This is a genomic window from Ezakiella peruensis (genome assembly GCF_900215725.1).
GTDB classification, from domain to species: Bacteria; Bacillota; Clostridia; order Tissierellales; family Peptoniphilaceae; genus Ezakiella; species Ezakiella peruensis.
Genome location: NZ_LT962469.1, coordinates 1 through 115,343, shown reverse-complemented (window position 1 = coordinate 115,343; position 115,343 = coordinate 1). Strand labels below are relative to the sequence as shown.

Genomic DNA, 115,343 nt, shown 5'->3' with positions numbered 1-115,343 from the left:
GTCCATGTCTATGGCTAGGTGGCCGCCTTTGTTTACGGTTGCGATGTGGTGATCTGGATTCATGATTTCACAGTCGCTGCCTGTTACTATGTCGGCTCCTGTTACTACTTTTGGCCCTGTTACATCGATTGTTAGGAGTAGGTTATCCTTTGTGTAGCTTTTTATTGCTAGTCCTTTTATGTTTAGTATTATTTCGGGAACGTCTTCAAGTACTCCTTTTATTGTTGAGAATTCGTGAAGCACTCCTTGGATTCTTATATTAGAAATTGCGGATCCAGGCAATATTGACAGAAGTACTCTTCTCATTGAGTTGCCAAGCGTTGTACCGTATCCTCTTTCTAATGGTTCGATAGCTATTTTTGCATAGCTTTTATCTTCGCTTTGTTCCAGTATTTGTACTGAAGGTTTTTCAATTTCCATGAGTCATCCCCCTTTAAAAGTTTGTCACTAGACTCTTCTGCGCTTTGGTGGTCTGCATCCGTTGTGTGGAAGTGGAGTTTCATCTTTGATGAGTGTAACTTCAAGTCCTGCTGCTTGCAGAGCTCTGATTGCAGATTCTCTTCCACCGCCTGGTCCCTTTACGTATACTTCAACATATTTTAAGCCGTGTTCCATGGCTTTTTTTGCTGCTTCTTCAGCTGCTTCTTGGGCTGCAAATGGTGTGGATTTTCTGCTTCCTTTGAATCCTAGTCCGCCTGCTGATGCCCAGCTGATTACGTTGCCTTGCATGTCAGATAAGGTTACCATGGTGTTGTTGAAAGATGATGAAATGTGAGCTTGTCCTTTTTCAATATTTTTTCTGGCTCTTCTCTTAACTCTAGCTGTTTTTCCTTTAGCTTTTGCCATTTTTACCTCCTTATCTTACACCTTTTCTAGTTCTTGCGTTTGTCTTTGTTCTTTGTCCTCTTACTGGAAGGTTTCTTCTGTGACGGAGGCCTCTGTAGCATCCGATTTCACGTAGACGTTTGATGTTTAGTGATGTGTCACGTCTTAAGTCACCTTCTACTGTGATGTGTTCCATAGCGTTTCTGATTTGTGCTACGTCAGCTTCAGTAAGGTCTCTTACTCTAATATCTGGATTTACGCCTGCATCTTGAAGGATTTTTGTTGCTGTTGGGCGTCCAATTCCGTAGATGTAGGTTAATCCGATTTCTATTCTTTTATCTCTAGGTAGGTCAATACCTGCAATTCTTGCCATTATTTGTCCTCCTTAACCCTGTACTTGTTTATGTTTAGGGTTTTCACAGATTACCATCACTTTTCCTTTTCTTTTAATGATTTTGCATTTGCTGCAAATCTTTTTTACAGATGGTCTTACTTTCATGATAATTCATCCCCTTTATTATTTGTTTCTCCAGGTGATTCTACCCTTGGTTAGATCGTATGGTGATAATTCCATTGTGACCTTGTCTCCAGGTAAGACTCTGATGTTGTTCATTCTGAGTTTGCCTGAGAGGTGGCCGATGATTTCATAACCATTGTCCAGTTTCACCTTGAATATAGCATTTGGTAATGCGTCGACTACTACGCCTTCTACCTCTATAGTGTCTTTTTTTGACATAAATGTCCATTCCCCCTATTATTGTAACTTTTAGTTAGAGCTTTCAATGATTTGTTTGTGAATTCAAAATCTTCAATATTTGTGGCCTTGTCATTTGTAAAGGCTAGGTGAGATATTTTTTTCTTTTTTGGAGCTTCGATCTTTCTCAAATCTCCATCTGCTATTAGGCAGTAGCTTTCGTCGATGACTTCGATTACGACGAAGTATCTAAATTTATCTCTACCTGCTTTACTTCTGACTATGGCCCCTCTTTCGATTTTTTCTATCATTTAAGATTGTCTAATCCTCTAAAAATTTGGTCACGAACCTCTTCTAGAGGTTGGTTGCCATCAATGTTAAGCACAAGTCCAAATTGATTGTAGTAATCAATTAGGGGGGCAGTTTCGGCTTCGTACACACCAATACGCTTTAACACTGTTTCTTCTTTGTCGTCTTCACGTTGGTAGAGCTCGCCTCCGCAATGGTCACAGACGCCTTCTACCTTGGGTGGGTAGTTTTTGATGTGGAAGCTTGCTTTGCAGTCCTTGCACATTCTTCTGCCTGTGATTCTGTCTACTAGCGATGCCTTGTCAACGTTAAGATTTACAACTGCATCTAAGTCTTCGTTTCTGGATTTTAAGAAGTCTGTTAGAGCAGCTGCTTGATCTAGATTTCTAGGAAATCCGTCAAGCAAAAATCCGTCTTTGACGTCGTCTTGTGAGAGTCTGTCCTTTACAAGTTCTATAGTGAGTTCGTCAGGAACTAGTTGTCCCTTGTTCATATAGACTTGGGCTTGTTTGCCAAGCTCGGTTTCATTTCTCAAATGTTCTCTGAATATATCTCCTGTTGAGATATGCACTATATTATATTTTTCTTTTATAAAAGTTGCTTGTGAACCCTTACCCGCTCCTGGCGGTCCTAATATTATCAGTCTCATATTATCCTAAGAACCCCTTATAGTGACGCATTGTCATTTGTGCTTCTAGTTGTTTTACAGTTTCTAGGGCAACACCTACGACAATGATGATTCCTGTGCCGGTAAATCCGACTTCCAAATTGGAAAAGTGTGCTAATAATAATGGTAATGTTGATAGAATTGCAAGGGCAACACCACCAACAAAGGTAATTCTGTTGACTGTTCTTCCTAAATAGTCACTTGTTGGTTTACCAGGTCTGATACCTGGGATAAATCCACCTTGAGATTGTATATTTTTTGCATATTCAACTGTGTTGAATTGAATTGCGTTGTAGAAATAGGTGAAGAATATGATTAGGATAATGTTGATTACCAAATATATCCAAAAACCTACCTTGCCTTCTGTTGTAAGGAAGTTTCTCAAAAATCTGGAGAAACCGCTGTTTCCGCCTGTTAGTAATACTATGGTGCCTGGAATTTGCATAAAGGTTGATGCAAAGATAACTGGCATAACTGAAGCCATGTTTACCTTGATTGGAATGTGTGTGGCTTGTCCGCCGTAAACTCTTCTTCCTACAACTCTCTTTGCGTATTGAACAGGAACCCTTCTTTCACCTTCTTGAATTAGAACAACGAAAGCAAAGATTGCAACTAGGATTAAAATCCATAGAGCAAATGCGATCCATGAAATTTGTCCAATTTGTGCTAGTCTGATTTGCTTCATAAATGTTGCAGGCATCCTACTGATGATACCGATAAAGATGATAAGACTCATACCGTTACCAATACCTTTTTCAGTAATTTGATCTCCAAGCCATACTAGGAAGCTTGAACCTGCTACTAGTGTAATGATGATTAAAAGGTGTTCGATGAATCTGTTGGCTACAATAGCGCCAGAGTAGATTCCATAAACTGAACCTGCTGCTTGAATAAATGCAAGCACAACACCAACGATTCTTGTAATCTTTTGAATTTTCTTTCTGCCTTCTTCTCCTTCTTTTGAAAGTTGTTCCAAAGATGGAATAGCAACTGTCAATAGTTGGATGATAATGGAGGCTGTAATGTGTGGATAAACGCTGAGGGCGAATATCGACATATTTGAGAAGCCGCCACCGGCCATAAGGTCTAAAAATCCGAGTAAGCTGTCGCTTGCTGCACCAAAGATTTCTTTAATCCTGTTAATGTCCATAAATGGTGCTGGGATTTGGTTACCAAATCTAAAAACAAGAAGACATAAAAGAGTAAAGAGCATTCTGTCTCTTAATTCTTTTACTTTCCAGGCATCTCTCAAGGTCTTAATCATTATAGCACCTCTACTTTGCCGCCAGCTTTTTCGATTTTATTTTTTGCTTCTTGGCTGAATTTTGAAGCAGTAACTGTAAGCTTTTTGCTAATTTCACCGTTGCCTAGAACTTTGATGTTCTTGTCTGATCTGTGGATAAGTCCAACTGATACTAGAGCTTCACGATCAACTGTGTCGCCGTCGTTAAACATTTCTTCTAGGTCACGAACGTTAATAACCTTGTAGCTTACACCCCAAATATTTGTGAAGCCTCTTTTTGGGAGCCTTCTGAATAATGGCATTTGGCCACCTTCAAATCCTGGTCTAACGCCACCACCACTTCTGGAGTTTTGTCCTTTGTGACCACGAGTTGAAGTTTTACCCATGCCAGAACCGGTTCCTCTACCGACTCTTTTTTTGGAAGTTCTTTCCAAAGCTTGTAAATTTTCTAATTTCATTATAGAACCTCCTAGTCAATAACTTCTACAATGTGTGAAACTTTTTTGATCATACCACGAATTTGTGGTGTGTCTGTGGTTTCAACAACATGTCCAATTCTTCTAAGTCCAAGAGCCTTTACAATTTTTCTATGACTTTCAGGTTTGCCAATAAGACTTCTTGTTTGTTTGTATTTAATATTAGCCATGATAAGTCACCTATCCTAAAATTTCTTCAACACTCTTGCCTCTCATTCTGGCAACGTCTTCTGGACGTTTTAGACTGAGTAGACCTTGAATTGTCGCATCTACAACGTTTCTTGGATTGTTTGATCCAAGGCATTTTGTTCTTATATCTTGAATTCCTGCAAGTTCGCAAACAGCACGCACAGCAGAACCAGCGATAACACCAGTACCTTCTTTGGCAGGTTTTAGTAAAACTGTACCTGCACCCTTTACTCCAACGATTTCGTGTGGAATAGTTGTGCCTTGAATTGGAACTTGGATCATGTTTTTCTTAGCATCTGCAACAGCTTTTCTGATAGCATCTGGAACTTCAAGAGCCTTGCCCATGCCAACGCCAACACGTGAATTCTTATCTCCTACTACTACAAGAGCTGCAAAACGGAAGTTCTTACCACCTTTAACAGTCTTTGAGACTCTGTTTATAGCAACAACTCTTTCTTCTAGATCGAGCTCTTGTGGTTTAATATTATTGGTCATATTTCCCTCCTACTTTAGAAGTTTAGGCCAGCTTCTCTAGCGCCATCTGCAAGTTCTTTAACGCGTCCGTGATAGATGTAACCACCTCTATCAAAAACAACGTCTTTGATTCCCTTGTCAACAGCACGTTTACCGATTAGCTTACCAACTTCTCTTGCCGCTTCTTTATTTTCTGTTTTATCGAGGCTAAATTCTTTATCTAAGGTTGATGCACTTGCAAGTGTAACCATTTTTACGTCGTCAATAAGTTGTGCATAGATGTGTTTTGAAGATCTTCTAACACATAGTCTTGGACATTCAGCTGTACCGCTAATCTTATTGCGCACTCTTTGGTGTCTTTTTTGACGTAGTGCATTTTTATCAGCTTTATTAATCATTTATACCTCCTACTTACCGGTCTTACCAACTTTGCGACGAACGTATTCATCAGCATAGCGGATACCTTTTCCTAGATATGGTTCAGGTGGTCTGTATCCACGGATGTGGGCGGCAAATTGACCAACAGCTTGCTTGTCTGCACCTGATACAACGATTGTATCTTGAGCAGGAACTTCTACTGTAAGTCCTTCTGGAACATCGAGATCAAGTGGATGTGAAAAACCAAGTGTTAAACCAAGTTTTTTGCCATTCATTTGGGCCCTGTAACCAGTACCGATGATCTTTAATTCCTTCTTGTAGCCTTCGTGTACACCTACAACCATATTATTAATTAAACTTCTTGTTAAGCCGTGTAGACTTCTAACTCTTTTGGTATCATTCGAGCGGATAACTTCGTATCCTCCGTCTACTTTTTCTAGTTTCATCTCAGGAACCATTGTGAGACTTAACTCTCCCTTTGGCCCTTTGACGCTTACGTCTTGGCCATTTACGTTAAATGTAACGCCTTCTGGGATTTCAATTAGTTTTCTACCAATTCTACTCATCTTATCCTCCTTACCAGACGTAGCAAAGTACTTCGCCGCCGACTTTTTGTTTGCGGGCTTCTTTGTCAGTCATAATTCCAGCAGATGTGGAAATGATTGCAATGCCAAGTCCGCCAAGTACGGTTGGAAGTTCATTTGAATTTACATATATTCTTAAACCCGGTTTTGAAATTCTTCTAATACCGGTAATAACTCTTTCTTTTTCGTTGATATATTTTAGGCTAATGCGAATTGTGCCTTGCACATTTTCCTCAATAACTTCATAGTCAGCAATGTAGCCTTCTTCTTTGAGAATTTCCGCAATAGCAAGCTTGATTTTGCTAGCAGGAATGTCCACAGTAGCATGTCTTTGGTGGTTTGCATTCCTGATTCTAGTTAGCATATCTGCAATAGGATCTGTTAACATCTTTTTTCCTCCTTTACCAACTTGCTTTCTTTACTCCAGGAATTTCGCCCTTATAAGCGAGTTCTCTAAAGCAAATACGACAAATTCCGTACTTTCTCAAATAGCCGTGTGGTCTTCCGCAAATCTTGCAGCGATTATATGCTCTGGTTGAGAATTTTGGTTCTCTCTTTTGACTTGCAATTTTTGATTTCTTTGCCATTGTTCCTCCTTACTTTTTAAAAGGCATACCTAAGAGCTCTAAGAGTGAGTAAGCTTCTTCGTCGGTATTTGCAGTTGTGATAATTGCAATATCCATACCGTGAATATCGTTTACTTCATCATAAATGATTTCAGGGAAAATTAATTGTTCTCTAATACCGATAGCATAATTTCCTCTTCCATCAAAACTCTTTGAGCTAACGCCCTTAAAGTCTCTAACGCGTGGGAGTGAGATGTTCATAAACTTATCTAAGAAGTAGTACATCTTGTCGCCACGAAGAGTAACTTTAGCACCAATCTTCATGCCTTCACGTAACTTAAAGTTAGCGATTGATTTTCTAGCATGAGTTACAACCGGAGCTTGACCGGAAATAAGTGCAAGTTCTCTAACTACATCATCTAACATCTTTGGATTGTCCTTAGCCTTGCCAAGACCAACGTTTAAAACTACCTTTTCTAACTTTGGTACTTGATTTACGTTTTCATAGCCATGTTTCTTAACAAGTTCAGGCACAACCTCAGTTTTATATTTATCTAATAATCTTGGAGCCATATTGTTCCCCCTTAGTCAATAACTTCCCCATCGGACTTTCTAAATCTTACTTTAGTGCCGTCGTCTAGGAATTTGTACCCAAGTCTTGTACGTTTCTTGTTCACTTGATCATAGTACATAACATTACTTACATCAATCTTACCTTCTCTTTTAATTAATCCGCCTGGTTTTGTTGGTCCCATTGGCTTTTGGTGTTTAACTTGAATATTAACACCTTCAACAATTACCTTTTTTTCTCTAGGAAAAGTGCGTAATACCTTACCAGTCTTACCCTTGTCTTTTCCGGCAATTACTATAACTGTGTCTTCTTTTTTAATTCTCATAAAGCACTCCTTATAAAACCTCAGGAGCAAGACTTACGATCTTCATATAACCGCCAGCTCTTAACTCTCTGGTAACAGGTCCGAATATACGGGTTCCAACCGGATTCTTGTCATCTTTTATAATAACGCATGCATTGTCATCAAAGGAGATATATGAGCCATCAGGACGTGATAGTGGATAAGTTGTCCTAACTATAACAGCCTTTTGAACGTCTCCTTTTTTAACAACTCCGCCGGGTGTTGCACTTTTAACAGCAACAACTACTACGTCCCCAACCTTAGCGATTCTCTTCTTTGAACCACCTAGAACTTTGATAACGAGGACTTCTTTTGCCCCGGAGTTGTCAGCAACTCTCATGCGGCTTTCTTGTTGTATCATATAATCCTCCTTTTACTTAGCACGCTCGATAATTTCAACGAGTCTCCATCTTTTATCACGGCTTAGAGGTCTTGTTTCGGTAATCTTTACCTTATCTCCAATTTTAGCTTCGTTGTTTTCATCATGTGCCTTAAAAACTGTTGTACGATTAATTCTCTTCTTGTATACAGGGTGGGCTACCTTTGTTTCAATCTTAACGGAAATAGTCTTGTCCATTTTATCGCTTGTAACGATGCCAACTCTTGACTTTCTTAAATTTCTTTCCATCATTATGCCTCCTTCCTGATACCTAGAGCTCTTTCTTGCTCAATGGTTTTAACCTTTGCAATTTCTCTTCTAACTGTTCTTATTCTTAAAGGATTATCTAAACTACCAGTGGCTGCTTGGAAGCGAAGATTGAAAAGCTCTGCTTTAAGATCTTTTTGTCTTGCTACAAGTTCTGCATCTGATAGTTGGCGTATTTCTTTAATTTTCATTACCAACACCTGCCTTTGGTTCAAAATTATCTCTACTGATAAATCTTGTCTTAATTGGTAGCTTGTGAGCAGCAAGTCTCATAGCTTCTCTTGCGTCTTCTTCACTTACTCCACCCATTTCAAACATAACTCTACCTGGTTTAACTACAGCTACCCAGTACTCTGGAGCACCTTTACCTGAACCCATACGAGTTTCAGCAGGTTTTTGTGATACAGGTTTGTCTGGGAAAATCTTAATCCAGATACTACCGCCACGTTTAACTGATCTTGTCATAGCACGACGTGCGGCTTCTATTTGATTGGAGGTAATCCATGCTGGCTCTAATGCTTGGAGGGCATATTCACCATAAGTGATGGTGTTACCTCTTTGAGCACTACCTTTCATTCTGCCACGGTGGACTCTTCTTCTTTTTACTCTTTTAGGCATCAACATAATTATTTCCTCCTACTTACTTAGATTGTCCGGCTTGTCCCTTGACAAATCTTTTTCTTCTTCTTCTCTTTCTATCATCGCGTGGAGGTTCGATTTCTGGTAAAACACCGTTTAGAACTTCACCTTTGTAGATCCAAACCTTAACACCAATCTTACCATAAGTTGTGTTTGCTTCTGCAAAACCATAATCGATATCAGCTCTTAAAGTTTGTAGAGGAATTGTACCCTCACTATAACCTTCAGCTCTTGCGATATCTGCTCCTCCTAGACGACCTGAAACTTGGGTTTTAATACCAAGTGCACCCGCTCTCATTGATCTTTGAATTGCTGATTTCATAGCACGACGGAATGCGATACGTCTTTCTAGCGCACCTGCAATGTTTTCTGCAACAAGTTGTGCATCAACATCAGGATTTTTTATTTCTTCAACGTTTACTACAACGTCCTTACCTGTCATCTTGCTTAATTTAGCGCGTAGGGCTTCAACACCTTCGCCGCCTCTACCGATAACTACACCTGGCTTTTGTGTGTAGATTGAAACTTTAACCTTACCGGCTGCGCGTTCGATGTTAACCTTTGAAATTCCAGCTTGATATAGCTCTTTTTTAATGAAATTTCTGATATTGTAGTCTTCTACCAAAAGATCAGAAAAGTCTTTTTTATTCGCAAACCATGTGGAATCCCAGTCTTTAATAACGCCAACTCTTAAGCCATGTGGATTTACTTTTTGACCCATAACACTCTCCTTATCTTTCTTCGACTACTACGCCGATGTGACTAGTACGTTTTAAAATTGGATATGCCATACCCTTAGCCTTTGGACGATATCTCTTCATTCTTGGACCGTCGTTTGCATAAGCGTCTTTGACATATAATTTCGATCTATCAGCATTGTTGTTATGTTCAGCATTAGCCACTGCGGATTTTAAAACATCCGATAGAATGCGTGCACCCTTTTTAGGTGTAAACATTAGGAAAGCTAACGCGTCATCAACTTGCTTGCCTCTGATTTCGTCACAAATAAAGTGAACTTTTCTTGGGGCAATTCTAACATATTTTGCAATTGCTCTTGTTTCCATAACTTCCCCCTACCTACTTACTTACCGCTTTAGCGTCTTTTCCGCCATGACCCTTAAAGGTTCTTGTCAAAACAAATTCGCCAAGTTTGTGGCCAACCATATCTTCTGTAATATATACAGGAACGTGTTTTCTGCCATCATGAACAGCAATTGTGTGGCCTACAAATTCAGGGAATATAGTTGATCTTCTAGACCATGTTTTAATAACTTTTTTCTCATTAGCTTCGTTTAATGCTTCAATCTTTTTCATCAGATGATCATCTACGAAAGGCCCTTTTTTAATTGATCTACTCAAATTATTCCTCCTTACTTGGTTCTTCTTCTAATAATTAATTCATTAGACTTGTTATTCTTCTTACGTGTCTTAACTCCGCGGCTCTTCTTGCCCCATGGAGTCATTGGTGATGGACGACCAACTGGTGCTCTACCTTCACCACCACCGTGAGGGTGGTCAACAGGGTTCATAGCTGAACCTCTTACGTGTGGACGTCTACCCAAGTAACGGCTTCTACCAGCCTTACCAATAGTGATAAGTTCGTGAATTGAGTTGCCAACTTCACCAATTGTAGCCTTACATTCAAGTAAAACCATTCTCATTTCGCCTGAAGGTAATCTGAGGATAGCGTATTTGCCTTCCTTACCCATAAGCTGAGCTGAGATACCTGCTGAACGAGCAAGTTGTCCGCCCTTGCCAGGTTTTAACTCAACGTTGTGAACAACTGTACCAACTGGAATGTCCTTTAATTTAAGAGCATTACCAACCTTGATATCAGCACCTTCACCTGAAACGATAACATCGCCAACCTTTAATCCATCTGGATGAAGAATGTATCTCTTTTCACCATCACGATAGAAAATAAGAGCAATGTTTGCACTTCTATTTGGATCGTATTCGATAGCGTTTACTACGCCTTCGATACCGTCTTTATCTCTCTTGAAATCGATGATTCTATATTTCTTTTTAGCCCCGCCACCTCTGTGACGCATAGTAATCATACCTCTTGAGTTTCTTCCAGCATTTTTTGGAAGACTTACAAGCAAGCTCTTTTCAGGACTTGTCTTTGTAATTTCCTCAAAAGTTGAAACCGTCATGTGACGTCTACCAGGGGTTACTGGCTTAAATCCTTTAATCGCCATCTTTAGCCTCCTATTCTAGACCTTCGAAGAACTCAATTTGCTTTGAACCTTCTTTAAGCTTAACAATAGCTTTCTTCCAGTCAGATGTTCTACCTTCGATCATACCTTGACGTTTCTTTTTGCCAGGCATCTTAACAATGTTAACCTTTTCAACTTCAACGTCGAAAATTTCTTCAACAGCCTTTTTAACTTCGGTCTTGTTTGAATTTTTCTTAACCTTAAAAGTGTATTTTCTTTCATCCATATCATCCATAGATTTTTCTGTGACGATAGGACGGATAATTATATCGTAAGCATTCATTATATAAATACCTCCTCAATCCTTGCTAAAGCAGCTTCACTTACAACAAGTGTATCGTGCTTTAAGATGTCATATACATTGATAAGATCTGCGAAAGTTACTGCTGTCTTTTGTAAATTTCTAGCTGAAATGTAAACATTCTTGTCAACCTTTTCAGTTACAATAAGTGGCTTAACTGCACCAACATTTGAAATGAAGCTAACCATATCCTTGGTCTTTGGAGCGTCAAAAGTAATATTATCAACAACTACCAACTTGCCTTCTTCAAACTTGCTTGTCAAAACTGATCTTAAAGCAGCTTGTCTAGTTGATCTAGGAAGCTTGTAGGAGTAATCTCTTGGCTTTGGTGCAAATACAACACCGCCACCCTTCCATTGAGGTGATCTGATAGAACCTTGTCTAGCACGACCAGTACCCTTTTGTCTCCATGGCTTTCTTCCGCCGCCTCTAACCTCTGCACGAGTTTTTGCGCTTTGTGTACCTTGACGTTTATTTGCTAATTGATTAACAACAGCTTGGTGAACAGAGGCTTCGCTAATCGTTGCAGCAAAAAGTTCTTCCGGAAGATCGATTTCTTTAATTTCTTCACCCTTCATATTTAAAACTTTAATCTTAGGCATCTCGTCCTCCTTTATTTCTTATGTGCACTCTTTACAAGAACCATAGAGTTCTTTGGACCAGGAATAGCACCTTTAATTAAAAGTAAATTCTTGTCTGCATCCACTCTAATAAGTTCAAGATTTTGTACAGTTACTTGTTCGTGACCAGTCTTACCCATCATTCTGTGACCTTTAAAAACACGTCCTGGATAAGTAGCAGCTGATAGACCGCCTGGTCTTCTGTGGAATTTTGAACCGTGACTCATACGACCTCTTTGGAAACCGTGTCTTTGAACAACACCAAGAGTTCCCTTACCTTTAGAAGTACCAATAACGTCTACAAAATTACCTTCTTCAAAAATATCAACCTTTACTTCGCTTCCAAGTTCTAAATCTTGGAGAGAAGAATCTCTTAATTCTTTTAAATAACGCATTGGTTTAACGCCAGCCTTTTTAAAATGACCTTGAGCTGGTTTGTTAGCCAATTTTTCTCTAATAGGATCAAATCCAAGTTGAACTGAATTGTATCCTTCCTTTTCAACTGTCTTCTTTTGAACAACAACGTTTGGTGTTGCTTCAACAACAGTTACGGCCACAAGTTCGCCTGTTGGTCCGAATACTTGTGTCATGCCGAGTTTTTTACCCATAATGCCTTTCATTAAGCACCTCCATATTTTATAGCGGATTGACCTTCAATCATATAAATGTCTTATAGCTTGATTTCGATATCTACGCCTGCTGGTAGATTCATCTTCATAAGAGCGTCCACAGTAGCTTGTGTAGGATTGATAATATCAATCAACCTCTTATGAGTTCTTTGCTCAAATTGTTCTCTTGAATCCTTGTTAACGTGAACAGAACGTAGGATAGTAACAACTTCCTTGCGTGTTGGCAGTGGAACCGGTCCAGACACTTCAACGCCTGTTCTCTTAGCAGTTTCAACGATCTTCTTTGCTGAATTATCAAGAACCTCGTGATCATATGCTTTAAGACGGATTCTGATTTTGTTATTTGTGCTCATAATACCCTCCTTCGTATGATTTGCCCTACATACGACGTCACCTACAACGCAACCGTGTGTTTCTTATTCCGCTTCAAAAGAAAAACCGGTCAGACGCTGTTGGTTTCGTTGGAATCTAGTCCAACTTCTCCACGAAAATTACCTTGCATCCGCAAGCAACTTCTCGCTTCTACGCCTCGACTCCAGGCACTTAACTAGTATAACAAAAATGAATAAATCTATCAAGTATTTTTGTAAAAAAAATTTATAAAAGCCATCAAAGTTAAAAGGCGGGATAAAAATAATAAGTGTATGCAGTTAAATTTCGTTTGGATATGTGGGCGAGGGAAAATATTTTTCATGCCTATAGATATCATTGTAGCCATGTAGCGTCTGGTTTATTCCAGACATTCGTCGTAAAAACCATTTGCAAAATTGAAATGATTTTTAAAAAGAAATATATGCCCCTATATAATAGGAAGAGAAAAGAAATTTTCATGCGGATATTTTCATATCAAAAAAATTGCCCTAATAAAATTTAGCGTATATAATTCCACACCCCCCCTCACCCCACAAGGGGGATCGTGGTTGTGGCGGTCCACATAAAGTTGACCCTACAACGCAGAGCGAAATATAAACCGAATGCCATTTTTAAATCAAAACATCACGACCGAATATATCTTAAAAAAATATATTTTGCACATAGAAAATAAAAATTTTAAAATTCATAAGAACGTATGTAGGGTCCATCTTTATGTGGACCGAAAAATATCGATTACACCGAAGGTGTATGAGATATTTTTAATTATAAAACCGCAAAGCGATATTTGAATAAATGATTTTATCCTACGGACACGCATAAGAACGCTTGTAGGGGCTACTTTATGTAGCCCAAAAAATTGCCCGAATATATCCTACGAAAAATATGTATAATGCACATAAAAAATAAAAATATAAATGCTTATAAGCACGTAGGTAGCGTCCAATTGCAGCCACGCCCAAGAGGCGAGCCTCGAAATTTCCTGTAGAGGCGATCCTTTATGGTCGCCAAGAAATTGACCGATTGGTATGCAGCGACTCACGCAACTTGTTGCCCAAGAAAACGAGCCTAGGGCGACGTTTGATTGGTTGCAACAATCTGAGGAGAATTGTGGACATTAGGCGAATGCGATTGCCCCTTGTGGGCATGAAAATTCGTCGTAAAACCAAAAAAGCAGACGTATTCTTGAACGTCTGCTTCTCTATATTTCTATTTCTGTGCATTGTATAGACTATAAAACTCTCCTCTCCTGTTTAAGACCTCATCAAAAGTCCCCTCTTCAACCAAATCTCCATTTTTCAAAACCAAGAAATATCCTGCGTTTTTGATGCCTTGGAGTCTGTGGCTTGTAAAGATGGCCAAATCTTTTTCACTCCATGCCATTAACCTGTCCCAAAAATCGCGTTCGCTGATTGGGTCCAGGGCTGACGATGGTTCGTCAAAGATCTTGCACGAGGATTCCTTGTAAAAGGCACGGGCACAGGCAATCTTTTGCCATTGGCCGCCGGACAAATCTGTCCCGTCTTCGTAGAGCTTGCCCAAATTTGTATCCAGGCCATTTTTTAGGCTGTAGACCACATCATTAGCCCCGCTGTTTTTGAGGGCGTCTTGTAGTCGTCCATTCTTTAACTCTTCTTCCGTGTCGGAAATAATTATATTTTCCAAGGCGGAAATTTCAAATTTATTGAAGTCTTGGTAGAGGATGCCAAAGCATTTCCTGAGGGCCTTTAAATCATAGGCCTTTATATTTTCGCCGTTTATAAAAATTTCTCCCTCACTTGGATCATAGAGTCTCAAGATGAGCTTAATCAAAGTCGTCTTGCCAGACCCGTTTATGCCAACCAGAGCGATTTTATTGGGTGCTTGGACCTTGAAGCTGACATTTTTAAGTGCATAATCGTCCCTGCCTGCGTACTGGTAGGAAACATTTTTAAATTCAATGGAATTAATTTCTTGAATATCCTTGTCGCCAGATTCCATATTTACATCTGTGTCCAAAAATTCAAAATAATTTTCCATAAAGAGCTCAGTTTCAATCAAAAGAGCCCCCTCTTGGACCAGGGTAATAGACGAAGCGCCGGTGTAGACCGTATAGGAAATAAAAAGTGCCAGGCTGCCGAGGGTAAACTCGCCTGCAATAACTCGTGACACAAAAAATCCTATGGTAAAGGCAATAAGCCCCGTCCCAAGAATGGACATTATGACAGAGGCCAGACCTTTTTTCCGCCGATCCCTCTTGGTAATTTCATAGATGCTCTCAAAAGTCTTTTCATAATCATTTTGAATCTTCTTGCCAAAGGCAAAGGAAATCCTCTCCTTGGCGTAGTCCCTCTTTAAAAGCACATCCGAAAAATACCTAAGGACCTTTGCCAGTGGACTCCTAGTGACCGTGTTCTCGTAGGCCTCAACCTGCAATTTGTAAAGTAAAATGCTTTGAGGAATGAGTGATAAGAGCATGAGAATTGGAATCCACACCCTAAAAGTCGCCAGCTGGACCATCATAATAATAAGAGTCAAAGCCATCCTAAAAACTGAAAGGCTGTAGACCAAAAGATTTATCGGCCTCCAGGCAATTTCCCCCTCGATCAGTTCAATCTTGTCATAATAAGACGGATCTTCCAAAATCTCCAAGTGGTTGATCTTGTTAATCTTGTTTTGCAGGTCAGAGTTGACTTTCCTGATAAGTTGATCGGTCAAATCCCCCTGTAAAAACATAAGGATAGGACCGCTTACCAGGTCAATCAAAAGAGCTATAAAGAAGGGAGCCAAAATAATCAGCCCTTCCCTTACAGAGCCAATAGATCCTGCTTGGTCTATAAAAATTTGCAAGGCATTTTGCTGCAAAATTGGTACAAAACTCATGGCAAGCAAAAGAACCGTTAGCGGAATAAAAACCGACGGCTTGCTTTGGTAGATGAGTTTAATCGAACGAAAAAAATTTTTTATCGCTTTCATTTATAACACCTTCCTTTGTGATAATATTAAGTTTTAAATTATGGGAAGCCTAAGCCTCCTTAACCAATTATCATTACAGCCCTCCTAGTGTTATAAAAACCATTTCTTACAAGATTATTATACCCCATTAAAGTGTGCGAGTCAAGTTTATGGGTGCAATTTGCATAAATAAAAAATGCCTCACGCATACAAGATGCGATTGGCATTTTTCGGGCCACATTTTCCTCAGACTCTTGTACTCACTCAGAAAAAATTCGGTCCACATAAAGTGGACCCTACACGCTTCGCTAGATTTTTTCTTCGTGAACAAGAGGTTGCGTGAGTCACTACATACCAATCGAGCATCGTTATCACTCGCTCTCTTGGGCAGGGCTGCAAGTCGCCCCTACAACGCAGAGCGATGTAAAATATGAATGAATTTATCCAACGGATATTCATGTAGCCATGTAGCGTCTGGTTTATTCCAGACATCTCGCACACGCAGGCTCGATGCCGCGTGGGCGAGGATATTTTTTATCTTCTATTTATTTTTTATTTTATACGTTCATTATTCTCAAATACCACCGCTCCAGCGGTGTTTTCTCCCAGCGGAAAATCGTATTTTTTCAAAAGATGGTCGACCATTTGCTCTTTACTTTCAAAGGCCAAAACCTGGTAGGGTTCTTCAAAGGAGAGTTTTTCTATAAAATAAAACTTGCCGCCATCTTCGACCATGACGCCTGTGTGGCCGACAAATAAAATATTGCCGTCGATTTCATCCTTGGAATTTAAATAGACGCTAATCATCTTGGCCTTGTCATTTTTAAATTCGATCTTGCGGTCTGCCAGGGCTTTTTTGATGGCCTCGACTTGTTTGTCAGCATCAGTGGAGTCAGCTGCGGCAATTGGCGCATAAAAGGACTCGAACTTTTTCATATCTTCAGCAGAAAAGAGTTTTGATTCGGCGAGTGACGACTTGTCAAATGCCAGGACCGAAGTCTTATCCTCGACTTTTTCGCCGATATTTATAGAGTCACGGAGTAATCCAAAGGTCGTAATCCGGCAGTTGTTGCCAAGGCCGATTGGAGTCTTGGTTGAATCCGCCTGAGCCTTGCCAATCATATCCATATAATCGAGTTCCTTGTAGTCCACAAAGTCCCCTGACTTGTTGTCATAAAAGTCATTGTATTTTTTAACTTGGCCGAGAAATTCGTCAATTTTCTCCTGGCTAATGCCAGCTGCCTTTAAAAGTTCGCCTGTCTTCTCTTGAGAAACTTCGTTTCCCAGGGCAGAAAATTTAAATGTGTTCTCATTAGCATCTTTGCTTTCACTAGTGTCTGTGTTTTCACTAGTGTCTGTGCTTTCATTAGTATCCGTGCTTTCACTAGCGTCTGGGCTTTCACTAGTGTCCGTGCTTTCACTCTTGTCCGCCTGTTCACTCTTGTCCGTCTGTTCAACCTTGTCCGTCTCCTTGCTTTTGTCCACGCCTGACTTATTGCAGGCAGATAAGCCTAGAATAAAAAGCAAAGCAAGGATTAATATATATGATTTTTTCATTATCTTACCTCCAGGACCTATTATAAATTTTTTATGTATACTTTGTCAAACAATTTTGGTCACTAAAATACCCCCTTTGATTTAAGGGGGCAATCCAAACTTATCTAAACTCTAATTAATTCATTTTTATCCATAATATATTTATGTGTGTAATCAATTTTTAAATTATTTTCATGTGTTATTATTAAAATAATCTTATCTTTTTCTTTAGCAAGCTCATTTATAATCTCCGACAATTTATTTAAACATTTCTCATCTAAACCAGCCTCTATTTCATCGATTAAAATTAAATCTTTTCCCTTACTTGCAAAATATAATTTAGCCATCAATACTTTCTTGATTTCACCACCAGATAATTTTTTATAATCTATTATCTCATCGCTTATATAATCAAAATCTATTTCTTTTAAAAAGACTTCTAAATCTTCTTTATTAACAGGGAAATCAGAAATTTCATCAATATATTTATAAATGTTTTCGGGTAAAATTATCTCTTTTTGATTTATATATAAAGCTTTATTATACAAAGTTTCTTTAGTTATATTTTTTAATTCAGTATTATTAAACTTTATCGATCCATGGTAAGAATAATATTTTAACAGTATCTTAAAAAGAGTACTTTTCCCACTACCATTAGATCCTTGAATTAAAACGGTTTGCCCTTTTTTAAATTCTGCTTTAAGTCCATCTATTATTTTCTCATCTAAGTATGAAAATGATAGGTTCTCGATAGATATTGAGTCTATTTCATTTATATTAATCTTTTCAACTGGAGTTTCTAGGCTAAGTATATGATCTATATTTTTAAAACTAATAGCTGAGGAGATAATTTTCCCTACATATGCTTCGATACTAGCCCCCTGATTTATTAGCAAATTAAAAATAAGTATAAAAAACATAGCATTAGAGACAGAATTATTAATAAATGGCAAGGATAATAAAATGGAAATCACTACTTGTATTATAATATTATAATTGATAACAATTTCATTATAAAGCTGCCTTGTAATATCTTCATCTTTTGCAGTTTCAATAAAATCAGATATAATTATATCAGTTTTATCAAGATAATAATCCTCAGCTTTGTTATGCCTAGTATCCATCAACATTTCTATCATTTCTATTATATAATCATGAATTCTTTTTAGTTTGATATTTGTCTGTTTTGAGGTGCTGTACATTTTTTCCCTAGCAAAATAAGATATAAATACCCCTATAAGAATGGACACGGCACAAAATATGGCTAATACTTTATTAAAATAAAAAGCAAGTATCAGCAAAGATAGCGTAATAACTAGTGAGCTTATTATAGATGGAATCATAACACCTACAGTGCTCATAACATTCATAGCATCTGAATAAAGGGTATGACCCAATCCTTTTTTATTTAATCTGTCAATATTCTTAAAATCTGTATCATACAAGGTTAATTGGATTCTTTTAAGTATATATTTAAAATAATCTCCCCCGTAGTTATCCATAGTTTTTATCTTTATTATACTTACATAAATTGAAGCTATAATCAAGGCAAGAAAAATAAAAATATACAATATTATATCCTTAGTATTTAAATCTTTACTTAAAAAAAACTTTAACCCAATTGGTATTGAAATGGTCAAAATTGCAGATAAAAAAGATATTAAAAATGTAATTACAAAATGCTTTTTAAAATTTTTTATGGCATCCAAAAAATATTTATAGACTATTTTCATTGTTTCCTACCGCACCAATGTAAGTAATCGGAGAACACAAGTTCTCATTACCCGTATATAAAAAAGATGTTTTATTTACATATATTATATATGTATAATATTTATTTGTCAACAAGAAAAAACCAGGCTCAGCCTGGTTCTAATCTATATATCCATATTTTCCATTTCTTCTTCAACGCTCTTTGGTCTCATGTCTTGGACAATTTTTTGTGCTTCATTTGCTTTAACACCGCAATCGTGTTGAGATTTTTCGATGCAGGCTCTTTGCCTAATATATTTGATCAAGACAATAACGCCGATGACTAGGCAAATGTTCAGAGCTAATTTAACATAGCTATCGACAATTTGCGTATAGAGAAGAATCTTTTGGATGGTTTGCAAACCGCCCATTCCGTTCATACCCATGGTCAGTCCCCCTTTCATAGCCCTAATTATAGCACTTTGTTAATGGCTTTTCAATAAAGGCTCTTATCAGCCTATTCATTTTGCAAAATTTCAACTGGCGACAAGTCTTTTAGGGACCTCAAGCTCAAATAGGCGCTTACCAAAATTATTCCGATAGCGACCAAGACTGTAATTAAAAATGCTTGGGGTTCAAATTTAAATTCAATTTTCAAAATATCAGCCATCATTGACCCGCCGCTAATGCCAAGCAAGAGACCAAAGGCAACCACATAGGTAATTTCCAAAAGGAGCTCCATAGCTTGCCCCTTAAAGGTCGACCCCAGGGCAATGGAAACCGCAATGTCCCTCTTTCTCCTATAAAAAATTATATAAAATAATCCTGAGCTTGCAATCGATACAAGGGCGATTAAAAGCAGGGATAAAATCCTGTACTTGGATGCATTCCAAGTCATCTGGCCCAGCCTGTCCTTGGCCCTGGCCAGTTGGTCGTTTAGCCTATAAGAATACTCGGGATGGGCTCCCCCCAGATAATCCAAAATTTCCCAAAGCTTATTTGAATCTGGATTTTCCTCTTTAATTGCAATCCGCGTCATAAATTGTTCCCAATTAAATTCATTTTTAAAAGCCTGGAGTTTTTCTATGGGCAAAAATATGGTGTAGCCCAGCCTGACTCCGCTACTGGTCCCGTCCCAGAGCGTGTCGGTGTTGTAAACCATAACACGAGTTTCATACTTGCTTTCGATAACCTTGAAAGAAAAATCCTCTCCCCCTATTTTTAATTTATCCCCATCAAAGCTTGCCTTATTATCAAAGGGAATGTACTCTCCATTTTTTGGAGTCTGGCCAGCTTCAATAGGCTTTTTATTTTTAATTTTATTTAAAGACTCCAAGGCCGACCTGCCTATAATTGCCCCGCCGTCAAAGGACAAATCGCAGAGCTCCTTAATCTCATCATCGGTAATAAAAATTAAATCTATGCTTACAAAATCTTGGTTTAACATAAAACTTAATTTCGTGTTCCCACTATAAAAAATATCTATCTGGTCTTTGTACTTTTCATTTAAGTAAAGATAATCATCATAAGTAATGGCAGAGAGTCCCATTGCTTGCGGCTCAATTACAGTCGTTGTCGCCTGAAGTTCCTTATAAGTCTTATTGTAAAGTCTATTCTCACTGGTCAAATTTGATAGGGAAATAAATAAAATCCCCGTCCCAATGGTAATCAAAAATGACAAGGCAAAATACATATAGGCCTTGGCCATAAATCTGCTATTAACTCTTTGAAATGAATACTTCATCATGCACCTACCATATCGCTAACGCTAGACCTGGTGACGTAAAGCCCGCCAATTAGACCCAGCAAAACCGAAAGCAAAATAACTACCAAGCTGGAGACCAAATAAAACAAAGGCTCTTTGTATAAGAGAACAAAGGATGATAAAAACGATGTGCCAAAGGCAAATATAAGAGAATTTACCAAAATGGCAAAGAGAGAAAAAATCAGGACTTCCAAAATCGAATCTATCAAAATATCCCTCCTGCTTGACCCCTGGCTAAGTTTAATACCAATATTTCTTTTGTTTTGCAAGAGCCTGCCAATGTAAATTGCAATTATGGTCACCAAGGAAACAAAGGAAATCAAAAGCCCACTTAGGATGTTGTATTTAAAATTCATCCACTTCCCTTCCTCTTCCCGCTTGACCAGTTCTTTATAGTCAGCAGTCGTTATCCTATCCGCAGTAATTCCATCAATATTTTTTCTGATGGTACTTACAATTTGGTCTGGATCTTCATCCACACCAGTAAAGAGCAAATAATATTGAAGGCTGCTGCCCTTGGATATCTTTGCCAGAGTCTTGGCTGGCATAGCGACATATGCAAAGACATCCCTGCTGGAATACTTGCCAACGACCTCCAGCTTTTTCCCCTTGTAGGAAACATATTCGCCGATCTTTACATTGGAGAGTTCTTTTGCAGTAGGTCTAATCAAACACACATCAGCCCCATTTTTTATTTCCTCTGCAGTCAAATTCCTCCCCTCCAAAATCAGCATGGGCTTTTCAACCATGCCCTCATCAATGCCGGCGATCGTATGGACAAAAGTTTGTCCAGCAACCGAAACTGGAGAAACTGGACTTATAAAAAAATAATCCACATGGCTGTCAAAAAGCTTGTCCAAAGTTCCGCGAAAATCGTCCGGCTCTACGCACTCGCCCACATAACTTAACTTGAGATCACCCTCACGATAGAGGCCCTTCATGGTGTCCTCTCTGGCTTGGTACATCAAATTAGAAATGGTCATAAAGGGAAAAAACATGGAAATAACAACCGTCAAAAGGACCACTATGGTCAGCTTGCGATTGTAAACCATGTTCTTTATCAAATTATCCATCCTAAATTTAAACTTTTCCATAATAACCTCTTTTAAAATTGTACTTATTTTAAAAGCATATCCTTTAACTGGTCTATAGGAACTTCCCTAATTATCTCAAAATCATCTTCATAAATTTTTACAAATGTTGGATACCAGTCAACATCATAAAGACCGGCTAAAAATCCACCTTTGTCAAGCAACCTACCATCATCAGGATCTGACGGTCTATACATCTTTATTATATCATATTTATCCAAAATATCCTTGTCATCTAAAACTTCATTTGCCTTTTTGCAATCATTGCAACCCTCCATAGCAAAGTAAAGTAACTTAGGACTGTCATTAGCTCCATACTCATTAGCAATAAGCTTGTTAACCCTTTTAATCAGTCTATCCTTAGATTCATAATCTCCAGAAGAAATTTTCCTTAAAAACATATCCATATCTTCCGTTTGAAAATCAACCTTACCATCTTTCAAAATAAAATATGAGGGAGTAATGCCAAATAATTTTGATTTGCCATCCAAACTGTAATTTCTATTCTCTTCAATATTATATTTTTTTATTAAATTTTTTGGAATCTCGTCTTCCCAAAGTACAATATAATCCAAATCATCTGATTTAAATATCTTAGAAAATCGGTCAATATTTCTAATGGCACTGGCACAAGAGCCGCAACCCTTTGACACATAAAACCCAGCAAGGCTCTTTTCAGGTAATTCTGCCAAATTCCCATCCACATCATAAATGTCGAAACCTGCAAACTCATCCCCATAGACCAAATCGTAGTTGGTATAGGAATTCGCAGGCCTGCCCTTGCAAGCTGAAAAACAAAGTATGATTATTAACAAACTTATCAAAAAAATTTTATCTCTCATTGTCTTACCTACTTAAATCTATTATATAAATCTTATCTGTCTCGGCATCCATCAACAATATATTTCCTTCCATTTCCTGCATTTTAAATCTTCTTGCTACAAATACACCACTTTTAAAGTCATCGAGCATCTGATGGGTTAGGCTCTTTTGGTATTGCATTTCATTGCCAACAACTTTAAACTCGTGCAAGATTCCAAAACTGCCACTCGGCAAATAATATGAGTCTCCTATCTTTAACATGTCTGTAAAATTAGACAGAGTTGGGAAATCATACAGTTTTTTTAACTCATCTTCTTCGACAAGATATAAGGCATCTCCACAGGATGGCCAAATAGAATAATCGTACTTACCAGTCTGCCTGTCCTTATCTCCAAATTTAAATCCCTTGTGATTTTGAACCGCATATAGCTTGTTATCAATAACTTTTAAAAAGCCACCAAATCTTTGACCATACAATTTTTCATTGCCATCTGGATCTATTTTTAAAATTGTCATATATTCTTCCCGAGCAAAAGCCGTAGATAAATATAAGGAGCCTTTATATAAAACTATAGAACTACAAGCATTTAACGATGACTTTTCTTTTAAAAACTTTACATCTATATTTTTCACAAAATTAAAATCCGTGTCTAAAACAACTACTCTTCCATTGCCATCATCCACAATATAGTAGTATCCACTATCTTCATCATAATAAAATGCAGCTGGCTTCTTAAACTCAACTTCTCCAGAACCCAGTTTGCCAATTGTTTTGATTAAATTCCCATCCCAATCAATCACTTTAATGTTATTATCTTCTTGATCTAAAATAATAATCTCATCAGGTCTTGCCATAAAATCTGCAATCAGTTTCAAATTTGACTTGCTTAAGTCAATAGTTTTCTTTATCTTGTCCTCTATATTAAATTCATAGTCCCCTACTGGATATTTCTCATCAGTTATTCTATATGCAAGATTATAAGCCTCATCATCAGACAGTCCATCCACATTGATATCTAAAACTTCAAATTCATCCAACGCCGCCTGGTCTCCAGAGTTTTTCCCGCAGGATATTAATAGTATTGTGATTAGTAAAGCAATTGCAATTTTCTTTTTCATAATTACCTCCCTATCATTCAGTTAAATCTATTATATAAATCTTAATTTCTTGATTATCTGATAAAATAATTTTTCCATCGTGTTCCTGCATTCTAAACCTTTTTACAATAGTTCTATCTGATTCGCTTAATATCTGCCTTGTTATTGTCCTCTTATATTCTATTTTCCCCTTTTCTATTGCAAATTCATTTACAAAACCATAGCTGGTGCTGGCCATATAGTATGAGTCACCAATCTTTAACAAATCAGAAAATGTTGATCTTGTAGGCAAATCATAAAGTTTGGTCATTTTATCATCAGCAACTAAATATATTGCATCCCCACATTGAGACCAGTATTCATTATCATGAGTACCTATGCTTGAATTAACTTCTTTTCCATACTTAAATCCTTTGTGATTCTGAACTGCATAAAGTTTATCATCGACCACCTTCAAGAATCCGCCGAACTTCTGGTCATATAACTTTTCATTGCCATCCATATCTACGCTTATTATAGCCATAGTTTTTTCTCTGCCTTTTGTTTGAGCTAAGTATAGTGCATCATCATATTTTACAATAGAATCAAAAGCATTTAGCTTAGATATTTCTTTTAATAATCCTATGTCTAGATTTTTTATTAAATTAAAATCTTCATCAGTAATGACAACTCTGTTGTTTTCATAGTCAAGTATATAATATTTACCGTCCTCATAATAAAAATCAGTAGGTGCTTTAAACTCCATGTTTCCCGAGCCTAGTTTGCCAACAGTTCTCAAGAGTTCACCATTCCAGTTTAGTATTTTAATATTATTATCTTCTTTATCAAGTACAACAATATAATCATCGCTTGTTATAATTCCAGCAATAGATTTAAGGCCAGATTTTTTTAAGTCTATTTCATCTGTTATATAATCAGATATTTTAAAATCAGGTTCATTGAGGGGATATTTTTCATCAACAAGCCTGCTAGCAACTTTTAAACTTTCTTCAAGTGACAAGTTTTCATCTACGTCTAGCACTTCAAATTCATTCAGCGCCGCCTGGTCTCCAGGGTTTTTCCCGCAGGATATTAATAATATTGTGATTAGTAAAACAATTGCAATTTTCTTTTTCATCATTACCTACCTATCACTCAGCTAAATCTATTATATAAATCTTCTTCATTTCAGAGTCACACAAGGCAAGACCTCCCTCATAGTCTTGCATTAAAAATCGCTTGTCAATATTCTTTTTGGGAATGCCCAAAAAATCTGTAAGACTTCTAATATATTCTAAGCCTTCTGTTGAGCTTTTAAACTCGTGCAGATAAGAAGTACTCCCGCTTGATAGATAATAAGAATCTCCTTTTTTAACTAGGTCCGTAAAGGATGAATGACTTGGCAGGTCGTATAATTTTTGCATTTTATCTTCTTCCACCAGATAAATAGCATCCCCGCACCGGCCATAGGTCTCATATTCACGAGAATTTTTGTAAGCAGATTTTATTTTCTTTCCATACTTAAAACCCTTCAAGGTCTGGACTGCATATAATTTTCCATCAGCCACTTTTAAAAAACCACCAAATCTTTGATCGTACATCTTTTCCTTGCCATCCTTATCTATGGATATAATGGCCATCACGCTTTCACTAGCAGAATGTGTTGATATGTAAATCTTATCCTTGTAGTGGGCTATGGAGTCAAAAGATCTTCCACTTGCTTTCTCTTTGAAGATTTGCAATTTAATCTCGTCTACAAAATTAAAATTTTCATCAGCTCTTATAATCTTTTTATCAAAAATCTCCCCATTATCCAAAATATAATAAAGCCCTTCTTCCTCATCAAAGTAAAAGGCACTTGGGTCGCTAAAATATGCAGAGCCCATGTCCTCGCTCGCAATCGTCTTCAAGACTTGCCCCTGCAAATCTAAAATCTTTATATCCTTGGCCTCTTGGTCCAGAATAATAATCTCCTGGTCAGTAATCCTAAATCCAGCAATGGATTTTATAGGGTCGACATCTATGTCTATGACCTTGGAAATTTTATTTTCTTCTTTAAATTCATAGTCGTCCCTGGGATATTTTTCAGAAATATATGCGCCGGCCTTTCGACTTGCCTCAGATTCACTGAGTCCATTAATATTTATATCAAGGACTTCAAACTCATCCAGTGCCGCCTGGTCTCCTGAATTTTTTCCGCAGGATATTAATAGTATTGTGATTAGTAAAACAAGAGCAATTTTCTTTTTCATGGCTGAGCTAATTCCTCCTCTAATTTTCTTGGCTTTTCTTTTAACGGAATAAATCGTTCTTAGCTATTATCTACCCCTCTTAAACTCTTATATAACATTTTTATACATTCACATGAGTAAATATAAATTCTTTCTTCTTATTATATATGTATTTGCATTAAAAAACCACGCTGCTATTTGAGCGTGGTTTGAAATTCTATTTTATTTTATGCAAGCGCCTTGCCGACGACTGGGACGACTTGTTTTTTACGGGAGAGAACTCCGGGTGCGTCGAATTCGTTTTCTTTTAATTCTTGGCCGAAGGCTTTGGCGATTTTTTCTCCTTGGTCGCCCACAACTAGGATTTTAGAATTTTCCTTTAAGATATCTGTCAGTATAAAGATATTTAAATCATCGCCGTCTGCCTTGCGACGGTCTTCCATGGCGACCAGTAACTGGGCCTTTATTTTTTCCAGGCTGTCCATGTCCATGGTCATGACTTGGCCTATGTGCATCTTGTGGCCTTCGATGGTAAACTCTTTGACGTCTTCGTTCAATAAATCGGTCGGCCTCTTGCCTTCCAAACTTGTGCCGGCCTTAAACATGGCCTTGGCGTAGTCCTCTGGATCGATTCCTGCAATCTTTGCCATGCGGTCAAGCATGATCCTGTCGATATTGGTTGCCGTTGGCGATTTAAATAAAAGGGTGTCGGAAATTATCCCTGAGCAAAGGAGTCCTGCAATTTCTTTTGATGGGCTAATGCCCTTTTCCCCGTAGATGCTGGCGATAATTGTACAGGTTGATCCGACTGGCATATTCCTAAAATAAATCGGCGCCTCTGTATTTATATTTGCCACCCTGTGGTGGTCGATGACTTCAATAATGGTCGCGTCTTGGATGTCGTGGATGGATTGGTTGCGCTCGTTGTGATCCACCAGGATCAATTTCTTTTTCTCAGTTGAAATCAAATGATAACGGGAAATGCTTGCCACAACCTTTCCCTTGGCATCCAAAACTGGATAAGACCTAAAACGGGTCTCGCTCATCTTGGCCGTAACTTCGTCAACAAAGTCGTCCAAGCCGAAGGTCACCAAGTTTTCCTTGGCCATTACAGCTTCGATTGGGACGGCTTGAGGCAAAAGTCTGGATCCCATAAAGGTATTGAACTGGGTTTTGATAAGGGCAACTCCATTTGCCTTGGCGGCTGCCAATAATTCGTCGTCAATTTCTCCGCCGCCAGAAATAATCAGGATAGAGATTTTTTTGTCGCAGAGTTCGTGAACGTCAGTCCTATTACCTGTGATAACCACGTCCCCCTCCTCGATAATTTTGAGGGCGTGGGGCAGGCTCATGGCAAAAACTCTCATAGAATTTAAGTCTCTGATTTTTTCTGGCATGTAAACCGTTTCGCCCGATAAAACTTGGACGATATTTTCAAAAGGCGTATTGGAATTCCTAAGGACTTTGTCGTTCCACACGTCCATATAATTCTTGGTAATATTTGACAGGGAGACAATGCCCATGAGTTTTTCTTCGCTGTCCACTGCAAAGACATTGACATTTTTCTCCTGCATAAATTCAAGAGCCTTGGCGCAGGAAGTGTCTGGGCTAAGTATAAAGGGGCTGTCGAGTTTTAAATCTCTGACCTCGCTTTTGATTGTGTCCATAAAAATGGGTTGGTCCACGCCAAAATAATCCAAGACAAACTGGGTCTCGCGATTGATAGTCCCTAAGCGAATTGGCACGGCCTGGTAGTCTGATATTTTATTTTTTAAATCGGCATAGGCAAGAGCCGCACAGATTGAATCTGTATCTGGATTCCTATGACCGCTGATGTAAACTTTTTCTTTCATAAGTCCTCCTTATAGTTTATATATCATAGCAAAAAAAATTTATAAAATCAAGTTTAGATGTGATTGTAAACACATTTGCGAGCCCTCAATCAGCCTCCAACTTGACAAAAGAGCAAAAAAAGTATAAAATAAAAGACCTAAGGAGGAAGTTATGAATTTTCGAAAAATATTTAGAGTTCTATTCTTTCTAATTTTAACATCCAGCGTCGTTTACGCCGCTGAAAAGAAAGACGTGGTTCTAATGCAAGGTAAATTCAAAGTATTTACCAAAGTAGAATCTTACGAAGAACTCCAAGCGTTTGTAAAACAAAACTACCCCGACTTCATTATAAAAGAACAAAAAGAATTTAAAGCCAATCAGGTGTACGAGCTCGAACCTCTGATTGAAATTTATTTAAAGGACGATAGCAAGGGCTCCAGGGTCAAAGTTCCAAACAGAACCGTTGGAGAAATGCTCGCCTACCTAAACATCGAGCTGGGAGAGGATGACCTAACAGTCCCAGGCCTAGACGAAGTACCTACAGATAGCATTGTAAATATCTTTAGAATTCGTGAAGAAATCAAAGAAGTAACAATGCCAAAAGAATTTGTGGTCTTAAAACGCGAAAGCACAAATCCAATTTTAAAGTCCGAGGTTACCATCCAAAAGGGTGTGCCTGGCGAAAAGAAAGTTACGCTGAAAAACAAAATCGTAAACGGTATTGTAAGGGGCAGCGTAGTATTAAAAGAAGAAATTATCAAAGAGGCTGTGCCTCAAATAATAGAAGTACCAATGAAGTCAAAAGAAAGTAAGGCAGAAGTGCTAACACGCGGAGCTTCACGCAAGTATGTGATGAATGCAACCGCTTATGAGGCAGGCCCATTATCAACTGGTAAACGCCCAGGAGATCGCGGCTATGGAATTACAGCCTCAGGCACCAGAGCAAGAAGAGGAACAGTAGCGGTAGACCCAAGGGTTATACCACTAGGCACCAAGCTTTATGTAAAGAGCTTGAACCCAGACATTCCTGACTACGGATATGCGATTGCAGAAGACACAGGCGGAGCAATCAAGGGCATGAAGATCGACCTATTTATGAACACAGTCAGCGAATGCTTCCAATTCGGTAGAAGGCAGGTAGAAGTCTATATCCTACCAGCAGACACACCGGCAGACTTATTTAATTAAGACAAAAAGAAAGACCAAGTGCGACTTGGTCTTTTTTTGTGGGTTTGATATTGTTTTTAAGTATATTTATCTACATGCAATTGGAAATGATATATTAACTCCATTGTATTTTATCTTTATTAAGGTCATAGCTTTTATTTTGTCCTTATTTCTCAAAGATTTAAGAGCAACAGAACAGGCATCAGCAACAAAATCATTAATTTTTTTATTGTCTTTTATTTTTTCCCAATTACTTGATTTTGCAAGATTTTCGCTTAAAATTTTTGTAGATACTTCAGATTTATATTCCTCTTCTCTGTTGTATAAGAATCTCTTTAAATTTATTAGATGAGCCTGCACTTCTTTTATTTCACTAGGATTTAAATTCACCTCAGTCTGAGTTTTTTCTAAAAGCTTAATCCCCTTTTCAGGAGTAACTATAAAACCTAACAAACAAGATATGATAAACAAAAGAATAATAGTCGCTAAATCTTTACCTCTCATTATGAACCTCCGCCGGAATATAAAGTAAATATTCACCTAAACTTATCTTTAGAAAATCATTTCCATTACTTACTGGATCTAGTTCATAAGTATGTTTTTGATTTTTATTGAAAAGCCTAAAAAAATTTGAAAAATAATTCTCTTCATATTTTTCAAAAAATAAATTCGTATTAGACTTCATAATCTGTAAAATCTCTGAATTATTAGTCAAATCTATCTCTACCAAGTCTAAACTTAGTGATGGATAAGCTTGGAGTGCCCTAAAAAACACTCCAAGCAAAAATCCAAGAAATAAAATTAATAATATTTTCTTAGTGTTGAGAACCTTATTCAAGATCTTCCTCCTCTTTTTTTTATTTTATTAATTTTTATTTTGTGTTTTAAATAACATCTTATTTATAAAGAAATTCTTCTAGTTGTTTCTTTCTATCTCTCATTTCCTGATTTTCTTCCATCAACTTCTCATATTTTTTTCTATTAAAATAATCTGTGGAAAGCCTTATAACATACATTATAAGTGAGTATATCAGACACTTTATAGCTGGTGTAAATAAGTATATGCCTGAAAATATATTTGCATGCCTTTGAACTAACATACCATTCATCTGCAGTAGTCTAACTATCATATCAGTCCCAGTTAAGCCTTGTAAAAATCCAAGTATTCCTATAAGAAAAAACAATACTTTGGGTGCATAGGCTTTTTCAGAAGTAATATAGGTCATAGCATCATATATCCCCATAGCACCATAAAGCGAAAACATAACTCCATAGACAAATACGAATATGCTCATTGCATCTAAATATTTTCCAACAGCCTTATTTTGCAAATCTAAATTAATATTGTGAAGGGTTTCGGTATCTATAATCTTTATGCCTATTATGATTGCCAAGCCAAATACAATTGCAAATATAAGCCTGCCTCTCAGTGTATTATAATTTAAAAAACTTTTCTTTTCTTTATGCATCCCACACTCCCCCTTTGTTTTTTAATAATATTATCACTTACCAAGTGAAAATCAACAATTTTTCCTATTTGAATCCACCTTTATTATACCATGTATTTGCATTTTTTCTCAGACAGTTGGCACTTATTTTTTCGGACAGTTGATTTTATAAGCCTACGATGATAAAATATATTTAGGTGGTGGATATGAATAAGACTTCTCAAGAGATATATGATATTCTTTTATCAAAAATCAGAAACAAAAACTACTTGCCTGGTGACAAGCTGCCTTCAATAAGGTATCAGGCTTCTTTTTTTAATGTTAAGAAATATTATGTTGAGTCTGCATATGAAAAATTGAGAATCCAAGGCTATGTAAAATCATTTGCTGGCAAGGGTTATTTTGTTATAAGTAATCAAGGTAGATATGCGTCAGATGTGGATAATGTTCCACAATCAACAGACACAATTGTTCCCATGTTGCAAATTTTTTATAAAAATGACTCCTACAGAAAACTAACTGACTCTTTATTGTTAAGGGGGCTTAAAAATACATACAATTTAAAACTAGACTCCCTCTACTATTCATCTTCAGGAATTGGTATGCCTAGACTTCGCGAGGAAATTTCTAAATACTTGTCCAAACTTTACGGTCATTATATTCACCCGGATAGGATTCTCATATCTTCATCAAAAAAAGACTTGGTTGATTATTTGCTAAATGAGTTTAATAAAAAATACATTCTCTTGGAAGAATATAATAAAACTAGCGACTCTAATCTTTTTCAAGCCTATAGAAGTAAAATTAGATATATCAAAATGGATGAGGGCGGAGTAAAAGTTGACGATCTTCCCAAAAAACCCAGCCTTTTATTCATAGAGAGCCACAATCAATTACCAACTTGTATTAACTATTCTCCCCAGCGAATCAATGAGCTTGAAAAAATTTGCCTGCAAAATGATATTTTTATTATAGATGATTTATATAACAGGCAATTTATCTTCGAACACAAGGATTTTTTGTATAATAAAAGGAATTTATTTTTGATTGACGACCTTGCCGCTGTTTTCCCAAGGTCTATTAAATTTGCCTATATGGTGGTGCCCACCAATTTTGAAGCCACAAATTATAAATCAAGTGCTTCATCTTTAACTGAAAACTTTGTCCTGAGTTTGTTTGAGGATGAAAGTTTTTACCAAACTACAGATAAAATATGGTTCCTCTTGAACGATGTTCGTGATAGATTTATCCTAGAGTTAAAGAAAAGAAACATAAAATTTTATGAGCCATTATCTGGACCATATATAAGTGTTATTATAGATGGCAAATTAAAAGTAAGACAAATAAAAAAACAAATTAAATTAACTCCCTTTGAAATTAATGGGCAGTTTTTTAAAACAAGTGAAGGACTCGATGCAGTATCTTTTAAATATATAAATATAAAATTAGATAAAGTCGGAGAATTTATTGATTTCCTATTTTTTAGCCAGCTGTCTTTAAATTAGTATAAAGAGTTAGTATAAAGAGTATGTAAGTTGTCTTGTATGTAATAAAATTCATTTGACAAAGTTCACCCTCTCCTTTAAAATTAATGTAGAAGAAGCAATCAAGGAGAGAATATGAGAAAGTTTTTAGATAAATTTATAATGGTTGTCATGTTTTTAGCAGTCATGTTTTTTGCAGGCTTTTCAACTTACAGGCTGGCTGCAGGTTTGGATGCTATAATCAACTTCACTGCTAACTGGCAGCGCTTGATAGTGGGCCTGGCTGTCCTATATTTATTTGTATTTATCGCCATGGTTCTGCAAGTTGTTTTTCACGAGTTGGGCCACATGGTCTTTGGATTCTTAACTGGCTACAGGCTTTTATATTTTAGGATTGGCTCATACACACTGGCAAATACAGAAGCCGGCATGCAAAAAAGAATCTTCACCATACCAGGAACTGGCGGCCAATGCCTGATGATTCCAAAGAAAAGATCAGATGGGTCCTACCCCTTTATCCTCTACAATCTGGGTGGAGTTATTGCAAATCTAATCCTGTCTGCCCTTGCCTATATAATTTTTAGGCAAGTGACCAGCCAAATCGCCCAGGCCTTTTTAATTGTCTTTATCTCTGTGGGAATTTATTTGGCTTTAACAAATCTAATCCCCTTCCAGTTAATGGTAAATGACGGTAGAAATATTATCAATCTTTTAAAAAGCGAAGAGGCCAGGGACAGATTGTACGAATCCCTGAACATGGAAAAAGAAGAGATGAACGGCAGGGATTATGATATTGACTACTCTGAGCCAACTGATTTAACCAAGATTTTTAACCAAGAGGCTTATATAAATCATGCCGGCGACCTCTTGTTTGAGAAAAAATTTGACCAGGCGGCAGAAAATTTGCAAAGACTCTTGCAAGTGGACGGCCTCAATTTTGTTTTTAAGAATTTTACTAAAAACTTTTTGGAAGTAATTTATCTTATAAATAACGATGAGGAAAATTTAAAGACCATAGACCACGACAAGGACTACAAGACTTATTTAAAAAGCAAAAATATGCCCATGGTTTACCTGGTAAACTACCTAAGGGCCAAGGACCAGGGCGACCCCAAAGCCGATGACTTTAGAGAAAATATTGAGAACTTAAGGGGGAAATATCTCTTCCCACTTAATATAGAAAGAATTCTAGGACTTATGAATTATGCAGACAACTTGAGAGGTGACCATGTATAGGAAAAGATTTTTTCAGACCTTTAAAAATATTGCCATTGTAATGATATTTTTTTGGCTGCGCGAGCAGGGTTATGTAAATAATTGGGGCTTTGTAATCGGGGCTCTAGCAACGATTATCTTGGTGGCTGTCCTCACTCAGCGCTTTACGGTCAAGCGGACCATGAAAAATCTAGACGATTTAAAGGCCATGACTCCCCTGTTGAAAACGGATCCTGAGTCTTATTTCGACCAGCTGGACGGACTCATTCAGTTTTCCAATGGCTACGAGCACGATTATTTGATTTTACACAAGGCCAACACCCTGGCAAAGATTAACAAGGCTGACCAGGCCATCAAGGTCCTTGAAGCCTACCATCCCAAGTACTTGGATACGGCAAATCTGGGCGTTTATTACAACAATCTCTTGGGACTCTTGGTTCAAACAAAAGAGACCAAAAAAGCCCGGGTCGTTTACAATGAGTACAAGGATATCTTGGAGGCGAACTTTTCATCGTCCTTTGCTTATTCGATTTATACAAATATTGCAAATTTAAAATACCAAGAGGGCCACAAATCCCAAGCCCAAGAATTTTTGGACAAGGCCATGGCCGCGACTGATGATGAAAAGATTAGAGAAAGTATAAAAAAATTAAAAGCTCAGATGGATTAAGCTTGCAAAAAGATTTTCTTTATGATAAAATATCCCTTGGAGTATTTACTAAAACAGTGCTCCTTGCAAGAAATTGCCAAAGACCATAAGGAGGTGTATTATGAGAGACTACGAAACAATGTTAGTATTTCGTCCAGATCTAGAAGACGAAAAGCGTGAAGCATTTGTAGAAAGACTAAAATCCATAATCACTGAGAAGGGACAAGATTTCGAAGTCGACAATTGGGGACTCAGAAAACTTGCTTACCTAATCGATGATTATCCAGAAGGATACTACGCAGTTCTTAACTACAAGGCTGAACCAGAAGTAATTGCAGAACTCAACCGTGTTTCTAAAATTACAGACGGCCTATTACGCTATATGACTATCTCACTTGACGATTAGGAGTTTTTATGAATAACGTAATATTAATAGGAAGACTTACCAAAGACCCAGAGCTAAGGTACACAAATAACCAAAATTTACCGGTTACAACCTTTACCCTAGCAGTTGACAAGGGCCTAAGTAAGGACAAAAAACAAGAAATGGAAGCCAAAGGACAACCAACAGCAGACTTCCCAATGATAGTTGCTTTTGGTAAAACGGCTGAAAATGTTGCAAATTATTTAGCAAAGGGACTTCTAGTCGCAGTCAGAGGAAGAATTCAAACCAGAACATACGACGATGCCCAAGGGCAAAGAAGATATGTAACTGAAGTTTTGGCAGACAATGTAGAATTTATCGAATGGAAAGACCGCCCACAACCATCCACATCCTTCCAACCAAACAACGGATTTGGTGGAAACAGCGGTTTTGACAACGACGACTTCTCAGGTTTCGAACCAAGACACGACGACAATATCCCTTTCTAGGTGAAAGGAGTTAAATATGCAAAGAAGATTTCGTCCAAGAAAAAAAGTTTGTCAAGGATGCCTTGATAAAAACGAAAAGTTCGATTACAAGGACGTACAAAAATTAAAACGCTACACATCTGATCGCGGTAAAATTTTACCACGTAGGGCAACAGGCGCATGCGCAGCCCACCAAAGAAAGATCGCTCTTGCCATCAAACGCGCAAGACAAGTAGCATTGCTACCATACGCAGACAATTAATATTAAGCTGGAGGTTCATCCTCCAGCTTTTTTTGTGAAAAAATTGGGGGAGGGTTGTAAAGACTCGTCCGCATTCGCGAACGAGTGGCGACCATTTCAGGATTGCCGTTACACCACATCCATAGCCGAGCGAGAGAATGTATACGTTCTTAAAGATTTTCGTAGGAGAAAGTATTTTGCTCGCCCACGGGACATCGAGTCTCCGTGGACGAGGTGTCCACAACAAGGTGGACGGTACATGGCTACATGAATATCCGTAGGAAAAACTTGTTCATTTTTTACGACGCTCTGCGGGTAGCGGCCGTGGTTTATCCCGGCCATTCCGGGACCGATCCCCATTTATGGTGTGAGGTCTCGGCCTTATGCATAACAAAAAAGGCCATACATTTTTGTATGACCTCTCCCTTTAAATACATTTTAAAATTTATACATAAATTTCGCTGGAAAATTGTCTTCTCCTAACCTTTATGCATGCAATTTGCGAGGAAAAACGGGAAATTTCGCTTTAGCCGCAGAAATTTTGCGAATGAGATGTGCTCGTATTTTAATTTGTGAGGAAAAATTGATGAATTTTTGTAGCTTGAGACTTTTTGACGAATGAGGCGTACTCAAGTGTACGTCGGAATGAGCAAAAAGTCGAACACTGCAAAAATTCGCAATTTTAACCACAAATTACTCCCATTCTTCTTTTCCAAACGTCCGATATATCCCAAACCATTCAAAATACTAGATTTTATTTTTTCTAATATCATTTAATCCATCTAATTATAGGACGTTTTAAGATTTTTAGTCCCGTCCCAGTCCCAGTACCGGAGAAATTATAATTGTTCCGAACTAAGTTTATATAAATGTTTAATCCGAAAGCCTTGGGACATAGTTTTTAAATATTCCAAATACTTCCTCTTGTTCCTTATTTCGCAAAATAGAAATAACTGTATTTAAGTAATCATTGTCTTTTAAACCAAGATAATTACCTATTGATTTAGATAATCCCTTTTCATTAAACATTTCTAACACTTTTTTATAATCATTACTTAACAATGCTTCTTTATATGAATTTAATGTATCTTCATAAATATTATCAGTATTAATATTTCCAACAGCATTAGTTAAACTTTCTTTTGTATTAATCTCAGAGATTTCAGCCATTGATAATTCATACTTTATTTGAGATACTACACTTTTCCTAACCTGACTATGAATTTGATTACCAAATCTTTGCTTAATTATATAATTATTAATATCACTAAAAACATCACTAAAATTCTTACCTAAATGATTTGCTAAAAAACTGATCAGTTCTTCTATAACAAATAAATTTTCCACTTCTGAGACCTTTAATGTATAAATATTATCTTTTTCTAATTTATTTATTTCTTCTTCTGTTCGAAAGTCACGATCAATTATTCCATACACGTTATAATTATGAATCTTTTGGGTTGATTTAAAGGATTTTGTTCTCATAATAACTTGCATACAGCTTCCACAAGGAATAATAAAATAGTTAGGATATAAGATAGAGTATAATTGACTATCAAAACTATTTTCTTCTCCTTCTACAAACAAAATATTTTTACGTGACCCTAAAATATCAAATAGCAACTTTTCTGGTAATTCATTAGAAATTATTTTTTCTAAATCCCAATTTTCTCCATCATAACTCTTAATCCATATCTTTTCTGAATTTTTATGTGAGGCAGCAAAATTTGTATCATGTGTTATATAAATAAATAGGCAATCAGGGCGATGTTTTTCTAGACTCTCCCATAACTTATTCATTATTGTGCCATGAAGATGTATTTCAGGTTCATCGATTATCAGCGTTTTATTTTCAGGAATAACTAAAACTTGTGAAGCCAAATATAGTACTGCTCTTTCGCCATCACTCATTTGATTTGCAGAGTATTTTTCAGAGGCTTCATTATTTGCTACAGCGTAAAATTTAAAATCTTCAAATATTAAATGTCTTTGAGGAAAAATATTATCCCATATATTCATCAACTTTTTAATAATATTTATTGGTATTTTAGGCTTTTCTTTATTATTAATTTCAGCAATTTCACATTTTTTAAAGTAATCTGACATTTCATTATTGTTTAACGCTATTACAGCTGCTAAAACACTATCATAATCATCTATTAACTTAGTTGTTTTGGATTCTCCCCAATCCCATCTAAATCCCTTATCATGTCTTTCTAAATACGCTGAATCATTGGTTCCATAGAATACAATGTTTGTTGCGAAGTTAAGGTTGCTTAAAGGTATATTTGAATCAAAATTAAGATTCCTTTGGGCGCCAATACGATGAACATTCCCAGGGTCCTGGTCTTCTATCCAAGCACCTAATTTACTTTTTCCACTTCCATTTGCTCCTATAATAATTATAGAATTGTAATTAGTAGTATATTCAATAGCTTCTCCAGTTTCAGATGGTAGTTTATACTTAAATGCCTTTTCTTCTTTTGTCATAAATAATAATCTCCCATTATACTATCTAAATCTAATCTGCAAGTTCAGCTTTATGAAATCGTCTCCATTTTCACTGTAAATCTCCCCAAAATCATGTCTTGAAGTTGATGCGGTTTCATATTTTGTATTTTTTAATAGATATTCTTCAAAATAATTTCTATTATAGATATGATATGCAAGCACATTGCCTTCTCTAGTTACAATTATATATCCACCAGTAGCTTCATCAATACCGTCCCATACGGTCGCTGGTCTCATACCTAAAGCTATTGCCGTTAAAAATTTCTTGAACTTATATCTGTAAGCATTAACATTACCATATCCCATTGGATTTTCTAATTCCAATCTTTCGACCATATCTATACAATTTGTTATTCCATCTCTATAAAAATATAAAATAGTTTCAGCGATAATTTTATCCATTGAACTGTCAATTAGGACTAAATTGTCAGAAAAAGTTTGGTTTTGCATCCCTATATATTCAAGCTTTCCATTTTCTTCAATTATTTTGCTTATTCTTCCTCTTATATCAGTATGTTTTTTACCTTTTGAAACTATATATATTTCGTTTGCCTCTCTCACTAGCAATGGATTTTCGTGTAATATTTTAAAGATGAAATTTGTTGTTTTCCCTGCATTTAACAAAGTTGGCATTGAACCTAACTCTGATTTAATAGAAAAGCCAACTGTTGGTGAGTATCCTGTATTAATGTCTACTATTTTTATAGTAATATCGCTCTTATCAGTTGCTGGCGCTGATAACTTATAGCATGAAATTTCATTCATAAAACTCTCTGTCTTAACTACAGAAAAAGATGAACCCTTGGATTTATTTATTTCATCGAGAAGTCGAGTAGCTTCCTCATCAAATTCATTTCTATTAACACTTTTTATTTTTTCGCCATTTACATAGATTTCAATCTGTTCACCTGTAAAATATTCTTTTAATTCACCAGAAATTTCTTCTCTAATAACTTTAATTACAGGGAAATAAATATCGTCTAATCTATTTAATTCACTATCAGCTGCAAATAATTTTCCTTCAGATAATAATTTAAATAAAACATATATTTCTGACCATTCACCCTTATTGCCACTGAGCATTTGCCACCTCCAAAGATAACTCTAATTGTTCATAGATTTGACCTTGTGGAAAATCATCATAATCCTCATCTACACTAACGCCCTCTAATTGATTTTTAACTTTTTCAGCTATAGCCTTAATAACTGGTACAGTTACAGAGTTTCCAAATTGCTTATACAGATGTGTATCTGCTACAACTAATTTAAAATCATCTGGAAATCCTTGTAATCTAGCCCATTCTCTAGGTGTCATTTTTCTTATATATTCTTTATTTATACTTCCTTTAATATTTGTAACTGGAGTAAAATCCGTTAATCTCCTATCTATAATTAAGTTTCTTTCTCTTCCCATGCCACCGCATACAATAGCTCCCGCTATAGAATCTAAATTTCTAATTTCGTATCCAAAACCATTGCCTTTTGCTGCGTGTCTCTCCTTATGTCTCCTTAAGGAATTTAAATAGACATCCGATAGATAATATTTTGGAGATGTTTCTTTTTCTTCAATAATATCAGCTATAACTTTAGAATCATCTGATCCTTTTGGAAATACAAACCTTTTAGGAGCAATATCTTTTCTAAATGCTACAATATAAATTCTCTCTCTATTCTGCGGGACACCAAAATCTTTACTATTTAGCACTTTGAAAAATACAACATAACCTAATTCTTCTAATATTCTTTTTATTACTTTAAAGGTTCTTCCTTTGTCATGATTGAGTAAATTTTTAACATTTTCAGCGAAGACTACTTTAGGTTTGTGGTATTTCACTATTCTAGCAACATCAAAAAACAATGTCCCCCTAGCATCTTCAAAACCCTTTCTTTGTCCAGCTAATGAAAATGCTTGGCAAGGAAAACCAGCTAGCAAAATATCATGAGATGGGATATCTTTTTCATCTATTTTTGTAATGTCTCCAGCAATATGTGTATATTTTCCAAAATTTGCCTTGTATGTCTCTTGAGCTTTACTGTCCCATTCGCATACGAAAACTGTATCTATGTCTTCTCCAAATGCTTGGTCAAAACCTAATCTTATTCCACCTATGCCAGCAAATAAATCAATCGATTTATACATAATTAATCACCTACAATACTCAACTATATCGTTAATATCACATTCTAGCACATAGCAAATCTTCGCTATAGTTTCTAAGTCAATTCTTTTAACCTTGTTATTACAATAAGAATTAAGTTTCGTCCTTTGAAGATTTGCTTCTTTTTCTAATTTGTTTTTACTTATATTTTTTTCTTCTAAAACCTGGTCTATTTTAAAAATAATTTTCCCAAAGTTTTGCATAAATTTCTCTCCCTTGTAATTTTAAAAACGGCATTTCAATCAACTATATTATATCATATTTTAAAAACTTCTTACAGGTCTAAGATATTTTAAGGAAGTAATTCTATTTAGTTCAGTTTAATAAAAGGGAATGTATATCCCATATTTCGTTTCCCATTTTTTCTATTTTTTCTCTCATATAATCAATGTCTTTCTTGTAAATAACACCTGTTGTATTAGTTGCTTTTGCAATCTGGTTTATATTATTTGTTGCATTTGAAAGTAGCCATTGGAGATCTCTGAATGGTTCTAGGTCTACAATATAAATTTCTTTTTCTAATACACATTTTCTAAGAAAGTGGGACATTGTTTTGCAATTTGCAAGTTTCATTTTCTTTTCAAATATTTCTTTTTCTTCGTCTGTTAAATATATTTTAAGTTGATTTTTTCTTGTTCTATTATCCATAATTTTCTCCTTTGCTTATATCTTTTGGGGTCTTAGGGTTCTCCCTAACAAGGTAAAAATCATAAAATTAGATAGCCTTATAAGCTATTGATTTTTCGATTTTTTCGTAAGTGGGTACTCACTTACTGTGCTTGCTATTACTAACAAGTCTTTAATTTGATTTTCCATAATTTTACAAATAGGAATTAATAAGTGTAACTGTAACTTATAAAATAAAAACTTCCAAAATTAGGCGAGCTTGTTTTAAGAGTCTTTGACAACCCCTTATTATCAAGCCATTAATTTATGTAATCCTAATTTAAGAAGATTTATAACGATGGGTTACAGGTTACAAAGTTACATTTGTATCTTTACTTGATTTGCAGTATCTATTTCTAATTGATTTTCTTTTTGCCATTCTTCTGGCAATAAATTCTTGTCAACTTCTATAAAGTCAGTTTCGTTTTCTGTTTTCTTTTCATAATATAGTTTTACTGGAATTGAGACTCCACTTGGTGATATTCTCTGGGTCTTTGACGACCTAACTGGAATCCAGTCTTGGAAATAATTATCCATAATCTCTGAAAAAGACTTTGATTTTATTTGGTAGCCTTGCATGGTTAGTTCTTTGAAACAAGTTATATTTGGATCTGCACTTTTCGGTTTATATTCTTCTAAGAAATACCTAATGTCTTCAACGTCTGGATTAAGATATTTGAACTTTTCTTGCTCCTTATGCAAGTCTTTTAAAAGATTTTTTGGTATAGTCCATGCGTGAGTCTTGTTTTTAAAGATTTCATATCCCAAGGCTAGAGCCTGATTAAAATCTTCTCTTATACGTGACATATATTCTTTGACTGAAAGTTTTTCATTGTTATTTTTATCTGGATATATAGTCCTTATTCTTTGATTCGGGTTACATTCAACAGGCAAATATCTTCTTTCTCCAGTATGGTCATTAAGAAAAGTTCTTTCATTTAGTGTCCCTATGAAGATACAAGTTCTAGGCACATCAGTGGCATATTTTTCGTAGGGTATTCTTATCCTATCACTTAATTTTGATAAAAAAGATTTAGCTTCATTAGCCGATTTTGCGTTTCTTAAGGCAACAAATTCTTCAATTTCAACGACAGTTTTACCCATAAGATTCATAATAGCATCCTTACCTTGAATGTTTTCTATTGTGCAAAACCAATCATCTGTTATGGACAAGTATCTTGCAAAAGTCGATTTGCCTATACCTTGTCCCCCAACTAAAACAATCATCTCATCAAACTTAGAACCTGGATTAAAAATTCTTCTTATCATACCCAATATCATATGTTCCATTATCCAATTATTTAGCTCTGTATCATCTGCTCCCAAATACCTTGGTAAAAGTTTTCTAATGGCATTTTTATCTCCATTCCATTTTAAATTTTGAAGATATTGCTTTGGTGGACTCACTTCATATTGATGAGCTACAAAACGAATAGCCTCCCACATTTTATTGGCGTTATAATTAATTCCAAAATGTTTTTCTATCTCTAAGCCTAGTCTATTATTTAAAGAATCATCCCAAAGTCGTATTTGATTTTCCTTTATATTTCTTTCTCCAATAATTTTCCCCTGGAATTTTATTTCATTGGTAAATTTATCAAAGAATATTTGCCCATCAATGATTTTTTTATTTTGGCAATATTTGGGATTTAAAATAGCTGTTACAATATTCCCAGTAATTTGTCTAACCGTCCCCTTATCTGTAGTTTGTAAGTCTAAAAAGGCGTAAGTCTGATCTATTTCTGGGAATTTTAATTTAAAATCTGTCATAATGCTCACTCCTTTTACAATCATCTAATTTCTTTATTGTTTTATATGTGTTTTCCATTTTATCCTCCTGTCTGGTATAAATAAGACTCCTGTGGTAAAATGAACTTGTCTAGAGAACACTTCTCACAGGAGTGTATGCCTTTACTCTTTGTAGTAAGGGCTTTTTTCTTTTTTGATTTCTTCATATATTTCTAAAATATAGATTAAAATATCAGCTTCATCGTCATTGAGTTTACCAAACTTCTTAATAATTTTTGCTAGTTGAAATATTTCCTTGGCTATATTATCAGAAAGTCTATAATCACTTACTAACTTAACTTCGTGATTTAATAACATTTGTAGAAAATAATCTTGTTTTTTAAGTCCGCTTATTTCAATCTTTTTGTTTATTAAATCATATTCTTCTTCAGATACTCTGAAATTTAAAATGCGATTTCTTTTTCTATTTTTCTCTTTATTTCTAGTTTTTTGTGAAATGTCATCTAATGAATATCTTCTAAACATCTTGATCGTCCTCTTCTAATAAATCTTTCCAATCATTTGCCTTGTTATTTCTTACTTGTGTTAAAGACAGAGCCATTTCTTTTTGCTTACTAGGGAAAAGATGAGCATACCTATAGGTGATGTCAATCGATTCATGTCCAACCCTATCAGCTATTGCCGTTGCAGAAAATCCTAGTTCAATTAAGAGCGAAACATGAGAATGTCTTAAATCATGTATTCTAATTCTCTTTACTTGAGATTTCTTAGATCCCCTATCCATTTCATGGTGTAGGTAGCTCTTAGAGAAATTGAATATTAAATCTTTTGCTTTTAACTTATAAAAACTATCTACATACTCTTTAATCTCATCCGTTAAAAATTCAGGCATAACTATTGTCCTTATACTCTTTTTAGTCTTAGGAGCAGTTATTACATTTTCCCCATCAATCCTTTGTAAAGATTCATCAATTTTTAATGTATGCCTTTCAAAATCAAATTTTTCTTTTGTTAAGGCTAATAATTCTCCCATTCTAAGACCACACCAATATAAAAGTTCAAAAGCATAGAATGATTCAGGTTTATCTTTTATAGCTTCTATAAATCTTTCATATTCATCTTGAGTCCAAAATAGCATTTCATCAGCTTCTTTTTCTCCCATAGAACCAACATCACGAGCAACATTAGTTTTTAAATTGTAGTACCTGCAAGCGTGATTTAAGATGCTAGATAACTGGGCATGAATAGTTCTCAAATAAGTAGGAGAGTAGTTCTTCCCATTCTTATCCTTAATCTTCATAAGCTCATTTTGCCATTGAATGATGGTTACATTATTAATATCATTAAGCATTAAATCACCAATATAGGGAAGTATTTTTTGATTTACAATTGCTTCTTTTGTTCTCCAAGTATTTTCTCTTATTCTTGGTTTTATATCCCTCTTGTAAAGTTCAAAAAACTCCCTAAAGCTCATCTCAATTGATTCCGAATGTTGATTTAAAAATTCTTGTTCCCATTTTAATGCTTCTTTTTTCGTTGAAAATCCACGTTTTTTCTTAGTTAATTTTTCTCCTTTCCAGTTGGTATAATAAAACCTGCAATACCAAGTTTTATTTCCACTTTCATCTCTGTATGCTGGCATTTTAAACCTCCTTTGCATTTGTTGGTTTATAGCAATACTTTTCCATAAAGTATTCTCTATTTACCTTTCCTCTTTGCACACGATAGCCTAATTTAAGTAGATCTTGATTCATATCGTTTATTATCTGATATGCTGTTGTCCTACTTACATCAAGAAATTCTTGTACATCTTTTGCATTCATAAAAATACCTTTCATAATGTCCTCCTTTTATAGTTTGTAAGGTTCTACATCCTCAAAAGAGTGAGCATTAATTTATATGTCTTACAATTTCCGTTCAATATCGAACGGTATGTATATATAATAACAGTTCATATTTGTTCTGTCAAGTTTTTTCTATTTATTTTTTTCTAAAATATTCAGTTGTTTGCAGATATTTGTAACAGAACAGTTTTGTTGAGCTTTTGTTCGTTTTGTGATAAAATATTTATAGTTATTGTGAAATAAGGAGGAGTAAGTTTGATTTCTGGAGAAAAATTAAAAAAGTTAAGACTTATGCGAAACTTAACTCAAAAAGAACTCGCTATTAAGTCTGGTTTGACAGATGCTGCCATAAGAAATTATGAACTTGGAAATAGATCTCCAAGTAAAGAACAATTACAAAAAATATCTGAAGCACTTGATTGTGATATATCAGCATTAATTAATCATGAACCTAATTCTATTTTTGAAATAATGCATATAATTTTTGATTATGAAAAAGACATGAAGTTTAGACCCTTAGCAGACAACGGAGAAATTACAGGGCTCTTATCAAATGATGTAGACTTCAATAATTTTCTTATAGAATGGAATGAGATGAGAAAAAAGCATTACAACGATGAGATAAGTGACGAAGAATTTGAAGATTGGAAATTATCTTACCCTAAAAAATCAAGATTTTTAAAATAAAAATATGTACGCATAAAGACCGCAGCTTGAAGCTACGGTCTAATTTTTTGTCCAAATGTAAAGTACTTAGAACTATTATTCGGTTTACTCTTCTTTATAAATTTTCTCATCTTAGTCCCGTCCCTATCTCAAATCCTAAATACATGTCTAGTTTCCAACCGTTTTTGATACAATTAAACTATTCTCTTAACCCTGAAACTCTTTACATTTGGGTATGGAAAAAGCACCTACTTAGTATTTAGTATAAGTAAGTGCTTACATATGATTATTGATATTTATTATTTAGATACTGTTCATTTACCTTTAGCAACTTCTTATAGTAATCATCATAGCTCTTGCTAAATTTTCTAATAAGTGGAATTGCTATTTCATAATATTGATTTTCTTTCATAAAGTTTTTAAGCTTTTCCTGGATTTGTTTCATCAAGCTATTTTGATACTCTTCACTATTTTTATAGGTTTCATACGAAGAAATTGCATCTTCATTATCTTTCATCCATTTTTCTGGATTCTCAACAGCATCGAGTTTAGCCTGATTTAAATCCTTTAAGGTTTTCAAATCAAAGGGTGAGCTAATCTTCTCAATATATTTTTTCTCTTCTTCAGTTAATTCAAACGAAGGAAGCCTATCAAGATAATCTATATATTTGTAAAAAGAATTCTTACCATCATTTTCTAATGGTTCATTTAGAAATGGTTGATAAGCAGCAAATAACATTTGTCCAAAATATCCTGGAAAAGCATTCTCTAGTTTTTCATAGATAGTTTCTTCCGCCTCAAGTAATGAAATTTTATCTTTGATAAGTTGATTACTTTCACCTTTAACAACCATTTCTAGTATTGCTTTTCTTTTCTCATCAACCTCCAATTGATGCTGCTTTTTTCTTAAAACAGAAGACAGTGTATCCCCACCTGATGATATACACTGATTAATCTCTGAAATGCTCATTCCCAACTTTCTAAATACAGATACTTTTGTCAGAATTTCTAAATCTTTCTCACTATAGTCCCTATAACCATTCTCATATTTCTGGGGATGGATAAGTCCTTTATCCTCATAATATTCTATTGCCTTCCTAGTTAGACCCGTTTCTTTTTGAATTTCACTTCTTAACATGGTTATCTACCTCCTCTAATTAAAGGATAACACGGTCCCCAACGGACAGGTCAAGCCCTATACACTATATAAAATTCCCACTTCTCTATTAACTAAAACAGTGCCTGAACATTCTTGTGAATTGCTTATTTTCTCTTTGATAAATCTTATTCAAACCGACACTAAAACCGACATTTTATTGTCGTTTTTAAGTGTTTAACCCATCAAATAAAAAAGACCACAACACTTATGCTATGATCTTATTTTTTGCCAAAATGTAAACCACTTGGAACTATTATTCAATTTATTCTTTTTTACAAATGTTCCCATTTTAATCCCAGTTACAGTTTTTAATCTTCTGTAACCGTTGAATTTACAAGGTTTTTTAGTTTTTTGCGATTATTCCCATTCTATGGTTCCCGGCGGTTTCGAGGTTATATCATACACAACCCTATTTACCTCCGGCACGCCGTTTATAATTCTTCTTTGAGCTTCTTGCAAGAATTCATAGGAGAAGTTATAGCTTTCGGCGGTCATAGCGTCGACTGAGTTTACGGCTCTGAGAGCGACCATGTAGGAATAAGTCCTTTTATCTCCTTGGACTCCGACAGTTTTAATATCTGGCAGGACTGCAAAGGCTTGCCAAATTTTTTCGTAGAGGCCTTGTTCGCGGAGCATGGTGATATAGATATTGTCGACTCTTCTTAAAATATCCAGGCGTTCTTCGGTGATTTCGCCGATGATCCTGATGGCGAGGCCCGGTCCTGGGAAGGGGTGACGGTCGACCATGTGCTTGGGCAGGCCAAGTTTGTAGCCGATTTCTCTGACTTCGTCTTTGAACAGATCTCTAAGTGGCTCGATGATTTCAAAATCCACGTCTTCGGGTAGGCCACCAACATTGTGGTGGGACTTGATGACGTCTTCTTTTTTGCTGCCCGATTCCACAACGTCAGGATAAATGGTCCCTTGGACTAGGAATTTTGCATCGCCTTCGTTTTTCTTGGCGTCTTCAAAGACCCTGATAAATTCTTCGCCAATGATTTTGCGTTTCTTTTCAGGTTCTGTAACGCCTTTTAGTTTGTCGAGGAAGCGTTTTCTGGCGTCTACTTTTACAAATTTTACCTTGAAGTTTTCTGTAAAGACTTTTTCGACTTCTTCGGCTTCGTTCATCCTCAAAAATCCGTGGTCAACGAAGATGCATGTGCACCTGTCGCCGATGGCGCGTTCCATGATGGCTGCGGCTACTGATGAGTCAACGCCGCCTGATAGGCCAAGGATGGCACGTCCATTTGGTCCAACTTTGGCGCGGATCTTTTCTATTTCACGGTCTATAATATTGTCGCTGTTCCAATCCGCCTTGAGTTTTGCGATTTCAAAGAGGAAGTTCTCAAAAATTTCCTTTTGGTGTTCGGTGTTGTTGACCTCTGGGTGGAATTGGGTTCCGTAAAGTTTTTTATTTTTGTTTGCAATGGCAGCAGTCTTGCATTGTGGTGTGGTTGCGATTACTTCAAAGCCCTCTGGAAGGTCAGAAATATAATCTGTGTGGCTCATCCAAACTGTGCCCTTATTTAGGCCTTTGAATAGGTCATCGCCCGTGAAAGTCGCGTCGGCGTGGCCGTATTCGCTCTTGTCCTTGTCAGCGTGCTCGACCTTGCCGCCCAGTACATGGGCCATGAGCTGAGCCCCGTAGCAGATGCCAAGGATTGGAATCCCCGCGTCAAAGATCGCTTTGTCAATAGTCATAGCATTTTCAGCGTAGACGGAGTCTGGGCCGCCAGTAAGTATAATTGCGGACGGTTTTTTTGCCAGAATTTCTTCCATGGTGGAATCGCCCGGCATAATTTCACTGTATATGTTTAGATCACGGACCCGTCTTGCTATTAGTTGGCAATATTGGCCCTTAAAGTCTAGTACGATTACCCTGTCCATTTTACCTCCTTTGTTTTTTGTGATTTTTTATTATTATAATAAAATGAAAATTTTGGCCACGATTTGTGGCCTCAAATACACTTTTTTATTTATCTTCCAAATACATGTGGGCGAGTTTATTTACGTCGCCTGCCCCCATTGTTATAAATAAATCGCCAGGTTTTAGGGCGGGTTTTAAAAATTCCAGGGCAGATTCGAAGTCTGGATAATATTTGCAAGAAATTCCTCGTTCATTCATCTTTTCTACAAGATCGCGGGAGTGAATGCCCAAATTATTGGTCTCGCGAGCCGCAAATATATCTATAACTACAACCTCATCCGCCAATTTAAAGGCGTCTGCAAAGCCGTTTAATAAAATCTTTGTCCTAGTGTAAGTGTGGGGTTGGAAAACGCAGAAAATTCTCTCCTTGTTCATATTCTTGACAGCACTTAAGCTAGCCATAATCTCCGTTGGATGATGGGCGTAGTCGTCCATCACTGTGACCCCGTCTTTTTCACCAAGCATTTCCAGCCTTTGGTGAACCGCCTTGTAATGCTCAATTGCATCTACAATGGTCTCAATATCCAAGCCCGCGTCATAAGCAGTCGCAATGGCCGCCAATGAATTTAGGACATTGTGAACGCCCATTACGCTTGTATTTACCTTGTAAGTCTTGCCCTCAAATTCCAAATCGTAAGAAGCAAATCCCTCTTCGTCGTAGGAAATATCCTTGGCCCTAAAATCAGCTGGCCTGTGAATACCAAAAGTAATCAGCTTGCCATCGTGGGCCTGTCTAATATTTTTAAGACTAGCCTCATCACCGTTAATAATCAAATGACTGCCCGGCTTTAGACCCTTGATAAATTCAATAAAAGTAGACTCTATATGTTCAAGGGACTTGTAATAATCCAAATGGTCCTCGTCAATATTTAAAACGACGGCCGTTGTCGGATGGTATTTTAAAATATTGCCCTTGTATTCGCAGGCTTCGCAAAGCATCACATCGTGCTCTCCCACCAGGACATTGCCTCCAATAGCGTCCAAATTTCCACCAAGTAAAATCGTAGGTTTAAAATCGCTGTGCTTAAAAATCGTTGCAAGCATTGACGTAGTTGTCGTCTTGCCGTGGGTGCCCGTGATGGCGTAGGACTTTTTGTACTGGGTCATCAGCTGGCCCAAAAAACTCGCCCGATCAATCATGGGAATGCCTGACTCCTTGGCCGCAACAAATTCCGGATTGTCAGCTGAGATCGCATCTGTGTAAACAATTAAATCAGGCTTTAAAATATTTTTTGCATCTTGGGGTGCACTAATTTTGGCCCCATGGTCAATTAATTTTTGGCAAATAGGAGTAATAGTCCTGTCGGAACCAGAAACCCTGTAGCCCCGGTCCAAAAGCACGCGAGCCATAGAGCTCATGCCAATACCCCCAATGCCAATAAAATGTACTTCTTTAATATTATTAAAATCTATATCCATAAAAACCTCTTATATTACATTCATATTACATTGAATATTATACTATATATGACCACAAAATTCAATGTACCGAGTAATTTGTGGTTAAAATTGCGACTTTTTGCAGTATTCGACTTTTTGCTCATTCCGACGTACACTATAGTACGCCTCATTCGTCAAAAAGTCTCAAGCTACAAAAATTCATCAATTTTCCCTCACAAATTGAAAAGATAAGAGTACACCTGCGTCCTAAAAAATTTATTTCACTTCGAATCTCATCGAAATTCCCTAGCAAATTGTACGTATAAAAGTAAAGAGATAATAATTTTCCAGCGAAATTTATGCGAATAAATAAAGAGAAGAAAAGTCTCAAGCTGCAAAAAGGCGCTGTTTTCGAAGCCCTAGCCCAAGAGAGCGAGTGACAACGATGCTCGATTGGCTAGCAGGTCTCGTGTCAGAGATTCCCAAGAAACGAACGCGGTCGCGTGATGTTGATTGGTGAATCTTACGGCCCTCACAAATTATATTTAAAGATATAAAGAGATTTTCTATTATTAATCTCATCGAAATTTCCTGTAGAGGCGATCCTTTTGAACTGCCCCTTGTCAAGTAGACACAACAATTAATTAAAAACATATCTTTAAACTGCATACTCTCTGTACTCCAACGGAGCCATGCAGTTTAATCTTTTTTGAAACCTCTCGTTGTTGTAAAATTCAATATAATTAATAATTCTGTCTTTTAATTCTTCTAAAGAATTAAACTCTTTACCATAAAACATCTCTGTCTTTAATATACCAAAAAACCCTTCCATTGGTCCATTATCTATACATTTACCTACCCTTGACATACTATGCTTCATCCCTTGACCTTCTTCTCCTTTTTCTTTGTATTTTACATACCATGAGGCGACAGTTGTATCTCCTGCATTTATTTCCTTGGCTATTTCTCTAAATGATTTGTTTCCTTTTTCATATTCTCTACATGCTTGTATTTTTGTTTCTAAGTCAAATTTAATTTTCCCCATTTTTTCTCCTTTTATGGGTTTTTAATTAATTAGACTGTCTACTTTGCATGTATCATACCACCTTTATGGTCGCCAAGAAATTTCGAATAGGCGAAGGTGATTGGCCAGCGTTGACTCACGCAACCTCTTGTTCACGAAGAAAAAATATGGTCACCATAAAGGTGACCACTACAACGCTTCGCGTATTTTTTTATTTTTTCACGAGAATGTCACGAAATTAACAACAGGTAATATCACAAATTTGTGAGGAAAAACGGATGAAATTCACGCTGTACAGAAATTTTGCGAATGAGGTGGGCTAATTGCCCTCCGCAGTGAGCAAACATTTCGAAACAAGTGAAGGTCGCCGTTTTAACCACAAATTTTTAGAAACCAAATTTTGTGTCAGTCCTCTTGTCGTACACAACTTCTCCATTGATAATCGTATACATCGCCTCACATTCAATATCCCTGACTGGATTTTGACTCCATATAACCAAATCTGCGTCCTTGCCTTTTTCAATTGAGCCGACGCGGTTATCGATTTGTGTTATCTTGGCTGCGTTAATGGTAATGGCCTTTAGGGCTTCCATTTCTGGTAGGCCAGATTTTACGGCAAGGCCTGCGCAAATTGGCAGTTGTGCTGTTGGTATAACCGAGTTATCTGTCATAATTGCCACGGTCATGCCTGCCTTGTAAAGGGCAGCTGGCGTTTCAAAGGACCTATTCTTGAGTTCGTACTTGGATGCACCCGATAAGTTTGGTCCACAAATTGCAGGATAACCTTCCTTGGCGAGCTCATCTGCAATCAAGTGGCCTTCGGTGCAGTGCTCCAAACTCAAATCCAAATTAAATTCCTTGGCAAGCCTTATGGCTGAGAAAATATCATCTGACCTGTGGGCATGGGCCTTGACTTGGAGTTCTCCCTTCAACACTGGGATCAAAGCCTCATACTGCATATTGTAATCGACCTTTTCGCCAGCTTCTTTTTTATTCATATAGTCCATGGCCTTGTAGAGAGTGTCCCGCATAAGGGCGATAATTCCCATCCGAGTCATTGGCATCTTGCCACTCTTCCCATAAAAACGCTTTGGATTTTCACCAAAGGCAATCTTCATGGCCACAGGATTTTTCACAACCATATTGTCGACCCTGTCCCCATAAGTTTTTAGAGCTACAAAAGTTCCGCCAATGCAGTTGGCAGATCCCGGACCAGTAACCACAGTTGTGATCCCCCCTTGGCGAGCTTGAAGGAAGCCCTTGTCGCAAGGATAAACCCCGTCAATCCCCCTCATCTCAGGAGTAACAGGATTTGTCCCCTCGTTAAAATCGGCCCCCTCGTAGCCAATCCCCTCTTCGTCCAGACCAATGTGAGTGTGACCGTCCACCAAACCCGGTGTCACCATATGTCCACCAGCGTCAATGACCTCCGCCCCATCAGGAATGTCCACATTCGCCCCGACCTCAGCAAACTTGCCATCCTCAATCAGGATCACACCATTCTCAATCACGTCTCCAACCATTGTATAAATCTTCGCATTCTTAATCGCTAACATAAAAAACTCCTTTCATTTTTATCTAAGTATCTAATTTAATTATAACAAGACAAATATGTTTAATCAAGAAATGAGTGTAAATGGAGAACAGTTTGTTTAAAATATTAAACATATGATATAATATAAAGGCTCTCTCCAAGAAAGGAGAAACACAGCATGAAGTTGATAGACATGCTTACAATCCTCATCAGATTTGTAAGCCTAATAATCGAGTTAGTGCAATTAGTAATATCCTTTTTTAAAAAGGATTAATTCCTAAAATCTAGGAGTAATAATGCAACATTTTGATTTATGTTAATTTTGGCCTCATCAACCAAAAAATATTGGAGAGAGTAAAATTAGGATGTTGCATTATATCCTTTTTCATGATAAAATAATCTTAAGGGATGTTACGAGATATGTTTCTCTGAAGTTCACGATCTTAAAAATCGTATCAATCGGCGTGATGAACCGATTTAACCAATTAAAATTTTTAGGAGGTCTAAAAGAGTCCAGCATATTTTTGCTGGACTCTTTTAGTTTATAAGTGATTTTTTTAAATTGTTATAAGCAATCAGGAAAAAAATTTTTAATCAGTTTTGTCCGAAATTCTCCTCAGACTATAGTACTCACTCAGAAAAAATTCGGTCCACATAAAGTGGACCCTACACGCTTCGCTGGATTTTTTCTTCGTGAACAACAGGTTGCGTGAGTCGCTGCATACCAATCGAGCGTCGTTTGCACTCGCTCTGTTGGGCAGGGCTTCAGTTTGAAAAAGTCGAACCAAAAAAGAGCCTTGCAAGCAAAGCTCTTAATCTTTCTCTAACTTAAAATCTCATAAATTTAGCTGGGCCGTAAGATTCACCAATCGTTCAAAAATTTTTTTGGCCGAAATAAATCGGCCGCTACAGAAAAATTTTTGAACTCTCGGGAATCTCTGACACGAGACCTGCTAGCCAATCGGTCAATTTCTTGGCGACCATTTCAGGATCGCCGCTACGGGAAATTGACCTCTTGGGCTAGGGCTTCGAAATTCAATGATAAACACGAAGTGCAGAATTTTTGTGAATGAGGTGTACAGATAGTAGTCTGCAGTAAGTAGAAAAAAGAGCCCCACAAAAATGTAGAACTCTTTATCTTTCTCTACTATGGATTTAGTAGATAAATTAGATGAGATTCGAAGTGAAACAATTTTTTTAGGACGCAGGTGTACTCAAGTGTACTCCGAGGACTAAAAAAATTTTTCACGAGAATGTCGCTAATTTAGCACTAAATTTTACCGACTAGGTCGATTCCTGGGGTAAGAGTGTCATCCCCCGGTGCCCATTTTGCAGGACATACTTTGTCGCCGTGTTCAAAGACGAATTGGCTGGCTTCAACTTTTCTGAGTAAGCTGAGTGCGTCACGGCCGATTCCCATGTCGTGGATTTCATAAGCTGAAATCTTTAGGTCTGGGTTGATGATGAAGGTTCCTCTTAGGTTTTGTCCTTCTTCTGGTACATAAACTCCAAACATATCGCCGAGTTGTCTGGTTCTGTCACTTAGCATTGTGAAGTTTACCTTGCCGATTGCCTTACTTTCGTCGTGCCATGCCTTGTGTACGAATTCTGAGTCAGTTGAGATTGAGTATACATCGCAACCGATCTTTTGGAATTTTTCGTAGTTTTCAGCTAGGTCTTCTAGTTCTGTTGGGCATACGAATGTGAAGTCTCCTGGGTAGAAGAAAAATACACTCCATTTTCCTCTGAGGTCTTCTTTTTCTACGTCGATAAATTTGCCCTTGCTGTCATAGGCTGTTACTTTAAAGTCGCCAATTTCTTGTCCGATCATGTTTTCAATAAATAAATCTGTTAGCATAGTTCCTCCTTTATACTTTTCGTTTACAATCTACATATACCCTTTTGTCTTTTTTTTAAACATTCTAGCGCTTTTTGCCCCCGAAAATTCCGCCAAGGATTCCCCGCATAATTCGATTGCCAAGGGTTCTTGACATGGAATATATGGTTTGGTTGGCCATCTTGCCCATGGCTTTTTCCAGTTCAGATTTGTTTCTGCGCTTTTGTCTTTCGGCCCGTGACTCGTCTTGGTCCCGTCTAATGTCTTCCTTGCGTTTTTCTTCGGCTAGGGCCTTGGCCTCTGCTTCCTCTTGGATTTTTGTAAGTTTTTCTTCCAAGATTTCAAAGGCTGATTCCCTGTCGATCATCTTACGATATTTTTTATCCATGGCTCCCGGTATCAGGGCACGCACGCTGTCGTCATCAATTGCATCGAAGGTCGATTTGGGTGGAGCCATCAAAGTTTTTTCTGTAATATTGGGCAGGCCATCTGCATCCAAGGTCGACACAAGGGCCTCGCCTGATTGGAGATTGGTCAGGGTTTCCGCCGTATCAAAGTTCGGATTATCCCTAAAGTTTTGGGCGGTTTCCTTGATCATCTTCCGATCCTTTGGTGTAAAGGCCCTGAGAGCGTGTTGGAATTTGTTGCCAAGTTGGGCCAAAATTTCGTCTGGTATATCGTCTGGCCTTTGGGTTACGAAGAATACTGAAACGCCTTTTGAGCGAATGAGTCTGATGACCTGTGCCAATTTATCTGTCAATAACTTTGATCCGTATTGGAATAAGAGATGGGCTTCGTCAAAGAAAAATATTATCTTTGGATATTCTTGGTCACCCACTTCTGGCAAGCGTTCGTAGAGTTCGCTAAGGAGCCAAACCATAAAGGCCGTATAGAGTCTTGGTTTTTGGTGGAGGATTTTGGCGTTTAAAATATTGATTAAGCCCTTGCCACCTTCCTCTCTAAATAAGTCGTCGATTTCAAAGGCCGGCTCGCCAAAGAAATGTTCTGCCCCGTCGTTTTCCAAGAGCAAAAGGGCCCTCTGTATTGCCCCAATGCTGGCTGTGGAAATATTTCCATAGGTGTTAGTATATTCCTTGCGATTTTCTGAAATATAATTAAGCATAGCCCTGAGGTCTTTTAAATCCAAAATAGGCATGCCCTCATCATCGGCGACTTTAAAGGCAATATTTAAAATACCCTCTTGGACTTCGTTTAAGTCCAAAAGATTTGCAAGCAAAAGCGGTCCCATTTCGCTGATGGTCGTCCGCATGGGATGGCCCAAATCGCCAAAGACATCCCAAACTTCTATATCGTAAGCGGCTGGACTGTAGTCCAGACCAATTTTATTAACTCTATCTTTCACATTGTCGTTCATCTCATTTGGCACGCTCAAGGAGAACAAGTCGCCCTTAACGTCCGGCAAAAATACAGGGATGCCCAAATCGCTGGCGTCCTCTGCTATAACCTTTAGAGTCGTCGTCTTGCCCGTACCGGTCGCCCCGGCTATGAGCCCGTGCCTATTTAACATCTCTGTCTTTAAGTAAACAGGATTTTCACCTTTTCCAACTAAAATATCCATATTTCACCTCTCTTATTTAATACCCAAGACCATAATTATTAACTCACTGTAATGGGTAAATGTAAGTTGAAAGGAGTTATTATGACAAAAGTTTCAATTTTAAATTTAATACCAAAGTTCAAAGACGAAAGTCAAATTGCAGCCATAGACAGAGCAGTCGCCCTGGCAAAATTTGCTGACGACCAAGATTTTTCCCGCTACTGGCTGGCCGAACACCACAACAGCCCCGGAGTTTTGGGCGCTGCCACAGATTTAATGATAAATCATGTTTTAAATCAAACAGAGAGAATTACAGTTGGGGCTGGCGGAGTAATGCTCCCAAATCACACGCCCTTTCAAGTTGTCGAAAGATATGCCACCCTTGATATCCTCCACCCTGGACGCGTGGACATAGGAATTGGCCGGGCACCGGGCACAGATATGGAGACGGCAAGGTTAATTTACAGAAATATATATAAAGCAGAAGATTTTAAAAAAGCCATCCAAGAAATGCAAATGTATATGTCCGACGAGGCTTGGGACTTAGATGTCGCCCCACATCCTGGCGCTGGATCAAAAATTCCTATAACAATCCTTGGATCATCGGAAACATCTGCCCACATAGCAGCAGAGCTCGGCCTCCCATATTCCTTTGCCGGCCACTTTGCGCCAAATACCATCGGCTATGCTCTGGGCATTTACAGAAATGAATTTAGGCCTTCAAAATATCTGGACAAACCCTATGTAATCTTGGGCACTTCTGTTAACATTGCAAAAAACAAAGACCAGGCTGAAGCTTTGAAGAAGCACGCTCAAAATATTTCCCTGCAATTCTTGAGAAAGGAGCGCAAAGAATTTATGAAGCTGGACCCAGACAATGAGCCTGAGCTCACTTCCATGGAAAAATTTGTCCTCCGCACTTCCAAGGGCCTATCCATCGAAGGCGACATAGACGAAGCCGCCAAGACTTGGAAGCGAATCAAAGAAGAGTACAAGCCAGACGAAGTCATCGGCGCCTCATATATACCAGAAACTGACGTCCTCATAGACAATTACAAGTACTTTGAAGACATAATTTTAAACGGATAAGAATTATAATTTAAATTTAAAAACGAAAAGAGGCCATACATTTGTATGACCTCTTTTTTATTTTTCTCAGCACCCTAGACTTACACGAGTTTTTGGGTTTCGATTGTGATTAGATTTGCTTCTAATAAGCTTTTGGCTGGGCTGCCCTTATACTCAATGGTATTTGACTCGACGATTTTTGCAGTTGCCTGCTTGATTTCCTCGCCTGTTAGCCCTTCTTTGAATTCTGATAGAGAGATTGAAAAGCTTTGTTTTTCAGCATTTTCAAACTTTAATTGCAATCTTTTGTTCATATTTACCTCCTTATATTATTTTATCATAGACAGGATATACTTAACTATATCCCGCAAATTTATCTTAAAGACCTGGCCAGCGACCGGCTCCAAGTTCAAAGTACCGTCGCCAATGGCGGCTTCCGTTATAGCCTGGAGGGCCGGAGACAGGTCGTCTACATCTAACTTAATTTCTTTGAGTCCACCCTTGCCGGTAGCCAAGATTATAATCATCTTAAGCACCAAACTTGTAGACTTCGGTTACAACCTTGTGGACCTCTGGCATATCTAGGCCAATAAGGCTATGAAAACCATCAGCCATCATCAGGATATTTTCCCTAGTAGCCGTGTCAGCCACATTGTTGATTGTCTTGGAAGACAAATATTCCTTGCCATCCCTTTCCTTTTTAAGTTTTAATACAACTTTCATTCTTTCTCCTCCTTAGAATTATATTTTTGCAAGGCCTTTTTAACCCCTTGCATATATAGATATCCTGAGCGAGGAAAAATTACGGAAAAATCGAAAAATATTTTTTAAAAATTTATTCACAATAAAAGAGCAAAATAAAAACTGGTCGAATTCGACCAGTTTAAAACATTTCTCTCTGTGTTTTTGTCACGGATACTGTATCATATCCGTGACAATTCCCATCTATCTATTCATTTCTTCCTCCAAATCTTGAAGAACTCTAATAATCTCCTCAAAACTTGGATAGTTTCCATAAATCATTTCCGCCATAGCCTTATAGTCTTTTTCAATTTCTTTAAAGCGTTCTTGTCTTGGAAGCAATTTCAATTTGCCACTTAAAGCTTCTTCGTACCTTGCCCATTTTCTTGGATAAAATTTCATTTTAAAATCAATTACTCTTTTTAATAAATCTCTATCTTTTAAAGCCTTATCTTTAAAATCTGAATTTGCTATTTTATATAAGTCATAGAAGTGTCTTGCATACCTGTGCGGCATAGAAGAGTCCATAGGTCTGTTTGCTTCGTGGTGTAGAATTGTCGCTTTTTCCCAAAAAGTTCTCTCCGCTGACACTGTTCTTATACTTGTTTTTTCTTTAAATACATTTGGATAAGCCTCTCCAATTATTGGCAAAATTTCAACATCAATTGCTGGAGTCCATGCTGCAAGGCTGCCTATTTCAAGTCTAATACTCTGTGTTAAATAGTTAGAATCAAATATTTTTGGATACCTACATAAAATAGTTTGAGGATCAAATGTATCAATTGAAAATTCAAGCTCAAAACTTTCAAGATCTCTATCTAAAACTGGTAAAAGTTTATCCCTTAAAAATATTTCTGTCTTTTCATTAACTGCTTTGTTAAATTTATCTTGCTTGGTATTTGATCTTTCTATCCATGGTTCTTTTTCTTCATATCCTAATACTCGCCAATCTAATATCAAATCTATATCTTCAGAAAATCTTTCTATAAGTCCAAAACATTTGGAAAGAGATGTGCCACCCTTGAAAGTTAAATAATCTTTCCATTTGTTTTCATTAAATAGATAGTCTAAGATAAAAGTAACCCAATAGTCTTTTTCAATAACTGCCTCAGATACATTTTTCTTTCTTGCAGTATTTACTATTAAAATCCTTAGATCTTCTTTGTTTTCTACATAAAACTTATTCATCTTTATCCTCGCAAATTTCCCTTATCACTTCATATATCCATGATGGAACTGATTTTGATTCATTCATTAAATCCAATTTTTCTTTTTCAGTTAAGTTTTCTCTTATTTTTTGGATAATTTGGTCATTAATACTTTCTTTTCCTAAAGACTTAATTGCCTGAATTACAGTCGCTGTCTTCAGAGACATATTAGCAATCTCTCCTGGATTTACTTTTTTAAATTCTAAAACCGTATCCCCAATTTTATATTCCTTATATCTTCCACTAGATATATATTTATAGTGAGTTGGTACTTGTGTTGAAAGTCCTAATAAATTTAAGGCTGTACTATTATATGGTGCAATATTCCAATTGTATTTTCTTGCAATTGCTAAGGCCAGTTCGTGGATTGATACTGCTTCGAACTCCCCAATTAATTCACTGTAACTTGGATTATAATAAAAGCCATCAATGACACGCTTAATTTTATCTTCATCTGCTAATCTTTTTAATATCTGTCTAACCGTAGCATTAGATGCAATATCTAAAAAGTCATTTGCAAAAAATACTTTATGTGAGTCAAAACTATTTATTTTATCTGATATTATTTCCATATATGAACTCATTACAACCCTCCTTTGTCACGAATATTGTATCATATCCGTGACAATATTTCAATTATTTTTTAAAGGCTCGTCCGCATTCGCGAACGAGTGGCGACCATTTCAGGATCGCCGTTACGCCACATCCATGTTTGGGGATTGAGGAAATTCTATTTACATATAAGAATTTTGTGTTATAATATATGTAGTTTGACTTCGTGATACGAAACCGGAAATCGCGTGCGGGGTCAGGCGAAAATAATGTATACGAGGTGAAAAAATGAACGAAGGAAATGAAAAAAGAAATAAAAACATTGAAAATATAAATGATGAGAACAATGGGAACGATGAACGTAATATAAACCTCGATTGCCCGGCTTCGAGCCTAGGCAATCGAGATGTCCACGATATAGATGGAAAAAATAATAGGAACGATTTAATCGAAGATTTCGTGGTAGCGTCCGATTTATTTCGGACAAAAAATCTTCGCGTTGACAATGAACGTGAATATGAAAATAAAATGGAAAATAAAAATAATAACACGGGGGTGGATGATTATATGAAAAAAATTGAAAAAATTATTGAGGATTATAGGCCGCTGATCTTGGCGTCGATAACAAGGTATTGCAATTTGCCGGGATTTTTTGACGACCTATACCAAGACGGGGTTGTCGAGGTGATCGAGGCCATGAAGGAATACGATCCTGCCAAGGGCACAATCGGAGGATATTTAAAGACCAGGCTCAAACTCTTTTATATAAACAAATACAAACGCCTGATCAGACGAGAAACAGACGACATAGATAAGATCAAAGCAAAGGACCAACCATCGGTCATGGCAATCGCCGCCCACGAAAATAAAATGCTGGTCGCCAGACTCCTCTCAACCCTGGACCCAGACGAAAGAACCGTAATTGAATTAACATTTTTAATGGACATGCGGGCATCTGAGGTTAGCAAAATAATGGGCATCAGCAAAAGGAAGGTGTATTACTTGAAGGAAACAGGAATGAGGAAGTTGCAAAAAATGTCTACACGGGAAAATTTGTCTATGAGAGATATTGTAAATGATGAAGACGTGTATAAGGGAGGGGGTAAGAAAACGAATAAGAATGTGGAATAAGACATAATGAAAAGAGGGCGTGAGCCCTCTTTTTGCGTGCAATTAATCTTTTGGGCACGGCTTTTCGGGCTACATAAAGTAGCCCCTACATACGTGCTGAAATATATACATATTATAATTATATTCATCCATATTTTATTATTGTTATTGTATAATTGAAAATTCTCCAATCCCACAAGGGGAGTTCGTTATTTCCCGATCCACAATGTATAATTGAAAGACAATTTGCACAATCTGCTACCCTATGACAACATATATACAAAAAAGACCCCGAAGGGTCTGTTTTTATTATTCTACCTCACTCATATTTAGAATAAATTTCCTCAGTAGATTTACCGTATCTTTTAATCCAAAACTCTTTATACTCACAAGAAATTAAGCCGATTAATGTTGCTGCAACAAATGGAAAAAGAAGAATTTTCCAAATGTTTTCGTCTATTTTAATTTTATTCATAAAGTTAGGATCTGCAAGATTTCCTATTGCAGAATCATTAAATACAATTGAGCCTCTTAAATTACCTGTAAACTCAAGTCCCAAAGTTACAAAAGCTGAAATTATCCCATTACCAATTTTAGCAACTTCTAAATCATCTAGAGTACTTAAATATGACCATAGTGGAACCATAATAACAACTGCAAAATAATATGAAAATTTAATTTTCTCTGTAAAAATAAATAAAATAGAAAAAATACAAAAGCTGCCTATAAAAAAAGTTGATGTACCTCGAAAAGTAAACTTGAATACACTATCAAAAATATATTTTAAATCTGATATAGTAAATGAGATAATATTAAAAAAGAACGCTACAAATAATAAGCTTAAAGTAAATCTAAACCAAAAACCAAAGTTTATTTTAGGTTGAGCTAAAAACAATATAGCTAAGATTATGATAGCCAATCCACTAAAGCCGTATATCTTATTAATATAACATTTATTACAGCTCTCTTCGTATATTTTATTTCTAAATTTTTCTTGTTGTTTAAAAATTCGTCCAACATTATATTTGCTTTTTATTTTTTCATGTTTTTCTACAAATTTCACAGCAAAACTTTTAAAGAACTTTTTAAATTTTCGCCATTTTTCCTTAAAGAACTCTTGTACATTAAACTTTAAATTTCTCATAAATTTATATCCTCCTATTATTTACTCAGTTATATTCCTTTAGCATATTATAACATAAGTATATGTTTTGTCAAGTTTGAGGAAAGTTAGGGGAATGATCTATGAGGAGTGAGGTATTTTATGTATCAAAAAAGACCCCAGAGGGTCTTTTTTGGTGTAATAAGAACTAAGTCTTAATTATTTTGCTGCTTTAGCTGCAGCTTCGTATTCAGCAATTTTAACTTGGATGTTTTTAATTTCAACATCAACTTCTGCTTTCTTAGCTGTTTCTTCTGAAGCATTTGCTACTGTGAAATCTTTGCCTTTTAGAGCTGTAATAGCGTTATTAACATCGTCAATTTTAGCATCTACAGCTGGTTTAGCATTAACTTCGTCTGTGTAGTTATTCATTACACGTGCGAATTCGTTAGCAATTCTTCTAGCTTCTGAATCTCTGTAAGAATCTACTCTCTTTTGAGCTGCTGTTGTCTTATCAGCTTCAATGCTATTTTCATAAGCAACAATTTTACCGTTTACCCAGTTTCTGTAATTTGTGTCATTAGCACCTTTTACAATATTTGGTATTGCTGCGTATGCATCATAAGTTTTTAGTAGATTTTTAGCTTCTTCATATTCTTCAGCTGTTGTGATCTTGTGTTTATCATCACCTGTCTTATTATCCATTCTATCATTAAATGCTTTTAATGCTTTAAATGCTTTGTCATAATCAGCTTGGAATTTAACTTCAGGTACTGTGTCTTCAAGAGCATCAAGAGCTTTCTTTTCAGCTTCTGTTACTAGAAGTTTCTTAGCAGCTTCTGATAAATCTTCGTATGCTTTTAATGCAGCTTTAATATCAGTAGCTGATTTTGTTGTTGATGCTGTAGCTAGAGCTGCCTTGAATAGATTGTAATCAACATAGTCTGTTGGTACGAGTTCTGGTGCTGGAACTGCGCCTGGTTTTGTGTATACGATAAGGTCAGCGTATCCGCCTCTTACATATACCCATGCGTAGTCAAGTCTTGAGTCACCAAATTCTTTAGTGTTAACATCTGTCTTGAATGCAGAGTGTCCTTCAAGTTTGATTGAGTAAGCTCTTCTGTCTTCAACTTTTCCTTCAGCTGTTGCTGTGATGATAGCATCAAATCTTGCAGCCTTTGGATCTGAGTCTTTAACTCTTCTGAATTCTACATATTCACCAATTAGTCCACGATTTCTCATGTTAACTGCGCTACCTGGTGCAATCTTGAATTCTTCGAACATACCACGTGATACTTCGATTTCAACAACATTTGAGTAGTTGTCAATTCTTGCAATTCTACCAATTTCTGGTTTTTCTAGGTCAGCTTGAGGTCCTTTGTAGTTTGTGAAGATAATTGCCTTAGCAAAGTCATCTCTAGCATCATTGTATCTGCCCCATGTTGCAACATCAATCTTATCTAAGAAATCTGCGTATTCTTTTTCTGTAAGAACAGCTGCCATTAGGTCAGTGTTGCCAGCGTTGTATTTCTTAACATCAGCTAGTGTAACCTTTGAAATTACATAGTCTCTCTTACCTGTTCTTGGGTCAATATTGATTACGAATACATCTGTTTCATCTGTGTATCTGTAGTCTTTGCTACCAACTCTTACGAAGTCTCTTCTTGCATCGATAAATGCTGCATATGCCCACTTATGACCATCAAAGTTATAATCTTCAGTGTCTTTATCATAACCATAAGCGAATCCATCGATCATAGCAACTTTCTTAGCGTTTCCGTCTTTGTCAGCTGCTGTGTAAACTAGGTCAAGTCTGTTGAATTTATCAAATCTCCATGTTTGAGTTGCATTCCAACCATAACGATAGTAGTTTGAATCCCAGCTGTCTGTTAATCTGAATTTAACTTCTTCTGGTGCGTTTGGTAGGTAAAATTCCATACCTTTAGCTGAGATAACTTTGTCAACTAGAGCTAGTCTATCTGTGAATTTTTCGTGTGATGTGATTAATTGGATATCTCCAAATACGTCTAGTAATACTTTAACATCTGCGCCAACCATGCCATCGATTTGTGCACGTGAATCTAATCTTCTGAAGTGGTTATCATCGTATGCGTATACTGATTGGAATGGGATATCAGAGAATTTCTTTGAGTTTAGATAGAATGCATCTGATGCATCTTCTGCAACTTTAAGAACTGCAAATTCACCGTATTTGTCAATGTATGTCTTAACTAGGTTTGTATCAAGTTTTGCGTCTTGTCTAACAAGTGTTAGGCCGTCCATCCAGTGAATTGTGTCATCAGCTTTGATGTCAGATTTTGAAATTAATCTGAAACCATCTTTTTCTGTGTAACCAATAATTCTTGGAGCTGGTGTCATTCTTTCTACTGCAGCGTCTCTAGCGTCGTTCCAGTAGTAAACATCGTTTCCATCTCTTTCAACTTTTTGAACTGGAGCGATGTCTGTGTAGTTATAAGCATCTACGAATAGAACCATGCCGTCTCTAACTGTAATTCTAGCAAAGTTAGCATTGATAACTTCAGCATCTAGTTTCTTAGCAAAGTCTAGGTAGTTGTAGTTTTCAGCTCTTCTGTCATTTGTTACATAAGTTCTGTAAACTCTGTCGTCTCTTTCTGTTCCTCTGTATCTGTAATCTTCAGTGTAGTATCTTTCGTCGAAACGAACGTTGAATTTCTTACCAGCGATTGCAAATGTCTTAGCATCTGCAGATGCTTCAAAGCCACCCCAGTAGTATTCATAGTTTGTGTTATCAACAACAACTTTAACTAGTTTGCCGTTTTGATCAACTGTGAAGTTAGCAACTTTACCCATTAGGTTTTCTGTGTCAGCTAGGCCATTTTCAACTTTAACGTTTTCAATGTCAAATACCATTTGTTGGCCAATCTTAGCAACGCCTCTTTCGTCTACGTTGTTAGCCATTTGAACAACTGATAGAACTTCAGCTTTAATTTGGTTTTTACCAAGTTGTGCAACTCTGTTGTTTTCAAGAACGATCATTTTGTAAACATTGTATTTACCAAAGTCTTCTCTTGATAGAGCGTTGTAAAGCATCATGAATACGTTTCTACGTACAGCGTTCTTTGTGTATTCGCCAGCGATTTCTTCTGTGCCTTTGAATAGTCCAAGTTCAGTTGCCTTTGCGATGTATGATGTTGGGTATACCATACCATCTTTTTCTTCGCCTAGGTATCTAACAAGGGTTGTAGCAATTTCAGCGTAGGAAATTGATCTTCCTGGCATGAATTCGTTTGATGGGTTACCCTTCATCCATAGGTTGTCGTGTGCAACTGTTGCATATCCGTTAGCCCAGTGAGCAGCATTCATGTCTGCAAACTTGCTTGGAAGTGTAGCAACTGATTTAGCAACTGCATCCTTTCCGTCTGCTCTAACAAGAATTGCTGCGAATGATGCGCGGTCAATGTCTTTGTCGAGCATTAAATCTCCTGACTTATCACCTTCAATGATGTTTTGTTCTTTTAAGAATTCAATGAATTCTTCATCTTTTGCAATGTTTTCAGCTGTAACTTCTTCTTCAGCGAAAACTGGAGCAAAGATTGACAAAACCATTAATAGTGAAAGTACTATTGATAATGTTTTTCTCATAGTCTTTAGACCTCCTAATAATTTTGGTATACGAATATCGTATCCTTGCATTTATTATATCAATCATCAGAATTAAAAATCAAGTGTTTTGAGCCAATGTAATGTAAACGTAATATTAGCGTAACATTAGGAAACATAAACACGGGGTTTAAATCCGTAGATTGATCTTGGATATATAATAGCACACATATATTACAGAGCAATTACAGGGGGGTTAAGGGAATATTATATATGCACACGGCCAGATCAAGCACACATATATAGGAAAGAAAGAATCGAATCGGCAGAATATATGTAACAATGGCATTCATATTATGTATCGCTCTGCGGTTGTAGAGTCCGATTTATTTCGGACATACCGGAGCCGATTACGGGTTCATCCCGTATGAGATTTCGGCGTTGTATGGCAGACGGTTTGTTGTGTAACAATGTTTGTAACAATGGTATTCAGATTGTAGATCGCCCTGCGGTTGTAGAGTACGATTTATTTCGGACATATCGGAGCCGATTACGGGTTCATCCCGTATGAGGTTTCGGCGTTGTATGGCAGGTGGTTTGTTATGTAACAATGTTTGTAACAATGGTATTCATTATGTCGTGGCGTATCGCGTGTAGAGTCCGATTTATTTCGGACATACCGAGGCCGATGCCGGGTTCATCCCGGTTGAGGTTTCGGCGTTGTATGGCAGGTGGTTTGTTATGTAACAATGTTTATAACAATGACGTTCATTATGTCGTGGCGTATCGCGTGTATATATAATAAAATGTATTTAACGTCCAGAATACAAAAACATTGATCCGTATATGTCTTCGACCGCGGGACATCGAGTCCACGCGGCCGAAATGTCCAAAATAAATTGGACGCTACCTACGTTCTAATCAATTTTTGTATTTTTATTTTCTATGTGCATAATACATATTTTTCATAGAATATTTTCGGGCATGCAAATTATTTATATAAATGGTATTCATTCTAATGTCGCTCTGCGGTTTTGGGTGTAATTGGTTTTGTCCGAAATAAATCGGACGCTACAAATAACCAATTACACGCCCCGGGGCCGATTACGGGTTTATCCCGTATGAGGGTTCGGCGTTGTATGTATCATTAATATTGATTATTAAAATTTATTATGATAATATTAAATCAAAAGGAGGCGGGCAATGTTTATTAGAAAAGATAGGCGGCTCGATTATTTCAATTATAATGCGTTGGGCCCATATTTTATTACAATTTGTACATATAATCGGCAAAAATTGTTTGGCAAGATTCAAGATAATAAATTTATTTATTATTCTGAGGATTTAAAAATTTTATTTGATAATACATATAAGGCAATCGAAAATGAATTTAAGGGCATACAATTTAACGTTCATTGCACAATGCCCGATCACGTGCATTTTATTGTTTTGAATGAAACAAGCGGCAAAATCGATTTAGGCGAGATCATCAAGTGTTTTAAGATTTTGATTTTAAAGGGTTACCAGGATTTGGTTTACAAGGGCAAGGCCCAAAAATACAGGGGCCGTCTGTGGCAAAAGAATTTTTACGACCATATAATAAGAAACGAGAGAGAATTTGACGATTGTTACGAATATATTGTCAACAATCCCATGGCCGCATCATTTAAGGTTTTATTAGCCAAATGGAATAGAGAATCCGAAGAACAAAAACGTCGTTTAAAGGCAAGGCAAGAAGCCGAAGACGCCACAGACATTGAGTTAGCAACGAAAAGATTGAAGGGATTGAAGAGTGAGGATTTAATTTCACAAGAAGAGTTTGAAAAGATGCACGGTATAAAATTTGATGATATTGAGCCGTTGGATGATGACGAATTTGAATAAATAAATTAAGCACGGGGAGCCGTGCTTGATCTCTTCCTATATATAAGAGAGCCCGAAAATCTTGACAGCGTCGAGCTACACCGCCAAGTGGCGACCATTTCAGGATCGCCGTTACAAGCACCATATCCATAGCGAGAAAAGAGAATATATATTTATATGTCAAAAATTTCCATTTTTATTTTAAAGCGAGACTTTCAGGAATTTTGGGGCGGGACTTTTCGGGCTACATAAAGTAGCCCCTACATACGTTCTTATGCGTTTCCATAGGAAAAATGTGTTCAGCTATTATAAATTTTCGTATGATATTTCTGGGCGTGCAATTTATTAATATAAATGGTCTTCATTTAATAATGGCGTATCGCGTGTAGGGTCCATCTTGCAGCCACGCCCAAGAGACAAGCCTTGAAAAGGCGAAGACGATTGGCTAGCGTTGACTCACGCAACCTCTTGTTCAATCGTTAGACCGAAGGGAAAAACGATTGAGGACAAGAGTCTGAGGAGAATGTGGACCGAAAAATGCTGATCGCACCTTGTGTGCGTGAGGCATTTTTAAATTCTCCTACGGATATTTATATAGCGCGGTACCGTCCACTTGCAGCCCTGCCCAAGAGAGCGAGTGACAACGATGCTCGATTGGTATGCAGTGACTCACGCAACCTGTTGTTCAATCGTTGGACCGAAGGGAAAAACGATTGAGTACAACAGTCTGAGGAAAATTGTGGACACCTCGCACACGGAGACTCGATGTCCCGTGGGCGAGAAAAACCTAATATCCCACGCTCATATATATATTCACGTATCGACCGGAGGGCGATCAAAAATTCGATGGTCCCTCGTGGGCCTGAGAATTTTTAAATTTAATATAAAAAGAATTCATCCAATCCCCCATCCATATAAATCCCCATATCCAATCCATTATCCATACATATAAAAAATCCGCCCCATGAGGCGGATTTTCATTTGATCGATTATAATCGATCTCTTATCTTCTATTGTTTATATTTTCTACCAACTCATCTATGGCGGTTTTGGGGTCATAGATGTATTTGCTTTCGCGGATGTGGGCGAGTTTCCAGCCTACTCTTTCGAGGGTGAGGGTGGTTTCGAGTTCGGTATTTAATTTGTCGCGGTCGGGTTTCATGCTGGCTGAATGGGCCATGACGGCGACTTTTGGTTCTTTGACCACGAGTGGCAGTGGGTATTTGCCGGCTGAGTGGTTGGTTTGAATTTCGAAACCTGCCCGTTCGAGTTCGGCTTTGATTTCTTCTTCAAAGGTTGTGAGCGTGTGGTTTTTGTGGTAGTTTTCGTGGGCTTCTTCAAAGTATTCGATGGTGAATTGTCTGAGGTCACCCGTTTTTAAATCTTTTTGTTTGAGGGACGTGACTAGAATTTCTTGGTCGCGGGCCCGTGAGAAGGCTACGTTGTAGCGTTTTTTGTTGAGGTCTTCTCCTCCTTCGCTCATGAGGCGGAGGGGTTTGTCCTGTGGGCTGTCGACCATGGATAAGAGGATTATATCCCTTTCGTCTCCTTGGAAGTCGACGGGTGTGCCTGCCATGAGTTTGCGGTTGTCGTAGTCGATGATGTCGATTTGTTCGATCATCATGTCGTCTATGAGTTTGGCTTGGGAGTCACCAAGGAGTGATATCACGCCGATTGTCTTGCCGTCGTAGGCAGGGTCGGCCAATATTTCTTTGATGAGCTCCAAGATTTTGTCGGCTTCAACTTGGTTGGTATCTCCTTCGCGAACGCCGTCGACGTGGACCAGTTTGAGGGCTGGTTTAATTGTGGTGTCGTTGGTGTCACGCAGGGGCAAGATTTTTCCGTCGTAGGAGAGTTTGTTTGAGTATTCGATAATCTCTGGGACTGACCTGAATTGTTCCTTGAGTAAAAATGACGGGAAGGACGCTTTTAAAATATCATAAAGGGATGTGGTCAGGTCCATGAGGTGGTAGTTGGGAAAGTCCTCGGAAAGTGAGGCTGCCCTTAGGTTTTTCACACGGTCTAGGCCGATGTTGGTGTAGAGGGGTGTGGTTTGTTTGTCGTCGCCGATGGCAATTATCTTTGGCGAGGTGTAGACGATTGGCAGGGACAAGATGTCGGCCTGGCTGGCTTCGTCTACGATCGTGAGGTCAAAGTATTGTTTGAGGGCGACGTTATCTATGCAGTCGTCAATAGTCATGATCCAGCAGGGTACATAGCCTTGGGCTTCGCGGAGCAAATCGTCGGCCTTGGCTTTGAGCTCCTTGGCGTCGCGGCCTGTGCCCTTGCCGATTTTTTTGTAAGTGAGTTCAAGGCCTTTTAATGTTTGCCTGATCTCTGGGTTTTCGTCCATGCGTTTTAGGAAGTGGTACCATGAAAGCGTGCGCGCGTATTCGCGGTTGTTTTCGATAATGGATTTTCTGTACCAAGACAGCATCTTCCGCATTTTTTCGTAGGGGTTTTTGATGATCTTGGAAACTTCTTCGTCCAAGATTTTAACCTTCCAAGCGGTTTCGATGTGGTCGGGCACTTCCCTTTCCCCGTGGATGCCAAATCGTCTGTCCAAAAATTCTTTCCAGGATGGAGCAATGTCCAAACGTTTTAAAAGCTGTTGGCGTTTTTTGGCGATGGCGATACGACGACTCATGGCATCGTACTCGGCATAGTCTTCGGAGTATTGGATGAGTTTTTTATTTAATGTGTCGTTTTTTAATGCATTTATGATTTCAATCTCATCAGTTGAGGACAAAAGTTCTGCGTTTGTCGCCAGCTTGTGCCTTTGAGTCAAGACTTCCTTATTATATAGGTTCATGAGCTTTAAGAGATTGTAAATGTCGGTTGACAGGTAGGCGAGGATTTCGCTGGATGGGTTTTCGCTAACTGGGCCCAGCTTGTTTATAATCTTGGCCGGTAAAATTTCTGTCAGCCTGTGGTGGACTCTCATGTATAGGTCTTTGAATGCATAGAGCTCTTCGAGTTTTTGGAAGATGAAGTCTTTGTTTTTAAAATAATCATCGAAGGGCTCGCCTTCTTTGGAGGCAATCAATTCGTCGTAAACGCTTTTTAATTCGTCGATCAAAACGTCATAGTTCATGAGGACTATGGCATCGGACACGTCTTTTTTGCTGCGGATGGGTTCACCGTTTATCTTGAACTCTTCCATAACGAGCTTGCGGTTTTTCTTAAATAGCATATCAAAAGTACCAGGCTTGTCCTTCTTGGAATAAATTTCCTCCAGGATTCCCAGCTCTTCGATTATGTCGGCTCTGGCGATCTTTGGATAGTCGATTGCTTTGCCCGTCAGGGTTTCGATGTTGGCGGCTCTGAAGCGGTCAACTTCCATTGACAGGCGGCTGAGCTCCTTGTATTGTTTGTTGTCAATTATATTTAGGCCGGCCCTGATTGCGTTTTGCTGCCATTCGGGCAAGTCTATATAGGATTTCAAGGCTTCAAGATCGGTGTAGAGTTCATCGTAATCGCCGTAGGTCGTTAGCGTTTCGCCCATGACTTTTACTCCATCGTCCGTGAGTTCTGTGCCAGCAGGTGCCAGGGGCTTGTACTTGAGGGATTCAAATTCCAAGCGGTCCAGATTTGCAAGGACTTCTTCAAATTGACTAGGCGTCAAAAGTTCATTGATGTCCGGCAGATTTTTATCAAGGGCCTTTTCCTCTTCAAAGGAGACTTCCTTGTTGGAATTGTAAAGGTAGTCGAGTTCGTCCTTATCGAATGGAAACTTGGTATTTTTGATTGAGCCGGGAATTAGGCTCATGTATTCGTAATTATCCACGACGAATTTGGCGGCCTCGATTGGCGTGAGCTTTTCGTCGTCATAGTAGATTGGCAGGCCCTCTGTCTCCAAGATGTTTAGGATGGTGGACTTGGTCTCCTCCATGCGAGAGAGGATGTCGGCCCTTTCGCCTGCAAGCTTCTTGGCCTTGGCTTCCATCTCAAGGGTGGTGTGGTTGGAGATAAATTCATTTATATAATAGAGGGTCTCGTTGATGTCGTCGTTGGAATCCATGATCCTGGATACGACAAGACCGTTAAAGGCAGGATCGATCATATTTTTTAGAACGCGGAGGGCTTTTTTCTTTTTGGATAAGACCAAAATGCGTTTGCCCTCAGCCAGATAATGGCCGATTATATTGGCGACCGTGTGGGTCTTGCCCGATCCCGGTGGCCCGTCAACGAGTGTAACCGTGTTGGCGTAAGACGATTTAAGTATGTTTAGCTGCTCAGAGTTGTACTCCTTGGTGAAGAGACCAAAGTCAAGGGGCTTGGTCTCATCTTCGTGGATGACAGCGTCTCCTGAAATCTGCGAGATGATCGGCGACTTGCGGTCGGCCTCGTAAAAGGCTATGGCCCGATCAAAGGTCGTGGTCGCAGCAGAAGTTTTGGGCGCCAAAATAATAACATTCCTATCGATTAGAGTAACTGGAGTCAGCTTGTAGTCGGCTGTGTAGTCCTCAACCACTTGGCCCTCGGCGTGAAGGCGCTTGGCAATGCCCCGCATAAAGGCGGACGACTCCTTGGAGGAAATTGGATTGTAATAATTTTGCCTGAGCTCGTCAGAAATCCGCTTTAGCTCCATGGGGTTGACATTTGAAATCTTGGATAGGAGTTTGACATTTAAGTCGGAAGCGACATTTGAATTCCTAAGCTCGATGATTTGCTTCTTTGGATCCATTGAAATATTAATCCGCTTGGTAAAGACCGGGTAATTGATATCGGACTCAGAAGATGAAGTGAGAATCGCATTTGCAATATAGAGGTCCAAGTCCTCGCTCTCGTTTTGAATAATGTAAAAGAGTTTTAAAAATTTGAGGTAGAGGTCTTGGATCCGGCGGTCCTCAGCGGATTTTGAAGAGAAGGGACGCTTGATACGCAAAATAAATTCGTCCTCAGGGCCACCAGTGGCAATGTAGGTCGAATTTTTGGGTAGGTCGTCCAAGTACATATAAAAATCCAATTCGTCCAAATTGGAAATGGTCTTGTCCTTCTCGTATGAAAGTTGTCTTAAGAATCGTAAAAGTGAAATCGTCTTGTCCATAATAACTCCAATCAAAAATGTTTTGTAGGTATATTATAGCATAAGGGGGAGGAGATGGGCAAGCGAGAGAGAATTTCGTGTTAAATTTGCGACATTCTTGGGAAATTTAATCGGTTTGGCCGAAATAAATCGGCCGCTACATGACCGATTAAATTTTCCCTTCGAATCTCATCAAATTTTCCTACGAAATATGTATGTAAAATGAATATACGGAGGAGAATTACAATAAAAAATGCCTCATGCCCACNCTACCTACGTTCTTAATAGTTTTTATATTTTTAATAACATAGAGCAAATGAATTTGATTTTCAATTCGCTCTTCTTATATCCCTCTCTGAATTTGCGAGGAAAAATTGATGAATTTTTGTAGCTTGAGACTACCTACGTTCTTAATAGTTTTTATATTTTTAATAACATAGAGCAAATGAATTTGATTTTCAATTCGCTCTTCTTATATCCCTCTCTGAATTTGCGAGGAAAAATTGATGAATTTTTGTAGCTTGAGACTTTTTGACGAATGAGACGTACTATAGTGTACGTCGTCTCCTCAGACTGTTGTACTCACTCAGAAAAAATTCGGTCCATATAAAGTGGACCCTACACGCTTCGCTGGATTTTTTCTTCGTGAACAACAGGTTGCGTGAGTCGCTGCATACCAATCGAGCATCGTTGTCACTCGCTCTCTTGGGCAGGGCTTCAGTTCGCAAAAAGTCGAACACTGCAAAAAGTCGCAATTTTAACCGCAAATTTCTTGCATAACCTCTCTAAATACTTTGCCTATTTTCTCATAAATACATAGATCCGCCGCTCCATCGTAGGAGGTTTCGGATAGGTTGATCAAGATTAAATTCTTGCCTCTGAAATAGTTGATGAGGCCAGCTGCTGGATAGACGACGAGCGACGTGCCTCCAACTATTAATGTATCGCAAGTTGAAATTTCGTGGACTGCATCAGCGAGAACGGCTTGGTCCAGGCCTTCTTCATATAAGACGACGTCTGGCTTTACCACTCCGCCACATTCTGTGCAATGGGGAATGTCCCCGAGTTTTAAAAATTCATCCAAATCATAAAACTTTCCACATTTCGTGCAATAGTTCCTGTGGACTGAGCCGTGGAGTTCGCACACGTGGTGGCTGCCTGCCATTTGGTGGAGGCCGTCTATGTTTTGGGTGATGACTGCGGATAATTTTCCCATGTCCTCGAGCTTGGCCAGGGCCTTGTGGCAATCGTTTGGCTTGGCGTCGGGATAGATGAGATTCTTCCTATAGAAGTCAAAGAAGTCCGCAGGGTATTTTACATAAAAGCTGTGGCTAACCATATCCTCAGCGTGGATGGTCCTGCCCATGGCCTTGTTAAAAACGCCATCAGCAGACCTGAAGTCGGGTATGCCCGATTCGGTGGACACGCCCGCTCCGCCAAAAAATACAATTTTATTTGAATTTTTTACAATTTCAGCAAGTTTATTCACGCCTTATTTTTCATCTCCGTCTGTGTTTTCGTCTGTTTTTTCATCTGTATTTTCGTCTTCAGTTTTATTTCCTTCTGGCATTTGTGGAAGGCCCATTTGTGGGTTTTCTTCCTTAGGTTGGATGCCGATTGAAAGCAGGGTGCCGTCTTCAGCGTAGACAAGATTGTATTCTACTTCTGGTCCTTCTTCATAAAGGGCAACAGCGGAAACATTTATAATCTTGCCTGTGATGCCCAAATCTTTGAGGGATGAAACGGCTGTCCTGTCGGTGATGTTTAGAATGTTCATTTCTTTTCTATTAGAAACCTTGTCGGCGACAGCAGCGAGTTGGGCTTCAAAACCCTTGTGGGCTTCTTCGTCCATTTCCATGAGCTTTAGCTTTGGCTTGATGGCTGCGTAGTCCTTGTTTTCAACTAGAGTTGCTAGATCTTCAACTTCTTTGATGATGTTGGCATATTTTTCCTTGTTTTTTTCTTGGTCTTGCATTGGGAAAAATCTCCAGTCGATGAGTTGACCGTCTTCGGTTACGATTAGGTCGAAAGCTAGAGATTGGTTTTCGCCTTTGACTTGACCTGAGTAAAATTTAACCTTACCAAATTCTTCATCGTCGTGGTCTTGCTTGATTAATGCTTCAAATTCGCCAAGTTTACCTGTGTCCTTGAAAATATTTTGAGTTAGCTCATAAACATCTTCGGTTTGATATTCTTTGGATTTTTCGTGAATTTTTTCATGAACGGTCGCAAATTCTTCGTTTGCCATGAAGTTTAGGGTGTCCATAACTTCTTTTTTGTCATTGTCATCGACGTTTACAAAGTTTTGCATATCAGGATTTTGATCCTCTGTTTGGTTATCGTCCTTGTTTTCGTCCTTATTTTCATCTGTCTTTTGTGTATCCTCTGTTTGTGGGCTCGTGTCTTTTGCATCGTCCTTCTTGGTGCAAGCAAAGCTTGAAAAAGCAAGGGCAAAAGCCGCGAGAATGATCAATAATTTTCTTCTCATAATATTCTCCTTTATATATATTATTTTAATCTCAAGAACATATTATAACACAAAAGAGGGGGAATGTAAAAAAAGAAGAACAATAAAAAACGATTAGATTTTACTCTAATCGTTTTTGATTTTTAGGTGCTCAACTTATTTATTACTCATCAAGCTCCCAATGACCATTCCTTCCAGTACCTACATATCTTAGATTAAAAATATCTTTTATAGCTCTTTCAATAGTCTTTACACTAACACCAGCTTCTTCTGCAATAGCCTTTCTTGTAATTTTATTGTTGTTTCTAACTTTTTCTTTTATAAACTCTGCAAGCAATACTTTATCCTGAGCGACATTCTGAGCGTCATTCTGAGCGACATTCCGAGCGTCATTCTGAGCGTCATTCCCCCCAACTTTTTGAGTGGCTATCTTCTTAAGTGGAATAATTGTCTTGAATATATGCCCTTCCTCGAACAAAGGATTTGCTCCCGAATAAAGCTGTGTGTATTTATAAGTATTTCGCATACCTGAACCTAACTCATCGGCGAGGCCTATTTCTCTGAATACTTTGGAAATAGCCGGGTTTTTAGGAAACGGTTCAAATTTTTGCAAATCTAGTACTCCAGTTCCATGAGCTAAATTACTATTTTCAACAATAATGTTCTCATCACTAATAATCATCTTTGCAGGATATCCACTTGAATAATCTCTATGGGCCAGCGTATTAGAAACTATTTCTCTAAGTATTAGGTCTCTTGCGTTAACCTTTACGATTCCGTCTAATACAAAAAGGTCATTTAAATGCTTTTGTCCAAAAGCTATAAGCCTATCGTAGCTATCAATTAAATTTGTCGTAATAACATCTCGATCATCATATCTGTCCTTATTTTCAACTCTTAATATCGCATCGGTTTTGTGTTGCGGAAGAACAGACATAATAGAGTTATCTTTTCCAAATAACAAAATTGCAGCTAGTGTAATCCCCTCTCGTTTTGTTTCTAAATCTGTAAGAATTAGATTCGCACTTCTAAGAAGTTCTTCATCACTCATCCTGCCCCAAGCGTGATTTTTATCTCGTGAGGTTGCCATTATCCTAGCTTTCTCAATAACTGACGTATCAAGGAATTCAATATCAAGATTTGTATATACTTTATTTACAAAATAACTCCCCTGTTTCCTCCCATATAGCTTATAGACAAGTTCTGAATGATTTGTAATATTAATATTTCCTTCATAAGACCTGTCCCAAATTTTCCCATTATGTCTACATACCTGATAACCTTCAGGAACTCTGATGTAAATTACTTTTTTATCGTCTATATCAAAGACTTCAGGGAGCAAATAAAGTGGTGGGTATATCTTTTGTGGATTATTAACTGCAGTTGTAAATTCTTTAATCACTTTACTAACTTTCTCTTCACTAACACCGACAATTTCTCTTTTATCATTTACACCCAGTAAAATATGCCCTCCATTCCTATTATTAAAAGAGCATACAGTATCAAAGACATCTTTAGTTAAAGCCTCCTTAGATTCTTTAAACTCAACATCTATTTTTTCTCCGAATTTTATTAGTTTCTTTATCTCGTCTATCTTCATCTGCTTACTCCACCACCTTTATTTCAATATATTTATCTTTAATAAAAACTATAAATTTGGAATTTTATTTTTATATTACTTTAATCCTAGAAAGATATTATAACACAAAAGAGAGGGAATGTAAAAAAAGAGATTGCAAAAGCAATCTCAAAATATACATATAAAAAAATATTCCCAGGATAATACGCTCGCCTTTTCTCCATAATTTGCGAGGAAAAATTGATGAAAAACGCGAAGTACAGAAATTTTGCGAATGAGGTGTACAAATGGTACTCCGCAATGAGCAAATATTTCGAAACAAGCGTTTTTCGCAATTTTAACCGCAAATTTCTAAAATATATACCGTCTCAATGTTCAGCGTCCCTCTAAAATTATCAAACGCTTTCATGCTAACTGCTTTGTAATTCGTCATTTCTTTTATATCTTCTACCGCTGTTACTGGGTTACAAGACACATAGATAATTCTTTCCACGCCCGATTCGTTCAGAGTCTCAGCGATTTTTTTGCCCAGGCCTGCCCGGGGTGGGTCGACGATTATAAAGTCTGCCTTGTCTTCGGTCTTAACAAAGTTCTTGCAATCGGCGAGGATTGGCTGGACATTTGTAATTTTATTTATCTCCAGCATGGCCATTGCATCTAAGACATTGGCTGGATTTATTTCCACAGAGTAAACTTGGTCTGCCATGTCGGAGACGATGGCCCCGATTACTGCGGATCCTGCAAAGAGATCCCAGATGACATGAGCTCCGTGGACTTGAGTTTTTACATAAGCATATAATTCTTCGGCTGCACGACTGTTGGTTTGGAAAAATGAAAAGGGTCCGATAGGAAATCTGAGTCCCAGAATTTCTTCGTAGATTTGCCCTTGACCGTAAATTAAATCGACCTTGTCGGCCACGATTGCATCCGAAGGGCTGTCGTTGGTCGTATGGTAGATGCCAGCAATCTTGTCGATGAGCTTTGCTGTTTTTAATTCTTCAATCAGTCCATCCACATCCAAACTTGCCTGCGAAGTCGTGACCAGGTTTAAAAGATACTTGTCGTCCGCGACGCTGTGCCTGATGACTAGGTGCCTATAAAAACCTTGGCCCCCGTACCTGTGGTAAAAGGGATGGCCAGATTTAACAGCAAAACTTTTCACGGTAAGCTTAATGGCATCCATGTCCTTGGGTACCAGCTTGCAATCGGCCGCCTCCACAATATTGTGGTACTTGCCCCTTTCGTGGAGACCCAACTTCATAGGCCCGTCCTTAACTTCGTCTCCAAAAGTGTATTCCATTTTGTTCCTGTAGCGGTGAATGCTTGCAGGCGTGTGCAGACCCAAAAACTCGGCAGATATTTGATCTGCCAAGCGTTCTAGTTCCATAATTTTTATATTTTTTTCGTCCTCGTAGGTGATATCCCTAAAGCGACAGCCGCCACACCGGTCTTGGACCTGACAGTCCAGGATTTTTTTGTAGGGCGAAGAGACTACCCCCTCCGCCCTAGCCCGGCCCCGCTTGCCAATGCTAAATTCGACGGTTTCTCCGGGCAGGCCAGTTTTTTCCTTATAAGATTTTCCCTCGCTAATAATGGTCGTCCGCTTGTTAAATTCAAGGCGGCTGACCTTGCCTGTCTGCTTTTCCATATCAGTCACCCACATTTATGCTGGGAGCCAGGACCGATTTAAAAAATGTGGCCTGGTCCTTGTCCAAGTAGTCGTCGATGTCTTCGTAGGCGAATTTTTCTTTCAAAAATTCATCGCCCTTTTTGAAATAAACATCCAGGTCATTCTCGAGAACAAAGCCTACGATTTCGATGTCGGCTTCGTCTTTGAAAGCGGACATGGCAATGAGCCTGTCACGCATGTCGGATTCGGTAAATAAATCCGATAGTTCAACCTTGGCTGGCAGGCTGATATCAAACATAAAAGTCGGATCACCCTTGGCAGTTTTCACTGTCACAAACAATATGTCCCCGTGAATATTCAATTCAATTTTGCGGTCGTCTCTTGTAATCTCGTCGATGGCAGAATTTAAAGCCTGATTGGTCCCTGCTGGCAATTTCTTTGCAAATATATAGGGACTTTGGTCCTTTATAATATAGGAAAGATGTTCCAGAGGTTTTGGGATAAGAGAGGTCTTGACCAGGGCCTTGTCCTTGTTAAAGTAAAGGACTTCGTTCATGGTCGAGATCATGTAAAAGTTTTCGTCTTTTTTTACATCGATGGTCCCCTCAGCTGTTGGCGCGTCGATTTCCACTCCATTTTTGTCCAGGAAGTAGGCCTGGTCGTCCCTAATAGAACAGATGATGCCGCCGTTTGAATCGAAATTATCCGCATTTAAATAAGAATATTTATAATCGGTCAGGCGAGTTCCGTCGGTTTTAAAAAGCGCAAAGCCGTCTTTGCCGCGGGCTGAAAAATATTTTTTGGATAAGAGTCTCACGTCATCAAAATCAGCTGGCACAAGTTCTTTGCCCTTGACCGAGTAGATGGCGGACTTTATAGACCCGCCCACCCTTTGGTTGATGACTAGCATGTCGTAATTGATGTCGACTATGTCGCCCTTGATATTTGTAAATATCGCCTCGCCGTCAGCATTTAAGAGGTCGACAGATCCGTCCTTGAGACCGATTAGATAAACTGAATCGCCAGCCTTTAGGACTTCCTCGTAAGGGAGTGGACTCTCTTCGCCTTTTTTGTCGATTTTAATAGGAGTCCCGTCCTTGATGGCGACTGCAAAATTTACGCCAAAGGAATAGGCTTCGTCATAAGTTGGCTGGACTATGACTTCATTTATATTTCTGTAGCCCCACTTGCCTCCGTCCATGTAGGCGAAGATTCCGCTGGCCTCGGCCTTGATATAATCATAAGTCGCCAGGGCTTTTTGGGCCTTGAGATCATAGAGAATATTTTTGCCGGCCTTGTTCAAAATCGCACGGTCGCCGTTAATATCGGCCACGCTGTCGAAGTCTTCGTTCACAAGCGATTGGCCAGTTTTATTTATAATTTGAATTTGATCGCCCTTGTAAACAACTGCGTAGTCGCCCTCAAAATAGGAAATCACATCGTCATAGGCCTGGTCAAAGGCCAGGTCCATATTGGCATTGTAAAATTTGTAGGAAATGCCGTCTTCGTCCATATCCATAATGGGATAGAGCTTGCCTACTTTGTTGCAGGCGACTAGGCTAAGAGCCATCAAGGTTGCGATGACAATAACAAATGCCTTTTTCATTTATAGGTCAATCCTTCTTAAAATTTCTTCTTTGCCTAAAAGATATAGGCACTTGTCGAATTCTGGTCCGTGGACAACACCTGTTAGAAGTGCGCGAGCTGGCATAAATAAGTCCTTGCCCTTGGCCCCAGTTTTTTCTTTGACTTGTTTCATAAAGCCTTTTGCATATTCTAGGGTCAATTCTTGGCCGTCCAAGAGTTCTTTGATGGCAGCTTTGATGGCCGGAATATTTTCGTTTGCCAGCCATTCCTTGGCTTCTTCTTCCACTTCAAAGTCGCCAGGCATGAGGAGCTTGCATTTTTCTGCAAGGACTTCAAGGGTTTCTGCGTTTTCTTTGAAGGCGTCCATCATAATTACATAGTGGTCACGGTTGGCGTCGATTTCCTCTTCGCTAATGCCGAGGGCCTTGACCATGTATGGCTTAGCGAGATCTAATAATTTTTCGCTATCTGTATTTCTAATATAGTGGGCGTTGGTCCAATTTAATTTTTCAAGGTCAAAGATGCCGCCGGTTTTGGAAACGCGGGCAAAATCGAATTCTTTGATCATTTGATCCATGGATAGGATTTCCTCTTCGCCTTCTGGGCTCCAGCCGATAAGTGCCAGGTAATTTACAAGTGCTTCTGGCAAATAACCCTTGGCCCTAAAGTCTTCAACGGCAACGTCGCCTTGGCGTTTGGAAAGTTTCTTGCGGTCCTTGTTTAAAACGGTTGGCAGGTGGACGTAGGTTGGTTTTTCCCAGCCCAAAGCCTCGTACAAGAAGATATGCTTTGGTGTTGACGGCAGCCATTCTTCGCCGCGGACTATGTGGGTAACGCCCATGAGGTGGTCGTCAACTACAACTGCCATGTGGTATGTTGGGAAGCCGTCGGATTTTAAGAGGACTTGGTCGTCCATGTCGTCGGTATTTATAGTAATTTTGCCGCGAACTAGGTCGTCAAATGAAATGTCTACGTTCTTAGGCAGTTTCATCCTTACAACATAAGGTTCGCCAGCTGCCACGCGTTTTTTGGCTTCGTCCAGGGGAATTGCCCGGCAAAAGCCGTCGTACTTTGGCATAAGGCCTTTAATTTCACGCGCCTTGCGCACTTCGTCCAAGCGGTCTTTGTCGCAGAAGCAGTAGTAGGCCTTGTCCTTTTCGATTAATTCATCCACATATTTTCTGTAGATTTCCAGTCTGTTTGATTGGGTGTAAGGGCCGTAGTCACCGACTTCTTTCAATTCGCCGTCGACAAATTTTGGGCCTTCGTCGTTTTCAATTCCCGACCATTTGAGGGCGTCAAGTAGATTTTCAACTGCCCCTTCCACATATCTGGTCCTGTCTGTGTCTTCTATTCTTAAAATAAATTCCCCGCCCATCTTTTTGGCATAGAGGTAGTTAAAGAGCGCTGTCCTAAGTCCTCCGATGTGTAGCCAGCCTGTTGGCGATGGTGCAAAGCGTAGTCTAACCATTATTTTACTTCCTTTCTGATAATTTCAATAGCTTCTTCAGCTGAGATTTCTTGTCTGTCCTTTGGTGTCTTTCTGTAAGAAAATTCCACAATGTTTTCGCTGGCGCGTTTGCCAACTGTAATCCTAAGTGGAATGCCGATCAAATCGCGGTCGGCGAATTTTACTCCAGCCCTGTCCTTTCTGTCGTCAAGCATAACGTCGCAGAATTTTTTAAGTTCTGCATAAATTTTTTCGCCCAGTGCCACTTGTTCTTCGTCGCCTGTGTTTACAATGGTAACGATGGCGTGGAAAGGGGTAACGGACATTGGCCAGATGATTCCAAATTCGTCGTGGTTTTGCTCGATGATGGCGGTAATCGTCCTTGAAACGCCAACCCCGTATGAGCCCATCCAAATTGGATTTTTCTTGCCGTTTTCGTCAAGGTAATAAGCCCCTTCGGCTTCGGCGTACTTGGTGCCCAGGCCAAAGATTTGTCCGACTTCAACGCCGCGGCGGATCTTCATTGGCTGACCGTTTGGACTTATGTCGCCCTCGACTGCTGTCAAAAGGTCGCCCCCGTCAATGCCTTCGAAGTCGCGGCCGTAGTTTACGTTCTTGTAGTGGTAGTCGGTCTTGTTGGCGCCGACTACAAAGTTTTTCATCTGCATAATTCTCTTGTCGCAAATGAATTTTATATCCGCACCGATTGGGCCGCCAAAACCAGCAACGCAACCGTGCTTTTCTATTTCTTCAGCTGGGAGCATATCAATATCGTACTCGTTGGCGCCGATAAAGTTTACCAGCTTGGTTAAATTTAATTCTCTGTCGCCAGGGATCATTACAAAGACAGGCTTACCTGCATTTGATAGGAAAATCATCTTGGCGGTTTTGTTTTCGTCAATTCCTAAGAAGTTGGCCACATCTGCAATTGTTTTTGTGCCTGGTGTGTGAACTTCTTCCAGCTCTAACATTTGGGAATCGTCCTTTATTTCATAGGAGACCGGGCACTTTTCGATGTTGGCTGCGTATGACAAGTCCTCGGTGTAGAGGAGTTCGCCTTCGCCAGTTTCGCTTAGGGCTTGGAATTCGATCGACAAATTGCCGCCCATTTGCCCAGAGTCGGAGTCAACCTTTACATAGTCCAGGCCAATCTCGGTGAAGATTGCGTCGTAGCAGTCTTCCATATTGTGGTAGGACTTGATCATGCCTTCCTTGTCGCAGTCGAAGGAGTAAGCGTCCTTCATCAAAAATTCACGGCTGCGGTTAAGGCCAAAGCGTGGGCGTTTTTCGTCCCTGTATTTAACTTGGAATTGGTAAAGATTCATTGGTAATTGCTTGTAGGAATTTAATTCGTCCTTGATCAGGAATGAAAAATATTCTTCGGCTGTTGGCCCTAGGCAAAATTCGCGGTCATTGCGGTCGGTTAGTTTAAATAATTCTGGACCGTATTTTGCCCACCTGTTTGAAGCCTCCCAAATTTCCTTTGGTTGGATGACGCTCATGCGGATTTCTTGGCCGCCAAATTCATCCATATTTTTTCTAACGATGTTTTCCACATTCATAAGTACACGGAGGCCAAGTGGCAGGTAGGAATAAATCCCCGTGCAAGTCCGTCTAATCATGCCGGCCCTTAGCATGAGCTGATGGCTGGCAATTTCTGCATCTGCCGGCACTTCTTTTAAGGTCGGCATGTAATATCTTGATAATCTCATAAAATTCTCCTTTGCTAAAATTTTCTATAAAAAAAGCCCCATATACATGAGGCGATGTTTCCGCGTTACCACTCAAATTGGTTCTTTGTCGGTCCTTAACGGCAACCACCCGCGCTTGCTTGCGAAAACAAAAGTAGGTTCAGCAAGGCCCTGCCGATTTCTTCCACCAACCGAAATCTCTCTGTAGACAAAGTCCAAGCCTACTGGCTTTCTGCTTTAATTATAGCAAAGAAAAAACCAATAGTCAACGAGAAAAGGCTGGCTTACGAAGTTTTTTTATAATTTAATTAGAGTCTGTGAAACATTAAAATATCCTAAGAAATAAATTAAAGCCGCTAATGTCAGGACAGTTATTAATATTAAAATATTGCCTCGTTTTTTCCCATAGGACTTGTGAGCGACCTTGGTAAAGAGGGATATGAGGACGATGTTTAGGGTGTTAAAAACGATAAATAAAGAGCTGTGGGCGAAGGAAAGTATGAAGCTGGCCGTCATGTAAAAAGTCAGGGTAAAGGTCAGCCAATCAAAAAACATTGAGGCGTAGATTTTAAATTTATTTTCCATTTGTTTGTCCATAAGTTTCCTCCTCTTATTCATATTTTTCTAGCAAAAATTCTATAAAGCTATCGTATTTTGCTTTTACATTTGCGTCTAGCTTGTCGATCCACTCTTTTGGAATAGAATGATAGCCGTCTCTGGCTCCTGCCATGGACCCGGTGATGGCGGCAATGGTGTCCGCGTCTCCTCCGTGGTTTACCGCGCCTATAATGGCGTCAGCGACTGGAAGGTTTGCAAAGTGTTTTGCGTTATTGTAGGTATTTATAATATAGCCAGAGGGTTTTAATAATTCTTGAGATTTTAACTTATAATTTTCGCCCGAGATAAAGTGCCTGATTATTTTTGTGTATGTGGTTAAGATGTCGGCGCAAGTTTTATTCCTGTGGGTGATCTCCCCTTGGAGGAGATTCAAGTAAAAGGCTAAGTCCACTGGTGGGCAGGCGTTCATCAGTGAGCGGCCGTCTACTAGTGAAGGCTCGTCTGCTGGTGGGCGGTCGGTCACTAGTGACCATACATCCACTGGCAAGAAGGCACAAGGAAGTGCCCGCATGAGGCTGCCGTTACCCAAAGCGTCTTTATCTTCGTCGATGTAGTCGCCAGTCATTTTGTATTTAACAAGGGCTATTTGACATTGGTTGCCTACATCTTTTGGTCCGGTCTCAAACCAGGCCAAAAAATTATCTGCGCAGTATTTTTTAAATTCATCACCACTTTTAAAGACTGACATGAGTGCATCAATAACCCCGATTGTCATGGCCGTATCATCTGTCGTCTCGCCGACCTTTAAATCCAGCCAGCCGCCGCCGATTAAATCATCGACCCTGCCGTATTTTATTTTAATTTCTTCAGCCGACATAAATTCTGTGGTCGCTCCCATGGCGTCGCCAATGGCATGGGCGTAGAGGGCGCCGCGAATCCTGTCCCTTAAAATATTTTTATCCATAAATCTCACTCCTTTAAGAAATAATCAAGTCATAGGTCGTGGCGGAGAACATAAGTGACCCGCGATTAACCTTGTAATAGCTTATGCTTTGAGTCCACCCATCTGCGATTATCAAATAGTCGTCCCCATTTGCGTAGGCCCGGTAGCCCAGGCAGAGAACATAGTGCCAGTCGAAGAGGCCATTAGCAAGTAACAAAATCGACAGGCGGTTTCTAATCGTAGCTTTTTTTATTTTATCGGTCTTAAAATGAATTTTGGATTTTAATTTTAGATTGTGAGATTTAAAATATCTTTTGATCTTGTGGGAGATAAAAAAAGCTGGGCCGTTGCCAATCAGGGCATAGATATTTACAAAAAGCTTCCACCAATCTTCCTTTATATAGTGGCGGGTAAAATTCGTCGCGGCCGTGGCTCCGCAGTGGTTATTTAAGTAATCGCCCGTCTGACCAGTCGTCACAAAGCCCTCTCTCATGGCAAGGCTAGCGTAAACATCACGATATTCACCTGAGGGCATTTGGTCTGCTTTTAAAAATCCGTAATCGTCATCGCCCGTGAAAAAATTTTTGAAGCTCGTCATCTTATCCCCCTTTCTAAATCTTCTATATATTATATTACCCATTCGCCAAATAAAACATTGCCCTTTTCCCTTTAATGTGTTATAATAAAGTCAAAATAAAATATAATTTATAGGAGGTAGATTATGAGATGTAATAATTGCGGCGCAGACTTAGCCGACAATGCAAAGTTCTGTACATCGTGCGGAGCAAAAGTAGAAAATACTGCCCCACAAGGCGGATCAAGACACTGTCCAAATTGCGGGAGCCAGTTGGCAGCAGACGCTAGCTTTTGCACTAACTGCGGACAAAGAGTAGGAGGCCCTGTAAGGCAAGCGGCCCCAAGAAATAATTATATTAGACCTAGAAAAAACCAAGCGGATGTAAAAAAACTTGGCCTAATTATTGGCGGAGCCGTCTTAGCCCTCCTACTTTTAATATTTGTAATAATCCCACTCTTTAACACGGGTTTATCAGAGAAGAAAGCTACAAAAATGGTCGAAAACACAATAAACTCCATAATGGATTTTGATTTTCAAAAGGCCAGCAAAAATTTTGCAAATGTAAGCGATGACGACTACAGGGATTTTGCAGATGAATACCAAAGTATGCAAAGCGAACTCGGACCCCTACTAGGCAATAAAACCCTGGCAGATTTTATGGATATAAATGTCACACCTATGAGCTTCGTTTGCAACAAGAGCGCTGGCACAGCCCAAGGGACTTATAGTGTTAATTTCTCCCTAAATAAAAAAGGCATCAAAAATCCAACTATAAATGGCCTGCTCAATATGGCCCTGGCAAGCGGCGGACCACAAACGATTCAAGTAGAATTTGTAAAAGTTGGCCGCAAATGGAAGATCAGCGAATTTAATGATTATTAATAAACTCCAGCTCAAGGCTGGAGTTTTTTCTTGCTAGAATTTATAATAAATGATATAATAAATATATAAATTATAATCAATACGAGGAGGTAGATTATGAAATGTAATAATTGCGGCGCAGACTTAGCCGACAATGCAAAATTCTGCACATCGTGCGGAGCAAACGTCGAAGCGCAAGGACCACAAGGCGGACCAAGACACTGCCCAAATTGTGGGAGCGAATTAGCAGGGGACGCCAGCTTTTGTACCAACTGCGGACAAAAGGTGGGAGGTCCTGTAAATCAAGGGGCTAAAGAAATCGAAAATAAATTAGCAAACACCTTTGGTGGAAACAAGAATGCTAATCTAAAAAATATAGGGATGATAGTTGGCGGTGTCGTAGTCGCCCTGCTCTTGATATTCTTTGTCTTTGGACCACTCTTTGGCGGTGGCAAGCTGACAGCTAAAAAAGCAGCTGACATCGTTGAAGACGTCTTTGAAGAAGCCATGGACTTTGACTTTGAAGACGCCAGAAAATATTTTTCTATTACCGCCCAAGACGAAGCAGATTACTTTTTTGATATTTTCCAAGGCTTTAAGACCTACTATGGCGACTATGTAGACAAGACCCTAGACGACCTAATCGATATTGAAGTAGAGCCTGTTGACTTTTTGTACAACAGAAACACCAAGGCAGCTAAGGGAACTTTTAAGGTCATTAGCAAGGTCAAGAAAAAATATTTGACTGATCCAATGATATCCCAATGGTTCGGATCTGACTTCAAGGGAATCGACACCGATACAGTCAATGTTGAATTCGCCAAGGAAGGCAAGAAATGGGTCATCACTAGCTTTAACTAAAAATATTAAGCTATAAAATAAAGGTGGAGGCACAGGCCTCCAGCTTTTTTTCTTGCAAATTTTTTGTTTTTCTATCATCTATGATATAATAAATTTATGAACTACAATAAATACGAGGAGGTAAGCTATGAAATGTAATAATTGCGGCGCAGAATTAGCTAACAATGCAAAATTCTGTACATCTTGCGGGGCAAGCCTTGAAGCAAATACATCACAAGTCGAGCCTGTAGATCAAGGGTCAAAGGAATTAGAAAATAAATTAGCAAATAGCTTTGATAGAAATAAAAAGGCTACTGGAAAAAATATAGGAATGATAATAGGAGGCCTATTGGTCGCCCTAGTCTTGGTATTCTTTGTTATCAAACCCCTCTTTATCGACAAGCTTTCAGATAAAAAAGCAGCTGAGATTGTCAAGGGCGTTTTTGAAGATGCAATGGAATACGACTTTGATGACGTAAGAAAATATTTTGCTCAGAGCGCACAAGACGAATCGGATTATTTTATCAGTCCCTTCAAAGACTTCAAGACCTACTATGGCGACTACACAGACAAGACCCTACACGACTTTTTTATCGATGTGGAAGTAGAGACAATTGACTTCTTGTACAACAAAGACACCAAGACAGCTAAGGGAAATTTTAATGTCTTTAGCGCGGTCAAGAAAAGATACTTTAATGATCCAATGGTCTCTGACTTCAAGGGAGTTCACATCGATGAAGTTGAAGTTGAATTCATAAAAGAAGGCATGAAGTGGGTCATCACAAACATAAAATAAATAATTTTTGACTGAAAATATTAAAATAAACCTGGCTACAGATGTGCCAGGTTTTTATTTGCAAAGATTTTTCCAAAGCAAAAAGCCACGAGATCTTCGTGGCTCCTTGCCAGTTATTAAACTGGAGAATATATGCAAATCCGAAAAAATGATCAAAAATTTATGATGGCTTATCTTTAAGCTAAAAAATTAATTCTATTTTTAGAAATGGATCTTGTCTGTCTTTATATCGTGGAAGCCCTCTTCGCTTGCAGGTTCATGGGCCTGGGCCTTGATGGCCTCATACATAATGGTCTGTAAGTTTTGCAAGCTGGCCATATTGAGGTCGCCATTTGCAAGAAGGATGCCCACCATGGATGCGTAGGCGTCGCCTGATCCAACGAATTTGGCATCGACGAGTGGCGAGGACACAAAGCCCTCTTGATCTTTGTTTTTAAAATAAGTTTTGATTTGGCCGTCTTCCACATAGCTCTTGATAATTACATTTTTAACCCCAAAGTCCCTGTGGAGAATTTCCGCAATCTTTACCACGTCAGCGTCCGTAATTTCCTCGAATGCCACCGGATATCCAGAGACATTAATGGCCTCGGTCAGATTTGGCGTGACGGCGTCGGCATTTTTTATCAATTCCCTGTACATCTCAATTTGCCGTGGGCTAAGGGGCGAGTACATCCGCCCGTCGTCCGCGTGAATTGGATCGACCAGGACAAATTTGTGGTCGACTTTCTGTAGATAATTTTTGATACCAGCAAAAGGCGTCTCTTCATCCAAATATCCGATTTGAACTAGGTCGACTGCTGGGAAAATCTTTTGGACCGATTCCATCAAGACATTAAAATCCCTACCTTCACTCATGACCGGGTCAGTGTAGCCCAGATGAGCGGAGAAAGTTTTGGTTGGGACCGATACAATATCAAAGCCGTGGGCCATGAAAAGCGCCACGTTAACCTTTAAAGAACAATTGCCTACATAGGTAAAGGAATTAAAGGACGTGCACTTCATTAATTAAGCCTCGTATCGACCATTGGTTTTAATATTTTGTTTAAGACAAGAGCGATAATTACGCCTATGGCTGCATTTGCCAGTGAAGCCGCAGCCTTGGTTTTAACTGTAACCATAACTGCTTCGTGTGGAATGCCTGCTACGTATCTTTGTGTTATATAGCTTTTAATTAGGTATAGGCAGACATAAGTGAGCGCACCTACGACTGTGCCGATAATATTTTTGGTGCTGCTCTTGGCATTGGCCCCCTTTGAATGAACGATGAGTCCAGCCACAGCTGCCATGGTAAATTTAAAAATAAAAGTGATGGGTGAACCTGCAATGTAGGCTGGGTTTGTAAAGTCATAAAACATTGAGCCCAGACCTGCTGCCAGCCCTCCCCAAAGTGGGCCCACCAGCATGGCTGCTAGAATGCAAATGCCGTTTGCAATGTGAACGCGAGTAACTCCAAAGCCTGTTGGAATTGGAATTGAAATGTAATTTGATACAAATACCAAAGCGGTCAAGAGACCTACGATTGTAATTTTTTTAGTGTTATTATTTTTCATTGTTTTCCTCCCTTTTACATGAGTTTAACATACAACTGACCATATTAAAAGTATCACTTTTGAAAATAAAAATAAGACCAGTTCATTAAACTGACCTTGTTTTTAATGTCAAAATATTATACAATAAGGATATCAAAGGAGGATTTATGACTGCCATATACATAGACAAAAACCAAGGATTTTTGTATGAGCAACTCTATAATTATTTTAAAAATGCCATCTTGAGCGGACAAATCGAAAACAATGCCAAGCTCCCATCCAAACGGGACTTGCAAAGGGATTTAAACATTTCCCAATCGACCATTGAGGCCGCCTACAATCTCCTCTTAGACGAGGGCTATATTTATTCTAAAGAGCGGTCAGGCTATTATGCATCTGACATTGCCAGCCTGGTTCAAATTCCCGACGAAAAATCTTTTGAAATTGAAAAAAATTATGAAAAAATTTACGATTACGATTTGGATTTTAACGGGATTGACCCATCCATGGCCATTGACTCTGCTCTATCCAAAACCATTCGCGACATCGCATCCGACCTTGACGACAACCTCTACGACCGCCATTTGGACGGCGGCCTCTATGAACTCAGGGCGTCAATTGCAAAATACTTATACTACGAGCGCGGTTTCAAGGTCTCGGCCAGTCAAATCTACATTGCAAATTCCACGAGAGCTTTGATCTATGAGCTGACCAAGGCCTATCCCAAATTTAAATTTGCCCTAGAAGACCCCGGCTTTCCCGGCATTGTAAACACCCTAAAGGAGTTTAAGAAAAACTACCAAGTCTTTGACGTTTTGGAAGACGGGATTGATCTTGAAAAAATTCCGCAAAATACAAATATAATTTCGGTTACCCCATCCCACCAATTTCCAACCGGTCTGGTCTATCCAATTAAAAAACGCCTGGATCTGATTTCCTGGGCCTCGTCCAAAAAAGATCGCTATATATTGGAGGACGACTACGACAGCGAATTTAGGTACACGGGGATCAAAATTCCCGCCCTCAAGTCCTTCGACGTAAACGACCGGGTAATCTACATCGGAAACTTTTCCAAGTCCATAGCCCCGTCGATCAAGACCTCCTACATGGTCTTGCCCAAGTCTTTGGCTCTAAAATCTTATGAGACCAATGTCAGCTACTTTACCCAAAAGCTCATCGCAAACTTTATTGACCAGGGGCATTTTGAAAAACAATTAAACAAGATGCGGACAGCTTCAAAAAGAAAATTAAATATCTTGTTAAAAGCCCTGGACGAAAACAATATCGCCTACACAGGCCAAGACGCCGGCCTCCATGTCATCTGCGATTTCAAAGAACGCGAAGAGGAAATCTTGGCAAATGCAAGCAAATACAAAATAAAAATCTACCCCATCAAGGACTACTATCAAAATAAAAGCGACGACCCCAGGTACATCATCGGCTACGCTTCCATCAGCGAGGCCGACCTAAAATCCGCCTGCGACCTTCTATTTAAAAAAATGTAATCCATTTGTAATTAAAAAAACCGCAATATTAACAACTTTGTTACCCATATTGGGAGAGCTAGTGTATAATATACTTATCCTTTTGTTTTATAATAATTTAGAAACCTGGGCGTGATGGCTCGGGTTTTTCTATTTTGCGGTTAATTTGCGGTTAATTTCGCGATATTCTTGTGAAAAAATATACGACGAATGCTCATGCCCGCAAGAGGCAATCCCATTCGCCGAATGTCTGGAATAAACCAGACGCTACATGGCTACATGAATATCCGTAGGATATTTTTACGATAAAAAATATTAATAGAATTTACGTTGTATAACGCTCTGCGATGTAGGAGCGACTTGCAGCCCTGCCCAAGAGATCAAGTGATAACGACGCTCGATTGGTATGCAGTGACTCACGCAACCTCTTGTTCACGAAGAAAAAATCTAGCGAAGCGTGTAGGGTCCACTTTATGTGGACCGAATTTTTTCTGAGTGAGTACAAGAGTCTGAGGAGAATTTCGGACATCTCGGCCGCGCGGACTCGATGTCCCGCAATCGAGTTTTTTTATATATGTGTTTTTAATGTTGTTTACAAGATGCATTATAATATATTTGTAGGAGATAAATTTTTATCTTCTCTTCACATTTTATATGCACAAAATTCACGAGGAAAAACGGGAATATTTCGCGAATCACACACCTCAACCTTTCAGCACACAAATTTAGGAGGATAAATCGATGAGATTCGAAGTGAAATAAATTTTTTAGGACGCAGGTGTACTAGAGCGTACATCGAGGACTAAAAAATTTTTTCACGAGAATGTCGCGATTTAAACCCTAAATTTTTTTCTGAAAAGCGAATCGTGGGTCGCCGTTGGTTAGGTAAATAACCCCACAATACTCAAAGCCTGCGCGCACTATCGCCGCCCTCATCGTCCCATTATCCTCATGAGTATCCACCCTTACACATGGCGATTTTGTCAGGGCGAAGTCCGCCGCCTCTTTAAAGACGCCCCGCCGTCTGCCAGCCTGGGCAATCCTATGGATGGTCACATAAGGGCCGTCATAATTCCAGGCCCCCTCTATGTGCTCGTAAGTCGGATCGTCCCCGTATATCATGGCAAAGGCTCCATAAATCTCTCCATCTTCCATTACATACAAATTCCCATTTTCAATATCCGCCGCCAAATCACTTCTCGCCGGATAGCCATCCGCCCATTGCTTCAAATTGCCATTCGCCCGCATATAAGCCTTGGCCCCTTCAAAAATCTCCACCAATCTGTCCAAGTCACCCATCTTCGCACGCCTAATCATGCCAACCTCCTCAAGAATTCTATATACATATTATAAAGGCAAATGCAATTTCCCGCAAGCAAACTAAAACGACCACAAAAACGTGGCCGTTATTTTTTATTATTAATGTTCAAAATAAATGTTATCCGTAGGATAACATTCGGGAAATCCTTTTCGGTCCACATTCTCCTCAGACTGTTGTACTCACTCAGAAAAAATCCGGTCCACATAAAGTGGACCCTACAAGCTTCGCTATATTTTTTCTTCGTGAACAACAGGTTGCGTGAGTCCTGCATACCAATCGAACGTCGTTATACTCGTTCTCTTGGGCAGGGCTGCAAGTGGACCCTACATACGTTCTTATAAATTTACATAAAATTATAATTTTCGCTCCTCTTAAATCTTTATCATTCTCTTAAATTTCGCTGGAAAATTTGATGAGAAAGGCGTGAGTCGCAGAAATTTTTCGAGTGAGGTGAATAATATCAACTCCTCAACCTTTCAGCACCCGAATTTAGGAGGATAAATCGATAAGATTCAAAGTGAAATAAATTATTATCTTCTCTTCAACCTTTAAGCACATAGATTTTATGAGGAAAAATTGATGAATTTTTGTAGCTTGAGACTTTTTGACGAATGAGGCGTACTAAAGTGTACGTCGGAATGAGCAAAAAGTCGAACACTGCAAAAAATCGCAATTTTAACCATAAAATCACTTACACAAAAAGTCGCAGCCCTTGCACCTGGGCAACTCCGCCTCATTCTCCAACCTCACCCCATGGCTCCAGGCTCTCATTTGTCTCAAAATTGGGACGAGCTCCCTGCCTCTTTCGGTAAGATCATATTCGGTTCTGGGCGGCATTTCGTCATAGACGGTCTTGGTTATAATGCCTAATTGAACGAGCTCTTTTAAATTATTAACAAGTGTAGATTCAGTGACATCGCTCATGCCGTCTCTGAGTTCAGAAAATCTCAAGGTCCCCAGATTTGAAAGGACGCAGATAATTCTGGCCTTCCATTTGTTGGATAAAATTTTCATAGTATTTGCAACCGGGCAATTGACGTCTTTATCGCTCGGTACATTCTTTAATTCTTCCTGTATGGATTTCTCCATATATCATAACCCCCCTTCTTAAAAATATATATGGTTTAATAGTTCAAAAATAAAACTATAGACTCCTATTTAGTATTATAGTTCAATCTTCGAAATAATTCAAGAGTACAGTCATATCTTGTGCTTTATTTTTTTGCTGGTCGGCATATGTATATGTTTGTTTTAAAATTAAATCTCGCCCACGGGACATTAAGTCTCCGTGGACGAGGTGTCCACAATAAAGTGGACGGTACATGGCTACATATATATCCGTTGGATAATTAATATGTTTTTATATCTTCTCAATACTAATTCCACTTACATAATTTGCGAGGAAATTTCGATGAGGGCCGTAAGATTCACCAATCTCCAAAATTTATGGACCACATTCCCCTTGAGAATATTGTACTCAGAAAAAAATCGGTCCACATTCTCCTCAGACTATTTCAATCAATCAAACATCGCCTTTGGCTCGTTTTCTTGAAAAATAGGTTGCGTGAGTCCTGCATACCAATCGAACGTCGTTACACTCGTTCTCTTGGGCAGTGTCCTGTTCCCCGAAAATTGGACACAAAAGGAGGAGAACATGGACTACACCAAAGACTACAAAAAGAAAAAAGTAGAAGAATATCTAAACTCAAAACTATCACTTAGAAAATTTGTAAAAATTAACAACATACCCAAAACAACCCTTCAAGGTTGGATCCAAACATACAACGAATACGGACCAGATGCCTTTATGGACTCAAACAAAAGAAACACCTTAACTTTACANCAACTACCTAAGTCCAAATGAAAAAAGGGCCAAGTATTACGAAGAAAAAGAAAGAGCATAAAGAAGCTTTCTTGCTATATGATAAATTTTTGAATAAGCTTTATGTCAAGGGCTATGCAAGTTGCTTCGCAACCCTTGACAATCGCATTCAAAAATTTAGTTAGCAAGTAGAAAGCATTCTTTTAGATGAACAAATTATTTGTCCAACTTTTTGGGAACACCCCACAGGGCTGCAAGTGGACCCTACACGCTTCGCGTATTTTTTAGTTTTAATTGTATTGTTTTCACTAATCCAACAATGCAAATTTGCGAGGAAATTTCGATGAGATTCGAAGTGAAATAAATTTTTTAGGACGCAGGTGTACTAGAGCGTACATCGAGGACTAAAAAATTTTTTCACAAGAATGTCGCGAAATTAACCGCAAATTATACATACTCTTGCTTTAATTCATAGAAGATATCCAAATAAGCCTCCGTCGTAACCCCCCACCTGGAGTCCCTCTCCAAACAATTCACCTGCATCTGCTCATAGACTTCTGGCTTGTTGAAGTAGATGTCGCATGCGGTGTCGATGGCTTCCCTAAAGTTTTTGGAGGTTTGGCCAGAGAACAAAATGCCTTGGCCTTTTTTGGAAAATTTATTGTAGGCCTTAACTGAGTCCTTGAGGGTTCCCGTTTCGCGAACGATTGGAACTGACCCATAGCGCATGGCAATCAGCTGGTTGATGGCGGAGATTTCTGTCCGCGGTACTGCCAGATAAAAATCCGAACCAGCCAAAATCCTGTTGGCCTCGTTTTCGTTCATATAAAGCTTAGTTGCTATGCGGCCGGGGAAACGATTTTGATATTCGATTAATGTATCCTCGATTTCGGGGTCGCCAGTGCCCATAAAGATTATATTTATATTTTTCTCCATCAGATAATCCAAATTGTCGGCGATGAGGTCCGTGCCCTTTTGACTGATCATCCTGCCGATAACGCAGATCAGCATCTTGTCCACGCCCTCCAAATTATAATAATTCAAGAGTCCAAGCTTGTTGACCTTGCGTTCTTCCAAATTTTCCAGAGAAAAATTGGCGAATAATGACCCGTCAGTTTCTGGATTGTAGCGAATATAATTTAGGCCGTCCAAGATGCCAGCCATTTTAAAATTGTTGGCCTTGAAAAGTCCGTCCAATCTTTCAGAATAAAATGGGGTTTGGCATTCTTCCTTGAAAGTTGGGGATGGGAAGGTGATGTAATCGGCTGCCAGGATGCCGGCCTTTAAAAAGTTGACCGACTGATAAAACTTGTAGTCGAAATCGCCCACCATCTCCATGGGAAGACCAATAGCTTCGGCTTCGCAAATGGGATAGATTCCTTGGCTTTTGATGTCGTGGAGGGTCAAAACGGTCTTGACATTTTTATAGTACTTGTCGTTTTGCCTGAGTTTTTTAATATAGGCAGGAATTAATGCGGCTTCAAAGTCTTTGGCGTTTAATATATCGGTCTTTAAATCCATTTCCTTGATCATTTGGACGACGGCCTTGGAGAAAAATATAAAGCGTTCGCAGTCGTCGACCTCACCTATGACCCGGTTGCGGTTAAAATAGGTTTCGCTATCTATAAATAAAAATTCCACGCCTTCCACATCCAAAGTCAAAATGGATGCCGTGTGTTTTTCTGAATTGATGTCCACCATAAAATTTGTAATGTATCTAAGCGAATCAGAATACTTGGCCTTGACTGATTTGTAAAGGGGCATGACAACCTTGGCGTTGTGGTTTTTCTCCCTGTACTTGCGGGTGGAGTTGTAGACGAATTCCGCAGAGTTGGTGACCCTCACGAAGGGGACTGCCTCAACAGTTGCGACTAAGATATTTAATTTTTCCATGTGTACCTCCTTCCAAAAACCGTCTCTTCCATTTCAAAGGATCCAGCTTGTACCAGACGATTGAGCTCGGCTTTTAAAGAGTCTGTCGTGTAAGACATGCCCATATCTTCGAGTTCTTCGATCAGCTTCAGATAATCCGTTTCGTTAATTGGCGAATAAGTTTTTAAAATATCAATAATTTTATCAGTGGTCTTGGCCCTGTAATCCCTAAGCTCATCAAAGGGGTTTTCGCTCTTGGGTTGATGACTGATGGCCTGGCGGACGCGGACAAAAAGTGTCCGGCCGATAGTGGCCGACGAGAAGAAAACGTTACCCGATTTCAAATATGGCAGACGCTTTGCATCTTCGCTTGAAATATCGGTCTCGTCGCGAATAGTTTTGATGTCCGTTTCACGAGTCGTTCTAAAAAGCAATTTTGTGTTCAGCTGGGCTGTCGACGTGTCGTCAAGGATGCTTGGCCTTTGGGTTGCAAGGACCAAGAAGACTCCGTACTTCCTGCCCTCTTGGGCGATCTCGCGAATAATGGACTTGGATGGAGATTCATCGCCGCGTGGCGCAAAGTTGTGGGCCTCGTCAACGACTGAAACGAAGGGCGGAAAATAAGCTGCGTCAGATTTTATCTTGGCATCCAAATATTCCCTCCGCAAATTGTAAGTCTTCTTTAAGATAAAGGCTGTAAAAACTGTGAGCACGCGTTTGGACCCTTGGATGACCACGGTCTTGCCCGCTTTTAGATCTTCGATTACAGAACTTGATGCCGTGTCGAAAATCCCCGTCTTGTCAAGGGAGGTCAACCTCCAGCTAATGCCCTTTAATACATTTATATTGGAAGTTTTTATATACTTGCCGTAGGAAGCCAGCTTTGTGTCAAGGGTATTGGCCTCGGCAATGTTACCAGCCGCACGCAGGTCCTGAATTTCCTGGGCAATTTTATTTTCATCGCCGATTTGTAAGAGCTCAATCATAGATGAGATTTTAAATTTAAAGGAATCTATGGATTCATTTTGCTCTTTGATGTTTTCAATGGCCGCCTTCATGGGCTCGGTAAGGCCACCTGCTGATTGAAGCAGGTAAACCAAGTCAAAAGCTGACAGGTCGCGAAAGTCCACGCCAGCGTTCACGCCGACCTCATAAACCTCATAAGCGTCGTCAAAACGTCCGTCCTCACTTTCAAAGGTCATTTCATTGTGGGGATCAGAAATAATTGTGGGAATATTGTGGCGCATGAGCTCTTCCAAAATTACCCGTAATCCGTAGGACTTACCCGATCCCGATCCGCCAAAGACGCCCACGTGCGGGTAGTCCTTCATGGCCCATAAATCAAAAATCATGGGCAGCTCAAATTGGTCAACAGCTTTGCCGTCTTCGTAAGTAGTGAAGAGGTTTTTTAATTCATCGTCTGCGCCTGCATATAAGTTGTCAGTGTTTTTGATGGCGCCGACGATTAGGCCCTTGTCGGTGGAAGTGGAAATCAAAATGGATTTTACTTCGTCAAAGGTCGGCACGACCACATCTGACCCAGTTTCAATTGGATAAGGTGCTTCGTTTAACAAACGCACTTTTGCAATGTAAATCCTCTCGTTATCCAAGTCGTAGCCCAGCTCCTTTAAACTTTCCATAACTCGCTTGTCGGCCATGTCCGAATCCGGATCCAAAGGCATAAAGCGATTGTAAGTATGGGTTTCAATTGTCTCGCAAAGGAGAGCCCCCTGGCTGGGGTCGATAATTTTTAAATATTCATTGATGCGAATGGCCCGCTCGTTATCCACGATATAGGCTTCGCTTTGGCTAGTCATGCCTGCAACTTTCATTACATCCACCTCTTCTTTCTGGCTTGGTCCAGATAAATCCGTCTCAAGTCTTCGTCAATATATGTTTTAATAAAGGCCTCCAGCTCGCGGTCGGTAATCCGCGCGTACTTGTCCACCATGTCAATGATGTAGGGAATGCCACGCCCACTCTCAGGAGTCATGGTAAAAATTAAATCCAGGGCCTCTCTAATCCTTTTCTCATCTGAAACATTATAGTCGATTGCAATTGGCTGGGGGCTCAAGGCCGAACGAATATAAGCAGTCCCCACTTCAGTATTTTTCCTGTGCTTGGAATTTAAAATAAGGGCCTGGCCATAATCCAAAGCGCCAAAAACGATTTCTCGATCGTAGGCGTCAATGCCAAGTGACTCGGCCACCACTTTGGATTTCATGTCTTCGATAATGCCGACGACCAAAGTTTTATTTTTGTTGGCCACTTGGACAAGCTCATGGAAGTCGTCCTCTGCATTTGTCAAAAACCTGATAAAGCCGCCGTCCATAAAGAGGGCATGGGACTTAAATTTCTCCAGGCCTTGGATGGCAACCAGAACTTCCAGTCTTGCCAGTTCGTCCTTGGGGTTTTCGTAAGAGCCTGCCAGAGGGGAAATGATTTTATTAATTTCAAGCCTTTCCCTTTTTAAGTCCGGCAGATAGCAGACCGACAAAAGTGAAATCACATTTGGTTCATCGCCACCAAAGGAATTTACTGACCCGTCTACAGCTGCGATTGAATTTTCTTTATAAACGCCAAGTTCTTCTACAGTCAGTTTCCTGGCCTGGTAGAGTTCGCCGACCTGGGACAAGTCTGCCTTTATATGCGCCTTGTCGATCTTTTTATATTTTTCCCGCAAAGTCTCATTAAATTTTTCAAATTCTCTAATCCTGTCTTCCATGGTCCAGCTCCATCAAATAATTATAAATGTCATTTCTCTTGGCGTCGGGATTTCTTTCCATAACTTTTTTTACAATATCCTTGGTCCTTAAGCCTTCATCTTTCAATTGTTTAGCCAGGTCCCTAAAGTCTTCAATTTTTGCCTCGGCCCCCTGGACAACTATGACTAGCTCGCCGCGAAAGTCCATGTCCTTGGCTTCATGCAAGGTCGTTTTGATATGTTCTTCGTAGATTTTTGAAATCTCGCGGGCAATGGAAATATTCCTGTCGCCAAAAATTTCTTCCATGGCGGCAAGGGTTTCATTAATCCTATGGGGTGACTCGTAAAAGATAAGTGTATGGGAAATATTTTTTAGACTTTCAAGCTCGCGGTCGCGGTCAGATTTTTTCTGTGGCAAAAATCCCACAAAGGTAAAGCGACTTGCATCTAAGCCCGAAGCCACAAGGGCCGGCACAAAGGCAGTTGGTCCGGGCAGGCAAATGACTTCCGCTTGGACGGATTTCACCAAGAGCTCGCAGGGGTCCGAAATCCCTGGCGTGCCCGCATCAGAAATTACAGCTATGTCCACGCCGTCGTCCAAAAGGTCTTGGATCTCGTCAACCTTGGAGGCCTCATTGTACTTGTGGAGGCTGCGGAGTTTATTTTTTATTCCCAGATTTTTTAGTAAGATTCCCGAGTGGCGAGTGTCCTCACAGTAAATAAAGCCGACAGACTTTAAAATCTCGACCGCCCGAAAAGTTATATCAGATAAATTGCCAATAGGAGTTGGCACAATATACAAAATCCCCATAATATCACCTAGTTATATTATAACAGAAGAGAGACTTTTTTTCGACAATAAAAAACCAGCATGGCTGCTGGTGGAAAAATTATTTGTTTTTAATGCCCAATAATTTACAAACTTCTTCATGGGAATAAGTGACTGGGTTTTTCTTAAATTCTCTAAGAGCTTTTTTGTAAATAAAGAAATCGCTTTTACCTTCTTTAGATTTTTTACTTTTTATAGTTTTTTTATCCATTTTTATCTACTTTTCTTCTTTTTGTCCCTAATCAAAACATAAATCCAAGCCAAAAGTGCAGCTGCGATTAAGAATAATATCATAGAGAAATACTTGGCCCATGCCCTAAGGGGCGTGCAGTCAAAGTATTTAATATAAGAGTAAGGTCTCGTAGATAAGAGGCTGCGGTTAAGAATGGACGCCATAAAAAACAGGGAGTAGATAGATCTCGTTTTATCGTCTTGTCCCTCAAGCCCTCTAGTTAAATTAAAAATATAAAATCCAAGTGGTAGGACCTGACCCAAAATAGTCAAGACAACAATCAGCCAAGTTGGCATGAACAAGGCCTTGTCATAGACAAATTCCAAAATAGAATAAATAATGGGAACCAGGCCAAGCAAATAAACAAAAATCAAGACGCCTATCATAAATTTTCTCTTTCCCTCGCTGAGTTTATAATCCATAACTCTCCTCCTAATATTGAATCCTAAAATAATCCAGATACTTTTTAAATTTATCCTGAGCTGTCAGGCAAGTATCCATCAAATATCCTTTTTCCTCCTTATAATTTGCCAGGCCGCGATAGTAAAAATATTTTAAGTCCTCATCTATTATAAAGGGGACGATATTATGTTTTAGTGCTTCCTTCAATAAAATCAACCTGCCCACACGCCCATTGCCATCTTGGAAGGGGTGGATGGATTCGAATCTATAATGAAAGTCGACCAGGTCCTCAAAAGTTTTCTTACTTTTAGAAGCGTAAGCCTCCAAGAGCTTTTGCATTTCTTTTTCTACATCTTCAGGTGCTGTGGTTTCGCGGCCGCCAACTTCATTGGGGACACGCTTATAATCGCCGACTGCAAAGCACTCCTCATCCGCCTGACTTGTACCCGCCTTCAAAAGCTTGTGCAAAGCTTTTATAAAGTCTTGATTCAAATCGTCCATGGCATGGTCGATCACATAATCCACGCACCTAAAATGATTGGCCGTCTCTATCACGTCATCAAGGCTTATGACCTCGTCTACGCCCAGTGTATTGGTCTCAAAAATATAACGGGTTTGGTCGTGGCTGAGCTTGCTTCCTTCAATATGATTTGAATTGTAAGTAAATTCAATTTGCAACTTATGGTAGATTCCGCCAGATATTTTCTTGGCCTTCTCTGCCCTCAAAATTTCCAATAAAGTCATCTTATCACCTAGATATATTATAGCAGAAGTAAATGTTTTTTTCGACATTTTTGGGCCTGGCTATTTATATTTCAAAAAGCGTTTTATATCTAAGTCTAATGGGGTATAAGTATCCTGTAAATCAAAAGGAGGTTTATATGGAAAATAATAACTTAAGTGAACAATTAGAATTAAAATTTGAAGAATACGAATATGTCCGTCCGGATTTTGACGAGATTGACAAGCTGATCAAAGCTCAAATCGAAGAGCTCAAAAACGCCAAGCACGTGGACGAAGCTGTCCACGCTTACGAAGTCTACACCCACGCTTTGGCAGATGCAGACTCAATGACAACCTTGGCTTCAATCAGAAACTCAATCAACACCAAGGACGAATACTACGAAAAAGAAATTGAATTTATCCAAGAAAATTCACCACACCTAGAAAAAACTATTGTGGAATTCAAAAAAGCCTTCTTGGAATCAGAATTTAGAGATCAATTGGAAGAAAAATACGGTGAATACCTCTTCCAAAAATACGAAAACGATCTTCTAACATTCAAGCCTGAAATCGTTGACGACTTGGTAGAAGAAGCCAAGCTCACAACCGAATACCAAAAGCTCTTGGCCTCCTGCCAAAAGGACTGGGACGGGGAAAAATTAAATCTCACCCAACTTGGCAAGTACACCCAAGACAAGGATAGAAATGTAAGACAAAAGGCAACCAAGCTAGTAGCTGAATTCTTTGACGAAAACACAGCAAAGCTTGATGAAATTTATGATAAACTCGTAAAGGTTAGAAATTCTATGGCCAAAAAACTGGGCTACAAAAACTATGTAGAACTCGGTTACAAGAGAATGGGTAGGGTTGATTACGACGCAAATGATGTTAAAAATTACCGCGAACAAATCATCTCTGAAATCGTTCCACTTGCAACAAAACTTCGCGAAAGACAAGCCAAACGCCTTGGCCACGAATTGAAATTCTACGACGAAGGCCTACAATTTGAATCAGGCAACGCCAAACCACACGGCGACAAGGATTGGTGCCTAGACAAGGCCAAGAAAATGTACGCTGAGCTCAGCCCAGAAACAGACGATTTCTTTAGCTTTATGTTAAAGCACGACCTCTTTGACCTTGACTCCAAACCAGGCAAGGCAGGCGGCGGCTACTGCACATACATGTCCAAGTGGAGAAGCCCATTTATCTTTGCCAACTTCAACGGCACAACCCACGACGTGGAAGTTCTAACCCACGAAGCTGGTCACGCCTTCCAAGTTTATAATTCACGCGATTATATTTCAGAATATATTTGGCCTGGCATGGAATCAGCAGAAATTCACTCCATGAGCATGGAATTTTTCACCTGGCCATGGATGGAACTCTTCTTTGAAGGAGAAACTGAAAAATTCAAATTCTCCCACCTCCAAGGAGCAATCCTCTTCCTCCCATATGGAGCCCTCATCGACGAATTCCAACACTTCGTTTACGAAAATCCAGACGTAAGTCCTGAAGAAAGAAGAAAAACCTTCAGAGAACTGGAAAAGAAATATTTACCACACCGCGACTACGACGGCATTGGCGTCCTCGAAGACGGCGGCTTCTGGTTCAGACAAGGCCACATCTTCAGCGTTCCATTCTATTATATAGACTACACCTTGGCCCAAGTTTGCGCCCTCCAATTCTGGAAGAAAGACCGCGAAGACCACGAAAAAGCCTGGGAAGATTACCTCAACCTATGCAGGGCTGGCGGCACAAAACCATTCCTACAATTAGTCGAACTAGCAAATCTGGAAAACCCATTTGTAGATGGAACGATTAAGAAGACTGTTGCGCCAGTTGTCGAGTATTTGGACCAAGTAGACGACAGCAAATTCTAAAATTCCTTGTTTAAATTGCGGATTTTTTCAGTATTCAACATTTTGCTCATTCCGACGTACACTATAGTACGCCTCATTCGTCAAAATGTTTCAAGCTAAAAAAATCCATCAATTTACCCAGCGGAATTAAGAGAATGTAAATTAAAAATAAAAATTAAAATTAAAATTAAAAATCTTGCAGGAGTAATGTGCCTGCAAGATTTTTTTGTGTATATTGTTAAAATTATTGAATATAAAATATATTCGGGCAAGATTTTTCGGTCCACATTCTCCTCAGATTGTTGTACCCAATCGTTTTTCCCTACGGTCGAACGATTGGACAACAAGTTGCGTGAGTCACTGCATACCAATCGAGCATCGTTATCACTCGCTCTCTTGGGCAGGGCTGCAAGTCGCCCCTACAAACGTGCTGAACAATATCCGTTTTATAATCAGCTATAATTTGCGAGGGAATTTCGATGAGATTCGCATGAGTCACAAGTTTTTTATATGCATAATTTGTGAGGAAAATTTGAATAAAAACGCGAAGTACAGAATTTTTACGACTGAGGTGTACTCAAGTGTACTCCGCAAGGAGGAAATAATTCGCACGAGCGTTTTTAACAAATTTAACCACAAATTAAATGAAGAATTGGATTAAGCGGAACAAAACATACGCCATAAAAAACTTGGTTTTCTTTCCTTTTTCCACTTTCGGCTCTGTGAAATCTTCTCGCTCTATAAATTCATTGTCCCAACCAACTTGTAGGGATTGGTCCAGGGTTGGCTGGATTTGGGATAAGAAGTCTTGGGTGAAGGCTGGGCTATCGACGACGATCATGGTTTCGGTATTTAGATTTACCGACCGCGAGTCCATATTAAAGGACCCAAATGCAGTGATTTCATCATCAAAGACCAGGGCCTTGCCGTGGATGGATTCCTCGCCCAGGTATTCGTAAATATTAATGCCTGTGTCCAAGAACTTTTTCCTTTGAAAGAGATAATTTGGCGAGGCCATGATGTTGTTGGCAGAATAAAGGGAATTGGTAATGAAGGTCGTATCCAGATTTTGTCCTAGGTCAGATAAAAAATCCATAATGGGTTTTGTCCCCGTTGTATATGGCGTTTCCACCAGGGCGGATTCATTTGCCTCATGGGCCAGAGCCTTAAGGTCGTCCAAGATCCAGGCTTCGTTTTTGCCAAAGCGGGCTTCTAGTGGATTGTGAAATACCTTGATCCGTTTAGCCGAAAAAGTAGAGTCGACAAAATCGCTAACAGTACGATCGTAAAGGTCGCCTTTGTCGGCGAGAAATTTCCTGCCATCAGCCAATAGCTCTTGGATTTTCTCTGGGTCTGATTTTTTTGCTTTTACCTGCCTGTTTAGTTTATTGGTCCACAGGTCTTCATAATAAGCTTGGAAGGCGTCGACCACACTCAAAGGTCCGTCGCTTGCTTCCTTGAGCATAAAAATATCCCAGTCGTGTTTGTTGGCAGCCAGGGGATTTGCCAATGCAAAGTATGGATTGCCAACATTTCTGCCCCCGGTCAAAGCGTACTTGTTGTCGACCAAAATTATTTTATCGTGCAGGCCTTCAAAAAGTGTCCAGGGCCTGTAAATTTTAACTGGATTATAGCGACCAAATTCAATGTTTGGATGGCTGGCCAAGGCCCGTCTATATTTTTTGGGTAAGCCGCCTATCTTGCCGTCGACCATGAGGCGGACTTTTACTCCTCGGTCAGCCGCGTCCACCAGCTCACTTAAAAAAGCCTGAGACGATTCGTCGGTATCTATGGCATAGTAAACCACGTCTACATAATTCTCGGCCGCTCGAATCATTGACAGGCGAACCGCAAGTGCATCCGTCGGATCGCCAATGGCCTTGACTCGGTCAGGGCTTATTGAATTTTCTCCTGCCACCTCCCAGTCACTGGCCATCTGCAAGGCCGCCTCAGTCCGCGGGTGGTTTTTAGCCGGAATAAAATAAGAAAAAATCCCCGCGATCAAGATATATATTAAAATTATCCAAAAAATCTTTTTCAAAATTCTAATCACAATCGCAGTATTAACAAAACCTTTCATCTTATCCCCCCAAATAGATTTATATTTACGAATGACTATTGGTTAATATATACCCATTTGTCCGCAAAGAATTCAGAGTCTAATTAGGAAATGAAAACAAAAAAATATAGCTACCATAAAGTGGTATGATACATGCAAAGTAGACAGTCTAATTAATTAAAAACCCATAAAAGGAGAAAAAATGGGGAAAATTAAATTTGACTTAGAAACAAAAATACAAGCATGTAAAGAATACGAAAAAGGAAACAAATCATTCATAGAAATAGCCAAGGAAATAAATGCAGGAGATACAACTGTCGCCTCATGGTATGTAAAGTACAAGGAAAAAGGAGAANTAACGGACCAATGGAAGGGTTTTTTGGTACATTAAAGGCAGAGATGTTTTATGGTAAAGAGTTTAATTCTTTAGAAGAATTAAAAGAAAGAATTATGAATTACATTGAGTTTTACAACAACGAGAGGTTCCAGAAAAGATTAAACTGCATGGCTCCGTTGGAGTACAGAGAGTATGCAGTTTAAATATGTGTTTTTAATTAATTGTTGTGTCTACTTGACAAGGGGCAGTTCAAAAGGTAGCCTCTACAACGCTCCGCGTATTTTTTGTTTTATTATTCGGTGATAAATTTAAAGATGCCCTCATAATCATCTATATTTTTAATCATTTCGACTCCCGTCTCCATCTGTTTAATATAAATCTGGCCTTTTTCAATTTCATTGCCGCCGATTACTGTGACAAATGGAATGCCTTCTTTGTTGGCGTAGTTCATGGATTTTTTGACCCTTCTATCCATCTTTTCGATTTCGACTTTGAGGCCGAGCTTGCGGAGATTTTCCGCCAGGATAAAGCTTGGCACTTGAGTATCCATTGGAATTATAAAGAGATCGACAAGTGGTTGGCTTTCCCCTTCTGACTTGGCCTTTAAGACTTCGTAGATTACGTCCAGGCCAAAGGACATGCCTATGGCTGGATATTCATTGCCGTCGTCGATAAAGGTCCCAATGATCTTGTCATAGCGGCCGCCACCGCCCAATGACACGTTAAATTCATGGCCGTTTACCACACGGTCTTTTAAAAATATTTCCCAAACTGTGGATGTATAAATATCAATGCCCCGCGCCAAAAATGGCTTAAAGGCCATGGACTCATTGGCATCTGTGTTTGCTGTTAGAGCATGGAGTTCGTCGAGTTCTTTCAAACCCTCTTGCAAGAGTTCGACTTCCGAATCTTTGTATTTGTCTTTGATTTCATCATAGGTCATGGAGAAAGTCGCATAGAGATTTTCAAATTTGTCAGCCCCAAAACCCAATTCTGCAAATTCTTTTGCAAGAGCTTCCTTGGTCATCTTGTCCAGTTTGTCCACCAGCATGATGCACTTTCTTAAAGACTCTTCGTCCATTTGACCCAGAGTTTCTATTATGAGTCCGTACAAAAGTTTCCTATTATTATATAAAATTTCCACATCCAGACCTAAGTCCTTGTAGGCGTGGTGGGTAAGGTTCATAAATTCTGCCTCTTGGAGCATTGATGAAATGCCGACTGCGTCCACATCGCATTGGGTGAACTCACGGTTCCTGCCGAGCTTTACTGGGCCGTCGCGGTAGACCCTGCCGATTTCGTGGCGCTTAAAAGGAAGTGTAATTCCCCTGTTAGATGAAATTAATTTTGTCAGGCAAATGGTCAGGTCATAGCGAAGACCCAAAGCCCGTTCGCCTTGGTCCGACAGCTGATAAATTTCGTCCAAGATATCCGCATCAGCAGAATATTTTGACGTCAACAAATCAAGCATGCAAACAATTGGCGTTTCCGCTGCAGGAAAGCCGTACTTAACAAAATTTTTCTTTAAAATATCCTTTATGTGTTCTCTCAACATCTGCTCGTGGGGCAGGTAGTCGTGAGTTCCCTTTAGTGTTTCAAATTCTTTAGCCATTATTCCGTCCTATCTGTTGTAGTTCCAAGTTCCCAATACTTGTTATTATTAAATTCAAATTCCTTGATCACATCCAGGCCAACCTTGTGGGTGTGGGCATTATAGGATCTGGGATTGATTTGGTTGACAAAGGTCAGCAGGTATTTAAACCTATCCTTCATGGTTGCCAGCGAGAAGAAAAATAATTTTTCAAAGGCGCCCGTGGACCTGTATTCCTTTAAAATACAAATGGGTCCGTATTGGTAGGAATTTTCCACGCTCATGACCTCGCCCTTGTAAGTATCCTCGTGTAGTCTATCAATCATGTAATGAAAAAGAGGCCAGACCTTCCAATAATCCCAAGAAGCTGCCAAGGCATAGCCGACAATCTTGTCATCTTTATCTTCGTCAATCAAAACACTGACGCCCTTTTCATCTTCAATCAAGCTCTTCCATTGGTCTTCGGTGAGTTTAGTCGTAACAAAGCCGTCTGGCTTATCTTCTGGACTAATGGTGTCCACATGAAATTTCTTTTGCAAGACCAAAAGTTCGTCTATGTCATTTATCTTTGCAAGTCTGGTTTTCATAAAATCCTCCTTAAATTTCCGCAATTAGAATTAGGCATGGTAAAACAGGCAATAATTAGTCCGATGCCTATTATGACGCCGATTATAGAAAGTAGCCGCCCAGCTCTCGCTATGTCCCTGGATGAATCCGCTTCTAAGTTAGCGCTGGCCATGGTCCAACCAAGAGCGCCTAGTACAGTCGAGAACAAAGAGCTAAAAGCGAAAATAGATAAAATTCCAAATACCAGTGACCATATTCCTGGATCAGTTTTATTTGTCTTCATATCTCCCTCCTTATAATTAAAAACGTCTGCTTAACTAACCTTATATTATCATTTATCAACCTATTTTTCAAGCCGCTTTAATCTTCTAAGGCATTCACAACCTCGCCCACGACAATTATTGCTGGGCTATTGATTTCGTATTCCTTTTCTACAATGGAAATCAAGTCCGTCCTGATAACTTTTTCCTCGGGCAGGCTGGCGGCTGAAATCAAGGCTGCAGGATAAGATTTGTTAAAGCCTGCGTCAATCAAACGCTGGGCAATATTTTTTCTGTCCCGTCTCCCCATCAAAAACACAATCGTTCCGCCAAGGTCATGGAGGGCGGCAAAATTTATGTGGTCGGCCGAACGCTCCAAGATGTGGGCGGTCATAACCGTAAAGCTCCGCGCAATCTTCCTGTGGGTTATGGGAATATTATTTAAACCCAGAGCCGCAATGGATGATGAAATGCCGGGGACAACTTCCGTTTCAATGCCCAGTTTATTTAAGTACAAGACTTCCTCTCCACCCCTACCGAAGACGAAGGGGTCTCCACCTTTAAGCCTGACCACATTTTTGCCAGCGGCCGCCTGGTCGTAGAGGATTTTACAAATTTCTTCTTGGGGTACAGATTCACCCCCGCCAATTTTGCCCGCGTAAATTTTTTCAGCTTGCGGATTTAAAGATAAAAAATCCTCACTTATATATTTGTCGTAGACGATCACATCTGCAGATTCAATTGCCTTAAGCCCTCTTACAGTTACCAGGTCGACCGCACCCGGTCCAGCACCAACTAAAATTACTTTTCCCTTTTTCTTATTATTTATATTTTCCTTTTCCATGGCCACCTCTTTTCCTATTATAAGTATTATAACACATAATAAAATTTTTTTGCCTATAAATTTTATCAATAGCAAAAGGCTTTTAATTAAATTTTTTTATAAAATGATTAATATATCTTTTACAGGGTATATGGTTTATGTTGGGAGATTCCCAAATATTAAGGAGGAAAATATGAACAATAAATTTTTAAAAATTTTTAGCTTAATCCTAGCTGTATTTTTTGTAGCTGGAACATTGGCTGCCTGCCAAAAACCAGCTGACAAAGCTGAAACAAAGACAGCTGAAGAAGCTAAGACAGAAGAAAAAACAGAAGAAAAGAAAGATGAAAAGCCAGAAGAAAAGACAGAGGAAGCTAAAGAAGCTGAATGGCCAGACTTCAATGGTCGCACACTAAACGTTGTTGCAACAAGCGACAAGTATGTAAAGCTCTTTGATAAGTTCACAGAAAAGACAGGAGCCAAGGTAGAATTCCTCTCCATGTCATCAGGTGAAGTTATCAACAGAACAAAGGCTGAAGGCAAGCCAATGGCTGACCTATGGTTTGGCGGCGGACTCGACGCATTTATGGCTGCAAAAACTGACGGCCTACTAGAAAATTACATTTCACCAAACGCTGCTGACGTTGATCCAGCTTACAAGGATGCAGATGGCGCATGGATTGCAAAGGGCCTAACAGTTGCAGGTTTCATCGTAAATCCAGACGTTCTAAAGGAAAAAGGACTTGAAGCTCCAAAGACATGGGCAGAACTTGCTGATCCAAAATACGCTCACGAAGTTATCATGTCAAACCCAGCAATCTCAGGCACCAACTACGCAGTAGTTAAAGGCCTCTTGGATTTGTTTGGTGATGAGGGTTGGGATTACATTGAAAAATTAAATGCCAACATCGACTTCTACGGCAAACGCGGCAAGGACCCTCAAGAAAAAACTGCAGCAGGCGAATTTGCTATCGGCATTATCCCTGTTGACAACGGTGCTTTCAAAGTTGCTGAAGAACAAGGCCTAGATGTAATTTATCCAGAAGACGGTATTCCATGGGTACCAGAAGGAGTTGCAATTTTCAAGAGTTCAGACAATGTTGAAGTTGCAAAATCATTTGTAGATTTCATGCTAACAACAGAAGCCCAAGAAATGATTGCAGAACTCGACGGCAAAGACTCAGCTCAAATTATTAAACCGGGCGTAAAGGGTCTAGAACTTGGCCTACCACAAGATAAGCTTATCAAACAAGACCTATCAACCTTTGGTAGCGAAAGACAAAACATCTTAGACAAATTCCTTGAAATTTCCAAGGGAAAAACAGAATAATATAAAAATTAATCTCGCTTAAGAGAAAAGAAGGAGCAAGTATGAAAAGAAGACAGCTATTCCAAGTATTAGATTATTTAATCGTAAGCCTTTTGGTGGTCTCTGTCGTCCTTTTCATCCTTGTTCCTTTTATTTTTGTTTTCAAAGAGGCGATTATATCCGACCATTCACTTGATTTTTCGTCCATGGTCGCCCTCTTTAAAAACCAGGGCAAAACTATAACCAACACCCTAAAGATGGGTTTACTTACTACATTTTTTTCATCTCTGTCGGCACTCGCCACGGCAATTATTATTTACCTGTCCAGCAAAAATATGCAAAGAGTGCTTTTGACTTTACTTAGCATAACCCTGATCTCGCCGCCCTTTGTCACGAGTTTATCCTTTATAAATCTCTTTGGCAGGCGGGGAGCTATCACCTACCATCTTTTGGGCTTATCCATGAATCCTTACGGACTCTGGGGGATCGTCATGATGCAAACCATCAGCAATTTATCTTTGAATTCCCTCCTCCTATTTTCATTTATAAAATCAATTGACCAAGACATAATTAATTCTGCCAGAAATCTGGGAGCCAACACGAGCAGCCTGATCAAGGATATTATTTTACCTGCGGCCAGGCCCGGCCTCAAAGCTGTTGTGTTATTATCGTTTTTTAGGTCAATCGCAGACTTCGGCACGCCTGCCATTATCGGAGGCAATTTCAATGTGCTGGCGGTCGAATCTTATTTTGCAGTTATAGCTGAGGGCAATCTGGCCAAGGCCTCTGCAATCAATGTTTTATTGTTAATCCCGTCACTCTTAATGTTTTTATTCTACGGGAGGGACTTCAAGTCCATGGCACCGACGGCTGCTGGCGTGACTTCGACCTCGGAGATCAAGATAAAAAAATCGGGCAGTCTTTATTATTTGCTCCTTACGATCTCGGGATTTTTTCTCTTGGCCGTTACAATTCTCTACGCGGCAATTGTCATGTCGGCCTTCACCAAATTTTACCAAGGGCAAATGTACTTTACCCTGGAAAACTTCGTGGAGACCCGACCATATATAACGGGAACTGCAATTCGCTCGGTCGTCTACTCGCTGATTTCTGCAATCTTTGGATCCATAATTGGACTTCTCATCGGCTATTATTTAAAAATTAGAAAGATGAGGGTCATGAAATACGTAGACTTCTTTGCAAATCTGCCATATATAATTCCAGGAACTTTTTTCGGCCTGGGCTATATACTGGCTTTTAAAAATCCGCCACTCGTTTTAACGGGGACGGCGACCATAGTTGTCCTGAACGTTTTATTTAAGCAGCTGCCATTTTCGTCACGCATGGGCGTGGCTGCCATGGAGGGAATTTCAACCGACACCTTAAATTCCATCCGTGACCTGGGCGGATCGCGTGTTGACGAAATCAAAGACGCGGTCATCCCACTTTCGCGTGAGGCCCTTAGCGTTAGCTTTGTAAACGCCTTTACCACAACCATGACCACCATAGGGTCCATTATATTTTTAATTTATCCGGGCCAAAAAGTCTTGACCCTGGTCATGTTCGACGTAATTCAATCCGCCAAGTACAATGTGGGCGCGGTTATAGCCCTATTGATTATCGTTATTTGCCTGACTGTAAACGGACTTTACAGGCTTTGGATGAGGAGGACAAATGTTTCTAGAAGTTAAAAATCTAACAAAAAAATACGGGGACAAATACGCCATCAAGGACGTGTCCTTTGAACTGGAAGCCGGCAAACTCATGTGCTTCCTGGGCCCATCGGGCTGCGGCAAGTCCACAATCCTAAAGGCCATTGGCGGCTTTATAAAATTTGACGGCGACATATTTTTGGACGGGAAAAACATTTCACATCTACCGCCCGAAGAAAGGGAAGTCTCTACAGTCTTTCAATCATTTGGCCTCTTCCCACATATGACTATAATGGAAAACGTGACCTACGGTTTAAAGTTCCGCGGCTTCTACAAGGAGGCCCGGATTAAAAAAGGCAAGGACATGCTTGAAAAAGTAGGACTGGCCGGTTACGACAAGCGTAAACCCCACGAGCTATCGGGCGGAGAAAAGCAAAGGGTGGCAATCGCAAGAAGTTTGATTGTCGAGCCAAAATTATTACTCTTGGACGAGCCCCTTTCAAGCCTTGACGCCAAACTCCAAGTGGAAATGCGGTCGGAGATCAAACGCTTCCAGCACGAATTTGGGATCACGACAATCTTTGTCACCCACAATCAAAAAGAGGCCTTTGAAATCTCTGACAACATTATGCTTTTAAACAAGGGAGAGATTATGCAAATCGGGACAGCCGAGGAAATTTATAAGCACCCAGCCAATGAATTTGTTTTAAATTTCATCGGCGATTCATCGCGGATCGATACTTCTTATGTCCGCCCCGAAGACATTACAATCGCTGATGACGGCGAACCAGCCAAGATTGTAGACCTGATTTACCAGGGGGAAATCTCCAAACTTACACTGGACTACCAAGGCCACAAACTGGAAACCATATTTTTAAATCGCGATTCCGATTACAAGATCGGCGACACAATAAATATCAAAATCAAAAGGAGGGACTTATGAGAATCTTACACGTGCTCCAACAATTGCCAATGAAGACAGGGTCTGGAGTTTACTATACGAATTTAATCGAAGAACTTGACAAGCACGGCCACGAAAATATAATGCTTTATGCAAACCAAAATGAATTTGATTTCCCAAAATCAGACCTGCGTTTCGAGGTAGAATTTAAATCTGACCGCCTGCCTTTCCCAATCATGGGAATGTCCGACGTCATGCCCTACGATTCAACGGTCTTTTCCGAGGCCACGGACGAGATGTTTGACAAGGTCCTTGACGCTTACAGGGAAAAATTAATTTACATCAAGGAAAATTTAAAGCCAGATATAATCATCTCCCACCACTTATTTTTGGTGACAAATCTGGTCAAGGAAGTCTTTGCCGACCAAAAGGTCTACGCTTTCTGTCACGGGACCGATTTAAGGCAAATTGGCCAGCACGAAAAATTTAAAAAGATGCTGCCCAACATTCCAAAACTCGAGAGAATTTTCACAGTTGCACCGGGTGAGGATGCAAAAATTTCTGCAATATTTGATATACCAAAAGAAAAAATCACTTTAATCGGCGGCGGCTTTAACCAAAATATTTTTAATACCAATTACAAGGCTGAGCCACGCGATTTTATAAAAATTATGTACGCAGGAAAGATTTCCGAATCCAAGGGCGTTTTTGCCCTGGCCGGAGCTTTGCCCTATATAGAAGAAGCCAATCCTGATGTTGAACTCCACCTGGTTGGCCACGCAAACGAAGACCAAAGAGAAAAATTATTTGCTAATGCAAAAAATTCTGACAAACTCTTTGTCTACAATTCCCAAACCCAGAAGACAATGGCGGAAAAATTAAAAAATTCCGACATCTTTGTCCTGCCATCATATTATGAGGCCCTGGGACTCATTGCAATCGAGGCTCTGGCCTGCGGCAAGCTTGCAGTTACATCTGATATAGCTGGCCTAAAAAACCAATTGGGTGACAAGGTTAATAAGTCGGGCGTAATTTTATATACAGAACTGCCGCGCATCTACGACCTGGACAAGGCAGTTGAGGAAGACATTCCAGCCTATGAAAAACGCCTGGCAGCTAATATCATCAAGCAAATCGAAAAAATAAAAGCCGGCTACAAGATACCGGCAGACATCCAAGAGGAAATCGACAAAAATTCCTGGGAAAAATTGGCCCTAAGAGTATTGGAGTATTTAAAATAAAAATAAAGATTGAACGAGGCGAAATTTCCGCCTCGTTTTTTGTGTGTTTGAAATCCCTTTTTTTATTTGTCTTTTGGTGTTATAATCTTAATTACACGAAGGCTTATTATAAAGGAAGCTACAGAAAGGAAAAGAAATGAATAAATCCAGCCACCACCGTTTGGAGCCAACTAAATACATTACTTTAGGCTTTTTATCCGTAATTATAATCGGCGCCCTACTTTTAGCCACTCCCCTTGCCACAAAATCTGGCAAGAGCGTGGGATTTTTGAATGCCTTTTTCACCTCCACATCGGCCGTCTGCGTTACGGGTCTGGTGGTTGTGGATACGGCGACCACTTGGAATCTCTTTGGCAGGATTGTCATCATGACGCTAATCCAAATCGGCGGCCTGGGTTTCATGTCAATCGCGACCTTGATCCCACTGATTTTAAATAAAAAAATCGACCTCAAGGACCGTTTGATCTTAAAGGAGCAACTCAACCAATCCAAACTCCAAGGCATAGTTGTTTTACTCAAAAAAGTTTTTGCAATCACCTTCGCCATCGAACTCTTGGGCGCGGCTTTACTTTCACTGGCCTTTGTCCCCCGCTTCGGTTTTATAAAGGGCCTGGGCTACGGGATTTTTCATTCGATATCGGCCTTTTGCAATGCTGGCTTTGATTTATTTGGCGGCCACTATGGAAAATTTTCATCCATCACTGGCTTTTCCAATTCGCCCTATGTTCTACTGACCATCTCCACTCTGATAATCTTGGGTGGGATTGGTTTCCCAGTTATTATAAATCTGATAAATCACTTTAAAGACGAAGAACGCATTAGCTTGCATTCAAAGATCGCCCTGACTGCAACTGGAGTCCTCTTGGTCCTGGGCACCATAATATTTTTTGCCCTGGAATACAATAACCCAGCCTCTCTTGGCAACATGGGTTTTGCGGACAAGGTCACAAATTCATTTATGCAGTCGACCACCACCAGAACGGCCGGTTTTGCCAGCGTGGACATGAGTCGCCTGCGCGAGGGGACCCTATTTATGATGATCATCCTCATGTTTATCGGCGCATCGCCTGCCTCAACCGGCGGCGGTATCAAGACGGTCACCCTAGTCGTTTTAATTATGAACATCCATTCCATTATAAAGGGCTCAGAAGACGTAAATATTTTTAAAAGACGGCTCCAATACGGCACAGTCCGTAAGGCCATAGCCATATTTTTAATCGCCATGATCTTTGTCCTGGCAGGGACCTTTATAATGGTAAATGTCGAACCCGAATACAATCTCTTGAGCTCACTTTTTGAATGTACCTCGGCCATTGCAACCGTCGGCTGTTCAATTGCAGGCAGCCAGTACCTGACAAGCCTTGGCAAGATTTTGATTTCGATCTTTATGTTCGCCGGCCGGGTCGGCATGATCACACTTTTCATCTCAATGGCAGGAATCACATTGGATTCAAACGCCAAGATTAAATACCCTGAAGAAAATATTTTAATAGGATAGGAGAAGATATGTTAAACAAAGGAAAACAATATTTAGTAATAGGCTGCGGCCGCTTTGGCTCAACCGTTGCAACCACCCTTGAAGACCTGGGCAACCAAGTTATGGCAATCGACATTGACGAAGACGCCCTGCAAAAAATTGCAGACCGGGTCACCTACTCTGCCATAGTCGACGTAACTGACGAAAACGCCCTCATAGATATTGGCATCAGAAATTTTGATGCCGTCATCATCGGTATATCCACCGACTTTCGTGCGGCCATTATGTCAATACTCGTCGCCAAAGAAATGGGCGTCAAACTCGTAGTATGTAAGGTGGCTGACGAAATCCAATCCAAGGTTATGAAAAAAGTCGGCGCAGACTATACGATAATGCCAGAGCACAGCGTGGGCCGCCGCCTGGCCTATAACCTGACATCAGAAAATGTCGTCGACCAAATGATATTGTCTGATGAATTATCAATCTACGAAATCAATGTCCCAGAAAAATGGATCGGCAAGTCCATCGGCCAACTCGATTTGCGTAAGCAACACGGGATAAATATTATAGCCATAAAGAGAGAAGGTAAGACTATGCTGACCATACGCCCGGATGTTGTATTTGAAGCGGGGGATGCGATTATTCTCGCCGGTGATAATGAGATTATAAAACATATTTGAGGTTAAAATTGTTTCTTTGACTCGTGCGAATTGTTTGCCCCTTGCGGCGTAGGACTCACTACGCCTCAGGTTCAAAAATTCTGTACTTCGTCAAATAATTCAATTTTTCCTCTCAAATATTTACTAAAGATGTTCTGATTGGAGAACATCTTATTTTTTATATTATATAAAATAAGATAGAGAATATAAAAAACTAAAAAATAACGCGAAGCGTTGTAGCGGCCGATTGCAGCCACGCCCAAGAGACAAGTCCGCACGGACGCCGTCGATTGGCTAGCGTTGACTCACGCAACTTGTTGCCCAAGAGGTCAATTTCCTGTAGAGGCGATCCTTTTGGTATGATACATGCAAAGTAGACAGTCTAATTAATTAAAAACCCATAAAAGGAGAAAAAATGGGGAAAATTAAATTTGACTTAGAAACAAAAATACAAGCATGTAAAGAATACGAAAAAGGAAACAAATCATTCATAGAAATAGCCAAGGAAATAAATGCAGGAGATACAACTGTCGCCTCATGGTATGTAAAGTACAAGGAAAAAGGAGAAGAGGCTCTAAAGTCAAGAACTNAACTGAAATAGATGAAAGTAAACTCACAGATACAGAGAAATTAAAACTTGAACTTGAAAAAGAAAAAGAAATTAGAAAAAGACTTGAATTAGAGCTTGAAGTTCTTAAAAAAAAAGAAGCTATGGAAAAACAGCTATACACTCAAAACTACGTCAAGAAGCTCAATACCTTACGGTCGACATCTTCAAAGAAAAAGGATACCAAGTAAAAACCATCTGTGAAATACTAAAGATTTCAAGAAGTAGCTACTACAAATACAAAAAAAGACAAAAACCTGAAAAAGAAAAACAAGACGAATTACTAAGTAGCTTAATATTTGAATACCATAGAACCTATGACGGGATCCTAGGATACAGAAGAATGACCATGTTCATAAACAAATTAAACCACAAAAACTACTCAGAACAATACATCTACAGACTAATGAAGCTCCTAGGAATAAAAGCAAGAATTAGAAGAAAGAAAGTAGTTAGAAAAACAATAGAACCATTCTACACAAGAGAAAACATCCTTAAAAGAAAATTCAAAGCAGAAAAACCTAACGAAAAGTGGCTTACAGACATAACAGAATTTAGCATAACTGGAGAAAAGAAAAAACTCTACCTAAGTGCAATACTTGATCTATACGACAACAGCATCATAGAATATGAATTGTCATACAGAAGCAATGCAGAAATTGTTTTTAAAATGTTTGACAAGGCCATAGACAAATACCCTAATGCAAAACCAATATTCCATAGTGACCGTGGCTGTCAATATACATCAAAAGCATTTAAAAGAAAAGTGGAAGGTCAAGGGATGAAGCATAGTATGTCAAGGGTAGGTAAATGTATAGATAACGGACCAATGGAAGGGTTTTTTGGTAYATTAAAGRCAGAGATGTTTTATGGTAAAGAGTTTAATTCTTTAGAAGAATTAAAAGAAAGAATTATGAATTACATTGAGTTTTACAACAACGAGAGGTTYCARAAAAGATTAAACTGCATGGCTCCGTTGGAGTACAGAGAGTATGCAGTTTAAATATGTGTTTTTAATTAATTGTTGTGTCTACTTGACAAGGGGCAGTTCAA

119 protein-coding genes (1 of these 119 running past the window's edge) are annotated in these 115,343 nt (G+C 39.0%); 26 read left to right on the top strand and 93 right to left on the bottom strand.

Annotated elements, in window-relative coordinates; translation table 11 throughout:
* The 40 genes from CUU59_RS00595 to CUU59_RS00400 all read right to left on the bottom strand — a co-directional run.
* On the bottom strand, positions 1-420 hold the start of the coding sequence (locus CUU59_RS00595) for a DNA-directed RNA polymerase subunit alpha (RefSeq protein WP_099950096.1). It extends 534 nt beyond the left edge of the window; only the first 420 of its 954 coding nucleotides appear in the window; its start codon is at positions 418-420; the stop codon falls past the left edge of the window.
* A 27-nt stretch (positions 421-447) separates the two neighbouring features.
* Positions 448-846: a 30S ribosomal protein S11 gene (gene rpsK, locus CUU59_RS00590; protein ID WP_075574111.1), complete on the bottom strand. Its 399-nt coding sequence runs from the start codon at positions 844-846 to the stop codon at positions 448-450.
* 10 nt (positions 847-856) lie between these two features.
* Positions 857-1,198, bottom strand: coding sequence for a 30S ribosomal protein S13 (rpsM, locus tag CUU59_RS00585; protein WP_075574112.1), 342 nt, complete (start codon positions 1,196-1,198; stop codon positions 857-859).
* Between the two features lie 12 nt (positions 1,199-1,210).
* Positions 1,211-1,324 (bottom strand): 50S ribosomal protein L36, encoded by a 114-nt coding sequence (rpmJ, locus tag CUU59_RS00580; RefSeq protein WP_075574113.1) that lies wholly within the window; start codon positions 1,322-1,324, stop codon positions 1,211-1,213.
* Between the two features lie 18 nt (positions 1,325-1,342).
* On the bottom strand, positions 1,343-1,561 hold the full coding sequence (gene infA / locus CUU59_RS00575; protein ID WP_075574114.1) for a translation initiation factor IF-1: 219 nt from the start codon (positions 1,559-1,561) through the stop codon (positions 1,343-1,345).
* Positions 1,540-1,830 carry a KOW domain-containing RNA-binding protein gene (locus tag CUU59_RS00570; protein WP_075574115.1) on the bottom strand — a complete coding sequence of 97 codons (291 nt, stop codon included), beginning with the start codon at positions 1,828-1,830 and terminating at the stop codon, positions 1,540-1,542. The genes infA and CUU59_RS00570 overlap by 22 nt, the downstream gene beginning before the upstream one ends.
* On the bottom strand, positions 1,827-2,477 hold the full coding sequence (locus CUU59_RS00565) for an adenylate kinase (RefSeq protein WP_075574116.1): 651 nt from the start codon (positions 2,475-2,477) through the stop codon (positions 1,827-1,829). Before CUU59_RS00565 ends, CUU59_RS00570 begins: the two co-directional genes overlap by 4 nt.
* A 1-nt stretch (position 2,478) precedes the next feature.
* Complete coding sequence (gene secY, locus CUU59_RS00560; RefSeq protein ID WP_099950095.1) at positions 2,479-3,759, bottom strand: preprotein translocase subunit SecY; 1,281 nt, start codon at positions 3,757-3,759, stop codon at positions 2,479-2,481.
* Positions 3,759-4,196 (bottom strand): 50S ribosomal protein L15, encoded by a 438-nt coding sequence (gene rplO / locus CUU59_RS00555; RefSeq protein ID WP_099950094.1) that lies wholly within the window; start codon positions 4,194-4,196, stop codon positions 3,759-3,761. The genes secY and rplO overlap by 1 nt, the downstream gene beginning before the upstream one ends.
* Before the next feature lie 11 nt (positions 4,197-4,207).
* A complete protein-coding gene (gene rpmD, locus CUU59_RS00550) occupies positions 4,208-4,384 on the bottom strand; it encodes a 50S ribosomal protein L30 (RefSeq protein ID WP_075574119.1) in 177 nt (58 codons plus the stop codon).
* Positions 4,385-4,394: 10 nt separating this feature from the next.
* Positions 4,395-4,898 carry a 30S ribosomal protein S5 gene (gene rpsE / locus CUU59_RS00545; RefSeq protein WP_099950093.1) on the bottom strand — a complete coding sequence of 168 codons (504 nt, stop codon included), beginning with the start codon at positions 4,896-4,898 and terminating at the stop codon, positions 4,395-4,397.
* 14 nt (positions 4,899-4,912) lie between these two features.
* Positions 4,913-5,275, bottom strand: a complete 363-nt coding sequence (rplR, locus tag CUU59_RS00540; protein WP_075574121.1) for a 50S ribosomal protein L18 — start codon at positions 5,273-5,275, stop codon at positions 4,913-4,915.
* 9 nt (positions 5,276-5,284) lie between these two features.
* Positions 5,285-5,821 (bottom strand): 50S ribosomal protein L6, encoded by a 537-nt coding sequence (rplF, locus tag CUU59_RS00535; protein ID WP_099950092.1) that lies wholly within the window; start codon positions 5,819-5,821, stop codon positions 5,285-5,287.
* 10 nt (positions 5,822-5,831) lie between these two features.
* The gene (gene rpsH / locus CUU59_RS00530) at positions 5,832-6,227 is read right to left on the bottom strand and encodes a 30S ribosomal protein S8 (protein ID WP_099950091.1); all 396 of its coding nucleotides are present in this window, start codon (positions 6,225-6,227) and stop codon (positions 5,832-5,834) included.
* A 13-nt stretch (positions 6,228-6,240) separates the two neighbouring features.
* Complete coding sequence (locus tag CUU59_RS00525) at positions 6,241-6,426, bottom strand: type Z 30S ribosomal protein S14 (RefSeq protein ID WP_075574124.1); 186 nt, start codon at positions 6,424-6,426, stop codon at positions 6,241-6,243.
* A 9-nt stretch (positions 6,427-6,435) separates the two neighbouring features.
* Positions 6,436-6,978, bottom strand: coding sequence for a 50S ribosomal protein L5 (gene rplE / locus CUU59_RS00520; RefSeq protein ID WP_099950090.1), 543 nt, complete (start codon positions 6,976-6,978; stop codon positions 6,436-6,438).
* A gap of 11 nt (positions 6,979-6,989) precedes the next feature.
* On the bottom strand, positions 6,990-7,301 hold the full coding sequence (rplX, locus tag CUU59_RS00515) for a 50S ribosomal protein L24 (protein ID WP_075574126.1): 312 nt from the start codon (positions 7,299-7,301) through the stop codon (positions 6,990-6,992).
* A gap of 10 nt (positions 7,302-7,311) precedes the next feature.
* Positions 7,312-7,680 (bottom strand): 50S ribosomal protein L14, encoded by a 369-nt coding sequence (gene rplN / locus CUU59_RS00510; RefSeq protein WP_099950089.1) that lies wholly within the window; start codon positions 7,678-7,680, stop codon positions 7,312-7,314.
* A gap of 12 nt (positions 7,681-7,692) precedes the next feature.
* The gene (rpsQ, locus tag CUU59_RS00505) at positions 7,693-7,947 is read right to left on the bottom strand and encodes a 30S ribosomal protein S17 (protein ID WP_099950872.1); all 255 of its coding nucleotides are present in this window, start codon (positions 7,945-7,947) and stop codon (positions 7,693-7,695) included.
* Between the two features lie 2 nt (positions 7,948-7,949).
* A complete protein-coding gene (gene rpmC / locus CUU59_RS00500) occupies positions 7,950-8,156 on the bottom strand; it encodes a 50S ribosomal protein L29 (protein WP_099950088.1) in 207 nt (68 codons plus the stop codon).
* Positions 8,146-8,589 carry a 50S ribosomal protein L16 gene (gene rplP, locus CUU59_RS00495; RefSeq protein WP_075574129.1) on the bottom strand — a complete coding sequence of 148 codons (444 nt, stop codon included), beginning with the start codon at positions 8,587-8,589 and terminating at the stop codon, positions 8,146-8,148. The genes rpmC and rplP overlap by 11 nt, the downstream gene beginning before the upstream one ends.
* A gap of 16 nt (positions 8,590-8,605) precedes the next feature.
* On the bottom strand, positions 8,606-9,325 hold the full coding sequence (gene rpsC, locus CUU59_RS00490) for a 30S ribosomal protein S3 (protein WP_075574130.1): 720 nt from the start codon (positions 9,323-9,325) through the stop codon (positions 8,606-8,608).
* A gap of 10 nt (positions 9,326-9,335) precedes the next feature.
* Entirely contained in the window at positions 9,336-9,668 is a 333-nt protein-coding gene (gene rplV, locus CUU59_RS00485) for a 50S ribosomal protein L22 (RefSeq protein WP_075574131.1), read from the bottom strand.
* A 13-nt stretch (positions 9,669-9,681) separates the two neighbouring features.
* Entirely contained in the window at positions 9,682-9,963 is a 282-nt protein-coding gene (rpsS, locus tag CUU59_RS00480) for a 30S ribosomal protein S19 (RefSeq protein WP_075574132.1), read from the bottom strand.
* 11 nt (positions 9,964-9,974) lie between these two features.
* Positions 9,975-10,805 carry a 50S ribosomal protein L2 gene (gene rplB / locus CUU59_RS00475; RefSeq protein ID WP_099950087.1) on the bottom strand — a complete coding sequence of 277 codons (831 nt, stop codon included), beginning with the start codon at positions 10,803-10,805 and terminating at the stop codon, positions 9,975-9,977.
* A gap of 10 nt (positions 10,806-10,815) precedes the next feature.
* Positions 10,816-11,106 carry a 50S ribosomal protein L23 gene (gene rplW / locus CUU59_RS00470; RefSeq protein WP_099950086.1) on the bottom strand — a complete coding sequence of 97 codons (291 nt, stop codon included), beginning with the start codon at positions 11,104-11,106 and terminating at the stop codon, positions 10,816-10,818.
* Positions 11,106-11,726 (bottom strand): 50S ribosomal protein L4, encoded by a 621-nt coding sequence (gene rplD, locus CUU59_RS00465; RefSeq protein WP_075574135.1) that lies wholly within the window; start codon positions 11,724-11,726, stop codon positions 11,106-11,108. Before rplD ends, rplW begins: the two co-directional genes overlap by 1 nt.
* A gap of 11 nt (positions 11,727-11,737) precedes the next feature.
* The gene (gene rplC, locus CUU59_RS00460) at positions 11,738-12,364 is read right to left on the bottom strand and encodes a 50S ribosomal protein L3 (RefSeq protein WP_075574136.1); all 627 of its coding nucleotides are present in this window, start codon (positions 12,362-12,364) and stop codon (positions 11,738-11,740) included.
* Positions 12,365-12,414: 50 nt separating this feature from the next.
* On the bottom strand, positions 12,415-12,726 hold the full coding sequence (rpsJ, locus tag CUU59_RS00455; RefSeq protein WP_075574137.1) for a 30S ribosomal protein S10: 312 nt from the start codon (positions 12,724-12,726) through the stop codon (positions 12,415-12,417).
* A gap of 1,228 nt (positions 12,727-13,954) precedes the next feature.
* Entirely contained in the window at positions 13,955-15,700 is a 1,746-nt protein-coding gene (locus CUU59_RS00450; protein WP_099950085.1) for an ABC transporter ATP-binding protein, read from the bottom strand.
* 531 nt (positions 15,701-16,231) lie between these two features.
* Positions 16,232-17,236, bottom strand: a complete 1,005-nt coding sequence (locus CUU59_RS00445) for a DUF4300 family protein (RefSeq protein WP_099950084.1) — start codon at positions 17,234-17,236, stop codon at positions 16,232-16,234.
* 104 nt (positions 17,237-17,340) lie between these two features.
* Complete coding sequence (locus CUU59_RS00440) at positions 17,341-18,948, bottom strand: ABC transporter ATP-binding protein (RefSeq protein WP_099950083.1); 1,608 nt, start codon at positions 18,946-18,948, stop codon at positions 17,341-17,343.
* A gap of 144 nt (positions 18,949-19,092) precedes the next feature.
* Complete coding sequence (locus CUU59_RS00435; protein WP_099950082.1) at positions 19,093-19,353, bottom strand: hypothetical protein; 261 nt, start codon at positions 19,351-19,353, stop codon at positions 19,093-19,095.
* 71 nt (positions 19,354-19,424) lie between these two features.
* Complete coding sequence (locus CUU59_RS00430; RefSeq protein WP_169922804.1) at positions 19,425-20,651, bottom strand: ABC transporter permease; 1,227 nt, start codon at positions 20,649-20,651, stop codon at positions 19,425-19,427.
* Positions 20,651-21,766 carry an ABC transporter permease gene (locus CUU59_RS00425; protein WP_099950080.1) on the bottom strand — a complete coding sequence of 372 codons (1,116 nt, stop codon included), beginning with the start codon at positions 21,764-21,766 and terminating at the stop codon, positions 20,651-20,653. Before CUU59_RS00425 ends, CUU59_RS00430 begins: the two co-directional genes overlap by 1 nt.
* Before the next feature lie 23 nt (positions 21,767-21,789).
* Positions 21,790-22,605: a hypothetical protein gene (locus tag CUU59_RS00420; protein WP_099950079.1), complete on the bottom strand. Its 816-nt coding sequence runs from the start codon at positions 22,603-22,605 to the stop codon at positions 21,790-21,792.
* Positions 22,606-22,609: 4 nt separating this feature from the next.
* Complete coding sequence (locus CUU59_RS00415; protein WP_099950078.1) at positions 22,610-23,704, bottom strand: 6-bladed beta-propeller; 1,095 nt, start codon at positions 23,702-23,704, stop codon at positions 22,610-22,612.
* Between the two features lie 13 nt (positions 23,705-23,717).
* Positions 23,718-24,800 (bottom strand): NHL repeat-containing protein, encoded by a 1,083-nt coding sequence (locus CUU59_RS00410; RefSeq protein ID WP_099950077.1) that lies wholly within the window; start codon positions 24,798-24,800, stop codon positions 23,718-23,720.
* A 13-nt stretch (positions 24,801-24,813) separates the two neighbouring features.
* On the bottom strand, positions 24,814-25,914 hold the full coding sequence (locus CUU59_RS00405) for a hypothetical protein (RefSeq protein WP_099950076.1): 1,101 nt from the start codon (positions 25,912-25,914) through the stop codon (positions 24,814-24,816).
* Positions 25,915-26,120: 206 nt separating this feature from the next.
* Entirely contained in the window at positions 26,121-27,746 is a 1,626-nt protein-coding gene (locus CUU59_RS00400) for a putative manganese-dependent inorganic diphosphatase (protein WP_099950075.1), read from the bottom strand.
* Between the two features lie 151 nt (positions 27,747-27,897).
* Here CUU59_RS00400 and CUU59_RS00395 point away from each other — a divergent pair, with 151 nt between their 5' ends.
* A complete protein-coding gene (locus CUU59_RS00395; protein WP_099950074.1) occupies positions 27,898-28,914 on the top strand; it encodes a 3D domain-containing protein in 1,017 nt (338 codons plus the stop codon).
* A 66-nt stretch (positions 28,915-28,980) separates the two neighbouring features.
* On the opposite strand, the gene CUU59_RS00390 is transcribed toward CUU59_RS00395, so the two are convergent.
* From CUU59_RS00390 to CUU59_RS00380, 3 genes are read right to left on the bottom strand one after another with little or no spacing between them, the layout of a single operon-like run.
* Positions 28,981-29,397, bottom strand: coding sequence for a hypothetical protein (locus tag CUU59_RS00390; protein WP_099950073.1), 417 nt, complete (start codon positions 29,395-29,397; stop codon positions 28,981-28,983).
* A complete protein-coding gene (locus CUU59_RS00385; RefSeq protein ID WP_099950072.1) occupies positions 29,387-29,731 on the bottom strand; it encodes a hypothetical protein in 345 nt (114 codons plus the stop codon). Before CUU59_RS00385 ends, CUU59_RS00390 begins: the two co-directional genes overlap by 11 nt.
* Positions 29,732-29,789: 58 nt before the next feature.
* Entirely contained in the window at positions 29,790-30,362 is a 573-nt protein-coding gene (locus CUU59_RS00380) for a hypothetical protein (protein ID WP_099950071.1), read from the bottom strand.
* 185 nt (positions 30,363-30,547) lie between these two features.
* Here CUU59_RS00380 and CUU59_RS00375 point away from each other — a divergent pair, with 185 nt between their 5' ends.
* The 6 genes from CUU59_RS00375 to rpsR all read left to right on the top strand — a co-directional run bounded on the left by CUU59_RS00375 (position 30,548) and on the right by rpsR (position 34,803).
* Entirely contained in the window at positions 30,548-31,846 is a 1,299-nt protein-coding gene (locus CUU59_RS00375) for a GntR family transcriptional regulator (RefSeq protein ID WP_099950070.1), read from the top strand.
* 114 nt (positions 31,847-31,960) lie between these two features.
* Entirely contained in the window at positions 31,961-33,061 is a 1,101-nt protein-coding gene (locus CUU59_RS00370) for a M50 family metallopeptidase (protein ID WP_099950069.1), read from the top strand.
* Positions 33,054-33,710, top strand: coding sequence for a hypothetical protein (locus tag CUU59_RS00365; protein ID WP_099950068.1), 657 nt, complete (start codon positions 33,054-33,056; stop codon positions 33,708-33,710). The genes CUU59_RS00370 and CUU59_RS00365 overlap by 8 nt, the downstream gene beginning before the upstream one ends.
* A 100-nt stretch (positions 33,711-33,810) precedes the next feature.
* The gene (gene rpsF, locus CUU59_RS00360; protein ID WP_099950067.1) at positions 33,811-34,095 is read left to right on the top strand and encodes a 30S ribosomal protein S6; all 285 of its coding nucleotides are present in this window, start codon (positions 33,811-33,813) and stop codon (positions 34,093-34,095) included.
* A gap of 8 nt (positions 34,096-34,103) precedes the next feature.
* Positions 34,104-34,562: a single-stranded DNA-binding protein gene (locus tag CUU59_RS00355; protein WP_099950066.1), complete on the top strand. Its 459-nt coding sequence runs from the start codon at positions 34,104-34,106 to the stop codon at positions 34,560-34,562.
* A gap of 16 nt (positions 34,563-34,578) precedes the next feature.
* Positions 34,579-34,803, top strand: a complete 225-nt coding sequence (rpsR, locus tag CUU59_RS00350) for a 30S ribosomal protein S18 (protein WP_075574159.1) — start codon at positions 34,579-34,581, stop codon at positions 34,801-34,803.
* Positions 34,804-35,655: 852 nt separating this feature from the next.
* Here rpsR and CUU59_RS00345 read toward each other — a convergent pair.
* From CUU59_RS00345 to CUU59_RS00305, 9 genes are all read right to left on the bottom strand, one after another.
* Positions 35,656-37,272 (bottom strand): DUF4435 domain-containing protein, encoded by a 1,617-nt coding sequence (locus tag CUU59_RS00345; protein WP_099950065.1) that lies wholly within the window; start codon positions 37,270-37,272, stop codon positions 35,656-35,658.
* 21 nt (positions 37,273-37,293) lie between these two features.
* Complete coding sequence (locus CUU59_RS00340) at positions 37,294-38,376, bottom strand: HpaII family restriction endonuclease (protein WP_099950064.1); 1,083 nt, start codon at positions 38,374-38,376, stop codon at positions 37,294-37,296.
* The gene (locus tag CUU59_RS00335; protein WP_099950063.1) at positions 38,360-39,433 is read right to left on the bottom strand and encodes a DNA cytosine methyltransferase; all 1,074 of its coding nucleotides are present in this window, start codon (positions 39,431-39,433) and stop codon (positions 38,360-38,362) included. Before CUU59_RS00335 ends, CUU59_RS00340 begins: the two co-directional genes overlap by 17 nt.
* 6 nt (positions 39,434-39,439) lie before the next feature.
* The gene (locus CUU59_RS00330) at positions 39,440-39,655 is read right to left on the bottom strand and encodes a helix-turn-helix domain-containing protein (protein ID WP_099950062.1); all 216 of its coding nucleotides are present in this window, start codon (positions 39,653-39,655) and stop codon (positions 39,440-39,442) included.
* A 112-nt stretch (positions 39,656-39,767) separates the two neighbouring features.
* Positions 39,768-40,100 carry a plasmid mobilization protein gene (locus CUU59_RS00325; protein WP_099950061.1) on the bottom strand — a complete coding sequence of 111 codons (333 nt, stop codon included), beginning with the start codon at positions 40,098-40,100 and terminating at the stop codon, positions 39,768-39,770.
* 336 nt (positions 40,101-40,436) lie between these two features.
* Positions 40,437-41,912 (bottom strand): VapE domain-containing protein, encoded by a 1,476-nt coding sequence (locus CUU59_RS00320; protein ID WP_099950060.1) that lies wholly within the window; start codon positions 41,910-41,912, stop codon positions 40,437-40,439.
* A 117-nt stretch (positions 41,913-42,029) separates the two neighbouring features.
* Positions 42,030-42,392: a plasmid mobilization protein gene (locus tag CUU59_RS00315; RefSeq protein WP_099950059.1), complete on the bottom strand. Its 363-nt coding sequence runs from the start codon at positions 42,390-42,392 to the stop codon at positions 42,030-42,032.
* Entirely contained in the window at positions 42,385-43,509 is a 1,125-nt protein-coding gene (locus tag CUU59_RS00310) for a site-specific integrase (protein WP_099950058.1), read from the bottom strand. Before CUU59_RS00310 ends, CUU59_RS00315 begins: the two co-directional genes overlap by 8 nt.
* Position 43,510: 1 nt before the next feature.
* Complete coding sequence (locus CUU59_RS00305) at positions 43,511-43,705, bottom strand: hypothetical protein (protein ID WP_002839721.1); 195 nt, start codon at positions 43,703-43,705, stop codon at positions 43,511-43,513.
* Positions 43,706-43,966: 261 nt separating this feature from the next.
* Here CUU59_RS00305 and CUU59_RS00300 point away from each other — a divergent pair, with 261 nt between their 5' ends.
* Complete coding sequence (locus tag CUU59_RS00300; RefSeq protein ID WP_099950057.1) at positions 43,967-44,398, top strand: helix-turn-helix domain-containing protein; 432 nt, start codon at positions 43,967-43,969, stop codon at positions 44,396-44,398.
* A 265-nt stretch (positions 44,399-44,663) separates the two neighbouring features.
* Here CUU59_RS00300 and CUU59_RS00295 read toward each other — a convergent pair whose 3' ends face one another.
* From CUU59_RS00295 to CUU59_RS00265, 7 genes are all read right to left on the bottom strand, one after another.
* Positions 44,664-45,515 carry a MerR family transcriptional regulator gene (locus CUU59_RS00295; RefSeq protein ID WP_099950056.1) on the bottom strand — a complete coding sequence of 284 codons (852 nt, stop codon included), beginning with the start codon at positions 45,513-45,515 and terminating at the stop codon, positions 44,664-44,666.
* A 378-nt stretch (positions 45,516-45,893) separates the two neighbouring features.
* Positions 45,894-47,423 carry a glutamine-hydrolyzing GMP synthase gene (guaA, locus tag CUU59_RS00290; RefSeq protein ID WP_099950055.1) on the bottom strand — a complete coding sequence of 510 codons (1,530 nt, stop codon included), beginning with the start codon at positions 47,421-47,423 and terminating at the stop codon, positions 45,894-45,896.
* An 85-nt stretch (positions 47,424-47,508) separates the two neighbouring features.
* Positions 47,509-48,882 carry a UDP-N-acetylmuramate--L-alanine ligase gene (gene murC, locus CUU59_RS00285; RefSeq protein WP_099950054.1) on the bottom strand — a complete coding sequence of 458 codons (1,374 nt, stop codon included), beginning with the start codon at positions 48,880-48,882 and terminating at the stop codon, positions 47,509-47,511.
* 619 nt (positions 48,883-49,501) lie between these two features.
* Positions 49,502-49,888 (bottom strand): IS3 family transposase, encoded by a 387-nt coding sequence (locus tag CUU59_RS08345; RefSeq protein ID WP_099950053.1) that lies wholly within the window; start codon positions 49,886-49,888, stop codon positions 49,502-49,504.
* 365 nt (positions 49,889-50,253) lie between these two features.
* Positions 50,254-51,423, bottom strand: a complete 1,170-nt coding sequence (locus CUU59_RS00275; protein ID WP_099950052.1) for an amidohydrolase — start codon at positions 51,421-51,423, stop codon at positions 50,254-50,256.
* 1,248 nt (positions 51,424-52,671) lie between these two features.
* On the bottom strand, positions 52,672-53,259 hold the full coding sequence (gene ahpC, locus CUU59_RS00270; protein ID WP_075574171.1) for an alkyl hydroperoxide reductase subunit C: 588 nt from the start codon (positions 53,257-53,259) through the stop codon (positions 52,672-52,674).
* 64 nt (positions 53,260-53,323) lie between these two features.
* The gene (locus tag CUU59_RS00265) at positions 53,324-54,817 is read right to left on the bottom strand and encodes a helicase HerA-like domain-containing protein (RefSeq protein WP_099950051.1); all 1,494 of its coding nucleotides are present in this window, start codon (positions 54,815-54,817) and stop codon (positions 53,324-53,326) included.
* 81 nt (positions 54,818-54,898) lie between these two features.
* Between CUU59_RS00265 and CUU59_RS00260 the strand changes: the two genes are divergently transcribed.
* Positions 54,899-55,885 carry an MsnO8 family LLM class oxidoreductase gene (locus CUU59_RS00260; protein ID WP_099950050.1) on the top strand — a complete coding sequence of 329 codons (987 nt, stop codon included), beginning with the start codon at positions 54,899-54,901 and terminating at the stop codon, positions 55,883-55,885.
* Between the two features lie 80 nt (positions 55,886-55,965).
* Here CUU59_RS00260 and CUU59_RS00255 read toward each other — a convergent pair whose 3' ends face one another.
* From CUU59_RS00255 to CUU59_RS00235, 5 genes are all read right to left on the bottom strand, one after another.
* Positions 55,966-56,178, bottom strand: a complete 213-nt coding sequence (locus CUU59_RS00255) for a DUF2922 domain-containing protein (RefSeq protein ID WP_099950049.1) — start codon at positions 56,176-56,178, stop codon at positions 55,966-55,968.
* A 15-nt stretch (positions 56,179-56,193) separates the two neighbouring features.
* Positions 56,194-56,391 carry a hypothetical protein gene (locus tag CUU59_RS00250; RefSeq protein ID WP_099950048.1) on the bottom strand — a complete coding sequence of 66 codons (198 nt, stop codon included), beginning with the start codon at positions 56,389-56,391 and terminating at the stop codon, positions 56,194-56,196.
* Between the two features lies 1 nt (position 56,392).
* Positions 56,393-56,587 (bottom strand): DUF1659 domain-containing protein, encoded by a 195-nt coding sequence (locus CUU59_RS00245; RefSeq protein ID WP_099950047.1) that lies wholly within the window; start codon positions 56,585-56,587, stop codon positions 56,393-56,395.
* Between the two features lie 222 nt (positions 56,588-56,809).
* Positions 56,810-57,793: a nucleotidyl transferase AbiEii/AbiGii toxin family protein gene (locus tag CUU59_RS00240; protein ID WP_099950046.1), complete on the bottom strand. Its 984-nt coding sequence runs from the start codon at positions 57,791-57,793 to the stop codon at positions 56,810-56,812.
* On the bottom strand, positions 57,786-58,397 hold the full coding sequence (locus tag CUU59_RS00235) for a DUF6088 family protein (RefSeq protein WP_099950045.1): 612 nt from the start codon (positions 58,395-58,397) through the stop codon (positions 57,786-57,788). The genes CUU59_RS00240 and CUU59_RS00235 overlap by 8 nt, the downstream gene beginning before the upstream one ends.
* 256 nt (positions 58,398-58,653) lie before the next feature.
* Between CUU59_RS00235 and CUU59_RS00230 the strand changes: the two genes are divergently transcribed.
* Positions 58,654-59,496, top strand: coding sequence for a sigma-70 family RNA polymerase sigma factor (locus CUU59_RS00230; protein ID WP_099950044.1), 843 nt, complete (start codon positions 58,654-58,656; stop codon positions 59,494-59,496).
* 298 nt (positions 59,497-59,794) lie between these two features.
* On the opposite strand, the gene CUU59_RS00225 is transcribed toward CUU59_RS00230, so the two are convergent.
* Together CUU59_RS00225 and CUU59_RS00220 are read right to left on the bottom strand one after the other, a co-directional pair.
* A complete protein-coding gene (locus CUU59_RS00225) occupies positions 59,795-60,619 on the bottom strand; it encodes a hypothetical protein (protein WP_099950043.1) in 825 nt (274 codons plus the stop codon).
* A gap of 177 nt (positions 60,620-60,796) precedes the next feature.
* On the bottom strand, positions 60,797-64,201 hold the full coding sequence (locus tag CUU59_RS00220) for an S-layer homology domain-containing protein (protein WP_099950042.1): 3,405 nt from the start codon (positions 64,199-64,201) through the stop codon (positions 60,797-60,799).
* Between the two features lie 1,161 nt (positions 64,202-65,362).
* Here CUU59_RS00220 and CUU59_RS00215 point away from each other — a divergent pair.
* A complete protein-coding gene (locus tag CUU59_RS00215) occupies positions 65,363-66,043 on the top strand; it encodes a transposase (RefSeq protein WP_099950041.1) in 681 nt (226 codons plus the stop codon).
* A 982-nt stretch (positions 66,044-67,025) separates the two neighbouring features.
* Here CUU59_RS00215 and CUU59_RS00210 read toward each other — a convergent pair.
* From CUU59_RS00210 to CUU59_RS00160, 11 genes are all read right to left on the bottom strand, one after another.
* Complete coding sequence (locus CUU59_RS00210) at positions 67,026-71,072, bottom strand: AAA domain-containing protein (protein WP_099950040.1); 4,047 nt, start codon at positions 71,070-71,072, stop codon at positions 67,026-67,028.
* Positions 71,073-71,808: 736 nt separating this feature from the next.
* The gene (locus CUU59_RS00205; protein ID WP_099950039.1) at positions 71,809-72,540 is read right to left on the bottom strand and encodes an NAD-dependent protein deacylase; all 732 of its coding nucleotides are present in this window, start codon (positions 72,538-72,540) and stop codon (positions 71,809-71,811) included.
* Between the two features lie 3 nt (positions 72,541-72,543).
* Positions 72,544-73,539 (bottom strand): hypothetical protein, encoded by a 996-nt coding sequence (locus CUU59_RS00200; RefSeq protein ID WP_099950038.1) that lies wholly within the window; start codon positions 73,537-73,539, stop codon positions 72,544-72,546.
* Positions 73,540-73,681: 142 nt separating this feature from the next.
* Positions 73,682-75,118, bottom strand: a complete 1,437-nt coding sequence (locus tag CUU59_RS00195; protein WP_099950037.1) for an AlbA family DNA-binding domain-containing protein — start codon at positions 75,116-75,118, stop codon at positions 73,682-73,684.
* A gap of 316 nt (positions 75,119-75,434) precedes the next feature.
* Positions 75,435-76,745, bottom strand: coding sequence for a class I SAM-dependent RNA methyltransferase (locus CUU59_RS00190; RefSeq protein WP_169922803.1), 1,311 nt, complete (start codon positions 76,743-76,745; stop codon positions 75,435-75,437).
* A 1-nt stretch (position 76,746) separates the two neighbouring features.
* The gene (locus CUU59_RS00185; RefSeq protein WP_099950035.1) at positions 76,747-78,333 is read right to left on the bottom strand and encodes a WG repeat-containing protein; all 1,587 of its coding nucleotides are present in this window, start codon (positions 78,331-78,333) and stop codon (positions 76,747-76,749) included.
* Positions 78,334-79,785 carry a glutamate--tRNA ligase gene (gltX, locus tag CUU59_RS00180; RefSeq protein WP_099950034.1) on the bottom strand — a complete coding sequence of 484 codons (1,452 nt, stop codon included), beginning with the start codon at positions 79,783-79,785 and terminating at the stop codon, positions 78,334-78,336.
* Positions 79,785-81,476, bottom strand: a complete 1,692-nt coding sequence (locus tag CUU59_RS00175; RefSeq protein ID WP_099950033.1) for a proline--tRNA ligase — start codon at positions 81,474-81,476, stop codon at positions 79,785-79,787. Before CUU59_RS00175 ends, gltX begins: the two co-directional genes overlap by 1 nt.
* Before the next feature lie 276 nt (positions 81,477-81,752).
* Positions 81,753-82,052, bottom strand: a complete 300-nt coding sequence (locus tag CUU59_RS00170; RefSeq protein ID WP_099950032.1) for a hypothetical protein — start codon at positions 82,050-82,052, stop codon at positions 81,753-81,755.
* A gap of 13 nt (positions 82,053-82,065) precedes the next feature.
* Positions 82,066-82,977, bottom strand: a complete 912-nt coding sequence (locus CUU59_RS00165; RefSeq protein WP_099950031.1) for an ADP-ribosylglycohydrolase family protein — start codon at positions 82,975-82,977, stop codon at positions 82,066-82,068.
* Positions 82,978-82,990: 13 nt separating this feature from the next.
* Positions 82,991-83,554, bottom strand: coding sequence for a hypothetical protein (locus CUU59_RS00160; protein ID WP_099950030.1), 564 nt, complete (start codon positions 83,552-83,554; stop codon positions 82,991-82,993).
* Positions 83,555-83,677: 123 nt separating this feature from the next.
* Here CUU59_RS00160 and CUU59_RS00155 point away from each other — a divergent pair, with 123 nt between their 5' ends.
* From CUU59_RS00155 to CUU59_RS00145, 3 genes are all read left to right on the top strand, one after another.
* Positions 83,678-84,415 (top strand): zinc ribbon domain-containing protein, encoded by a 738-nt coding sequence (locus CUU59_RS00155; protein ID WP_099950029.1) that lies wholly within the window; start codon positions 83,678-83,680, stop codon positions 84,413-84,415.
* Positions 84,416-84,511: 96 nt separating this feature from the next.
* The gene (locus CUU59_RS00150) at positions 84,512-85,255 is read left to right on the top strand and encodes a zinc ribbon domain-containing protein (RefSeq protein WP_099950028.1); all 744 of its coding nucleotides are present in this window, start codon (positions 84,512-84,514) and stop codon (positions 85,253-85,255) included.
* Between the two features lie 127 nt (positions 85,256-85,382).
* Entirely contained in the window at positions 85,383-86,030 is a 648-nt protein-coding gene (locus CUU59_RS00145) for a zinc-ribbon domain-containing protein (RefSeq protein ID WP_099950027.1), read from the top strand.
* Between the two features lie 201 nt (positions 86,031-86,231).
* Here the strand turns inward: CUU59_RS00145 and CUU59_RS00140 are convergent, their stop codons facing one another.
* Positions 86,232-87,032 carry a bifunctional hydroxymethylpyrimidine kinase/phosphomethylpyrimidine kinase gene (locus CUU59_RS00140; protein ID WP_099950026.1) on the bottom strand — a complete coding sequence of 267 codons (801 nt, stop codon included), beginning with the start codon at positions 87,030-87,032 and terminating at the stop codon, positions 86,232-86,234.
* On the bottom strand, positions 87,032-87,580 hold the full coding sequence (locus CUU59_RS00135) for an ECF transporter S component (protein WP_099950025.1): 549 nt from the start codon (positions 87,578-87,580) through the stop codon (positions 87,032-87,034). The genes CUU59_RS00140 and CUU59_RS00135 overlap by 1 nt, the downstream gene beginning before the upstream one ends.
* A gap of 146 nt (positions 87,581-87,726) precedes the next feature.
* Here CUU59_RS00135 and pdxR point away from each other — a divergent pair, with 146 nt between their 5' ends.
* Complete coding sequence (pdxR, locus tag CUU59_RS00130; RefSeq protein WP_099950024.1) at positions 87,727-89,064, top strand: MocR-like pyridoxine biosynthesis transcription factor PdxR; 1,338 nt, start codon at positions 87,727-87,729, stop codon at positions 89,062-89,064.
* Between the two features lie 819 nt (positions 89,065-89,883).
* Here the strand turns inward: pdxR and CUU59_RS00125 are convergent.
* The 9 genes from CUU59_RS00125 to CUU59_RS00085 all read right to left on the bottom strand — a co-directional run bounded on the left by CUU59_RS00125 (position 89,884) and on the right by CUU59_RS00085 (position 98,969).
* A complete protein-coding gene (locus CUU59_RS00125; RefSeq protein WP_099950023.1) occupies positions 89,884-90,360 on the bottom strand; it encodes a GNAT family N-acetyltransferase in 477 nt (158 codons plus the stop codon).
* A gap of 691 nt (positions 90,361-91,051) precedes the next feature.
* Positions 91,052-91,453: a winged helix-turn-helix transcriptional regulator gene (locus CUU59_RS00120; RefSeq protein ID WP_099950022.1), complete on the bottom strand. Its 402-nt coding sequence runs from the start codon at positions 91,451-91,453 to the stop codon at positions 91,052-91,054.
* 1,180 nt (positions 91,454-92,633) lie between these two features.
* Positions 92,634-94,079 (bottom strand): glycogen synthase, encoded by a 1,446-nt coding sequence (locus CUU59_RS00110; RefSeq protein ID WP_099950020.1) that lies wholly within the window; start codon positions 94,077-94,079, stop codon positions 92,634-92,636.
* Positions 94,067-95,890: an ATP-binding protein gene (locus CUU59_RS00105; protein ID WP_099950019.1), complete on the bottom strand. Its 1,824-nt coding sequence runs from the start codon at positions 95,888-95,890 to the stop codon at positions 94,067-94,069. The genes CUU59_RS00110 and CUU59_RS00105 overlap by 13 nt, the downstream gene beginning before the upstream one ends.
* Positions 95,890-96,783 carry a DNA double-strand break repair nuclease NurA gene (locus tag CUU59_RS00100; RefSeq protein WP_099950018.1) on the bottom strand — a complete coding sequence of 298 codons (894 nt, stop codon included), beginning with the start codon at positions 96,781-96,783 and terminating at the stop codon, positions 95,890-95,892. The genes CUU59_RS00105 and CUU59_RS00100 overlap by 1 nt, the downstream gene beginning before the upstream one ends.
* Positions 96,767-97,573 carry a 16S rRNA (cytidine(1402)-2'-O)-methyltransferase gene (gene rsmI, locus CUU59_RS00095; protein WP_099950017.1) on the bottom strand — a complete coding sequence of 269 codons (807 nt, stop codon included), beginning with the start codon at positions 97,571-97,573 and terminating at the stop codon, positions 96,767-96,769. The genes CUU59_RS00100 and rsmI overlap by 17 nt, the downstream gene beginning before the upstream one ends.
* Positions 97,574-97,652: 79 nt before the next feature.
* Positions 97,653-97,802 (bottom strand): hypothetical protein, encoded by a 150-nt coding sequence (locus CUU59_RS08095; RefSeq protein ID WP_169922802.1) that lies wholly within the window; start codon positions 97,800-97,802, stop codon positions 97,653-97,655.
* Between the two features lie 2 nt (positions 97,803-97,804).
* Positions 97,805-98,245, bottom strand: a complete 441-nt coding sequence (locus tag CUU59_RS00090; RefSeq protein WP_099950016.1) for a hypothetical protein — start codon at positions 98,243-98,245, stop codon at positions 97,805-97,807.
* A gap of 10 nt (positions 98,246-98,255) precedes the next feature.
* Positions 98,256-98,969, bottom strand: coding sequence for a Fic family protein (locus CUU59_RS00085; protein WP_245870528.1), 714 nt, complete (start codon positions 98,967-98,969; stop codon positions 98,256-98,258).
* A 137-nt stretch (positions 98,970-99,106) separates the two neighbouring features.
* On the opposite strand from CUU59_RS00085, the gene CUU59_RS00080 reads away from it, so the two are divergent.
* Positions 99,107-100,828: a M3 family oligoendopeptidase gene (locus tag CUU59_RS00080; protein WP_099950871.1), complete on the top strand. Its 1,722-nt coding sequence runs from the start codon at positions 99,107-99,109 to the stop codon at positions 100,826-100,828.
* A gap of 619 nt (positions 100,829-101,447) precedes the next feature.
* On the opposite strand, the gene CUU59_RS00075 is transcribed toward CUU59_RS00080, so the two are convergent.
* A complete protein-coding gene (locus tag CUU59_RS00075; RefSeq protein WP_099950014.1) occupies positions 101,448-102,887 on the bottom strand; it encodes a phospholipase D-like domain-containing protein in 1,440 nt (479 codons plus the stop codon).
* Between the two features lie 181 nt (positions 102,888-103,068).
* Between CUU59_RS00075 and CUU59_RS00070 the strand changes: the two genes are divergently transcribed.
* The gene (locus CUU59_RS00070) at positions 103,069-103,257 is read left to right on the top strand and encodes a hypothetical protein (RefSeq protein WP_099950013.1); all 189 of its coding nucleotides are present in this window, start codon (positions 103,069-103,071) and stop codon (positions 103,255-103,257) included.
* Positions 103,233-103,406, top strand: coding sequence for an IS3 family transposase (locus CUU59_RS00065; RefSeq protein ID WP_169922801.1), 174 nt, complete (start codon positions 103,233-103,235; stop codon positions 103,404-103,406). The genes CUU59_RS00070 and CUU59_RS00065 overlap by 25 nt, the downstream gene beginning before the upstream one ends.
* Positions 103,407-103,495: 89 nt before the next feature.
* Here CUU59_RS00065 and hisS read toward each other — a convergent pair whose 3' ends face one another.
* From hisS to cobA, 4 genes are all read right to left on the bottom strand, one after another.
* Entirely contained in the window at positions 103,496-104,815 is a 1,320-nt protein-coding gene (gene hisS, locus CUU59_RS00060) for a histidine--tRNA ligase (RefSeq protein WP_099950011.1), read from the bottom strand.
* Positions 104,815-105,381 carry a GNAT family acetyltransferase gene (locus CUU59_RS00055; protein ID WP_099950010.1) on the bottom strand — a complete coding sequence of 189 codons (567 nt, stop codon included), beginning with the start codon at positions 105,379-105,381 and terminating at the stop codon, positions 104,815-104,817. Before CUU59_RS00055 ends, hisS begins: the two co-directional genes overlap by 1 nt.
* Entirely contained in the window at positions 105,378-105,644 is a 267-nt protein-coding gene (locus tag CUU59_RS00050) for a hypothetical protein (protein WP_099950009.1), read from the bottom strand. Before CUU59_RS00050 ends, CUU59_RS00055 begins: the two co-directional genes overlap by 4 nt.
* Before the next feature lie 77 nt (positions 105,645-105,721).
* Positions 105,722-106,465, bottom strand: coding sequence for a uroporphyrinogen-III C-methyltransferase (gene cobA / locus CUU59_RS00045; RefSeq protein ID WP_099950008.1), 744 nt, complete (start codon positions 106,463-106,465; stop codon positions 105,722-105,724).
* Between the two features lie 172 nt (positions 106,466-106,637).
* On the opposite strand from cobA, the gene CUU59_RS00040 reads away from it, so the two are divergent.
* From CUU59_RS00040 to CUU59_RS00005, 8 genes are all read left to right on the top strand, one after another.
* Positions 106,638-107,774, top strand: coding sequence for an ABC transporter substrate-binding protein (locus CUU59_RS00040; RefSeq protein ID WP_099950007.1), 1,137 nt, complete (start codon positions 106,638-106,640; stop codon positions 107,772-107,774).
* A gap of 41 nt (positions 107,775-107,815) precedes the next feature.
* Positions 107,816-109,444 carry an ABC transporter permease gene (locus CUU59_RS00035; protein WP_099950006.1) on the top strand — a complete coding sequence of 543 codons (1,629 nt, stop codon included), beginning with the start codon at positions 107,816-107,818 and terminating at the stop codon, positions 109,442-109,444.
* A complete protein-coding gene (locus CUU59_RS00030; RefSeq protein ID WP_099950005.1) occupies positions 109,428-110,348 on the top strand; it encodes an ABC transporter ATP-binding protein in 921 nt (306 codons plus the stop codon). Before CUU59_RS00035 ends, CUU59_RS00030 begins: the two co-directional genes overlap by 17 nt.
* On the top strand, positions 110,345-111,547 hold the full coding sequence (locus tag CUU59_RS00025) for a glycosyltransferase family 4 protein (RefSeq protein ID WP_099950004.1): 1,203 nt from the start codon (positions 110,345-110,347) through the stop codon (positions 111,545-111,547). Before CUU59_RS00030 ends, CUU59_RS00025 begins: the two co-directional genes overlap by 4 nt.
* Positions 111,548-111,683: 136 nt before the next feature.
* Positions 111,684-113,045, top strand: coding sequence for a TrkH family potassium uptake protein (locus tag CUU59_RS00020; protein ID WP_099950003.1), 1,362 nt, complete (start codon positions 111,684-111,686; stop codon positions 113,043-113,045).
* Between the two features lie 8 nt (positions 113,046-113,053).
* A complete protein-coding gene (locus CUU59_RS00015) occupies positions 113,054-113,704 on the top strand; it encodes a potassium channel family protein (RefSeq protein ID WP_099950002.1) in 651 nt (216 codons plus the stop codon).
* Between the two features lie 394 nt (positions 113,705-114,098).
* Complete coding sequence (locus CUU59_RS00010) at positions 114,099-114,284, top strand: helix-turn-helix domain-containing protein (RefSeq protein WP_099950001.1); 186 nt, start codon at positions 114,099-114,101, stop codon at positions 114,282-114,284.
* A 124-nt stretch (positions 114,285-114,408) separates the two neighbouring features.
* On the top strand, positions 114,409-115,293 hold the full coding sequence (locus CUU59_RS00005) for an IS3 family transposase (protein ID WP_146036048.1): 885 nt from the start codon (positions 114,409-114,411) through the stop codon (positions 115,291-115,293).
* Positions 115,294-115,343: the final 50 nt, after the last annotated feature.

Excerpts from the sequence above, each read along its gene's own strand:
- rpsK (WP_075574111.1), bottom strand. The coding sequence starts at position 846 with ATGGCAAAAGCTAAAGGAAAAACAGCTAGAGTTAAGAGAAGAGCCAGA.
- rpsM (WP_075574112.1), bottom strand. The coding sequence starts at position 1,198 with ATGGCAAGAATTGCAGGTATTGACCTACCTAGAGATAAAAGAATAGAA.
- rpmJ (WP_075574113.1), bottom strand. The coding sequence starts at position 1,324 with ATGAAAGTAAGACCATCTGTAAAAAAGATTTGCAGCAAATGCAAAATC.
- infA (WP_075574114.1), bottom strand. The coding sequence starts at position 1,561 with ATGTCAAAAAAAGACACTATAGAGGTAGAAGGCGTAGTAGTCGACGCA.
- CUU59_RS00570 (WP_075574115.1), bottom strand. The coding sequence starts at position 1,830 with ATGATAGAAAAAATCGAAAGAGGGGCCATAGTCAGAAGTAAAGCAGGT.
- CUU59_RS00565 (WP_075574116.1), bottom strand. The coding sequence starts at position 2,477 with ATGAGACTGATAATATTAGGACCGCCAGGAGCGGGTAAGGGTTCACAA.
- secY (WP_099950095.1), bottom strand. The coding sequence starts at position 3,759 with ATGATTAAGACCTTGAGAGATGCCTGGAAAGTAAAAGAATTAAGAGAC.
- rplO (WP_099950094.1), bottom strand. The coding sequence starts at position 4,196 with ATGAAATTAGAAAATTTACAAGCTTTGGAAAGAACTTCCAAAAAAAGA.
- rpmD (WP_075574119.1), bottom strand. The coding sequence starts at position 4,384 with ATGGCTAATATTAAATACAAACAAACAAGAAGTCTTATTGGCAAACCT.
- rpsE (WP_099950093.1), bottom strand. The coding sequence starts at position 4,898 with ATGACCAATAATATTAAACCACAAGAGCTCGATCTAGAAGAAAGAGTT.
- rplR (WP_075574121.1), bottom strand. The coding sequence starts at position 5,275 with ATGATTAATAAAGCTGATAAAAATGCACTACGTCAAAAAAGACACCAA.
- rplF (WP_099950092.1), bottom strand. The coding sequence starts at position 5,821 with ATGAGTAGAATTGGTAGAAAACTAATTGAAATCCCAGAAGGCGTTACA.
- rpsH (WP_099950091.1), bottom strand. The coding sequence starts at position 6,227 with ATGTTAACAGATCCTATTGCAGATATGCTAACTAGAATCAGGAATGCA.
- CUU59_RS00525 (WP_075574124.1), bottom strand. The coding sequence starts at position 6,426 with ATGGCAAAGAAATCAAAAATTGCAAGTCAAAAGAGAGAACCAAAATTC.
- rplE (WP_099950090.1), bottom strand. The coding sequence starts at position 6,978 with ATGGCTCCAAGATTATTAGATAAATATAAAACTGAGGTTGTGCCTGAA.
- rplX (WP_075574126.1), bottom strand. The coding sequence starts at position 7,301 with ATGAGAATTAAAAAAGAAGACACAGTTATAGTAATTGCCGGAAAAGAC.
- rplN (WP_099950089.1), bottom strand. The coding sequence starts at position 7,680 with ATGATACAACAAGAAAGCCGCATGAGAGTTGCTGACAACTCCGGGGCA.
- rpsQ (WP_099950872.1), bottom strand. The coding sequence starts at position 7,947 with ATGGAAAGAAATTTAAGAAAGTCAAGAGTTGGCATCGTTACAAGCGAT.
- rpmC (WP_099950088.1), bottom strand. The coding sequence starts at position 8,156 with ATGAAAATTAAAGAAATACGCCAACTATCAGATGCAGAACTTGTAGCA.
- rplP (WP_075574129.1), bottom strand. The coding sequence starts at position 8,589 with ATGTTGATGCCTAAAAGAGTAAAAAGAAGAAGAGTCCACCGTGGCAGA.
- rpsC (WP_075574130.1), bottom strand. The coding sequence starts at position 9,325 with ATGGGTCAAAAAGTAAATCCACATGGCTTAAGAGTTGGCGTTATTAAA.
- rplV (WP_075574131.1), bottom strand. The coding sequence starts at position 9,668 with ATGGAAACAAGAGCAATTGCAAAATATGTTAGAATTGCCCCAAGAAAA.
- rplB (WP_099950087.1), bottom strand. The coding sequence starts at position 10,805 with ATGGCGATTAAAGGATTTAAGCCAGTAACCCCTGGTAGACGTCACATG.
- rplW (WP_099950086.1), bottom strand. The coding sequence starts at position 11,106 with ATGAATGCTTACGATATAATTATCCGTCCTATCGTCACAGAAAAATCT.
- rplD (WP_075574135.1), bottom strand. The coding sequence starts at position 11,726 with ATGCCTAAGATTAAAGTTTTAAATATGAAGGGTGAAGAAATTAAAGAA.
- rplC (WP_075574136.1), bottom strand. The coding sequence starts at position 12,364 with ATGAAAGGCATTATGGGTAAAAAACTCGGCATGACACAAGTATTCGGA.
- rpsJ (WP_075574137.1), bottom strand. The coding sequence starts at position 12,726 with ATGAGCACAAATAACAAAATCAGAATCCGTCTTAAAGCATATGATCAC.
- CUU59_RS00450 (WP_099950085.1), bottom strand. The coding sequence starts at position 15,700 with ATGAAAGCGATAAAAAATTTTTTTCGTTCGATTAAACTCATCTACCAA.
- CUU59_RS00445 (WP_099950084.1), bottom strand. The coding sequence starts at position 17,236 with ATGAAAAAATCATATATATTAATCCTTGCTTTGCTTTTTATTCTAGGC.
- CUU59_RS00440 (WP_099950083.1), bottom strand. The coding sequence starts at position 18,948 with ATGAAAATAGTCTATAAATATTTTTTGGATGCCATAAAAAATTTTAAA.
- CUU59_RS00435 (WP_099950082.1), bottom strand. The coding sequence starts at position 19,353 with ATGGGTATGAACGGAATGGGCGGTTTGCAAACCATCCAAAAGATTCTT.
- CUU59_RS00430 (WP_169922804.1), bottom strand. The coding sequence starts at position 20,651 with ATGAAGTATTCATTTCAAAGAGTTAATAGCAGATTTATGGCCAAGGCC.
- CUU59_RS00425 (WP_099950080.1), bottom strand. The coding sequence starts at position 21,766 with ATGGAAAAGTTTAAATTTAGGATGGATAATTTGATAAAGAACATGGTT.
- CUU59_RS00420 (WP_099950079.1), bottom strand. The coding sequence starts at position 22,605 with ATGAGAGATAAAATTTTTTTGATAAGTTTGTTAATAATCATACTTTGT.
- CUU59_RS00415 (WP_099950078.1), bottom strand. The coding sequence starts at position 23,704 with ATGAAAAAGAAAATTGCAATTGCTTTACTAATCACAATACTATTAATA.
- CUU59_RS00410 (WP_099950077.1), bottom strand. The coding sequence starts at position 24,800 with ATGAAAAAGAAAATTGCAATTGTTTTACTAATCACAATATTATTAATA.
- CUU59_RS00405 (WP_099950076.1), bottom strand. The coding sequence starts at position 25,914 with ATGAAAAAGAAAATTGCTCTTGTTTTACTAATCACAATACTATTAATA.
- CUU59_RS00400 (WP_099950075.1), bottom strand. The coding sequence starts at position 27,746 with ATGAAAGAAAAAGTTTACATCAGCGGTCATAGGAATCCAGATACAGAT.
- CUU59_RS00395 (WP_099950074.1), top strand. The coding sequence starts at position 27,898 with ATGAATTTTCGAAAAATATTTAGAGTTCTATTCTTTCTAATTTTAACA.
- CUU59_RS00390 (WP_099950073.1), bottom strand. The coding sequence starts at position 29,397 with ATGAGAGGTAAAGATTTAGCGACTATTATTCTTTTGTTTATCATATCT.
- CUU59_RS00380 (WP_099950071.1), bottom strand. The coding sequence starts at position 30,362 with ATGCATAAAGAAAAGAAAAGTTTTTTAAATTATAATACACTGAGAGGC.
- CUU59_RS00375 (WP_099950070.1), top strand. The coding sequence starts at position 30,548 with ATGAATAAGACTTCTCAAGAGATATATGATATTCTTTTATCAAAAATC.
- CUU59_RS00370 (WP_099950069.1), top strand. The coding sequence starts at position 31,961 with ATGAGAAAGTTTTTAGATAAATTTATAATGGTTGTCATGTTTTTAGCA.
- CUU59_RS00365 (WP_099950068.1), top strand. The coding sequence starts at position 33,054 with ATGTATAGGAAAAGATTTTTTCAGACCTTTAAAAATATTGCCATTGTA.
- rpsF (WP_099950067.1), top strand. The coding sequence starts at position 33,811 with ATGAGAGACTACGAAACAATGTTAGTATTTCGTCCAGATCTAGAAGAC.
- CUU59_RS00355 (WP_099950066.1), top strand. The coding sequence starts at position 34,104 with ATGAATAACGTAATATTAATAGGAAGACTTACCAAAGACCCAGAGCTA.
- rpsR (WP_075574159.1), top strand. The coding sequence starts at position 34,579 with ATGCAAAGAAGATTTCGTCCAAGAAAAAAAGTTTGTCAAGGATGCCTT.
- CUU59_RS00345 (WP_099950065.1), bottom strand. The coding sequence starts at position 37,272 with ATGACAAAAGAAGAAAAGGCATTTAAGTATAAACTACCATCTGAAACT.
- CUU59_RS00340 (WP_099950064.1), bottom strand. The coding sequence starts at position 38,376 with ATGCTCAGTGGCAATAAGGGTGAATGGTCAGAAATATATGTTTTATTT.
- CUU59_RS00335 (WP_099950063.1), bottom strand. The coding sequence starts at position 39,433 with ATGTATAAATCGATTGATTTATTTGCTGGCATAGGTGGAATAAGATTA.
- CUU59_RS00330 (WP_099950062.1), bottom strand. The coding sequence starts at position 39,655 with ATGCAAAACTTTGGGAAAATTATTTTTAAAATAGACCAGGTTTTAGAA.
- CUU59_RS00325 (WP_099950061.1), bottom strand. The coding sequence starts at position 40,100 with ATGGATAATAGAACAAGAAAAAATCAACTTAAAATATATTTAACAGAC.
- CUU59_RS00320 (WP_099950060.1), bottom strand. The coding sequence starts at position 41,912 with ATGATTGTAAAAGGAGTGAGCATTATGACAGATTTTAAATTAAAATTC.
- CUU59_RS00315 (WP_099950059.1), bottom strand. The coding sequence starts at position 42,392 with ATGTTTAGAAGATATTCATTAGATGACATTTCACAAAAAACTAGAAAT.
- CUU59_RS00310 (WP_099950058.1), bottom strand. The coding sequence starts at position 43,509 with ATGCCAGCATACAGAGATGAAAGTGGAAATAAAACTTGGTATTGCAGG.
- CUU59_RS00305 (WP_002839721.1), bottom strand. The coding sequence starts at position 43,705 with ATGAAAGGTATTTTTATGAATGCAAAAGATGTACAAGAATTTCTTGAT.
- CUU59_RS00295 (WP_099950056.1), bottom strand. The coding sequence starts at position 45,515 with ATGTTAAGAAGTGAAATTCAAAAAGAAACGGGTCTAACTAGGAAGGCA.
- guaA (WP_099950055.1), bottom strand. The coding sequence starts at position 47,423 with ATGGACAGGGTAATCGTACTAGACTTTAAGGGCCAATATTGCCAACTA.
- murC (WP_099950054.1), bottom strand. The coding sequence starts at position 48,882 with ATGGATATAGATTTTAATAATATTAAAGAAGTACATTTTATTGGCATT.
- CUU59_RS08345 (WP_099950053.1), bottom strand. The coding sequence starts at position 49,888 with ATGGGGAAAATTAAATTTGACTTAGAAACAAAAATACAAGCATGTAGA.
- CUU59_RS00275 (WP_099950052.1), bottom strand. The coding sequence starts at position 51,423 with ATGTTAGCGATTAAGAATGCGAAGATTTATACAATGGTTGGAGACGTG.
- ahpC (WP_075574171.1), bottom strand. The coding sequence starts at position 53,259 with ATGCTAACAGATTTATTTATTGAAAACATGATCGGACAAGAAATTGGC.
- CUU59_RS00265 (WP_099950051.1), bottom strand. The coding sequence starts at position 54,817 with ATGGATATTTTAGTTGGAAAAGGTGAAAATCCTGTTTACTTAAAGACA.
- CUU59_RS00260 (WP_099950050.1), top strand. The coding sequence starts at position 54,899 with ATGACAAAAGTTTCAATTTTAAATTTAATACCAAAGTTCAAAGACGAA.
- CUU59_RS00255 (WP_099950049.1), bottom strand. The coding sequence starts at position 56,178 with ATGAACAAAAGATTGCAATTAAAGTTTGAAAATGCTGAAAAACAAAGC.
- CUU59_RS00250 (WP_099950048.1), bottom strand. The coding sequence starts at position 56,391 with ATGATTATAATCTTGGCTACCGGCAAGGGTGGACTCAAAGAAATTAAG.
- CUU59_RS00245 (WP_099950047.1), bottom strand. The coding sequence starts at position 56,587 with ATGAAAGTTGTATTAAAACTTAAAAAGGAAAGGGATGGCAAGGAATAT.
- CUU59_RS00240 (WP_099950046.1), bottom strand. The coding sequence starts at position 57,793 with ATGAATAAGTTTTATGTAGAAAACAAAGAAGATCTAAGGATTTTAATA.
- CUU59_RS00235 (WP_099950045.1), bottom strand. The coding sequence starts at position 58,397 with ATGAGTTCATATATGGAAATAATATCAGATAAAATAAATAGTTTTGAC.
- CUU59_RS00230 (WP_099950044.1), top strand. The coding sequence starts at position 58,654 with ATGAACGAAGGAAATGAAAAAAGAAATAAAAACATTGAAAATATAAAT.
- CUU59_RS00225 (WP_099950043.1), bottom strand. The coding sequence starts at position 60,619 with ATGAGAAATTTAAAGTTTAATGTACAAGAGTTCTTTAAGGAAAAATGG.
- CUU59_RS00220 (WP_099950042.1), bottom strand. The coding sequence starts at position 64,201 with ATGAGAAAAACATTATCAATAGTACTTTCACTATTAATGGTTTTGTCA.
- CUU59_RS00215 (WP_099950041.1), top strand. The coding sequence starts at position 65,363 with ATGTTTATTAGAAAAGATAGGCGGCTCGATTATTTCAATTATAATGCG.
- CUU59_RS00210 (WP_099950040.1), bottom strand. The coding sequence starts at position 71,072 with ATGGACAAGACGATTTCACTTTTACGATTCTTAAGACAACTTTCATAC.
- CUU59_RS00200 (WP_099950038.1), bottom strand. The coding sequence starts at position 73,539 with ATGAGAAGAAAATTATTGATCATTCTCGCGGCTTTTGCCCTTGCTTTT.
- CUU59_RS00195 (WP_099950037.1), bottom strand. The coding sequence starts at position 75,118 with ATGAAGATAGACGAGATAAAGAAACTAATAAAATTCGGAGAAAAAATA.
- CUU59_RS00190 (WP_169922803.1), bottom strand. The coding sequence starts at position 76,745 with ATGGAAAAGCAGACAGGCAAGGTCAGCCGCCTTGAATTTAACAAGCGG.
- CUU59_RS00185 (WP_099950035.1), bottom strand. The coding sequence starts at position 78,333 with ATGAAAAAGGCATTTGTTATTGTCATCGCAACCTTGATGGCTCTTAGC.
- gltX (WP_099950034.1), bottom strand. The coding sequence starts at position 79,785 with ATGGTTAGACTACGCTTTGCACCATCGCCAACAGGCTGGCTACACATC.
- CUU59_RS00175 (WP_099950033.1), bottom strand. The coding sequence starts at position 81,476 with ATGAGATTATCAAGATATTACATGCCGACCTTAAAAGAAGTGCCGGCA.
- CUU59_RS00170 (WP_099950032.1), bottom strand. The coding sequence starts at position 82,052 with ATGGACAAACAAATGGAAAATAAATTTAAAATCTACGCCTCAATGTTT.
- CUU59_RS00165 (WP_099950031.1), bottom strand. The coding sequence starts at position 82,977 with ATGGATAAAAATATTTTAAGGGACAGGATTCGCGGCGCCCTCTACGCC.
- CUU59_RS00160 (WP_099950030.1), bottom strand. The coding sequence starts at position 83,554 with ATGACGAGCTTCAAAAATTTTTTCACGGGCGATGACGATTACGGATTT.
- CUU59_RS00155 (WP_099950029.1), top strand. The coding sequence starts at position 83,678 with ATGAGATGTAATAATTGCGGCGCAGACTTAGCCGACAATGCAAAGTTC.
- CUU59_RS00150 (WP_099950028.1), top strand. The coding sequence starts at position 84,512 with ATGAAATGTAATAATTGCGGCGCAGACTTAGCCGACAATGCAAAATTC.
- CUU59_RS00145 (WP_099950027.1), top strand. The coding sequence starts at position 85,383 with ATGAAATGTAATAATTGCGGCGCAGAATTAGCTAACAATGCAAAATTC.
- CUU59_RS00140 (WP_099950026.1), bottom strand. The coding sequence starts at position 87,032 with ATGAAGTGCACGTCCTTTAATTCCTTTACCTATGTAGGCAATTGTTCT.
- CUU59_RS00135 (WP_099950025.1), bottom strand. The coding sequence starts at position 87,580 with ATGAAAAATAATAACACTAAAAAAATTACAATCGTAGGTCTCTTGACC.
- pdxR (WP_099950024.1), top strand. The coding sequence starts at position 87,727 with ATGACTGCCATATACATAGACAAAAACCAAGGATTTTTGTATGAGCAA.
- CUU59_RS00125 (WP_099950023.1), bottom strand. The coding sequence starts at position 90,360 with ATGATTAGGCGTGCGAAGATGGGTGACTTGGACAGATTGGTGGAGATT.
- CUU59_RS00120 (WP_099950022.1), bottom strand. The coding sequence starts at position 91,453 with ATGGAGAAATCCATACAGGAAGAATTAAAGAATGTACCGAGCGATAAA.
- CUU59_RS00110 (WP_099950020.1), bottom strand. The coding sequence starts at position 94,079 with ATGGAAAAATTAAATATCTTAGTCGCAACTGTTGAGGCAGTCCCCTTC.
- CUU59_RS00105 (WP_099950019.1), bottom strand. The coding sequence starts at position 95,890 with ATGAAAGTTGCAGGCATGACTAGCCAAAGCGAAGCCTATATCGTGGAT.
- CUU59_RS00100 (WP_099950018.1), bottom strand. The coding sequence starts at position 96,783 with ATGGAAGACAGGATTAGAGAATTTGAAAAATTTAATGAGACTTTGCGG.
- rsmI (WP_099950017.1), bottom strand. The coding sequence starts at position 97,573 with ATGGGGATTTTGTATATTGTGCCAACTCCTATTGGCAATTTATCTGAT.
- CUU59_RS08095 (WP_169922802.1), bottom strand. The coding sequence starts at position 97,802 with ATGGATAAAAAAACTATAAAAAGTAAAAAATCTAAAGAAGGTAAAAGC.
- CUU59_RS00090 (WP_099950016.1), bottom strand. The coding sequence starts at position 98,245 with ATGGATTATAAACTCAGCGAGGGAAAGAGAAAATTTATGATAGGCGTC.
- CUU59_RS00085 (WP_245870528.1), bottom strand. The coding sequence starts at position 98,969 with ATGACTTTATTGGAAATTTTGAGGGCAGAGAAGGCCAAGAAAATATCT.
- CUU59_RS00080 (WP_099950871.1), top strand. The coding sequence starts at position 99,107 with ATGGAAAATAATAACTTAAGTGAACAATTAGAATTAAAATTTGAAGAA.
- CUU59_RS00075 (WP_099950014.1), bottom strand. The coding sequence starts at position 102,887 with ATGAAAGGTTTTGTTAATACTGCGATTGTGATTAGAATTTTGAAAAAG.
- CUU59_RS00065 (WP_169922801.1), top strand. The coding sequence starts at position 103,233 with ATGGAAGGGTTTTTTGGTACATTAAAGGCAGAGATGTTTTATGGTAAA.
- hisS (WP_099950011.1), bottom strand. The coding sequence starts at position 104,815 with ATGGCTAAAGAATTTGAAACACTAAAGGGAACTCACGACTACCTGCCC.
- CUU59_RS00055 (WP_099950010.1), bottom strand. The coding sequence starts at position 105,381 with ATGAAAACCAGACTTGCAAAGATAAATGACATAGACGAACTTTTGGTC.
- CUU59_RS00050 (WP_099950009.1), bottom strand. The coding sequence starts at position 105,644 with ATGAAGACAAATAAAACTGATCCAGGAATATGGTCACTGGTATTTGGA.
- cobA (WP_099950008.1), bottom strand. The coding sequence starts at position 106,465 with ATGGAAAAGGAAAATATAAATAATAAGAAAAAGGGAAAAGTAATTTTA.
- CUU59_RS00040 (WP_099950007.1), top strand. The coding sequence starts at position 106,638 with ATGAACAATAAATTTTTAAAAATTTTTAGCTTAATCCTAGCTGTATTT.
- CUU59_RS00035 (WP_099950006.1), top strand. The coding sequence starts at position 107,816 with ATGAAAAGAAGACAGCTATTCCAAGTATTAGATTATTTAATCGTAAGC.
- CUU59_RS00030 (WP_099950005.1), top strand. The coding sequence starts at position 109,428 with ATGTTTCTAGAAGTTAAAAATCTAACAAAAAAATACGGGGACAAATAC.
- CUU59_RS00025 (WP_099950004.1), top strand. The coding sequence starts at position 110,345 with ATGAGAATCTTACACGTGCTCCAACAATTGCCAATGAAGACAGGGTCT.
- CUU59_RS00020 (WP_099950003.1), top strand. The coding sequence starts at position 111,684 with ATGAATAAATCCAGCCACCACCGTTTGGAGCCAACTAAATACATTACT.
- CUU59_RS00015 (WP_099950002.1), top strand. The coding sequence starts at position 113,054 with ATGTTAAACAAAGGAAAACAATATTTAGTAATAGGCTGCGGCCGCTTT.